Here is a 115,063-nt window from a genome sequence, read left to right as displayed (position 1 = left end):
GATCTGCGCGACTTACCCCTGGTGACGATTGATGGCGAAGACGCCCGTGACTTTGACGATGCGGTTTACTGCGAGAAGAAACGCGGTGGCGGCTGGCGCCTGTGGGTGGCTATCGCTGACGTAAGTTATTACGTGCGTCCGCCAACGCCGCTGGATCGCGAAGCGCGCAACCGTGGGACGTCGGTCTATTTCCCGTCGCAGGTTGTGCCGATGCTGCCGGAAGTGCTCTCCAATGGCCTGTGTTCGCTGAATCCACAGGTTGACCGCCTGTGTATGGTCTGCGAAATGACCGTTTCATCAAAAGGGCGTTTAACCGGCTATAAATTCTACGAAGCAGTGATGAGTTCCCATGCGCGCCTGACGTATACCAAAGTCTGGCATATGCTACAGGGCGACCAGGACCTGCGCGAGCAGTATGCGCCGCTGGTCAGGCACATCGAAGAGCTGCATAACCTCTACAAAGTGCTGGATAACGCCCGCGAAGAGCGTGGCGGCATCTCATTTGAAAGCGAAGAAGCGAAGTTTATCTTCAATGCTGAACGTCGCATTGAACGTATCGAGCAGACGCAGCGTAATGACGCACACAAGCTGATCGAAGAATGCATGATTCTGGCGAATATCTCGGCGGCGCGATTCGTTGAGAAAGCCAAAGAGCCTGCGCTGTTCCGTATCCACGACAAGCCGAGCACCGAGGCGATTACCTCCTTCCGTTCCGTTCTGGCGGAGCTGGGGCTGGAATTGCCGGGCGGCAATAAGCCGGAACCGCGTGATTATGCGGAGCTGCTGGAGTCGATTGCCGACAGGCCTGACGCGGAAATGCTGCAAACCATGCTGCTGCGCTCAATGAAACAGGCAATTTACGATCCAGAAAACCGTGGCCACTTTGGTCTGGCATTGCAGTCTTACGCGCACTTTACCTCGCCGATCCGCCGTTATCCTGACCTGTCGCTGCACCGTGCCATTAAGTATCTGCTGGCGCATGAGCAAGGGCATAAGGGCAACACGACGGAAACGGGCGGCTACCACTATTCGATGGAAGAGATGCTGCAACTGGGCCAGCACTGTTCTATGACCGAGCGCCGTGCTGACGAAGCCACGCGCGACGTCTCTGACTGGCTGAAGTGTGACTTCATGCTGGATCAGGTGGGGAACGTCTTTAAAGGGGTGATTTCCAGCGTAACCGGGTTCGGCTTCTTTGTTCGTCTGGATGAACTGTTTATTGATGGTCTGGTACACGTCTCTTCGCTGGACAACGATTACTACCGTTTCGATCAGGTAGGGCAGCGTCTGATGGGGGAATCCAGCGGCCAGACCTACCGTCTGGGCGACCGCGTGGAAGTCCGCGTCGAAGCGGTCAATATGGATGAGCGTAAAATTGACTTTAGCCTGATCTCCAGCGAACGCGCCCCGCGCAACGTCGGTAAAACCGCGCGTGAGAAAGCGAAAAGAGGCGAAACGGCTAAAAATGCCGGTAAGCGTCGTCAGGTGGGCAAAAAGGTGAATTTCGAACCGGATAGCGCCTTCCGCGGCGAGAAAGCGAAAGGTAAGGCGAAGAAAGAGAAGAAAGCCAAAAATCCATCGGCAAAGACGCAGAAAATCGCTGCCGCGACAAAAGCGAAGCGCGCGGCGAAGAAAAAGTCAGCTGAGTAATTTCCCCCTCTCCCCCTGCGTGGAGAGGGCGTTTGTACTGTAGACCGGGCAGGCATCGCGCCGCCCGGCAAAATTGATCAATGAGAACCATCAATGAGTGAAATGATTTACGGCATCCACGCGGTGCAGGCTCTGCTGGAACGTGCGCCAGAGCGCTTTCAGGACGTCTTTATTCTGAAAGGGCGGGAAGATAAACGCCTGCTGCCGCTGATCCATGCGCTGGAAGCGCAGGGCGTGGTGATCCAACTGGCGAACCGCCAGTATCTTGATGAAAAAAGCGAGGGTGCGGTACATCAGGGGATCATTGCGCGCGTGAAGCCGGGACGCCAGTATCAGGAAAACGATCTTCCTGATCTGATCGCGAAGTTCGACAATCCCTTCCTGCTGATCCTCGACGGCGTGACCGATCCGCATAACCTCGGCGCCTGTCTGCGTAGCGCAGACGCCGCTGGCGTACATGCGGTCATTGTGCCGAAAGATCGTTCTGCACAGCTTAATGCAACGGCGAAAAAGGTGGCCTGCGGCGCAGCCGAAAGCGTGCCGCTGATCCGTGTGACCAACCTGGCGCGTACCATGCGTCTGTTGCAGGAAGAGAATATCTGGATTGTCGGTACGGCGGGCGAAGCTGACCATACGCTGTTCCAGAGCAAAATGACCGGCCGGATGGCGCTGGTGATGGGCGCTGAAGGCGAAGGGATGCGTCGTCTGACCCGCGAGCACTGTGATGAGCTGATCAGCATTCCGATGGCGGGCAGCGTGTCGTCGCTGAACGTCTCCGTCGCGACCGGGATCTGCTTGTTTGAAGCGGTGCGACAGCGCAGCTAAGCGCTTTTGACTGATGAAGCCATCCCTCGGGATGGCTTTTTTGTGACCGTTATCCCAGGCGTGTCCCCCGCAGGCTGACCATACTTAATGCGACTGCCATTGACGGAGGGAAACACAATGCACTGGCAAACGCATACCGTTTTTAACCAACCGGCACCGCTCAACAACAGCAATTTATTCCTGTCTGATGGCGCGCTTTGCGAGGCGGTCGCCCGTGAAGGCGCGGGCTGGGACAGCGATCTTCTCGCCAGCATCGGTCAACAATTGGGCACTGCGGAGTCGCTGGAGCTGGGGCGGCTGGCGAACGCCTTTCCACCTGAACTGCTACGTTACGATCCACAAGGGCAGCGGCTGGACGATGTTCGTTTTCATCCCGCCTGGCATCTGCTGATGCAGGGCCTGTGCGCTAACCGTGTGCATAATCTGGCCTGGGAAGAGAACGCCAGGCAGGGGGCGTTTGTCGCGCGGGCTGCGCGTTTTATGCTGCATGCGCAGGTGGAAGCGGGTACGTTGTGTCCAGTTACGATGACTTTTGCCGCCACGCCGCTGCTGCTACAGATGCTGCCATCCCCCTTCCACGACTGGTTAACGCCGTTACGCAGCGATCGCTATGATTCACACCTCCTGCCCGGTGGGCAAAAACGCGGCCTGCTGATTGGCATGGGCATGACGGAAAAGCAGGGCGGCTCCGATGTGCTGAGTAACACCACCCGGGCAGAGCGACTGGACGACGGCGCCTGGCGCCTGGTGGGGCATAAATGGTTTTTCTCCGTGCCGCAAAGCGACGCGCACCTGGTGCTGGCGCAGACGAAAGGCGGATTATCCTGCTTTTTTGTCCCGCGTTTTTTGCCTGACGGGCAGCGAAACGGCGTTCGCCTTGAGCGGTTGAAAGACAAACTGGGCAACCGCTCTAATGCCAGTTGCGAGGTTGAGTTTCAGGATGCGGTAGGCTGGCTACTGGGTGAGGAAGGCGAGGGGATTCGTCACATACTGAAGATGGGAGGGATGACCCGCTTTGATTGCGCGTTGGGCAGTCATAGTATGATGCGCCGGGCGTTTTCCGTGGCGATTTACCACGCGCATCAGCGGCAGGTGTTCGGCAAGTCTTTGATTGATCAGCCCATGATGCGGCAGGTTTTAAGTCGTATGGCGCTCCAGCTTGAAGGCCAGACGGCGCTGCTGTTTCGTCTGGCTCGTGCGTGGGATCGTCGTGGCGACCCGAAAGAAGCGCTCCGGGCGCGTTTGTTCACGCCAGCCGCGAAGTTTGCTATTTGCAAAAGCGGCATCCCCTTTGTTGCCGAGGCGATGGAAGTGCTCGGTGGCGTTGGCTATTGCGAGGAGAGCGAGCTGCCGCGCCTGTATCGTGAGATGCCGGTCAACAGCATCTGGGAAGGGTCGGGAAACGTCATGTGTCTGGATGTGCTGCGGGTGCTGAGTAAACAGACCGGCGTCTATGAGCTGCTCAACGAGGCTTTTGCGGAGGTCAAAGGGCAGGATCGGCATTATGATCGGGCGGTACGTCAGCTGCAACAGCGCTTGCGCAAACCCGATGAAGCGCAGGGGCGGGAGATAACGCAGCAGCTGTTCTTGCTCGGCTGCGGGGCGCAAATGCTGCGCTATGCTTCTCCGCCGTTGGCACAGGCCTGGTGCCAAATGATGCTGGACACGCGCGGCGTGTTACGCCTGTCTGAACAGGTGCAAAATGATCTGTTGCTGCGGGCAACGGGGGGATTGCGATAACGATTTGCCTGATGGCGGCGCGAGCGCGGCTTATCATGCCAGCGATCGATGCAGGCCAGATAAGTTTATGCCATCAGGCAATCTGTTACGCATAAAGTATGGCTTGTACGCGCCAGTTATCGGGCTGCTGTTCTTCGTACATCTGGATAATCCGATACCACGAAGCGCCCTGCTCATCGGCTTTTAACGCAATGATACGTTCCACATCCTGCTGATTTCCCGAAATATTACTCACGGATATCAGACCAATTTCATTCAGGCCCGTTACGCAGTCCGCGCTGGCGAATTCGGCAGACTGCGCCGTCGTACTCACCAGGCCGGCAGAAAGCAGCAGTGAGGATAAGGCAAGAGATCGTTTCATCGTCAGCTCCTTTTACGTGACCCCGCATTCAACAGGGCATTCCATTGCGGTCATCCCATGATTTCATTGTGCACAGGTAAACGCATAGAGGCGCAAAGCAATGTAAAGCTGACTAAATTTCAACCTTCCGCTATTTACGATACAGGATGGCTTGCGAATACCATTGGCCTGTTACGATGGTTTCATCAACCAATAAAATAACGTAATAATCTGCTTTAGCGGCGGCGGCTTTCGCTCTGATCTCTGCCACAGCATCGTCAGGAGAACCCCGAACCATTGAGCTTACCGTTCCCAGGCGCTGCAACCCTTGTGTCTGGTCACGGCGAATTTCCTGAGGATGGTCAGCGACTGGCGGTGCTGGTTGCGGCGTCCCTTGCAATACGCTACAGGCGCTTAAAAACAGTACCAGCATCAATGGGGCGAACCGGCGCATAACTCTATCTCGTTTACTGATAGCCATAGTGTAGTGCCTTATTAATTTCCTTTAGGGGGAATGTTCCCAAATTGTTATCTCTCACGCGATTTTCGAATGAAAATAGGGTGAAAGCGTAATCCACTTCTCAACATTATGAATCATTGCCGTACTCATTAACTTGAGTTATGTATTTCTCCGTGGCATATCAGAGAAAGGGGGATATATGATAAAAATAGAAACACGGTACCTGGCAGGACATTCCATACTCCACGCGTTTCCTGACGGTAAATGTGACACGCCCCTTCCATGTATTATTTTTTACCACGGTTTTACCTCTTCCAGCCTGGTCTATAGCTACTTTGCTGTTGCCCTGGCGCAGGCCGGGTTCCGGGTTATCATGCCGGATGCGCCCGAGCATGGCGCGCGGTTTAGCGGTGATGCGCAGGGGCGAATGACCCAATTCTGGCAGATTCTGCGGCAAAACATGCAGGAATTCGCTGCGTTACGTGCGGCAGTTCAACAGGAAAACTGGGTGCTGGAAGAACGTCTGGCCGTGGGGGGCGCATCAATGGGCGGTATGACGGCGCTGGGGATCATGGCCCGCCACCCGGAGGTAAAATGCGTCGCCAGCCTGATGGGGTCGGGTTATTTCACCCGACTGGCGCATACGCTTTTTCCGCCATTAATTCCTGAGACGCCTGAGCAACAGCGAGAATTTGACGACATTATTGCTCCCCTGGCTGAGTGGGAGGTGGCGCATCAGTTGCCAAAACTGGCCGACCGGCCGCTGCTGCTATGGCATGGACAGGAAGATGACGTCGTCCCTGCGGTGGAAACGTTCCGCTTACAACAGGCGCTGATTCAGGCGAACAGGGATCAGAACCTGACCTGTCTGTGGGAAGCAGGCGTACGCCACCGTATTACGTCAGAGGCGCTGGCGGCAACGGTGTCGTTTTTCCGCCAGCATCTTTAAACGCGCAGAATGCTAACGCCTTGCGCTTCAAGCTGTTGCAGAATGTCAGGGTTAGCATTTTTGCCCGTAATCAGCGTGTCTATTTGATCGGCGCGGCTGAACAACATGCCTGCGCGCTCGCCGATCTTGCTGCTATCCACCAGCACCACCAGCTTTCCGACCACGCTGAGCATTTTCTGCTCGGCCATAGCGGTGAGCATATCGGTTTTATACAGTCCGTCCGCGGTCAGGCCTTTGCCGCTGGTAAACATCCAGTGCCCGGCATACAGGCTGTTTTCGCTGCCCTGGGGGCTAAGCGTGATGGACTGGCTCTTGTTGTACTGACCTCCCATGATGATCACGCTTTCATGTTCCTGATCGATCAGATAGTTCGCCAGCGGGAGATAGTTGGTGATGATCTGCACCGGCTTACCGCATATTTCTCTGCCCAGCAGAAAGGCGGTCGATCCACAGTTGATCACCACGCTTTCCCCAGGATTCACCAGTTGCGCTGCCGCTTTAGCAATGCGCACTTTTTCATCGTGGTTCTGTGCCTGATGCAGATTCATCGGCGTCCAGCGCGGACGTTGCTGAGCGATCGCTTCGGCGCCATTACGCACTTTTTTGAGCTTTCCGCTCTCATCGAGCTTGTTGATATCCCGACGCGCCGTGGCCGGGGAGATCCCCAGACGTTCGATCACATTCTCGACGGTAACAAAGCCCAATTGCGCCAGCATATCCAGCAATATTTGATGTCTTTGTGCTTCAGTCATGAGCTATTCCGATACGAATTGATTTTAAAAGATGATATTTGAAATAGCCTGAAAATACTAAAGTAAATATAGAAAAATGCCGGGAAAACCCGGCATCGGAGAACAATTACAGGAAGGATTTGAACGGTAAATCCGGTTCCATCGTGAAGCAGTCATCAAAACCACGCGGGTAGTGATATTCAAAGTTGTCTTTATCCAGTGGCCAGGTGAACTTACCGCCAACCTGCCAGATAAACGGCTTGAAGCCATACTTCAGGCGATCTTTTTTCATTTCCCACAGAACGCGGATTTCCTGCGGATCGGCCTGGAAGTTCGACCAGATATCATGGTGGAACGGAATCACGACTTTCGTGTTCAGCGCTTCCGCCATACGCAGCATGTCGGCGCTGGTCATCTTGTCGGTGATGCCACGCGGGTTCTCGCCATAGGAGCCGAGCGCCACGTCGATCTGATGCTCATTGCCGTGCTTCGCATAGTAGTTGGAGTAGTGGGAGTCGCCGCTGTGATACAGCGTACCGCCCGGCGTTTTGAACAGGTAGTTCACCGCGCGCGCATCCATGCCGTCCGGCAGTACGCCCGCCGCCTTTTGATCGGCCGGAAGCGTGATGAGCGCAGTACGATCAAACGCATCAAGCGCATGAATTTCGATGTCTTTCACTTTCACAACATCGCCCGGTTTGACCACGATGCAGCGCTCTTTCGGCACGCCCCAGCCAATCCACAGGTCAACGCAGGTTTGCGGCCCGATGAAAGGCACATCGTCAGCGCAGTTTTGCATCACCGCTGCGGCGACGTTGACGTCGATATGATCGTTATGATCGTGAGTGGCCAGCACGGCATCGATCTGGCGAATCGCGAAAGGATCGAGAACAAACGGCGTGGTGCGCAGGTTCGGCTGCAATTTCTTCACCCCTGCCATGCGCTGCATCTGATGGCCCGTTTTCATCAACGGATTGCCGTGGCTTTGCTTGCCGGTGCCGCACCAGAAATCAACGCATACGTTGGTGCCGCCTTCTGATTTCAGCCAGATGCCGGTGCAACCGAGCCACCACATAGCAAATGTGCCGGGCGCGACCTGTTCCTGTTCGATCTCTTCATTCAGCCAGCTTCCCCACTCAGGAAAGGTGCTCAGGATCCATGATTCACGCGTGATACTTTTCACTTTACTCATCGCATTTACCTTCATGTTTGTTCAAATTGAATCAGTGTATGATTTGTTTTGATTAATCCTGACATTATTTTTTCAAGATGGCAACGGCATATTTTTGCTTGTGAAGGGTGGTCTGGAAGTGAAGGAGAACGTAATGAAGGGCGTATAACTATTGAAATTAAATATATCTATTTGATTAAGATGAGTTTTATTGATAGCTGGTTAACGTCGGGTTAATCCTTTTCTGAAGTGTGGGAATTATTTGCGTGGTGCGTCACAATTAATCAAATTCAATCTTGTTGTGATTACTTTTGAAAATTAGAGTGGTGACACAACAACCTGAGCGTACGCAGAGCTCAGCAACTTCGTCTACTGGAGATCGTTATGGAGATCCTCTACAACATCTTTACCGTTTTCTTTAACCAGGTTATGACCAATGCTCCGCTGCTACTGGGTATTGTCACCTGTCTGGGCTATATCCTCCTACGCAAAAGTGTCAGCGTTATTATCAAAGGTACGATAAAAACCATTATTGGTTTCATGTTATTACAGGCAGGGTCCGGCATCCTGACCAGTACCTTTAAGCCCGTCGTGGCGAAGATGTCTGAGGTGTATGGCATCAACGGCGCGATTTCTGATACTTACGCCTCCATGATGGCGACGATCGAGCGCATGGGCGATGCCTACAGTTGGGTCGGGTATGCCGTGCTGTTAGCGCTGGCATTGAATATCGGCTACGTGCTGCTGCGCCGGATTACCGGGATTCGCACCATCATGCTTACCGGGCATATCATGTTCCAGCAGGCGGGGCTGATCGCGGTGTTCTTCTACATCTTCGGTTATCCGATGTGGACCACCATTATCTGCACGGCGGTTCTGGTGTCTCTGTATTGGGGGATCACCTCCAATATGATGTATAAGCCGACGCAGGAAGTCACAGATGGCTGTGGTTTCTCCATTGGTCACCAGCAACAGTTTGCCGCATGGCTGGCGTATAAAGTCGCGCCATATCTCGGTAAAAAAGAAGAGAGCGTTGAAGATCTCAAACTGCCCGGCTGGCTGAATATCTTCCACGACAATATCGTCTCCACGGCAATTGTCATGACCATCTTCTTCGGCGCGATCCTGCTCTCTTTTGGCCTGGATGTGGTTCAGGCGATGGCGGGTAAAACGCACTGGTCTATCTATATCCTGCAAACCGGCTTCCAGTTCGCTGTCGCTATTTTCATCATCACGCAGGGCGTGCGCATGTTTGTCGCCGAACTGTCCGAAGCATTTAACGGTATCTCTCAGCGTCTGATCCCCGGTGCTGTGCTGGCGATTGACTGTGCGGCGATTTATAGCTTCGCGCCGAACGCGGTGGTCTGGGGCTTTATGTGGGGCACGATTGGTCAGCTGATCGCCGTTGGTATTCTGGTGGGTTGCGGCTCCTCCATTCTGATCATCCCTGGCTTTATCCCAATGTTCTTCTCTAACGCCACGATTGGCGTGTTCGCTAACCACTTTGGCGGCTGGCGCGCGGCGCTCAAGATTTGCCTGGTTATGGGCATGATCGAAATCTTTGGCTGCGTCTGGGCGGTGAAACTGACCGGTATGAGCGCCTGGATGGGAATGGCGGACTGGTCGATTCTGGCGCCTCCGATGATGCAAGGCTTCGTCAGCATCGGGCTGATGTTTATGAGCGTCATGATACTGATTTCACTGGCTTATATGTTCTTCGCAGGGCGCACATTGCGCGCTGAAGAAGATGCAGAAAAACAACTGGCAGAACACTCTGCTTAATAAGGAGTTCCGATTATGACCGTACGTATTCTGGCTGTTTGTGGTTGTGGGCAAGGCAGTTCAATGATCATGAAAATGAAAGTTGACCAGTTTCTGACGCAGCAGGGCGTTGCGCACACGGTAAATAGCTGCGCGGTGGGTGAGTACAAAAGTGAGCTGAACGGCGCGGACATCATTATTGCCTCGACGCACGTCGCCAGCGAAATCACCGTCTCCGGTAATAAATATGTGGTGGGCGTGCGCAATATGCTTTCCGCCGCTGATTTTGGTCCGAAACTGATGGAAGTGATCAAAGAGCACTTTCCGAACGACCTGAAATAAGGACGCAGCATGAAATTACGTGATTCGCTGGCGGAGAATAAGTCCATTCGCCTGAATGCAGAAGCGAGCACCTGGCAGGAGGCGGTGAAAATCGGCGTAGACCTGCTGGTGGAAGCAGATGTTGTGGAGCCGCGTTACTACCAGGCCATTCTTGATGGCGTAGAGCGTTTTGGTCCGTATTTTGTGATTGCGCCAGGCCTGGCGATGCCGCATGGCCGCCCGGAAGAGGGCGTCAAAAAAACCGGCTTCGCGTTGGTGACGCTGAAAACGCCGATGGTCTTCAACCACGAAGATAATGACCCGGTCGATATCCTCATCACGCTGGCGGCAGTGGATGCCCGCGCGCATCAGGAAGACGGCATCATGCAAATCGTCAACCTGTTTGAAGATGAAGCCAACTTTGACCGTTTACGCGCCTGCCGTACCGAGCAGGATGTGCTGGATTTAATTGATAACGCCACTGCGGCGGCAGTTTAAGTAAGGAATAGAAATGTCATTACCTATGTTGCAAGTTGCGCTGGATAACCAGACGCTGTCCCACGCTTACGAAACGACCCGCCTGATCGCGGAAGAAGTCGATATTATCGAAGTTGGCACCATCCTGTGCGTGGGTGAAGGCGTACGTGCGGTACGCGATCTGAAAGCGCTCTATCCGCATAAGATCGTGCTGGCTGACGCCAAAATTGCGGACGCGGGGAAAATTCTTTCTCGTATGTGCTTTGAAGCCAACGCGGATTGGGTGACGGTTATCTGCTGCGCGGATATCAACACCGCCAAAGGCGCGCTGGAAGTGGCGCAAGAGTTTAACGGCGATGTGCAGATTGAACTGACCGGCTACTGGACCTGGGAGCAGGCGCAGGAGTGGCGCGATGCGGGGATCCAGCAGGTGGTTTATCACCGTAGCCGTGATGCACAGGCCGCTGGCGTGGCCTGGGGCGAAGCGGATATCAGCGCGATCAAACGTCTCTCTGATATGGGCTTTAAAGTGACCGTGACCGGCGGCCTGGCGCTGGAAGACCTGCCGCTGTTTAAGGGCATTCCAATCCATGTCTTTATTGCTGGTCGCAGCATTCGCGACGCCGCCTCTCCGGTTGAAGCCGCGCGTCAGTTTAAACGTTCTATCGCCCAGTTGTGGGGATAAGGAGCGGATATGCTGTCTAAACAGACTCCGCTTGGCATCTACGAAAAAGCGCTCCCCGCCGGGGAGTGCTGGTTGGATCGCCTGCGGCTGGCGAAAGAACTGGGCTTCGATTTCGTTGAAATGTCTGTCGATGAAACCGATGCCCGCCTGGCGCGCCTCGACTGGAACCGTGAGCAGCGCCTGGCGCTGGTGAGCGCTATCGCTGAGACCGGCGTGCGGGTGCCGTCCATGTGCCTGAGCGCGCATCGTCGCTTTCCGTTGGGCAGCGAAGATGATGCTGTACGTGCGCAAGGGCTGGAGATCATGCGTAAAGCCATTCAGTTTGCGCAGGATATCGGTATTCGCGTCATCCAGCTTGCGGGTTACGACGTGTACTATCAGGAGGCCAACAATGAAACGCGCCGTCGTTTTCGTGATGGGCTGAAAGAGAGCGTCGAGATGGCAAGCCGTGCTCAGGTCACGCTGGCGATGGAGATCATGGATTACCCTCTGATGAACTCCATCAGCAAAGCGCTGGGGTATGCGCACTATCTTAATAACCCGTGGTTCCAGCTTTATCCTGATATCGGCAACCTGTCAGCCTGGGATAACGATGTGCAGATGGAGTTGCAGGCTGGAATGGGGCATATCGTCGCGGTTCATGTCAAAGATACGAAGCCAGGCGTGTTCAAGAACGTGCCGTTCGGTGAAGGTGTCGTCGATTTTGAACGCTGTTTCGCCACGCTCAAGCAGAGTGGGTATTGCGGGCCATACCTGATTGAGATGTGGAGTGAAACGTCGGACGATCCGGCGCGTGAGGTGGCGAAAGCGCGTGATTGGGTGAAAGCGCGTATGGCCAGCGCCGGTCTGGTGGAGACAGCATAATGCAAAAACTCAGGCAGCACGTTTTTGAAGCCAATATGGATTTGCCGCGTTATGGCCTGGTGACTTTCACCTGGGGCAACGTCAGCGCGATCGACAGGGAGCGCGGGCTGGTGGTCATTAAGCCTAGCGGGGTGGCTTATGAAACCATGAAAGCGGACGATATGGTGGTGGTGGATCTCCAGGGCAATGTGGTGGAAGGGCAGTGGCGGCCTTCTTCCGATACCGCCACGCATCTGGCGCTGTACCGTCGTTACCCTTCGCTGGGTGGTATCGTGCACACGCACTCTACGCATGCCACGGCGTGGGCGCAGGCGGGGCTGGCGATCCCGGCGCTGGGCACGACCCATGCGGACTACTTCTTTGGCGATATCCCCTGTACCAGGGCGTTAACCGAAGAAGAAGTGCAGGGTGAATATGAGCTGAACACCGGCCATGTGATTATCGAAACGCTGGGTGACGGTCAGCCGCTGCATACGCCTGGCGTCGTGGTGTATCAGCACGGGCCGTTCGCTTGGGGCAAAGATGCGCATGACGCCGTGCATAATGCGGTGGTGATGGAAGAGGTCGCGCGGATGGCATGGATTGCTCGCGGTATCAATCCGGCGCTCAGCCCGATCGACGATTATTTAATGAATAAACATTTTATGCGTAAGCATGGGCCTGACGCCTATTACGGACAAAAGTAAGACACGTGCCCTGGAATCATTACTTCCTTCGGGATGTTACCGGCCTGATTCCGGGGCCGCTTTTGCCATAAAAAAGCCCCCGGTGAAGGGGGCAAGTCAAACTATGGCAATGTTCTCGTTGGTTTTTCCTGGTGCTAGCGATAAATATCCGCGCTGGCGCGCATGTTGCCGTTACTTCCCGGTTCCCGGGTCAGGATGGCGTGGTAGTACGTTGCGCCTCGCGCATCTGTCTCTTCATTCAATGCCTGATCTGCTTCACTTTCAGTGGCGAAGTTATGGTTTATATAAATCACGCCTAAGCTCTGCACATCATCCATATTTCGTGCCTGGTGATTATCGATTTTGATGGCTGCCATCGCGTTTGCACTGAGCAAAAGCGCAGCCAGAAGGGTCATAACACGCGCTCGCATACTGTACCTCCTCGACTGCTGTGTCTGGTTAGCAATATCTCCTGTAAGTGAATTGCTTCTGATTTAATTTTAATCGCTACCAGCGAAGTCGATAGCGACCATTTCTGATGCAGTTGTTCAAAAAATTGGCGCGATGCCATGTGATTAATTTTAAATCACATGGTTAACCTGTCTTTGCGCTTCGTGTGAATTTTTGCGCAATCAACTTGTGTTTCCTCATGGGCGCAAGTATTATGACGCGTCATTTTTCAGCCGACCTTTAACACGTTCCTTGCCTCCCCGGGATTCGGCTGACCCAGACAGGAGGCTGAATAATCCGTAAGGAGCAATTCGATGCGTCATTACGAAATCGTTTTTATGGTCCATCCTGACCAGAGCGAACAGGTTCCGGGCATGATCGAGCGCTACACTGGTGCAATCACTGGTGCAGAAGGCAAGATCCACCGTCTGGAAGACTGGGGCCGCCGTCAGCTGGCTTACCCGATCAACAAACTGCACAAAGCTCACTACGTTCTGCTGAACGTTGAAGCGCCGCAGGAAGTGATCGATGAGCTGGAAACTAACTTCCGCTTCAACGATGCCGTTATCCGTAGCATGGTAATGCGTACTAAGCACGCTGTTACCGAAGCATCTCCGATGGTTAAAGCGAAAGACGAGCGCCGTGAGCGTCGCGATGATTTCGCAAACGAAACCGCAGATGATGCAGATGCTGGGGATTCTGAAGAGTAATTTCTGATGACCAACCGTCTGGCGTTGTCCGGCACCGTGTGCAGGATGCCCCTTCGAAAGGTCAGTCCATCAGGAATTCCGCACTGCCAGTTCGTGCTTGAGCATCGTTCTGTGCAGGAGGAAGCCGGGTTTCACCGGCAGGCATGGTGTCAAATGCCCGTTATTGTTAGCGGACACGAAAACCAGGCCATTACTCACAGTATAACGGTCGGCAGCCGCATAACCGTTCAGGGGTTCATCTCTTGCCACAAGGCAAAGAACGGCCTGAGCAAAATGGTTCTGCATGCCGAGCAGATTGAATTGATAGATTCTGGAGACTAGCCATATGGCACGTTATTTCCGTCGTCGCAAGTTCTGCCGTTTCACCGCGGAAGGCGTTCAAGAGATCGACTATAAAGATATCGCTACGCTGAAAAACTACATCACCGAAAGCGGTAAGATTGTCCCAAGCCGTATCACCGGTACCCGTGCAAAATACCAGCGTCAGCTGGCTCGCGCTATCAAACGCGCTCGCTACCTGTCCCTGCTGCCGTACACTGATCGTCATCAGTAATCGGCCACGGTCCATTAATACGACTTTGAGAGGATAAGGTAATGCAAGTTATTCTGCTTGATAAAGTAGCAAACCTGGGTAGCCTGGGTGATCAGGTTAACGTTAAAGCGGGCTATGCTCGTAACTTCCTGGTACCACAGGGTAAAGCTGTTCCTGCTACCAAGAAAAACGTTGAGTTCTTCGAAGCACGTCGCGCTGAACTGGAAGCTAAACTGGCTGACGTTCTGGCTGCTGCAAATGCACGCGCAGAGAAAATCAACGCCCTGGAAACCGTAACCATCGCGTCCAAAGCTGGCGACGAAGGTAAACTGTTCGGTTCCATCGGTACTCGCGACATCGCTGACGCTGTAACAGCAGCTGGCGTTGAAGTGGCTAAGAGCGAAGTTCGTCTGCCGAACGGCGTTCTGCGTACCACTGGTGAGCACGAAGTGAACTTCCAGGTTCACAGCGAAGTATTCGCTAAACTGACTGTAAACGTAGTAGCTGAATAAGTTTTATTCTTCTATCGCGTAAAAACGCCGGCCTTGTGCTGGCGTTTTGCTTTTCTGCCCCCCTGTTTTTCGCACTGGCTATTCTTTACCCTTTTCGGGATAATAAAAAATAAAACATTATTTCAAAGTGGTGATGGAATGGAGATAACCCACCAGCAACCCCTGTTCGCGCGTAAAAACGTTGTCTATCTGGGGGCGGCATTTTGTTGTCTGTTATGGGGAAGCGCCTACCCGGCGATAAAAAGCGGGTACGAGATCTTTCAGATTGCGACAGATGATATCCCGTCAAAAATTGTCTTTGCCGGATACCGTTTCTTGTTCGCGGGGTTATTGCTGCTGTTGCTGGCGATGGCGCAGCGTAAACCGATCGGCCGCTTAAGTCCGCGCCAGTTTGGTCAACTGACCCTGCTGGGGCTGACGCAAACCTCGCTGCAATATATCTTTTTCTATATCGGTCTGGCGTTCACCACGGGCGTGAAAGGATCGATCATGAATGCCACAGGCACTTTTTTTAGCGTGCTGCTGGCGCACTTCATCTACCAGAACGACAAACTGAGCTACAACAAAACCCTCGGCTGTATTCTTGGCTTTGCCGGGGTGATGGTGGTGAACTTCAACAGCGGGCTGATGGATTTCAGCTTTAGCCTGTTGGGTGATGGCTCCGTGGTGCTGGCTGCTTTTATTCTTTCTGCCGCGACCCTTTACGGTAAACGTATTTCGCAGACGGTTGACCCAACGGTGATGACGGGCTATCAGCTTGGCATCGGCGGCCTGGCGCTGGTGATTGGCGGCTATGCCTTCGGCGGCTCGCTCTCCGTGCACGGCCTCTCTTCTGTGGCGATTCTGGGCTATCTGACGCTGCTCTCGTCTGTTGCTTTTGCGCTGTGGAGTATTTTGCTCAAGTACAACCGCGTCGGGATGATTGCGCCGTTTAACTTCCTGATTCCGGTTTCTGGTGCGGTGCTGTCGGCGATTTTCCTCGGCGAAAATATTTTTGAATTGAAATATGCGGTTGCGCTGGTGCTGGTGTGTTCGGGGATCTGGTGGGTAAACAAGGTGAAGCGGTAACGCCTGATGGCGCTACCGCTTATCAGACCTGCAATCGCGAGTGCCGTAGGCCGGATAAGGCGACGCCGCCATCCGGCAATTTGCGCGCTTAACGGGCGCGAATAAAGCTGCCGTTTGGCTGACGGGTAAACAGAACCTGTTGGTCATTACCGGTATCGATGGTCAATCCTGTCACCACGCCATTCGCATTCTGGCGGATCTGCACCATCTGGCCATCTTTCAGATTGCTCAGCGGCTTGCCTGCGCCTTCAACCTGCGCCATCGCGTAAACGTCCGTTGGCGGTAGGCCGTGGTCACGGAACAACTGCGCCAGCGTTTTACCTGACTCCACGCGATAGGAGCGCCACTGCTGGTCAATTCCCCCATTCTGCTGGAAAGGCTGTGTTTGCGGCTGGGATTGCTGCGTCTGCGGCGGCTCTTCCGGTTGACCTTCCTGGATGGGTTCCGGCGCCACGGGGGCGACCTGTCCCGGATCGTTTTGCGGGGCGACCAGTTGCGCCTGAAGTTCGGCTTCTGTCGGCGGTTGCGACTGTGACTGGATATCTGTCTGGACATTACGCGTGACGACGGGCGTATCGCGGGTATCATTCGAGGGAAGCAGAAAACCGACCACCAGCACGATAGCGGCAATAATAATGCCACGGCGATGCATAGGCGGCAGCGGGTCCATGATGCGAAAATTGTCCGGTGCATGCCAGATTTTCGCCAGGGTTGGTTTTAGTTCAAAGCGCCCGGGCATGGCTTTCCTCCTGCTCCGCGTCTCGTTCCTCAATCATAGAGTATAGATGCCTAACGCTATGATGTTCGTAGTTATACCCGCTTTCGTGACATCAGCATGGGTTATTCTTATTGTTTCTTTTTCCCCGCGATTTGTCATCTCTTCCCGAGACAAAGTTTTACCGGAAGAGACGTGGCTGTTATGCTGCCCGCTACTTTACCTCCGATGAAAGGAAATATGATGGCAACCCCGACTTTTGACACTATCGAAGCGCAAGCAAGCTACGGCATTGGTTTACAGGTAGGGCAGCAGCTGAGCGAATCCGGTCTGGAAGGTCTGTTGCCTGAAGCGCTGGTGGCAGGTATCGCTGATGCGCTGGAAGGCAAACACCCGGCAGTGCCTGTTGATGTGGTGCATCGCGCGCTGCGTGAAATTCACGAACGTGCGGATGCCGTACGTCGCGAACGTTTCCAGGCAATGGCGGCAGATGGCGTCAAATATCTGGAAGAAAACCGTGAGAAAGAGGGTGTGAACAGCACCGAATCCGGTCTGCAATTCCGCGTGATCACCCAGGGTGAAGGCGCGATTCCGGCGCGTACTGACCGTGTACGCGTACACTACACCGGCAAACTGATCGACGGCACCGTCTTTGACAGCTCCGTTGCGCGCGGTGAACCGGCTGAATTCCCGGTGAACGGCGTGATCCCAGGCTGGATTGAAGCGCTGACCCTGATGCCGGTTGGTTCCAAATGGGAACTGACTATCCCTCAGGAACTGGCCTACGGCGAGCGTGGCGCGGGCGCGTCCATTCCTCCGTTCAGCACTCTGGTGTTTGACGTAGAACTGCTGGAAATCCTGTAAGCAGTGACTTCTGTTCCCCTCTTTGTTGGGGGGAACAGAAAATATGCAAGAAAACCGTAAGTTAGCCAGATGTCGATATTTTATCTTGCAAATGTAGCTATTGCGTGTATTTTTGTGAGCTAATTCGCGTTGCCAGAGTGATATGACACTCACTTTAAACATATAATTAACATTATATCTAAATCTTAGTATTCATCCCGCCGATTCTTACCTAATATCGATGAGTCCTGATAACAGGATCGTCGTATCATATGACGCACTAAAGGCCGCAGAGCCTGCACAACACAGACAGGTACAGGAAGAAAAAACATGGTAGATCAGGTAAAAGTCGTTGCCGACGAACAGGCACCGGCTGAACAGTCGCTACGGCGCAATCTCACAAACCGTCATATTCAGCTTATTGCGATTGGCGGCGCCATCGGCACCGGCTTATTTATGGGCTCCGGTAAAACGATCAGCCTCGCCGGGCCGTCGATCATTTTCGTTTATATGATCATCGGTTTTATGCTCTTTTTCGTCATGCGGGCAATGGGTGAATTGCTGCTCTCGAATCTGGAATATAAATCCTTCAGTGATTTCGCTTCCGACCTGCTCGGGCCGTGGGCGGGATATTTCACCGGCTGGACTTACTGGTTCTGCTGGGTGGTCACCGGGATGGCGGACGTCGTTGCGATTACCGCCTATGCGCAGTTTTGGTTCCCCGGCCTTTCCGACTGGGTCGCCTCGCTGGCGGTCGTTGTTCTGCTGCTGAGCCTTAACCTTGCGACCGTGAAAATGTTCGGCGAGATGGAGTTCTGGTTCGCGATGATCAAGATTGTCGCCATCGTGGCGCTGATCGTCGTCGGTCTGGTGATGGTTATGATGCACTTCAAATCACCGACCGGGGTTGAAGCGTCGTTTACTCATCTGTGGAATGATGGCGGCTGGTTCCCGAAAGGGATCAGCGGCTTCTTTGCGGGCTTCCAGATAGCGGTATTCGCGTTCGTGGGGATTGAACTGGTGGGCACCACCGCCGCAGAGACCAAAGACCCGGAGAAATCCCTGCCGCGCGCGATTAACTCAATCCCGATTCGTATCATCATGTTCTACGTTTTTGCGCTGATCATCATTATGTCGGTCACGCCGTGGAGCTCGGTAGTACCAACCAAAAGCCCGTTTGTTGAGCTGTTTGTACTGGTAGGACTGCCGGCCGCCGCCAGCCTGATTAACTTCGTGGTGCTGACGTCTGCGGCCTCTTCCGCCAACAGCGGCGTGTTCTCTACCAGCCGTATGCTGTTTGGTCTGGCGCAAGAGGGTGTGGCGCCGAAAGCGTTCGCTAAATTGTCTAAGCGCGCGGTACCGGCGAAAGGGCTGACCTTCTCCTGTATCTGTCTGCTGGGCGGCGTGGTGATGCTGTACATCAATCCGAGCGTGATTGGCGCGTTCACCATGATCACGACGGTGTCGGCTATTCTGTTCATGTTTGTCTGGACCATCATTCTCTGCTCGTACCTGGTGTACCGTAAGCAGCGTCCGCACCTGCATGAGAAGTCCATCTATAAGATGCCGCTTGGTAAGCTGATGTGCTGGGTGTGTATGGCGTTCTTCGTCTTTGTGCTGGTACTGCTGACGCTGGAAGATGATACCCGTCAGGCGCTGATCGTCACGCCGCTGTGGTTTATTGCGCTGGGGCTGGGCTGGCTGTTTATCGGTAAGAAACGTATGGCAGGAGTGCGTTAATCTTGATGCCCGGTGGCGCAAAGCTTACCGGGCCTACGGATTGTAGGCCGGATAAGCGTTAGAGCCATCCGGCAACACATCATTCCCCGGCCAGTGCGCGCGGGAACAAGACGTTGTTTTCCAGACTGATGTGCTCCATCAGATCGTCAATCATTTCATTAATGCCGTTGTACATCGCTTTCCAGGTGGTGCAGGCTTCTGGCGGCGGCGTGACGTTGTTGGTGGTGTGTTTGATCACTTCCAGCAATTCGCCAGCGTCATCGTGTTCGCTTTCCATGACGCTAATCGGGCCCATTGCCTGGCTTCCCATGCCTTGTTTGATCATCGGGAACAGGATCTGCTCTTCTTTCATCATGTGGCTGGAAAGTTCCTGATGCAGCATAGTCAGGTATTTCGCCAGACCTTTCGGTACGCTGGGTTTGTCTGCGTGAACGCGTTCCACTTTGGTGGCTTGCAGGATCAGCTCCGGCAGCTGCTCGCGGTGTCTGTCGTGGTAGCGCACGATAATATGGTCGATAATTTCGGCCAACGGCGCGGTACGCCAGTCCTTCTCAATCGGTTGTTCAGCCAACTGTGCCAGTTCTGCTTCAATGGCTTCTACATCCAGCTCTTTACGTGCAGCAGCGCGCGCGAGCGTCTGCTTACCACCGCAGCAGTAATCCATATCGTACTTACGAAACAGCGCCGAGGCGCGAGGAATAGAGAGCGCCAGTTCACCTAAAGGTTGATCGCGAAAAGACATAGCCGTTACCTCATTCTCAATAATATAAGATGTATTTTAAATACATCTTTAAGCCGAAGATATAACCCTTTCGGGTCAGAATAAAACGTGATGACCATCACAAAAAAATGTTTGTGCCTTAACGTGCTGAATCTTATTGAAAAGGGCAGGAATACGCGCGGCAAGTCGCCGGGCAAAATTAAATATGCCGGCGGCACTGCCGATAGTTAGACCTCTGACAATACCTGCATAGTAAAAGGCAACAAATGTTCAAACGAATCAAAGTTATAACCTTACTGATTATCGTATTACTCGCCCTCGGCGCGATGCAGCTTATTTCGGCGGGCGTTTTTATCAGCGCGCTCAATAACGATAAGCAAAATTTTACCGTATCGCAGCGTTCCAGCCAGAACGTCGCGGAGTTTACCGATGCCTGGATCAGCCTGAACCAGGCGCGCGTCACGCTTAACCGCGGCATGTTGCGCCTGCAAAGTAGCATGGCCAATGAGATCAACGGCGGTCAGCTAAATGAACTGGTGAAGACGGCGAATGCCCTGCTGGCTGATGCGCAGCGTCATTACGATAAATACTACGCGCTGCCAGAAACGCCGGGGCTGGATGAACACCTGGCCGACCGTCTGGAAGAGCAGTACGGCATCTACTCCGCGACGCTGGCGAAAATGAATACCTTCCTTGCCGCAGGACAACTGGAAGAGATGTTCAAACAGAATGCGGAACAAAAACAGACGGCGATGCAGGACGTGTACCTGGAATGGCGTGCCGCGCAGGCCGAACTGACGAACGCGGGCATTCAACAAAATGAACAGGACTACCAGCGCATTCTGTGGATTCTGGCGGCCGTTATGCTGGCGGTTGTCGCGGTGATCGTGATTAGCTGGCTGGCAATGCAGCGTGTCTTACTTAAACCGTTGCATGATGTTATGGAACATATCCGCCATATTGCGGCAGGCGACCTGACGCGCAATATCCATACCGAAGGCAGTAATGAAATGGCGCTGCTGGCGCATAACGTACATGAGATGCAGCAGGCGCTGGCGAACACGGTCAGCGTGGTACGTGAAGGCGCTGACACGATCTATACCGGTGCGGGTGAAATTGCGACAGGCAGTAGCGATCTCTCTTCACGTACTGAACAGCAGGCTGCATCGCTGGAAGAGACTGCCGCCAGTATGGAACAACTCACCGCAACCGTGAGACAGAACGCCGACAACGCGCGTCAGGCGTCCAGCCTGGCGAAAAATGCCTCTGAGACGGCGCAGAAGGGCGGCAACGTAGTGGACGGCGTTGTGCGCACGATGGATGAAATTGCCACCAGCTCCAGCAAAATCGCGCAGATCACCAGCGTTATCGACGGTATCGCATTCCAGACCAATATCCTGGCGCTGAACGCGGCGGTGGAAGCCGCTCGCGCGGGCGAACAGGGCCGTGGCTTTGCGGTGGTCGCTGGCGAGGTGCGCACGCTGGCGCAGCGTAGCGCGCAGGCGGCGAAAGAGATCAAAACGCTGATTGATGACTCCGGTAATCGGGTCAGCGCGGGTTCCGCGCTGGTGCATGAAGCGGGGGAAACGATGGCGGAAATTGTCAGTGCGGTAACGCGTGTGACCGACATCATGGGGGAGATTGCCTCTGCATCTGATGAACAAAGTCGCGGCATTGACCAGGTTGGCCTGGCGGTGGCGGAGATGGATCGCGTGACGCAGCAGAACGCCGCGCTGGTGGAAGAGTCGGCGACTGCCGCCGTAGCGCTTGAAGAGCAGGCGGCGCGTCTGACCCAGACGGTAGCGGTGTTTAAAGTTTAACCTCTGCTCCGGCCTACAGGATAATATCTTGTAGGCCGGATTAGCGCAGCGCCATCCGGCACATTATGACTGTGAAACCACGACGACGCCGGGTTTCTGCGGCCTGGCTCTGACGGCTATCACCACCCCAACAATCAGCAGCGCAATGCCGCTTACCGTCAGCAGCGGTGGAAATTCCTGGCGCAGTATAAAGGTGTACAACAGGCCAGCCAGCGTTTCGAACACGATCAAGGGCCCCAGAATCACCGTCGGCAGCTTTTGACTGGCGACGTTCCAGCATAGCGCCCCCACCCATGAACAGAGCACGGCAATGGCGACCATCAGGGCGACAAAGACATCCGGCCGGGGGCCAAAGGGGAGAGGAAAGTCGGGCATCTGCTTACCCAACCAGATGCAGGCCGCAACATAACCCAGCAGCGAAACGGGAAGCGTCACTAGCGCCTGTGCTGTTGCCCACATCATCGGATGTTTATCCGGGTTTTCCCGCAGCCAGCGGGCATTACGCAACGCGTACCATGCCCAGCACACAACGGAAACCAGCGCCAGCGCGATACCTGAACCGTAGCGCCAGCCGCTAAACTCCGGCAGCCCCTGATTCAGCTCCGCAATATTGACGCACAGCAGGCCAACGCCGATGAGCGCCAGCGCAGGCGCCAGACGCCGCCAGGATAACTTACCATCTCGCTGGCTGTAGAGCAGGTTGGCAAACACCGGGATCACCACCGGCAACGTGCCGATGATCATGGTAGAAACAGGGGCTCCCGTGCGCTGGATAGCGCTCGCCAGGCAGACGTAATAGATCAGATTGCCCATCATCGTCAGCGCGAGTGCGGTTATCCAGTCTTTGCGCGTCAACTGGCGCAGGCGCGCACGCCCCAGCCACGCCAGGGGCACAGCAATTAACCCCAGCGCCAGATAGCGCCCCATCGACTGCAATACCGCCGGATACTCCGGTACGATCAACGGTCCGACAAAAATCAGTCCCCACATTAACCCTGCCAGCAGGGCATACAACACGCCGCTAATCATTGTTGATATCCACATCGTTTCACATTGCGAAAAGTGTAGGCAGGAGAAATGCGCCAGTATTGTATGAGATTGCGCATTAGCGCGGATAAACCTGTTTTTGATAACGCACTGGCGTAATGCCGTAGCGATGGGTAAAGGCGCGCGTGAGATGAGATTGATCGGTTAGCCCGGTGGCGGCCGCCACATCCGCTGCGGGCATCCCGAGCGTGAGAAACGCCTTTGCCCGCCACAGACGGATCGCCATCAGCATTTGGTGCGGCGTAACGTGGAAATGAGCCTTGAACTGACGCTGAAAATGCCAGGGGCTTAATGAGGCGACCCGCGCCAGTTCGTCAAGCGTGACCGGATGCATGTAGTTGTCGTGCAGGTAGTCCCGCACGCGCTCAAAGCGATGCTTGCCTTCCCGCACTTCCGGCGCATGGCGCGCCAGCGGCTGGAAGGTGTCGATCAGATCGAGCAGCAGCCCTTTTTGCGCCAGCGGATCGTCGGTATGCCACAGGCCGTGGATCAGCGTGCAGATCTGGCGTGAGCGCAGCGGATCGTGGCGCGTGACCTCATGAAACCACCAGTGACGAACCCCGGTCACCTCTTCCAGCAGATCGGGATCGAGATAAATCATCCGATAGCGCCAGCCGTCGGCGGTTTCCGCTTCGCCGGTATGCAGCTCATCGGGATTCATGGTGACAACGGAGTGAACGGGGGCAACGTACTGCGTGCCGCGATAGCGAAAGCGTTCGGCGCCGGCTTCAATCGCGCCGATACCGAAGGCTTCGTGGGTGTGAGGCTCGAAAGCGTAACGCGAGATATGCGCATGATACAGCTCAACCCCCGGCACCTGCGCCAGATGGCGAAAGCGGGCGCTGTCTTTCTCATCGCTAAACTGTTCGGGTACGCCTTGCACGTTGTCTCTCCCTGAAAGCCATCTGTTCATTATCAGAGATGGCCAGCAGGGATGCCACAACAATTAACCTGTTTTTAACACTTACAGGATGCTTTTGACGCTTTCCGCCAGAGAGGTTGTCGGGCGACCGATCAGTGCGCTCAGAGTATGGCTGTCGTCAAACAGGCCGCCTTTTGCGGCGCCCGCGTCAGAATCAGCCAGCATATCCGCCAGACCCGCTGGCAGGCCCACGCCTTTCAGCGCGGCGGCGAAATCGGCTTCACTCAGGTTCTGATAGACGACCTTTTTCCCGCTCTGTTTTGCCAGCTCGGCGGCTAACTGGCTCAGCGTCCAGCCTTCGTCGCCTGCCAGTTCATACACTTTACCGGCATGGCCTTCTTCGCTGATGACGCGAGCGGCTGCGGCAGCGTAATCGGCACGGGTTGCAGAGGCGATTTTGCCTTCGCCGGCCGCGCCGATAAAGACGCCGTGCTCCAGGGCCGCTGGCGCGCTCGCCAGGTAATTTTCGGTGTACCAGCCGTTGCGCAGCAGGGCGTAAGGAATGCCTGAATCCGCCAGCATTTTTTCGGTTTCCACATGTTCAACATGCAGGCCCAGCGGGGAACGGTCTGCGTGCAGCAGGCTGGTATAGGCAATGAATTTCACGTTTGCGGCTATTGCCGCGTTAATCACGTTGCGGTGCTGAGCGGCACGTTGCCCGACTTCGCTTGATGAGATCAGCAGCAATCTGTCGATGCCCTGCAACGCTGCCGTGAACGCGGCTTCGTCGCTGTAGTCCGCCTGGCGTACGGTAACGCCCAGTCGGGTTAGCGCGTCAGCTTTCGCGGGGTTACGGACAATCGCCGCAATCTGGCTGGCAGGAACGGTTTTCAGTAAGGTATCGATAACGTGTTGGCCCAGTTGGCCGGTCGCGCCGGTAATTGCAATCATGGGGGATCTCCCTGTGTTCGTCTTGTGTTTCATTAAGCTAGCACTTAAACTTACTTTTAGTAAGTACGTACAAAAAGGTAAGTGTAAAGATGACGAACCCGACGCTTTCTCAGCAGCTTCGCGATGGCAATTTGTTTGCCGAGCAGTGTCCTTCTCGCGAGGTGTTAAAGCATGTCACCAGCCGCTGGGGCGTATTAATTCTCGTGGCACTGCGTGATGGAACGCACCGCTTCAGCGATTTACGCCGCAAGATGGGCGGCGTGAGTGAAAAAATGCTGGCGCAGTCATTACAGGCGCTGGAGCAGGATGGATTTATTCATCGGGTGTCGTACCCGGTGGTGCCGCCGCATGTGGAGTACAGTCTGACGACGCTGGGTGAACAGGTGAGTGAGAAGGTCGCCGCGCTGGCAGACTGGATCGAACTCAATTTGCCGCAGGTGCTGGCACAGCGGAAAGAGCGAGCGGCATAACGGCTTGCCGGATGACGCTGCGCTTATCCGGCCTACGGCATGTCGATCGCGTAGGCCGGGTAAGGCGAAGCCGCCACCCGGCGTGGTTTTACTTACTCAAATCCAGCTGATAAATCGCAAAGCCGATGTCATCGGTAGCGACTTTATTCATCGGATATTGTCCCTTCTCTTTGATAAACGCGGCAGCCTTGTCGGACGGCGAGGTTTCGAAGCGGATATCCAGTTTCGTGTCGCTGTGAACTGGCGCCAGACGCCAGTTGTTGTCCGCCGCCGGGTGGATTTCCCCCGCACGCTTCGACTCCGCGCCAATCCACGCCGCCAGTACGGAGCGGTTCTCATCCGGTGATGCAAAAGCGATGTGGCTGTCGCCCGTACCGGCAAATTTGCCGCCGTAGGCGCGATAGTTATTGGTCGCGACCAGGAACATAGCGTTCGGATCGACAGGCTTGCCGTTGAAGGTCAGATTTTTAATACGTTCCGCTTGCGGATTCACCGTCTGGCATTCGCCGTCGTAGCGCGCAGGCTGCGACACATCAATCTGATACTCCACGCCGTCAATCACATCAAAGTTATAGGTGCGAAAACCGTCCCAGTTGATCAATGACTGCGGTTTACTGCTGTGGACATCAATCTGATTGAACTGCCCGGCGGAACATTCCAGCCACTCTTTTACCTCTTTGCCGCTGGCTTTTACGACGACCAGCGTATTCGGATAGAGGTAAAGATCGGCGGCGTTGCGGAAGGTAAGCTGACCTTTTTCCACTTCAACAAAGCTGGCAGGATCGTTTTTACGTCCACCGACTTTAAACGGCGCAGCGGCAGAGAGCACCGGCAGTTTCGCCAGATCCGGGTCGCCCTGAATAAAGTGTTCGACATACGCTTTCTGCGCGTTGTTCACCACCTGCACGGTAGGATCGTCCTGCACCAGCGCCAGGTAGCTGTACATGTTATCGGCGGACTTACCAATCGGTTTGCTAACAAACTCGCGGGTGGCATCGTGGTCGGCTTTCAGGATACCCACCAGTTTTTTATCTTCTGCGGCCAGCGATTTTTTCGCGGCGGCATCGTAAATGGGCCGCGCTTCGGCTTTCGCATCGGTCACCTGCCATTTGCCGCTGTCGTTGTTGAGCACCAGATCCACCACGCCCAGATGATCGCCCCACATACCCGGCATGACCGCCGGTACCCCGTTAAGCGTACCTTTTGCGATATCCGCGCCGTTGATATCGGCAAAATCTTTGGAAGGGAAGACCGCGTGCGCATGGCCGAACATGATGGCGTCAACGCCGGGGACTTCGCTCAGGTAATACACGGAGTTTTCCGCCATCGTCTGGTACGGATCGGCAGAAAGCCCGGAGTGGGCAATCACCACCACAACATCAGCGCCGTTGGCGCGCATCTCCGGCACATACTGACGGGCAGTTTCGGTAATGTCGTTGACGGTGACTTTGCCGCTCAGGTTGGCTTTATCCCAGGTCATAATCTGCGGAGGGACAAAACCGATATAGCCAATTTTCAGCGTCTGCGTGTTGCCCTCTTTATCGATCATGTCAGTCTCTTTGATCAGATAAGGCGTAAACAGCGGCTTTTTGGTCTTAACGTCGATGATATTGGCATTCACGTAAGGGAACTTCGCGCCCGCCAGCGCCTTATGCAGATAGTCCAGACCGTAGTTAAATTCATGGTTACCGAGGTTGCCGACCGCATAATCCAGCGTATTCAACGCCTTGTAGACAGGGTGAATATCACCAGCTTTCAGCCCCTTTGCCGCCATGTAATCGCCCAGCGGACTCCCCTGAATAAGATCGCCGTTATCGACCAGCACGCTATTTTTGACTTCATTTCTGGCGGCGTTAATTAAACTTGCTGTGCGTACCAGTCCGAATTTTTCGGTCGCTGTATCTTTGTAATAATCGAAATCCATCATGTTGCTATGCAAATCAGTGGTTTCCATAATCCGAAGATCGACGGTCGCCGCATTCACGCTGGCGGCGATCAGCGTGGCCAGGAGCGTTGCGCTAAACTTAATCATCAGGGGCATCCTTTTTTAGATCTGAAACACAAAAGAAAATGTATATAAGTCTTGTTGCTTACAGAACTGTGAATCATGACATGAATTCAGCCATTAAAACCGCAATCGTTATCACAGATGGCGGATTCATTTACGATGGGGTATAAGTAAAACAAAGAGTTAAACGCCACTGCCATAAACGAGGTGGAGAATGCTAGAACATGTATGCCAGCTTGCACGGAATGCGGGCGATGCCATTATGCAGGTCTACGATGGAATCAAACCGATTGAAATCACCAACAAGCAGGATGATTCTCCGGTTACTGCGGCGGATATTGCCGCCCACGCGGTGATACTGGAAGGGTTACAGGCGCTGACGCCGGATATCCCGGTTTTGTCGGAAGAAGATCCGCCCTCCTGGGATGTGCGCCAGCACTGGCAGCGCTACTGGCTGGTTGACCCGTTAGACGGCACCAAAGAGTTCATCAAACGTAACGGCGAGTTTACCGTCAATATTGCGCTGATTGATAAAGGTAAACCGATTCTGGGCGTGGTCTACGCGCCCGTCATGAAAGTGATGTACAGCGCTGCGGAAGGAAAAGCCTGGAAAGAAGAGTGCGGCGTGCGTAAACAGATTCAGGTGCGCGACGCGCGACCGCCGCTGGTGGTGATTAGCCGCTCCCATGCCGACAACGAGCTGCAAGAGTACCTGCAACAGCTGGGCGAACATCAGACGACCTCCATCGGCTCATCGCTGAAGTTTTGTCTGGTGGCGGAAGGGCAGGCGCAGCTGTATCCGCGCTTTGGGCCGACCTGCGTCTGGGACACTGCCGCAGGCCATGCCGTTGCCGCTGCGGCCGGGGCGCACGTTCACAACTGGCAGGGGAAACCCCTGGACTATACCCCGCGTGAATCGTTCCTTAACCCCGGCTTCCGGGTCTCTATCTATTAATTATTCAGCAACTTATGCAGCAGGGCGATCACCTGCTGCACCTCTGCCGGGCTTAACCCGCCGTCTTTGGCATACTGAATACGCCCGTCTTTATCGAGCACCACAATGGCGGAGCTCTCTTCTTCAAGCTGCCATGCCTTACGCGCCACGCCATTGCTGTCGACAATAAATTGTGACCACGGATAGAGTTTTTTATTGCTCTCGATGCTGCTGCGCACAAACATGCTGGTGCCCGGAATCGCGTCGTCGGTATTGACGATAGTGGTCGTCTGGTAGCGGTCATGCGGGAGATTCGCGGATTTAATCGCTTCTATCAGCGCGGCGTTTTTCTCTTTCGCTGACGTTCGCCCGGCGATGTGCTGCAACACCCGAACTTTCCCGGGGAGCTGCGCGCTATTCCAGCTTTTGTAGCTAAACTTGTTGTTATCAAGAATCAGTTCGCCGCGATCGGCGATCCCAATCGGCGATACGCGCTGATGGGTTTCAAAGTTATGCGCGGAGGCCATCATCGGCAGTAACAGGCACGACAGCGCCAGCAGTTTACGTAAGGTCATGGGGTTTCCTTCTTTATTTTTTGCAGGTGATCCGACCACTTGGGTCTGAGGTTTAATCATATGTGCGAATGATGCTTTTTCCCGCAAGCGTGATGCCAGTTTGCGGACGGGCGCACAAATCCTGCGAAAAATGAAGACTTATACTGAAGACAGCGAATCGGTGAATAGATAATTCTGAATAACTGTAATGAAAAGGTAAATAAACTTATACACACTGGAAACATCGTAGAGATAGTCTATAGTCATATGGCATTAAAATTTGCGCCTTAGAACAGCTGGGCCGAATGTGGCACCGCAAAGGCGTAACGCTCAGCAGGAGATAACAATGAAAATTTTCCAACGGTACAACCCGCTACAGGTGGCGAAGTACGTGAAGATCCTGTTCCGTGGACGGTTATATATCAAGGACGTTGGCGCTTTTGAGTTTGATAAGGGCAAGATTCTTATCCCAAAAGTGAAGGATAAGCAGCATTTGTCTGTGATGTCCGAAGTTAACCGTCAGGTTCTGCGTCTGCAAACTGAGATGGCTTAACCAAAGTGCTATGCAGTAGTTTAAAGTAGTATAAAAAACGGCTCCCAATGGGAGCCGTTGATGTTTCCAGGGCCGGGCATTTATGCCGGGCCTTCTTCTTTCTCTTTGCTATCCGGCAGTTTAGGGACCAGGATGCTGGTTTTGGTGTCGAGGCGCGTTACCAGTAGCTGATCGATACGGTAGTTGTCGATATCCACCACCTCAAATTTATAGCCCGAGAACTTCACCGAGTCGGTGCGTTTCGGGATTTTACGCAGCATAAACATCATAAAGCCGCCGATGGTCTCGTAGTTGCCGGACTGCGGGAACTCGTCGATATCCAGCACGCGCATGACGTCGTCAATCGGCGTTCCGCCGTCGATCAGCCAGGAGTTTTCATCGCGCGCCACGATTTGTTCTTCCAGACCCTGACCGACCAGGTCGCCCATCAGCGTGGTCATCACGTCGTTCAGCGTGATAATCCCGACCACCAGCGCGTATTCGTTCATGATCACCGCGAAGTCTTCCCCCGCCGTCTTAAAGCTTTCCAGCGCTTCAGAGAGGGTCAGGGTGTCCGGCACGATTAATGTGTTGCGGATCTGCACGCCGCTGTTAAGCGCCATACTCTGGTTTGCCAGAACGCGGTTGAGCAGATCTTTAGAATCAACGTAGCCGATGATGTGATCGATATCTTCATTACACACCAGGAATTTTGAGTGCGGATGCTCCGCGACTTTATTTTTCAGGCTTTGCTCATCTTCGTGCAGATCGAACCAGATGATGTTTTCACGCGATGTCATGGAAGACGGCACGGTACGCGATTCCAGCTCAAACACGTTTTCAATCAGCTCGTGTTCCTGCTTACGCAGCACGCCAGCAAGCGCCCCGGCTTCCACGACGGCGTAAATATCGTCCGAGGTGATATCGTCTTTACGCACCATCGGGATTTTAAACAGGCGGAAAATGCTGTTTGCCAGGCCGTTGAAGAACCACACTAAGGGGCGGAAAACGAACAGGCAGAAGCGCATCGGGTTGATGATACGCAAAGCCACGGCTTCTGGCGCAATCATACCGATGCGTTTCGGGGTTAAATCGGCGAACAGGATGAACATACCGGTAACTAACGAGAAGGAGAGCACGAAGCTTAACTGCTCGGAGAGTTCTGGCGACATATAGTTCGAGAACAACGAATGAAAGGCCGGAGAGAATGCGGCATCGCCGACGATACCGCCCAGAATGGCGACAGCGTTAAGGCCAATTTGCACCACGGTAAAAAACGTCCCGGGGTTTTCCTGCATTTTCAGGATGCGTTGCGCATTGATGTTGCCTTCATCAGCCAGCAACTTGAGTTTTATCTTTCGTGAAGCGGCAAGCGAGATCTCGGATATCGAGAAGAACGCACTCACAGCGATCAGGCAGAGTATAATTAAAATACTGTTTAACATATCTTATCCGACCGTTCAGGTCAGATCCTCGGAAGGGGAAGTTGATAAATCCGTGTGATATACACATTGAAAACCGGCCCGAAGGATGTGGGCCGGTAATTTCAGTCGCTAGTATAGCGTAAGGAACTGTAAAGCCGCCAGAGGCGCTGAATTAACCTTGCGGCGGTAAGCACACGCCGATCCCGCCAATGCCGCAATAGCCATACGGATTCTTGTGCAGATACTGCTGGTGATCGTCCTCGGCATAGTAAAACGGGGTGGCGGTGTTGATCTCGGTGGTGATGTGGCGATCGTCGTTTGCCGCAGTCATCGCGCTCTGGAAACGCGCCAGGCTGGCATGTGCGGCGGCGTTCTGCTCTGGCGTTAACGGATAAATCGCCGAGCGGTACTGCGTTCCGTGATCGTTGCCCTGCTGCATACCTTGCGCCGGATCGTGATTTTCCCAGAAGACCTGCAACAATTGTTCATAGCTGATAACCTGCGGATCGTAGACGACGCGTACCGCTTCGGCGTGGCCGGTTTGCCCGGAGCAGACTTCCCGGTAGGTTGGGTTTGGCGTGTAGCCGCCGGTGTATCCCGCTGCGGTGCTGTAAACGCCAGGTAATTGCCAGAACAAACGCTCGACGCCCCAGAAGCAACCCATGGCGAAGAGGGCAATTTCCATCCCTTCGGGCACGTTTGTCATTGAGTGTCCGTTTACCGCATGTAAAGTTGCCACTGGCATCGGGGTATTGCGTCCAGGTAGGGCATCTGCTTGTGAAACAAGATGCTTTTTATCAAATAAACTCATGGGCCATTCTCCCGAAATCAGTAATTGGGGTTAAGGTTGTAACGAGACGCGTCTTTGCACACAATAGTTACAGTGAATGCGTCTAGAGTAAACATAAGAAATATTTGGGTTGTCGTCTGTTTTTCAATCCCGGTTGTTGGGTTTTTGTTAAGCCGTGGAGCGGCATTGTGATTTCCTTCCAGGGGTGGGAATAAGGGATATTCAGGAGAAAACGTGCCATATATCCGTCAGTTATGCTGGGTTAGCTTACTGTGCTTAAGCGGTTCTGCCGTAGCCGCAAACGTCCGTTTACAGGTCGAGGGGTTATCGGGCGAGCTGGAAAAAAACGTTCGTGCGCAGTTGTCTACGATTCAAAGTGATGAAGTGACGCCGGACCGGCGTTTTCGCGCGCGCGTTGATGATGCCATCCGCGAAGGGTTAAAAGCGCTGGGCTACTACGAGCCGACCATTGATTTTGAGCTGCGCCCGCCGCCGGAGAAGGGGCGTCAGGTCTTGCTCGCCAAAGTGACGCCAGGCGAACCGGTTCGCATCGGCGGAACAGAAGTGATTTTACGCGGCGGCGCGCGTACCGACAGGGATTATCTGGATTTGCTGAAAACGCGTCCGGCCATCGGAACCGTGCTGAATCATGGCGACTATGACGGCTTCAAAAAGTCATTAACCAGCGTGGCGCTACGTAAAGGCTATTTCGACAGTGAATTTAATAAAAGCCAGTTAGGTGTGTCGCTCGATCGTCACCAGGCGTTCTGGGACATTGATTACAACAGCGGCGAGCGCTATCGCTTTGGTCAGGTCACTTTCGAAGGTTCGCAGATTCGCGACGAGTATCTGCAAAACCTGATCCCGTTCAAAGAGGGAGATTACTACCAGTCGAAAGACCTGGCGGAACTGAACCGCCGTCTGTCGGCCACCGGCTGGTTTAACTCGGTCGTCGTCGCGCCTGAATTTGATAAAGCGCGCGAAACCAAAGTATTGCCGCTGCACGGCGTCATGTCTCCACGTACTGAAAACACCATTGAAACGGGCGTCGGCTACTCTACCGACGTCGGGCCGCGTGTGAAGGCGACGTGGAAAAAACCGTGGATGAACTCCTACGGCCACAGCCTGACCACCAGCGCCAGTATCTCCGCCCCGGAGCAGCAGGTCGATTTCAGCTATAAAATGCCGCTCTTAAAGAACCCGCTGGAACAATACTATCTGGTTCAGGGGGGGATTAAGCGCACCGATCTCAACGACACCGAAGCGGACTCCTCCACGCTTGCCGTTTCCCGTTACTGGGACCTTTCCAGCGGCTGGCAGCGCGCCATCAATCTGCGCTGGAGCCTCGATCACTTTACGCAGGGTAACGTCACCAACACCACCATGCTGCTCTATCCGGGCGTGATGATCAGCCGTACCCGATCGCGCGGCGGACTGATGCCGACGTGGGGGGATTCCCAGCGTTACTCCATCGATTACTCAAACACCGCCTGGGGTTCGGACGTGGATTTCTCGGTATTTCAGGCACAAAACGTCTGGATTCGCTCGCTGTACGATCGCCATCGCTTCGTGATGCGCGGCAACCTGGGCTGGATTGAGACCGGCGATTTCGACAAAGTGCCGCCGGATTTGCGTTTCTTCGCTGGTGGCGATCGCAGTATTCGCGGTTATAAATACAAATCTATCTCGCCGGAAGACAGCGACGGCAACCTGAAAGGGGCGTCGAAGCTGGTGACGGGCTCGCTGGAATACCAGTACAACGTGACCGGAAAATGGTGGGGGGCGATGTTCGTCGACAGCGGCGAAGCCGTCAGCGATATCCGTAAGAGCGACTTTAAAACCGGCGCCGGGGTTGGCGTGCGTTGGCAGTCTCCGGTCGGGCCGATCAAGCTCGATTTTGCCGTGCCGGTTGGTGACAAAGACGAACACGGTTTACAGTTTTACATCGGTCTGGGGCCTGAATTATGAGTTTATGGAAGAAAATAAGCCTCGGCGTACTGATTTTTATTCTGCTGCTGCTGGGAACCGTGGCGTTCCTGGTGGGTACCACGACGGGGCTGCATCTGGTCTTTAACGCGGCGAACCGCTGGGTGCCGGGGCTGGAGATCGGTCAGGTAACTGGCGGCTGGCGTGACCTGTCGCTGAAAAATATTCGTTACGATCAGCCCGGCGTGGCGGTGAATGCCGGTGAAATCCACCTGGCGGTGAAACTCGGCTGTCTGTGGGACAGCAGCCTGTGTGTTAACGATCTGTCGTTGAAGGACATCAACGTCGCCATCGACAGCAAAAAAATGCCGCCTTCCGAACCGGTGGAGGAAGAAGAGGACAGCGGGCCGCTGAATCTTTCCACGCCGTATCCCATCACGCTTTCGCGCGTGGCGCTCAGCAATATCAATCTCAAAATTGATGATACGACCGTCTCGGTGATGGATTTCACCTCCGGCCTTAACTGGCAGGAGAAAACCCTGACTCTGAAGCCCACTTCGCTACAGGGACTGCTAATCGCGTTGCCAAAAGTGGCGGAAGTGGCGCAGGAAGAGGTGGTTGAACCGAAGATTGACCATCCCCAACCGGATGAAAAGCCGCTTGGCGAGACGCTGAAGGATCTGTTCTCAAAGCCCGTGTTGCCGGAGATGGCCGATGTGCATCTGCCGCTCAACCTTAATATTGAGGAGTTTAAGGGCGAACAGCTGCGCGTGACGGGCGATACTGACCTGACGGTGCGCAACATGCTGCTGAAAGTCAGCAGCATCGACGGCAATATGAAACTGGATGCGCTGGATATCGACGCCAACCAGGGCACCGTCAATGCGACCGGAACGGCGCAGTTGACCAACTCGTGGCCGGTGGATATCACCCTCAACAGCACGCTGAATATCGATCCGCTGAAAGGCGAAAAGGTGAAGCTGAAGGTAGGCGGCGCGCTGCGTGAACAGCTGGAGATCGGCGTTAACCTCTCCGGGCCGGTGGATATGGATCTGCGCGCCCAGACGCGCCTCGCCGAGGCCGGGTTGCCGCTGAACGTTGAAGTGGCAAGCCGCCAGGTTTACTGGCCGTTTACCGGCGACAAGCAGTTCCAGGCCGACGATATCAAACTCAAACTTACCGGCAAGATGACCGACTACACGTTGTCGATGCGCACGGCGGTGAAGGGGCAGGACATTCCGCCCGCCACCATTACCCTGGATGCGAAAGGCAACGAACAGCAGATCAATCTCGATAAGCTCACCGTGGCGGCGCTGGAAGGGAAAACCGAGCTGAAAGCGCTGGTTGACTGGCAGCAGGCGATCAGCTGGCGCGGCGAACTGACGCTGGACGGCATCAACACGGCGAAAGAGATCCCGGACTGGCCTTCTACGCTCAACGGCCTGATCAAAACCCGGGGAAGCCTCTATGGCGGCAGCTGGCAGATGGATGTGCCTGAGCTGAAACTGACCGGTAACGTGAAGCAGAACAAGGTCAATGTTAACGGCTCTCTGAAGGGGAACAGCTACATGCAGTGGGTCATTCCGGGTCTGCATCTGGAGCTGGGACGCAATAGCGCCGATGTGAAAGGCGAGCTGGGCATTAAGGATCTCAATCTCGACGCCACGATTGATGCGCCGAATCTGGATAACGCGCTGCCGGGGCTGGGCGGTACCGCCAAAGGGCTGGTGAAGGTTCGTGGTACGGTCGATGCGCCGCAGCTGCTGGCGGATATCAACGCGCGCGGACTACGCTGGCAGGAGCTGTCGGTGGCGCAGGTGCGTGTGGAGGGGGACATCAAATCCACCGACCAGATCGCCGGGAATCTTGACGTTCGCGTTGAGCGGATTACGCAGCCGGACGTCAATATCAACCTCGTCACCCTGAATGCCAAAGGCAGCGAAAAGCAGCATGAACTGCAACTGCGGATTCAGGGCGAGCCGGTCTCCGGGCAGCTTGCGCTTGCGGGCAGTTTTGACCGTAAAGAAGCGCGCTGGAAAGGCACGCTCAGCAATACGCGCTTCCAGACGCCGGTGGGGCCGTGGTCGCTGACGCGCGCCATTGCGCTGGATTACCGTAATCAGGAACAGAAAATCAGCATCGGGCCGCACTGCTGGACGAACCCGAATGCGGAGCTGTGCGTACCGCAAACGATCGATGCCGGGGCAGAAGGACGGGCGGTAGTGAATCTCAACCGTTTCGATCTGGCGATGCTGAAGCCGTTTATGCCGGATGCCACGCAGGCCAGCGGCGTCTTTAGCGGGAAAGCGGATGTCGCGTGGGACACCACCAAAGAGGGGCTGCCGCAAGGGCAGGTCACGCTGTCGGGTCGTAACGTGAAGGTAACGCAACGGGTCAATGACGCGCCGTTACCGGTGGCTTTCGACACGCTGAACCTGAATGCCGATCTGCACAATAACCGGGCGCAATTAGGCTGGATGATCCGTCTGACCAATAACGGCCAGTTCGACGGGCAGGTACAGATAACCGACCCGCAAGGGCGGCGTAATATTGGCGGTAACATCAATATCCGCAACTTCAACCTGGCGATGGTCAACCCTGTCTTCTCGCGTGGCGAAAAAGCGGCGGGCATGTTGAACGCAAACCTGCGTCTGGGGGGCGACGTGCAAAGCCCACAGATGTTTGGTCAGCTACAGCTGAGCGGCCTGGATGTGGATGGCAACTTTATGCCGTTTGATATGCAGCCAAGCCAGCTGGCGATGAATTTCAACGGTACGCGCTCAACTCTGCAAGGTGTGGTGCGCACGCAGCAGGGGCAAATTAATCTGAGCGGCGACGCTGACTGGAGCCAGATAGATAACTGGCGCGCCCGCGTGGCGGCGAAAGGCAGTCGCGTGCGTATCACCGTGCCGCCGATGGTGCGGCTGGATGTTTCCCCGGATGTGGTCTTTGAGGCGACGCCGAGCCTGTTCACGCTGGATGGACGCGTGGATGTGCCGTGGGCGCGTATCGTGGTGCATGAACTGCCGGAAAGCGCGGTAGGCGTCTCCAGTGATGAAGTCATGCTCAATAACGATCTACAGCCTGAAAATCCGCAGAGCGCGTCGATTCCGATCAACAGCAACCTGATTGTCCACGTAGGGAACAACGTCCGCATGGATGCCTTTGGCCTGAAAGCGCGTCTGACCGGCGACCTGAAAGTTGCGCAGGACAAACAGGGACTGGGGCTTAACGGGCAGATCAATATTCCTGACGGGCGCTTCCATGCGTATGGTCAGGATCTGATCGTGCGTAAGGGGGAACTGCTGTTCTCTGGCCCGCCGGATCAGCCACTGCTCAACATCGAGGCGATTCGTAATCCTGAATCGACGGAGAACGACGTCATTGCCGGGGTGCGCGTGACCGGCACTGCGGATGAGCCGAAAGCGGAAATCTTCTCCGACCCGGCGATGTCCCAGCAGGAGGCGCTGTCTTACCTGCTGCGCGGCCAGGGGCTGGAGAGCGATCAGAGCGACAGTGCGGCGATGACCTCAATGCTTGTTGGTCTGGGGGTTGCACAAAGTGGTCAGGTTGTGGGTAAAATCGGGGAGACATTTGGCGTAAGCAATCTGGCGCTGGACACGCAAGGGGTGGGCGACTCATCCCAGGTTGTGGTCAGCGGATATGTGCTGCCAGGTCTGCAAGTGAAATATGGTGTGGGTATATTTGACTCTTTGGCGACGCTCACGTTACGTTATCGCCTGATGCCTAAGCTATATCTGGAAGCAGTGTCTGGCGTAGATCAGGCACTTGATTTGCTCTATCAGTTCGAGTTTTAGCAATGCGAATATTTGTTTACGGCAGTTTACGACGCAAACAGGGCAACAGCCACTGGATGACCAACGCCCAGTTGCTGGGCGATTACAGTATCGATAACTACCAGTTGTATAGCCTGGGCCACTATCCAGGCGCAGTTCCGGGAAACGGATCGGTACACGGTGAAGTTTATCGTATTGATAACGCCACGCTGGCCGAACTTGATGCCTTGCGCACCAGGGGCGGCGAATATGCACGCCAGTTAATCCAGACACCGTACGGAAGCGCATGGATGTATGTGTACCAACGTCCGGTCGAAGGGTTAACGCTGATTGAAAGCGGTAACTGGTTAGACAGAGACCAGTGCTGATAAAAAACACGCCACCTTCGGGTGGCGTTGTTTTATGTGGTGCCAGCTGTCGTCCTGGATTATCAGGACGTACTTATCTTTTTGTTCATCACGCAAAATGCTTATTAACTGAAACACTAATTAGTGTGAATTATTATTCTTCTTAAAATATTATCTTGTATTATTATAAAGCAATATGATCCCGCTAGCGGAAATTGTTTTATTTCAGTCGCATTCTTGTTCTGCAAAATAATTATCCAGGTAAGGATAGTAATGGATGAGTGATATTGTTTATCTTAAACTCATTGGTGAGCAACAAGGTGATATTTCTGATGGATGTGGCACAACTGATTCAGTCGGTAATCGTTGGCAACGAAACCATGTGAATGAAATATTTGTATTTTCTTTGAGTTCGGGGGTAACGAATACAGGTAAAGGTGCGAATCTACAGAGCTTAACATTCAGCAAGCAAATAGACAAAAGTTCACCGCTGTTAGCTAATGCGATTAATAATAATGAAAACCTGTTTCTGGCGTTTTGGTTTTACCGCATAAATAGATATGGTCAATGGGAGAAGTATTATTATATTCAGCTCAGAGGTGCTTCAATATCAAGGATTCAGCTTCGCATTATAAAAGACGAGATAGATACAGAAACAATATCTGTTGATTATGATTATATTCTCAGTAAACATCTGATAAGCAATACCGAGTGTAGTTATCTTGCCCTGCCAGCGGAATACAATAAGCTGTTTGTTCCAACGCCGAAAGCCCAGACTCATACTCTTAACAGCGCTGGCGTAGGGCGACTGCTGGCGGCTGGGGGGATTTATAATGGTAATGTCGATGGGTTTCATCAGACTGCTGAATTGCTCGGTGGTGATGCTCCTGTTGGTTATAACCAGGTAATGAACGATCAGACCAGGGGATTGCTGATTGCTGGTGCTTCAATTGCCGCCGGGTTAGGGATTGTTAGGTTGAGCACTGTAAATGGGCCAGGCGAAATATCGAATTATAGTATGGTCCCGTCCCTTGAATCCCCCTATTTAAAAGGATTCACATCTGAGGCTGGAACATTACTCAATGCCAAACATGCAGTTATCGATCCTAAAAAAATAGCTTCTTATGCTCTAAATTCTGATCATCCGGTTGGGGGAAATAAAGCGCGAGTTTTCGAATCAGCTTTGGGTTATAACCCATCTAATGCAGGGGTCTTAGTTTCCAGAGTTCGGCAGGGAGTCCTGTCTAACCCTGCTGAATTAGGGCTATATGACAGTTTCGGTCAAAGACTGTCCGTCGATGTACCGATTATCGGTGTGAACGGAGAAACTGCGATAGTACGTACTGGTTGGATATATGAGACTGATTCGTTAGTACCTCGCATGACAACCCTCTATGTAAAATAGTAAGGTGAAATGATGAAACTATCACTTCTGGATGTTGTGTTCCTGAATGTTGATTTACCTGCCGTTGGTTTAACGAAAGGTCAGATCGGTGCGGTTATTGATGTGTATCACTCACCATCGTTAGCTTATGAGGTTGAGTTTTGTGATGAAGAAGGAAAGACTATCGTATCTCTGGCTTTATCACCGGAGCAACTGACCAAAGATTTATCATAGTCTCTACACTCGGCACTACTGGAACCAGGGTTTGTCGATAATCTCTCTTAGGCAGTTTTACCCGGCATAAAAAAGCCCTCACAAATATGAGGGCTTTTAAAAAATTACGTTGAGCTCAAGCGAAAACGAACTTATTTCTTCGCTGCGCGCTCGAAGGAAGCAACGATCTCAGCTTTAGCCGCTTCAGCGTTGTCCCAGCCGTCAACTTTCACCCATTTGCCTTTTTCGAGGTCTTTGTAGTGCTCGAAGAAGTGCGTGATCTGCGCTTTCAGCAGTTCCGGCAGGTCGTTCACGTCGTTGATGTGATCGTATTCTTTGCTCAGTTTGGTGTGCGGTACGGCAACCAGCTTCGCATCTTCACCGGATTCGTCGGTCATTTTCAGAACGCCAACCGGACGGCAACGGATCACAGCACCCGGTTGCAGCGGATACGGCGTCGGAACCAGAACGTCTACCGGATCGCCATCCAGAGACAGGGTGTTGTTGATGTAGCCGTAGTTGCACGGATAGAACATCGCGGTGGACATGAAGCGGTCAACGAACAGTGCGCCGCTCTCTTTGTCAACTTCGTATTTGATCGGATCTGCGTTAGCCGGGATCTCAATAACAACGTAGATATCTTCCGGCAGATCTTTACCCGCAGGGACGTTGAGTAAGCTCATGTCTGTTTCCTTTAAATATATATGGCAAACAAGTGGCGAGTATTATAGCCAACTCGCGCTGAAAGTCTCCGCTTGTTTTCGTCTTCTTTCCCCTCCGGCTGCGATTTTCAGACGGTTTACGTGACAGGAAAATCCATAACAACAGCTGCTTTTTTCATAGGCGAATGAAAGCGATTACAAAGTTGTGATTAACCTTTTATTTACTTTTTTGAAGTGTGATGTAACGCAATCCGTTACATCACCTATTGTCTATAGTTTTCCTCGCGAATGCTTTTCACCCAACAATAACCTGGGCTACGAGGACATCATTATGTGGAAGCGCTTACTTTTAGTCACAGCAGTTTCGGCAGCCATGTCGTCTATGGCAATGGCCGCCCCTTTAACCGTAGGATTTTCGCAGGTCGGCTCTGAGTCCGGCTGGCGCGCCGCCGAAACCAACGTGGCGAAGAGCGAGGCCGAAAAACGCGGCATCACGCTGAAAATTGCCGACGGTCAGCAAAAACAGGAAAACCAGATTAAAGCTGTACGCTCATTTGTCGCTCAGGGCGTGGACGCCATCTTTATTGCGCCAGTGGTCGCGACAGGCTGGGAACCGGTCTTAAAAGAAGCCAAAGATGCGGAAATTCCGGTCTTTCTGCTCGACCGCTCCATTGATGTTAAAGACAAATCGCTCTATATGACCACCGTCACCGCCGACAACGTGCTGGAAGGCAGATTGATCGGCGACTGGCTGGTAAAAGAGGTGGATGGCAAGCCGTGTAACGTTGTTGAGCTGCAAGGCACCGTTGGGGCCAGCGTGGCGATCGACCGTAAGAAAGGGTTTGCCGAAGCCATCGCCAAAGCGCCAAACATCAAAATCATCCGCTCTCAGTCTGGCGACTTTACCCGTAGTAAAGGGAAAGAGGTGATGGAGAGCTTTATCAAAGCGGAAAACAACGGCAAAAACATCTGCATGGTTTACGCCCATAACGACGACATGGTGATCGGCGCGATCCAGGCGATTAAAGAAGCGGGCCTGAAGCCGGGCAAAGATATTCTGACGGGCTCTATCGACGGCGTGCCGGATATCTATAAAGCGATGATTGATGGCGAAGCCAATGCCAGCGTTGAACTGACGCCGAACATGGCCGGGCCCGCTTTCGATGCGCTGGAGAAATACAAAAAAGACGGCACGATGCCTGAGAAGCTGACCATCACCAAATCGACGCTGTACCTGCCTGACACCGCAAAAGAAGAGTTAGAGAAGAAGAAAAACATGGGCTACTGATTTTGCTGTTGGTCTTCTGTAGGCCGGATAAGGCGTTACGCCGCCATCCGGCATTTATTGCCTGATGGCGCTGCGCTTATCGGGCCTACGGAAAGGCCGTGCTTTCGAACCGGAGGAATGCCATGACCATCGACCAAAATCAGGAAATCCTCCGTACCGAGGGACTCAGTAAATTCTTTCCCGGCGTTAAGGCGCTGGATAACGTCGATTTTAGCCTGCGCCGGGGCGAAATCATGGCGCTGCTCGGGGAAAACGGGGCGGGAAAATCAACGCTGATTAAAGCATTAACCGGCGTATACCATGCCGATCGCGGCACAATCTGGCTGGAAGGCCAGGCGATTTCACCGAAGAATACCGCGCATGCCCAGCAACTGGGGATCGGAACCGTCTACCAGGAGGTTAACCTTCTGCCCAATATGTCGGTGGCGGATAACCTGTTTATCGGTCGTGAGCCCCGGCGTTTTGGCCTGCTACGGCGCAAAGAAATGGAGAAACGCGCTACAGAATTGATGGCCTCTTACGGCTTTTCGCTGGATGTGCGTGAGCCGCTCAACCGCTTTTCCGTTGCAATGCAGCAGATTGTCGCTATCTGCCGGGCCATCGATCTCTCCGCGAAAGTCCTGATCCTCGACGAACCCACCGCCAGCCTCGACACCCAGGAAGTTGAGATGCTGTTTGGCCTGATGCGCCATCTGCGCGATCGCGGCGTCAGCCTGATCTTTGTTACGCACTTTCTCGATCAGGTTTATCAGGTGAGCGATCGGATCACCGTGTTACGCAACGGCAGCTTTGTCGGCTGCCGCGAAACCCGTGAGCTTCCACAGATCGAACTGGTGAAAATGATGCTGGGGCGCGAACTGGAGACCCATGCGCTACGGCGGGCGGGGCGCACCTTGCTGAGCGATAAACCGGTGGCTGCCTTTAAAGATTACGGCAGGAAAGGCACCATCTCGCCGTTCAGCCTGGAAGTCCGCCCCGGCGAGATCGTCGGTCTGGCAGGGCTGTTGGGATCGGGGCGTACCGAAACCGCAGAGGTGATCTTCGGCATTAAACCGGCCGACAGCGGCAGTGCGATGATCAAAGGTAAGCCGCAAACCCTGCGATCGCCGCATCAGGCTTCGTGCCTTGGGATTGGCTTTTGCCCGGAAGACAGGAAAACGGACGGCATTATTGCCGCCGCATCGGTACGGGAAAATATCATTCTGGCGCTACAGGCGCAGCGAGGCTGGCTGCGGCCGATTTCCCGCAGAGAACAGCAGGAGATTGCCGAGCGTTTTATCCGCCAGTTGGGTATTCGTACCCCCAGTGCGGAACAGCCGATTGAATTTCTCTCCGGCGGCAATCAGCAAAAAGTGTTGCTGTCGCGCTGGTTGCTGACCAAACCGCAGTTCCTGATCCTGGATGAACCGACACGCGGCATCGACGTTGGGGCGCATGCGGAGATCATCCGCCTGATCGAAACGCTGTGTGCGGACGGGCTGGCGCTGCTGGTCATCTCCTCTGAACTGGAGGAACTGGTGGGCTATGCCGATCGGGTGATCATCATGCGCGATCGTAAACAGGTGGCGGAGATCCCGCTGGCGGAACTGTCCGTTCCGGCGATCATGAACGCCATTGCGGCGTAAGGAGAATAGTGTGATGCCTCAGTCTCTCCCGCAAACCACACCGCCGAAGCGACGTTTTCGCTGGCCGACAGGTATGCCGCAGATCGTGGCATTGCTGCTGGTGCTGTTGGTGGACAGCCTGGTGGCGCCGCATTTCTGGCAGGTGATTTTGCAGGACGGTCGCCTGTTCGGCAGCCCGATTGACATTCTTAACCGCGCGGCTCCCGTTGCGCTGCTGGCGATTGGGATGACGCTGGTGATCGCCACTGGCGGTATCGATCTCTCCGTCGGGGCGGTAATGGCGATTGCCGGGGCGACTACTGCCGCCATGACGGTGGCCGGGCACAGCTTACCGGTGGTGCTGCTCGCGGCGCTGGGAACAGGCGTACTGGCGGGCTTGTGGAATGGCATTCTGGTGGCGATCCTTAAAATTCAGCCGTTTGTCGCCACGCTCATTCTGATGGTGGCCGGACGTGGCGTGGCGCAACTCATCACCTCCGGGCAGATCGTCACCTTTAACTCACCCAACTTATCGTGGTTCGGCAGCGGTTCGCTGTTGCTGTTTCCGACGCCCGTGATTATCGCGCTGCTTACCCTGGTGGTGTTCTGGCTGCTGACACGTAAAACGGCGCTGGGGATGTTCATTGAAGCGGTGGGGATCAACATTCGGGCGGCGAAAAATGCCGGGGTGAACACCCGCATTATCGTCATGCTCACCTATGTTCTGAGCGGCCTGTGCGCGGCGATTGCGGGCATTATCATCACGGCGGATATTCGCGGCGCGGACGCCAACAACGCCGGACTCTGGCTGGAGCTGGACGCCATTCTGGCCGTGGTTATTGGCGGCGGCTCGCTGATGGGCGGGCGCTTTAACCTGCTGCTGTCGGTCGTGGGCGCATTGATTATCCAGGGGATGAATACCGGCATCCTGCTGTCAGGCTTTCCGCCGGAGATGAACCAGGTCGTCAAAGCCATCGTGGTGTTATGCGTGCTGATTGTGCAGTCGCAGCGCTTTATCAGTCTGATAAAAGGAGTGCGTGGTCGTGATAAAACGTAACTTACCGTTGATGATCACCCTCGGGGTTTTTGTGCTGGGCTATCTCTATTGCCTGACGCAGTTCCCCGGTTTCGCCTCAACCCGGGTTATCTGCAATATCCTGACCGATAACGCTTTCCTCGGGATTATCGCGGTTGGCATGACCTTCGTGATCCTCTCCGGCGGCATCGATCTGTCCGTGGGATCGGTGATCGCGTTTACCGGCGTTTTTCTGGCGAAGGCCATTGGCTACTGGGGGATCTCGCCGCTGCTGGCCTTCCCGCTGGTACTGGCGATGGGCTGTGCGTTCGGGGCATTTATGGGGCTGCTGATTGATGCGCTGAAGATTCCGGCGTTTATCATTACGCTGGCGGGGATGTTCTTCCTGCGTGGCGTCAGTTATCTGGTGTCTGAGGAGTCGATTCCGATTAACCACCCGATTTACGATACGCTCTCCAGCCTGGCGTGGAAAATCCCCGGCGGCGGGCGTCTGAGCGCAATGGGGCTGCTGATGCTGGCGGTGGTGGTGATCGGCATTTTCCTCGCGCACCGTACGCGGTTTGGTAATCAGGTTTACGCCATTGGCGGAAATGCGGCGTCGGCGAACCTGATGGGGATTTCGACGCGCAGCACCACCATCCGTATTTATATGCTCTCTACCGGGCTTGCGACGCTGGCGGGTATTGTTTTCTCCATTTATACCCAGGCCGGTTATGCGCTGGCGGGCGTTGGCGTTGAGCTGGATGCCATCGCATCGGTGGTGATTGGCGGTACGTTGCTGAGCGGAGGCGTGGGGACGGTGTTAGGTACGCTGTTCGGCGTGGCGATCCAGGGGCTGATCCAGACCTATATTAACTTCGATGGCACGCTGAGTTCCTGGTGGACGAAGATCGCTATCGGGATTTTGTTGTTTATTTTTATTGCCTTGCAGCGTGGTCTGACGGTGCTGTGGGAGAACCGCCAGAGTTCTCCGGTTACGCGTGTCAACACGGCCGCAACACCGAAGTAACATATTGAATTTCCTGAAACGTATAAACTTTTTCCGGTTGTAGTCGATAGATTCTATATCCCTACAACCGGAAAGATAACGATGCCAAAATCCCTCTCTATTCGTACAAGTTTACTGGTTTTACTGTCTTTACTTACCCTGCTCCTGTTGCTGACGGGCGGTATGGGGCTCTACGCCTCCACCCGTATTATCACTTCCTGGGTCTATTATGGGGTGATGACGGGGGCGACGCTGGCCGCCATCGGCCTCTTGGCGCTGGTATGGCTGATGTTGCGTAATAAGCTCCTGAAACCTCTTGATAATGTTGTTGAGCAACTGGAGCGTCTGGCGACAGGGGATTTATCGCCAACGGTAAGCCATTTTGCCAGCTCTGAATTTAACCGTCTGAATACCGCCCTTGAAGAGATGCGTGCGGCGCTGAGTGAATCCGTGGTACGCGTTCGTGACGCCAGCACGCAGATTGATACCGGCAGCCGTGAACTGACGGCGGGCAACCTGCATCTGGCGCAACGCACGGAGTCTACGGCCACCTCGCTGGAACAGACAGCCGCCAGCATGGAAGAGCTGACTGCGACGGTGAAACTGAACGCTGAAAATGCCGATCAGGCGCACCAACTGGCGAAATCAGTCTCGGACACCGCCGATCGCGGTAGTGAGATGGTGTGCTATGTCATTGAGAAAATGCGTGATATTTCCGGCAGCTCTGACCGTATCGCCGATATTCTCGGCGTAATTGACGGCATCGCTTTCCAGACCAATATTCTGGCGCTGAATGCCTCCGTTGAAGCGGCGCGCGCTGGTGAACAGGGGCGCGGTTTTGCGGTGGTTGCCGGTGAGGTGCGTAATCTCGCCAGCCGCAGCGCCGATGCCGCGAAAGAGATCCGCGCGCTCATCAGCGACTCGCAAACGCATGTCGGAGAGGGCAGCGATCTGGCGATGCAGGCCGGTGAAACGATGGATGAGATTGCGACAGAAGTGATGCGCATGACCAAACTGATGCGTGAGATTGCCAGTGCTTCTCAGGAACAGAGCCGGGGCATTGAGCAGGTGAATATCGCGGTCAGTCAGATGGATGAAACCGCACAGCAGAACGCGGCGCTGGTACAGCAATCTTCCGCAGCCACCCGTTCGCTGGAAGAGCAGTCCCATGCGCTGCTGGAGGCGATGGCCGTATTTAAGCTACAGGCAGCGTAACCGAACGTAGGCCGGATAAGGCGAAGCCGCCACCAGGCAATAAATTGCCGGATGGCAACGCTGCGCGTTTTATCCGGCCTACATCCGTGCGATTAATGATAATTATGCGTCCGGGAACTCGCGGATGAAGCGTTCTACGTCTTCCACCATATGATCGGTGCCGACGAAGAACGGACGGCGCTGGTGCAGGCTTTCCGGCGTAATATCCAGAATGCGCTCTTTACCGTCGCTCGCTTTGCCGCCCGCCTGCTCAGCCAGGAAGGCCATCGGGTTGCATTCGTACAGCAGACGCAGTTTCCCTTCCGGGTGGCTGGCGGTGCTCGGGTAGAGGTAGATCCCGCCTTTCAGCAGGTTGCGGTGGAAATCCGCCACCAGGGAACCAATATAGCGCGAGGTGTACGGGCGATTCGTGGACTTGTCCTCTTCCTGGCAGAACTTAATGTACTTCTTCACGCCATTCGGGAATTTGATGTAGTTGCCTTCGTTAATGGAGTAGGTGTTACCCTTCTCCGGGAAGCGCATACGCTCCTGGCACAGGCAGAAAACGCCCAGCGACGGATCGTAGGTGAAGGCGTGTACGCCGCAGCCGGTGGTGTAAACCAGCATGGTTGAAGAGCCGTAGACCACATAACCCGCAGCTACCTGCTTGTTGCCCGGTTGCAGGAAATCTTCTTCCGTCACCGGCGTGCCGACAGGCGTTACGCGGCGGTAGATAGAGAAAATAGTACCGACAGAGACGTTAACATCGATGTTGGACGAGCCATCCAGTGGGTCCATCAGCACCACGTATTTCGCGTGTTCGCAGCCTTCAAAGACGACAATTTCATCTTCTTCTTCAGAAGCGATGCCCGCCACAATATCACGCGCCTTCAGTGCAGCTTTCAGTTTTTCGTTCGCGAACAGGTCGAGTTTCTGCTGAACCTCGCCCTGCACGTTCTCAGCACCGCTGGCACCCAGGATATCGACCAGACCGGCCTTGTTGATATCGCGGTGGATGATCTTGGCGCCCAGCTTTATTGCCGACAACAAAGCAGTGAGCTCACCGGTAGCATGAGAGAACTCGTGCTGCTTTTCGACAATAAATTCACCTAACGTTTTCATAACACTTTCCCTGCAATTGATATGGAGTAAAGCGACCGTAACAATCTTAACAAATATTTCAGCGGCCGCGCTCAGGTGAATCGCGCCAGCAAAGTACGGAATATCCTGAAATGCGTTTCTCACTTGCCTGACATGTGCGTAAAATGGCCCCCAGATTAAAAAAGGGTAGTGACGTATGCGCATTCATATTTTGGGAATTTGTGGCACTTTCATGGGCGGTCTGGCGATGCTGGCGCGCTCGCTCGGTCATGAAGTAACGGGTTCGGACGCCAATGTGTATCCGCCGATGAGCACCCTGCTTGAGAAGCAGGGCATTGATTTAATTCAGGGTTACGACGCCAGCCAGCTCGACCCACAGCCAGACCTGGTGATCATCGGCAACGCCATGACCCGTGGAAATCCGTGTGTTGAAGCGGTGCTGGAAAAGAACATTCCGTATATGTCCGGCCCGCAGTGGCTGCATGACTTTGTTCTGCGCGATCGCTGGGTGCTGGCCGTAGCCGGTACGCACGGTAAAACCACCACGGCAGGCATGGCGACCTGGATTCTGGAAGCCTGCGGTTATCAGCCGGGCTTCGTGATTGGCGGCGTTCCGGGTAATTTCGACGTTTCTGCCCGTCTGGGTGAAAGTCACTTCTTCGTCATTGAGGCGGATGAGTACGACTGCGCGTTCTTCGATAAGCGTTCCAAGTTTGTGCACTACTGCCCGCGCACGCTGATCCTCAACAACCTTGAGTTCGACCATGCGGACATCTTTGACGATCTGAAAGCGATTCAGAAGCAGTTCCACCACCTGGTGCGCATCGTGCCGGGGCAAGGGCGCATTATTTTCCCGGAACACGACATCAACCTGAAGCAGACGATCGCGATGGGCTGCTGGAGCGAGCAGGAACTGGTGGGCGAGCAGGGGCACTGGCAGGCGAAGAAACTGAACGCGGATGCATCCGTTTGGGAAGTGTGGCTGGACGGTGAAAAAGCCGGTGAAGTGAAGTGGTCGCTGGTCGGTGAACATAATATGAATAACGGGCTGATGGCGATTGCCGCCGCTCGTCATGTTGGCGTGATGCCTGCGGATGCGGCTAACGCGTTGGGATCGTTCATCAACGCCCGTCGTCGTCTGGAGTTGCGCGGTGAAGCCAACGGTGTGACGGTGTATGACGATTTCGCTCACCACCCGACGGCGATCCTGGCGACGCTTGCGGCGTTGCGCAGTAAAGTGGGCGGTACGGCGCGTATTCTTGCGGTGCTGGAACCGCGCTCCAACACCATGAAGATGGGTCTTTGCAAAGACGATCTGGCTCCGTCGTTAGGGCGTGCGGATGAAGTGTTCTTGTTGCAACCGCAGCATATTCCGTGGCAGGTGGCGGAAGTCGCGGATGCCTGTGTTCAGCCTGCGCACTGGAGCGGAGATGTGGACGCGCTGGCCGATATGGTGGTGAAAACCGCGCAGCCTGGCGATCATATTCTGGTGATGAGCAACGGCGGGTTCGGCGGCATCCATCAAAAACTGTTGGATGGCCTGGCGAAAAAGGCAGAGGCTGCGGAGTAATCATATGCCCGGTGGCGCTGCGCTTACCGGGCCTACAATCTGTAGGCCGGATAGGACACATTGCGTCGCCATCCGGCAATACCAAATGCACCAGGCTGTAGGCCGGATAAGACGCATTGCGTCGCCATCCGGCAATACCAAATGCACCAGGCTGTAGGCCGGATAAGACGCATTGCGTCGCCATCCGGCAATACCAAATGCTACCAGGCTGTAGGCCGGATAAGACGCGTTGCGTCGCCATCCGGCAAATACCAAATACACCAGGCTGTAGGCCGGATAAGACGTTTTGCGTCGCCATCCGGCACACTTAACTCACGTACGCATTACTCTTCGTTTTCCGCCAGCTCACGCAGATACTGGAAGATCTGCCGCGCCGACTTCGGCGGCTTATTGCCTTCTTTCTCTTTCTTCGCGTTGCGGATCAGCGAGCGAAGCTGTTGACGGTCAGCATTCGGCCACAGGCTCAGCACTTCTTCCACCGCATCATCACCTTCAACGATCAGGCGATCGCGCAGTTGCTCAAGCTTATGGAACAGCACCACCTGCTGGTTGTGGCGGTTTTTCAGCTTATCCAGCGCCTGACGAATAGGTTCAACGTCGCGTTGACGCAGCATCTTACCGATCAGCTGCAACTGACGACGGCGGCCTTCCATCTTAATACGCTGGGCCAGCTCAATGGCGGCGCGCAGATCCGCATCAAGCGGGATCTTATCCAGCGCGTTTTTCCCCAGATCCACAATTTCCGCGCCCAGGCGTTTTAACTCCTCGGCATCGCGTTTAATTTCACTTTTGCTGACCCAGATAATTTCATCGTCTTCGTCTTCGATGTCATCACCGGGAACGTCGTCGAGCCAGTCTTCGGGCTGCTTTGTCATGTCAGGCTCCTTAAAAAAAGAGGCTAATGTTACCAGTTAAGATGCGCACTGAAAAACGGTTCTCTGTTAGACTTCAGAGAAACTCTCTCTACAGTATGGCATTTGCGATGAAAGTAATCTCACAAGTTGAAGCGCAGCGTAAAATTCTGGAAGAAGCGGTCTCGACAGCCCTGGAGCTCGCCTCAGGCAAATCAGACGGCGCGGAAGTCTCTGTCAGCAAGACCACCGGCATCAGCGTCAGCACCCGTTATGGTGAAGTGGAGAACGTAGAATTTAATAGCGACGGCGCGCTGGGGATCACCGTTTATCACCAGAACCGTAAAGGCAGCGCGTCATCCACCGATTTAAGCCCGCAGGCGATTGCCCGTACCGTACAGGCGGCGCTGGATATTGCTCGCTATACCTCGCCGGACCCGTGCGCGGGCGTGGCTGATAAAGATCTGCTGGCCTTTGAGGCGCCGGATCTCGACCTGTTCCACCCGGCGGAAGTGACCCCGGATGAGGCCATTGATCTGGCTGCTCGCGCGGAACAGGTGTCGTTACAGGCGGATAAACGTATCACCAACACCGAAGGCGGCAGCTTTAACAGCCATTACGGCATCAAAGTGTTCGGCAACAGCCACGGCATGTTGCAGGGGTACTGCTCCACGCGCCATTCGCTCTCAAGCTGTGTCATCGCCGAAGAAAAGGGCGACATGGAGCGTGATTACGCCTACACCATTGGCCGCGCGTTAGGCGATCTGCAAACGCCGGAATGGGTGGGCGCCGAGTGCGCGCGCCGCACGTTATCTCGCCTGGCGCCGCGCAAACTCTCGACCATGAAAGCGCCGGTGATTTTCGCGAATGAAGTGGCGACCGGGTTGTTTGGTCACCTGGTCGGCGCGATTGCGGGCGGCTCGGTATACCGTAAATCGACCTTCCTGCTGGATTCGCTGGGCAAACAAATTCTGCCGGAATGGCTGACCATCGAAGAACACCCGCATCTGCTGAAAGGGCTGGCCTCTTCGCCATTCGACAGCGAAGGTGTGCGCACAGAGCGTCGCGACATTGTGAAAGACGGCGTGCTGACCCAGTGGCTGCTGACCAACTATTCCGCGCGCAAACTGGGGCTGAAAAGCACCGGGCACGCGGGCGGCATCCATAACTGGCGCATTGCCGGGCAGGGGCTGAGCTTTGAACAACTGCTCAAAGAGATGGGCACCGGTCTGGTCGTCACCGAACTTATGGGCCAGGGGGTGAGCGGCATTACTGGCGACTACTCCCGTGGCGCGGCCGGTTTCTGGGTTGAGAACGGCGAGATCCAGTATCCGGTCAGCGAGATCACCATCGCCGGGAATTTAAAAGAGATGTGGCGCAATATCGTCACCGTGGGTAACGATATTGAAACGCGTAGCAATATACAGTGTGGTTCCGTGCTGTTACCGGAGATGAAAATCGCCGGGCAGTAGCACTCGTTTGTTTTCTTTTCATAATAAAAATGAGGAAGTGAGCAATGCGTAAAAACCTGTTAACTGTTCTTGCCATATCATCCCTGGCGTTCAGTTCGGCGGTGTTTTCTGCCGATCTTGAAGACAATATGGACACGCTTAACGACAATCTGAAGGTGGTGGAAAAGACGGATAACGCGACCGAACTGAAAGACGCGTTAAGCAAAATGCGCGTCGCTGCGCTGGATGCGCAAAAAGGCACGCCGCCTAAGCTGGAAGATAAAGCCCCGGATAGCCCGGAGATGAAGGATTTTCGCCACGGTTTAGATACGCTGGTCGGTCAGATTGACGGCGCATTAAAACTGGCGAATGAAGGAAAAATCAAAGAGGCGCAAGCGGCGGCGGAAACGTTTAAAACCACCCGCAACGCGTACCATAAGAAGTATCGTTAATAACGTGATGTAGGCCGGATAAGACGCATCGCGTTGTCATCCGGCATTTCCCCTGGGCCATAAGTAATCCCTATTCCCGTCACACTTTTTCACATTCGGCGATCGCGCGAATGTGCTTTTTCTCATCGGTTTTTCCGCCTTTCCTTGCGACGTATGTCACAGTTTTTCAGCGATAAATCGCCAAATCCCCCTTTTCTGTGGAACAGATCACTGTCGCCACTCGCCTTTCCACTTCGAAGTGGAAAACAACTCGCTACAAACTTTTAACCCCTGCCGTTAGTTTTAACCCAGAGCCATTAACGGGGTAAGACGAGTGAATAACGGAGCAGTAATGAACGACATGGGGGAGCAGGTGACGGAGATCGGTGAACTGGCCGATCGCATGCTGGCGCAGGTGTATGCCTTACTCAGCGAACATCACATCATTCCCAACGCCGTACAGGAACAAATGCTGACGTCTCATGTTCGCGCCATGGCGCACCGGTCAGTGACCGGCGAGCCTTTGCCGGAAGTGGATGCCAGTTTATTTGATGAAATTTCAGCCGAATCAATGGCACTTGCCCGCGACATCGTGGCGGCGTTTGGCAACCTTCCAGAGGAAGAAGCCTGGCTGCTGTCAGTACATTTCGAAGTCGCGAAAGACAACCTTTAAGGAGCAAAAAATGGAACAGATTACAGTCGTAATTGGCGATCGTCTGGGTAAGGGCCAGAAAGTGGCGGCAGGTGTGGAAAAAGCCGGTGGTCGTGCGGTGGTGGTGCCGGGCGTGGCGGCGGATATGAAGCTGGGCGACGTGATGAAAGCGGAAAACGCTACCTTTGGCATCTCTTTTTGCGGTAGCGGCGGCGCGGGCGCCATTACGGCGCAAAACAAGTATGGCTACAAAGCCAAATACGGGATGCGCTCTGTGGATGAAGGCGTCACGGCTATCAACGAAGGCTGCAACGTGCTGGGGTTCGGCTTTATGGATAAAGAAGAACTTGGCGAGCGTCTGGTTCAGGCGTGGCAGAAGAAATACGGCGCTTAAGTATGAAAGAACAATTCACCACTACGGTGAGAGTCACCGGTAAAGGCGAAGCCAAAGCGCGCGCCTTTGCCGATGCCCTGAACCACGTTCAGGGCGCGGTGATGAAAGCATCGCCGCATATTTTATTGCGTATTGAGCCACAGGATGTGCAGGTTGTTCAAGCGCGTGAAACGGTGCGCAAAGAAGCGTTTTTATTTGTCTTTTTGCGCCGGGAAAGACGCACCTACAGCGTGGAGCTGGAAGTGACCGTCAACGTGACTGCCATCAATCTCGACAAGGTGGACTTCGTCGCGCAACGCTGATTCTTTATTAAAAGGCATAAATATGTTCCTGATAATATTAATAAAATCGCTCATCATTGGTGGCCTGGTCGGCGTCGGTGTGGGCGCCGGGGCTGCACGCATGTTTCATGCGCCGACTACACAGGGTATGGGCGCGTTTCGTACATTGGGGGAACTGAACTCCTGTGAAGGAGACCCGGCTTCTCACTTCTCCTTCGGTCTGGGCTTCTTCTTCAACGCCTGGGCTTCATCCGTTGCGGCGGGTTCATTCACGCAGGATGTCGATCACCGCATCATCCCGAACTGGGGCGCGGCAGCGCTGATGATCAAAAACCGCAATGTCGGCGAGACGCTGCACGATCCGAAGAAAATGGCGATTGCCTGCGGCATCATCGGCATGATCGTCGTGACCTTCCTCAACCTTACCGCCTCTTCCGTACCGGAAGCGTTGCAGGTCACCGCCGTTAAGGTATTGGTGCCTGCGGCTAACCTGCTGGTGAATACCGTGATGCCGGTTATCTTCTGGCTGGCGGCGATCGACGCCGGGAAAAAATCAGGCTTCTGGGCCACCGTGTTTGGCGGCGCGGCGCAGCTGATCATGGGTAACGCCGTTCCGGGTCTGGTGCTGGGTATTCTGATCGGCAAAGGCGTTGAAGAGAGCGGCTGGAACCACGTCACCAAAGTGATGATGGTCGCCATTGTGGCGCTGTTTGTCCTGAGCGGCTTCTTCCGCGGCTTCGACATGAAGATGATCGAATCCTTCAATATGACCGTGCCGAACTGGCTCGAACTGATCCACGGCTCGCTCAGCGGCAAATAACGGAGGCCATCATAATGGAACAGAATAAAGGTTTTTGGTATGCCGACTGGTCGTTCCCGATCTTTGTAGGCTTGCTCTCATCCGGCGTTTTTGCCGGGACGCATATGTACTACCTGTACGGTATCGGCGCGTTTAACGAAGTGGCCTTTGTGGCAATGCTGAAAGCGGGGATGGACACCGGCGTTTACGGCGCGGTGGCCGCGTTTGGCGCAAGCTTCCTGTTTGCCCGCATTATCGAAGGGTCGCTGGTGGGGATTCTGGACATCGGCGGGGCGATCCAGACCGGCGTCGGTCTTGGGGTTCCGGCGCTGCTGCTGGGCGCAGGGATCGTTTTCCCGGTCGCTAACTTTGTCGCCTCGTTAATCACCGGTCTGGTGATTGGTCTGGCAATTGGCTACGTCATCATTCTGGCGCGTAAGTTCACCATCAATCAGAGCGACTCCACCTACGGGGCGGACGTGATGATGGGGGCGGGTAATGCGTCAGGCCGCTTCCTGGGGCCGCTGATCATCCTCAGCGCGATGACCGCCTCGATTCCAATCGGCGTGGGTTCTTTGCTGGGGGCGTTGCTGTTCTATCTCTGGCAGAAGCCGATCACCGGCGGCGCGATCCTCGGCGCCATGATTTTAGGTTCGATCTTCCCGATTGCCATTAGCTAACTGTTGATTTGTAGGCCGGATAAGGCGGTTACGCCGCCATCCGGCAAAGGAGAGAGCGATGTATGATTTACTCCTGCGCCGTGCGCGTCTGGTTGACGATACGGTGGGCGATATCGCCCTGAAGGACGGCAAAATTGCCGCGCTGGGCAATATCCAGCAACCGGCGGCGAAAACCGTCGATCTGCGCGGCGAGTATTACGTTAGCGCAGGGTGGATTGATTCCCACGTCCACTGCTATCCGAAATCCCCGATTTATCACGATGAGCCGGACAGCGTCGGTATTGCGACAGGCGTCACCACCGTTGTTGATGCGGGCAGTACCGGCGCAGACGACATTGATGATTTCTACACGCTGACCCGTGAAGCGGCCACTGAAGTTTATGCGTTGCTGAATATCTCCCGCGTAGGACTGATCGCACAAAACGAACTGGCGAATATGGCCAATGTCGATGCGGACGCCGTGAAACAGGCGGTGAAACGCCATCCGAATTTCATTGTGGGCCTGAAGGCGCGAATGAGCAGCAGCGTGGTGGGTGAAAACGGCATTACGCCGCTGGAATGCGCCAAAGCGATGCAGAAAGAGAACGGCGATCTGCCGTTGATGGTACACATCGGCAACAATCCGCCGGATCTGGATGAGATCGCTGAGCGTCTGACGGCGGGCGATATCATCACTCACTGCTATAACGGCAAACCTAATCGCATTCTGACGCCGGGCGGCGAGCTGCGCGCGTCAATCACCCGGGCGCTACAGCGCGGCGTGCGCCTGGACGTTGGTCACGGCACTGCCAGCCTGAGCTTTGCGGTCGCGCAGCGCGCGATTAGCTTAGGCATTTTGCCGCACACCATCAGCTCGGATATCTACTGTCGTAACCGCATCAATGGCCCGGTTTATTCGCTTGCCAACGTGATGTCGAAATTCCTCGCCATCGGCATGACGCTGCCGCAGGTCATCGACTGTGTGACGGCAAATGCCGCTGATGGCCTGAACCTGAAAAGCAAAGGCCGCCTTGAGCCAGGTCTGGACGCCGACTTGACCCTCTTTACGCTCAGGCGCCAGCCAACCGTGCTGGTGGACGCTGAAAACGACAGCTTACAGGCTGAAAAATTGCTGGTGCCGCTTGCCGCCATCCGTGCGGGTAAGGGCTATGTAACCGAACAAGGGAGTGCTGAACGTGACTTCGATTTATGAAAAATACAATCTGAAACAAGTGATTAATACATCAGGGCGCATGACCGCGCTCGGTGTTTCCACCCCGCGCCCGGAAGTGGTGCAGGCGGCAATGGATGGCATGAACCAGTACTTTGAGATGAAAGATCTGGTCAATAAAACCGGGGAGTACATTGCAAAACTGCTGGATGTGGAAGGGGCGACGGTCGTCTCCTGCGCCTCGGCGGGAATTGCCCAGTCGGTAGCGGCGGTACTGGTTCAGGACAGCGACTGGCTGCTGGAAAACCTGCATGTTACTCCGATCGAGAATAACGAAATTGTATTGCCGAAAGGGCACAACGTTAACTTTGGCGCGCCGGTTGGTACGATGGTGGCGCTGGGCGGCGGTAAGCTGGTCGAAGCCGGTTATGCCAACGAATGTTCCGCAGCGCAGCTTGCGGCGGCGATCACTCCGCGCACGGCGGCGATCCTCTATATCAAATCTCACCACTGCGTGCAGAAAAGCATGCTCAGCGTAGAGCAGGCGGCGGTAGTCGCGCGCACGCACAATTTACCGTTGATTGTGGATGCGGCGGCAGAAGAGGATTTGCAGTGTTACTACCGCGTCGGCGCGGATCTGGTGATCTACAGCGGCGCGAAAGCGATTGAAGGGCCGACCAGCGGTCTGGTGCTCGGTAAAACTCAGTACGTCGAGTGGGTGAAACGCCAGACGGCGGGCATTGGCCGCGCCATGAAAGTCGGCAAAGAGGGCATCCTCGGGCTGACCTGCGCCATCGAACTCTACCTGAACGCGCAGAAAGAGAGCGGCGCGGAGATGGTCGAAAAAATGACGCCGTTCATTGATGCGCTGAATGCGCTTAATGGCGTGAGCGCCCGCGTGGTGTGGGACAGCGCCGGACGCGATATCGCGCGAACGGAAATTAAATTCGATGAGGCCGTGACCGGCATTGCCACCGGCGATCTGGTGGAAGCCCTCAAACAGGGTGAGTACGCCATCTATTTCCGTGGCTACAAAGCTAACGAAGGCATTATTGAGGCGGATGTCCGCAGCGTAAATCAGGCGCAACTGGAGATTGTGGCACGCCGTATTCGCGACGTGATTAATCAGGAGAAAAAAGCATGAAACTGACCCCTAACTTTTACCGTGACCGCGTTTGTCTGAACGTTCTGGCGGGTTCCAAAGAGAACGCCCGTGAGATTTATGCGGCGGCGGAAGGCCATGTGCTGGTCGGCGTGCTCTCCAAAAATTACCCGGATGTCGACAGCGCGGTGGCGGATATGCGCGAATACGCGGCGCTTATCGACAATGCCCTCTCCGTTGGCCTGGGGGCTGGCGATCCGAACCAGTCGGCGATGGTGAGCGAAATCTCTCGTCAGGTGCAGCCGCAGCACGTTAATCAGGTCTTTACCGGCGTGGCGACCAGCCGCGCGCTGCTGGGGCAGAGTGAAACGGTCGTTAACGGTCTGGTCTCCCCGACGGGGACGCCGGGCAGGGTGAAAATTTCTACCGGCCCGCTGAGCAGCAAAACGCCGGACGGCATTGTTCCCGTTGAGACGGCGATTGCCCTGCTGAAAGACATGGGCGGCAGCTCGATTAAATACTTCCCGATGGGTGGCCTGAAATGCCGTGATGAGTACAAAGCGGTAGCGGAAGCCTGCGCCCGTCACGACTTCTGGCTGGAGCCGACTGGCGGTATCGATCTGGAAAACTTTGGCGAGATTTTGCAGATTGCGCTTGATGCCGGCGTCAGCAAAATCATTCCTCACATTTATAGTTCGATTATTGATAAGGTGAGTGGCAACACCCGTCCAGACGATGTGCGCCAGCTGTTGGCCATTACCCGGACGTGTGCAGGTTAATAGCAAGAGTGAGGTAAGTGACGTGCGATTCCCCAACCAACGTTTGGCACAGCTGTTTGATATGTTGCAAAACGAGACGCTGCCGCAGGATGAGCTGGCGCAGCGGTTGTCGGTTTCCACGCGCACCGTGCGGGCGGACATTACTGCGTTGAATGCGTTGCTGACGCAGTATGGCGCGCAGTTTGTTCTGAGCCGGGGCAACGGTTATCAGCTCCGAATTGACGATCCGACCCGCTATCAAACCCTGCGGGAGCAGCAGCCGAGTACGCTGCGCATCCCGCGAACCAGCCAGGAACGGGTGCACTATCTGGTGGTTCGTTTCCTGACGTCTGCTTTCTCGCTCAAACTGGAAGATCTGGCGGATGAGTGGTTCGTCAGCCGCGCGACGCTGCAAAACGATATGGCGGAAGTTCGCGAGTGGCTGCGCCGCTATCATCTGACGCTGGAAACCCGCCCTCGCCACGGCATGAAATTGTTCGGCAGCGAAATGGCGATCCGCGCGTGTCTGACCGATCTCCTGTGGACGCTGGCGCAGCAGGACCCGGCGAACCCGTTGATTGTGGAAGAAGCGCTTAACGCGGGCGTGCCGGAGCAATTGCAGCCGATTTTGCAGGAAATATTTACCCGTTTTCGTATTCGCCTGACAGATGAAGGCGAGCTGTTTTTACGCCTGTATTGCGCCGTCGCGGTACGGCGCATCAGCGAAGGATATCCGCTGTCGGAATTTACCACGGAAGAGGTGGAGGACAACGTCTGCTTCGCGGCGCGGGATATTGCGGCGGTGCTGCAACACCTGGCGGATAAACCGCTGTCGGCGTCTGAAGAGAACTGGCTGAAGGTACACATTGCCGCACGGCAGGTGCAGGAGATTGCTCCCAGCGCCATCAATGCCGATGACGATGAAGCGCTGGTTAACTATATCCTCCGTTTTATCAACACGCAGTACAACTATAACCTGTTGAATGACAAACAGTTACATGCCGACCTGCTCACCCACATCAAAACGATGATCACGCGAGTGCGCTATCAGATCATGATCCCCAATCCGCTACTGGAAAACATTAAGCAGCACTACCCTATGGCGTGGGATATGACGCTGGCGGCCGTGTCGGGTTGGGGAAAATACACGCCGTATACCATCAGCGAAAACGAGATTGGTTTTCTGGTATTGCATATTGGTGTTGGGCTGGAACGTAGTTACAACATCGGTTACCAACGGCAGCCTAAAATCCTGCTGGTATGTGACGCGGGAAATGCGATGGTACGCATGATCGAAGCGGTGCTGGCGCGGAAATATCCGCAGATTGAGATCGTGAGAACCCTGACTCTGCGTGACTATGAGCAGCGGGACAGCATTGCCGAAGATTTTGTCATCTCTACCGCGCGCGTCAGCGAAAAAGATAAGCCGGTGGTCATGATTGCGCCATTCCCTACCGACTACCAGCTGGAGCAGATCGGCAAGCTGGTGCTGGTGGACAGAACCCGCCCGTGGATGCTGAACAAATACTTCGACGCCGCTCACTTTCGCATTATCGACAGTGCAATGGATCAGCAGACGCTGTTTAAGACATTGTGCGATCAGCTGCAAAGCGAGGGGTTTGTGGATGCGGAGTTTCTCGACTCGGTGGTTGAGCGTGAAGCCATTGTCAGCACAATGTTAGGCGACAGCATCGCCCTGCCGCACGCCCTGGGATTGCTGGCGAAGAAAACGGTGGTCTATACCGTGCTCGCGCCGCAGGGCATCGTCTGGGGAGATGAGACGGCGCACGTCATCTTTTTACTCGCCATCAGTAAAAGCGAGTACGAAGAAGCAATGGCGATCTACGATATTTTTGTCACTTTCCTGCGTGAGCGCGCCATGACGCGACTCTGCGCCAGCCAGAATTTTGCCGAGTTCAAAGCGGTAGCGATGGAGTGCGTGAGCCGTTTTTGAGAGGCGTTTTCCAGAAATGAATGTTAATGCAAATGTAATGCTATAACGCATTACATTTGTTTATCCTGAAGCAGAGAAACGGCGTTAAAGAGTGCGATCAACGTAAATGATGGACGACCTGGTTACTGCTGCCGCGCCAGATCAGCATCGGGTCTTTAAGATCCTGTACGAATTTACCGTCGACCAGCACGTTAATCAGATCCACAACCTGCATTTGCGCGGCGTTGAGTTCATCCAGCTTATAACCCGTCCATACCCATATGTCTTTGCCGGGGCACTCTTCGCGAATGCGTTGCACCAGTTTCAGAATGTCCGGTACGTTTTGGGGATGCAGCGGATCGCCGCCAGACAGTGAGATCCCCTGGCGTTTAATCCGCTCGTCGTTCAGATCGTTAATGATCTGGTCTTCCATCTCTTTCGTAAACGGTTTACCCGAATTGAGCCGCCAGGTGCTTTTGTTGTAACACCCAGGGCATTCATGCACGCACCCGGAAACAAAAAGAGTACAGCGCGTGCCGGGGCCGTTGACGATGTCGACGGGGTAGTACTGGTGAAAGTTCATAGTCTGTAACCACGCCGGGTGGCGCTACGCTTACCCGGCCTACAGTAAGAGTGCAGTCCGTAGGCCCGGTAAGCGTAGCGCCACCGGGCATTAACGTGACAGCGGATTAACCGATCTGCCCATTGCCTAAATGCTTAACGCGGCGCTTCACTTCTTCCTGCTTACCGGCGTTAAACGGACGCGCATCCGGGCTGCCTAAATAACCGCATACGCGGCGGGTGACTGAAACACGCGCGGCGTCGTGGTTACCGCATTTCGGGCAGGTAAACCCTTTGCTGGTGCACTCGAACTCGCCGGTAAAGCCGCACTCGTAACACTCATCGATTGGCGTGTTGGTTCCGTAATACGGCACATGCTGATAGCTGTAATCCCAGACGTCTTCCAGCGCTTTCAGGTTGTGCTGAATGTTCGGGTATTCGCCGTAGCAAATGAAGCCACCGCTCGCCAGCGGCGGATACGGCGCTTCGAAGTCGATTTTATCGTACGGGTTCACCTTCTTCTCCACGTCGAGGTGGAAGCTGTTGGTGTAGTAGCCTTTATCGGTCACGCCCGGCACGACGCCAAACTCAGCGGTATCCAGACGGCAGAAGCGGTCGCACAGGTTCTCGCTCGGTGTGCTGTACAGGCTGAAGCCATAGCCGGTTTCGTCTTTCCACTGGTCCACCGCCTGACGCAGGCGTTCGACAATGGCGATACCTTTAGCGCGCAGCGCTTCGCTGTCGTACAGATGTTTGTCGCCAAACAGCGCGTTGATGGTTTCGTGAATACCGATATAGCCCAGCGAAATTGACGCGCGGCCATTTTTGAAAATCTCGGAAACGTCATCGTCAGCTTTCAGGCGGACACCACAGGCGCCTTCCATATAAAGGATTGGCGCAACGCGGGCTTTCACGCCTTCCAGACGGGCGATACGGGTCATCAGCGCCTTACGCGCCAGCACCAGGCGATCGTACAGTAGCTTCCAGAACGTTGCTTCATTGCCACCAGCTTCCAGCGCGATACGCGGCAGGTTGAGGCTGATGACGCCCAGGTTGTTGCGGCCATCGTGAATCTGTTCGCCGTTCTCATTTTCCCAGACGCCGAGGAAGCTGCGACAGCCCATTGGCGTTTTGAACGAGCCGGTCACTTTCACCACCTGATCGTAGTTCAGGATGTCTGGATACATGCGTTTGCTTGCGCACTCCAGCGCCAGCTGTTTGATGTCGTAGTTTGGATCGCCAAACTTGTGGTTCAGACCGTCGCGAATCGCAAATACCAGTTTCGGGAACACGGCGGTTTTACGGTTCTTACCCAGACCTGCGATACGGTTACGCAGGATGGATTGCTGAATCAGGCGCGATTCCCAGCTGGTGCCGAGGCCAAAACCAAAGGTGACGAACGGCGTCTGTCCGTTGGCGGTGTGCAGCGTGTTCACTTCGTATTCCAGAGACTGGAAAGCGTCGTAGCACTCTTTCTCGGTACGGGCGTGCGCGTAGCCGTCAGCGTCCGGGATCTGCCACTCTTCGGCGGTCTTACGGTGTTTATTGAAGCTGGCGGTAACAAACGGCGCCAGCACTTCATCAATACGGTTGATGGTGGTGCCGCCATAAATATGGCTGGCAACCTGTGCGATGATTTGCGCGGTTACGGCCGTGGCGGTGGAGATGGATTTCGGCGGCTCGATTTCCGCATTCCCCATCTTAAAGCCCTGCGTCAGCATGCCTTTCAGATCGATCAGCATACAGTTGAACATCGGGAAGAACGGAGAATAGTCGAGATCGTGATAGTGAATGTCGCCGCGCTCGTGCGCCTGCACCACATCACGCGGCAGCAGATGCTGACGGGCGTAGTGTTTCGCCACGATACCGGCCAGCAGGTCGCGCTGGGTCGGGATCACTTTACTGTCTTTGTTGGCGTTTTCGTTCAGCAGCGCGGAGTTGGTTTGCTCAACCAGACCACGAATTTCCTGGTTCAGACGGCCACGTTTTTCACGTTGAATATCACGGTCATGGCGGTATTCAATGTAAGCGCGAGCGAGTTGTTTGTACGGCCCGGACATCAGCTGGTTCTCAACGGCTGTCTGGATCTCGTTGATATCAACCTGGCTGCGCTCATTCATCTGGTTACTAACGACTTCTGCGACGGTGGCGCAGTAATCTGCGTCATCGACTCCCGCTGCTTTAGCTGCACGCAGAATGGCTTCCTTGATGCGCTCTGATTTAAACGGCACTTTACAGCCATCTCGTTTCATCACATGCGGTGTCATGATCACTCCATATTTATAAGAACAGGTTATCCACAGAGGCTGAGGAAGTCTGCGTGGGTTTATTCATCTCTCTATCCAACGACTTCCCGCAATCCCGACCCACGTTATCCACAACATCACCGTTATGGCGTCGTGTTGTGTTTGTAGCAATTGTAGTCGATTAATACAACATATTGGGTCGGGTTGCATTTTAAGTTCTATATGTAGTGATTTGCATCAAAGATGTTTACGATTTTATTGATTCAGAACAAAGTAAAAATTTAAGAGTACGAATGGCGGGCGCTTGCGCTTAATGTAAATTTTTGGACTTAAAAATTGCGTAAAAATTCAACAAAATTCGGGCGTTAAGCCAGGCGTTCGTCAAACCGGTGCGAAAAGAAACGACCGGTTTGACGCAGGAGGGGTTATTGCGCTGTTGCGTTCATCCAGTGAATACCCGCATTGATAAATGCAGCAACAGCGACGATCCCCAAAACCAGGGGGACAAGCCGGGTGTTTTTCACCGCAATGGCGGGTTCTGGCGAAACCGAAGGCGCATCTGGCGAGAGCAGCGCAAGCACCTCTTCGGCAGAGGAAGCGTTGATGAGTGATTCACGCACTTTATCGTCCACCAGAGATGAGGTCAGCCGGGTTAATAATTGCATATGCGTACTGCCAGCTTCTTCTGGGGGAATCGCCAGCAGAAATACCAACTGCACCTCCTCGTCACCCTCAAGACCCGGCCACATGACGGGCTGGCGAAACAGGGCGACGCTAAATGCGGCCTGGACAACCGAGCCGCATTTCCCATGTGGGACAGCCAGCGACTCTCCCAACGCCGTGGGCCCTTCGCTTTCACGGCGCAGGACGCTATCAATAAACATCGCCTTGTCGTTGATCAGGCCCTGCCTGAACAGGGCGGCGGACATCTCCCCGATCACCGCTTCAGGAGTGCGGTGCGGCGGATCGATAAAAATCAGTTCAGAATGCGTAAGCGCGGACAACTCCATGTTATGCCTCCGGTTGCGTATCAGCGAGAATCCATACCGTTTGCCAGCCGGAAAGCTCGCAAGCGCCGTTGAATGCTGCGCCCGTCAGCAGATCTGTTCCTGTGACAGGCAGTGAAAGTGATTGTGGTATTCCTGTGACGTTCACGACGCAGTACAGCGTTTCGCCTTTTGTAGGATGCTGGCGAACGACGCCAAAGAGCGCGTCAGGCAATTCAGGAACGTGCTGCGAGGCGAACGGAGAAAATGCGGGATGCTGCTGGCGTATACGCGCTAACTTCGCCAGAGACGCGTAGATTCGGGATTGTCTCGTTTCCGGCGAGAGCAACTGCTCATGGAGCGTGGCAGCGTCCAGTTTTTCCCGGTTAATGCGGCGATTTATGCCCGATTCGAGCAGCCCGGTGTTGTCATTTTCACTGCCGAAGAGGCTGTGATAATAGATTGCAGGCACGCCCCGCAGCATAAAGAGGATGGCGTGCGCGGCGGTGAATCTGGCGAGCTGGTCGTCGGGACTTTCCCCTGGCTCGCTCAATGCGCTCAGAAAGTTGATGTTAAGTTCATACGGCGACTGGCTGCCGTCAGGGTTGGTTTTCCATGAAATACGCCCCTGCTTGCGTTCTACCTCGCTTATCAGAAACTGCCGCTCTTCTGCGCAAAGGAGATTTTCCACGGGACGCAGCCCGATGCCGTCGTGGCTGGCGAGGAAATTAAAAAAGGTCGTCTTGTCGGGAAACGCATCCTGTTCCAGACGTTGCGCCCACTGGCGTAACCAGCGTGCGTTACCGCGTAAAAAGGCATGGAGCGTCAGCGGCGGCAAGGGGAACTGATACACCATGTGAGCTTCATCGCCGTTGCCGAAGTAGCTGATATTTTCCTGATGCGGGACGTTGGTTTCCGTAATCAACAGGCAGTCAGGCCAGGTTGCATCCAGAATGGCGCGCCAGAGTTTAACGATCAGATGCGTCTGCGGCAGGTGAATACAGGTGCTGTTTCGCTCTTTCCACAAAAAACCGATCGCATCGAGCCTGATTGCGCGCGCGCCGCGCGCTGCGTATTCCAGCAGGATGTCGATACTTTCCAGTAACACGTCAGGTTCACGGAAATTCAGATCGATCTGATCGGCGCTGAATGTCGTCCAGATATGTACGGTTTCCCCCGTTTTGCGCTTGAATGGCGTAAGCAGGGGAAGGGCGCGTGGACGCGTGACAAGATGGTAGTCATCGTCAGGGTCGGCGCTAATAAAGTAGTGCTGATAACGCGGTTCGCCGTGTAAATAGCCCTGGAACCAGCGGCTTTGCTGAGAGATATGGTTAATCACGAAATCAAACATCAGATTAAAATCGCCTGCCAGCGCTGCAATGTCTGACCACTGGCCTAACTCTGGCGCAATGTGGCGATAATCTTTAACGCTGAAGCCATCATCAGATGTCCACGGGAACATGGGCAGCAGGTGAATGTCGCTGATGACGCCCTTAAGCCAGCGTGTCGAAAACTGATGCAGGCAGGCAAGAGCGTTTGCGTCCCCGCTATGGATACTGTCGCCATAAGCAATCATCCACACCCGGCTCTGATCCAAAGGCGCGGTGATTTGCTCTCGTAGCTTCCAGCGTTGACAGAGTTGCTCGATTTTCGCCGCCAGCGCGTACCGATCCGCATGGGGATAAAGCTGAGCTAACGTGTTTTTGATGAAGGTATGATGGGCGTTCTGGCTCATACTTTTTCGTTACGCTCCTGATGAGTAAAAAGAAAATCACACGTACTGCAAGGCAAAATGGTGGTGCAATCTGCGACAGGTTCTTCCAGATAATTGATCTGCGGAATATTTCTTAGCGAATGCGGGAGCGGCACCGGGTGCTCTCCGGCATTGAAAATGCGAATGATTGTTCCGTCTACCGTATGGGCATGGGGGATTGCGGAAAGCATCAGCGGTTCGGGAAGCGTCAGCAGACTGAATGTTTCCGGCAGCGAGCGCGAAGCAAAATTGAGCGTAAAACGCTCCAGGCGGTTGTCCAGCGTGTTCAACGTCTGATTTTGCCAGGTGTATGGCTGGCGCGTCACGCGGGTTTCAAGATGCCTTAACGTCACAGGGGCGGCCCGATCGGCGAGCGCCAGCGTCAGGCTGAAATGCAGCGGTTTAAGCAGCTGCGCGTCGGGCGTGTTGACGACGGTATTATTAATGCCGGAAGCGCGTCCGGGTCGCCAGTCAAGATCGTCACGTCCCAGGACTCCCGTTGATTTAAACAACGTTAACGCTATCTGCGCCGTCCCGTTCTGGCATATCTGAAACTCTTTCATGCCCAGGCTATTGATGATGAGCGAGCGGTTGTTTTCCTCGATGGCGATAATGCCCTCGCTGGTTTCAATATCGACCGGCTTTTCCCGATAGTGCTGACGCCAGTCGGCTGGCGCATCGGCAACAGGACGCCGGATGACGGCAAAGGGCTGAGAGGCGATGGATTCCGTGGTGCGAATATCGCTGTTGATGAGTAAGCGCAGGCGGTGATCGCAGACGGTGTTTTCCAGCGAAACGTCGATAAAAAGCTGAGCGTCATGCTGGCGAAGCTCGCAGACAAGGCGTACAGGGTAGGGCTGAACATCCTGCGCCGCTCGCGCCGCCAGCGAAGGGGGCAGCATCAGCGTGGCGCTTAGCGTCATCCGTTCAATGTGCGGGCCTTTCTCGCAGTCAATAAGCGTAAATGTGTGGCAGCGCTGCGGAACATCGCCCTCCAGCGGCGAAAAGTCATAGCTATCGCCCGCATCCGCACAGTCTTCAAAGGTCAGCAGGTCGGATATTACCCGGCCGTTGCGCTTATCATGAAGCGACAGCGAACCGGCATGCAGCGCCAGCCGGTAATCGTTGTTTTCAATGGCGCTTTCAGCGCAGTTGCGCATTGCAGGCGCGGTGCGTGACGATTCCTGCACCTGAATGTGGGTATAACCCAGCGGCGGTAACGCTGGCGCGTCAATAGCGACCTGCCAGCGGTAATAAGGCGGAAGTTCGACCTCTTTTTCGCCCTGCACAGTAACCTGAACCGTGCGCCCGCCGGAGACCTGCGTGCGTTCGAGAACGCTGAACGGAAGAGGACGCGCATGATGGCTGAGTTCAATACCGTCCGTACGGCTATATAATGTGGCTTTGATAATGCCCGACCAGGCGGTGGCGCTGGGGTTGATGACGAAAAGATCGCCCTCTTCACAACTGGCGGTCGCCAGTTCTTTTACGACCAGATTCCACAGGCTATGGCTAAGCTGTTCCGTTTGCTCAAGGCGATGGAGAATGTCGCGATTGGTGGCATCGCTGTTACACCCGCCGATGGAGTCATGCGCATGATTACGCAGAAGGTTTTTCCATATCTGATCAACCCATTGCACGTTGACCTCAATGCCCTGATAACGCGCCAGCGCAATGGTGGGTTCGAGCTTGCCTAACAGGAACTGTTCAACATCATAATTCTTCTTTTTGATGTCGTAACGTACTGAACCGATTGTTTTATGAATGCGGGTATAGCGGGGAGATTTTAATTCCCCTTGCCAGCGATCATATCCTGATGCCTGTTGTCGAAGGCGGTCAATGTACGCTTCCAGAGAGGAGATCTGAAAACGATCGCCTTCAGGGGAACATGCGCTGGCGATACGCAGTATCTCCGGCAGATGGGGATCAATATTGACCTGGTCGCCGCCGCAGGGCAGGAGCAGATCGTTCAGGCCGGAGCGTTGGCGGATGTGGTTAACGATTGGGAATATTTTGTCGTGCAGATGCGCGTCGTCTGCACGAATATTTTTTGCCGCGCCATAGCCGAAGGGCATGGCGCAAGCGATAACCTGCGCGCCGGACGGCGCTTGCCAGATGAACTGACTCTTTTCGACCTGCGTATCATGGTTGATGCCCCGCCAGAAAACGATGTTATCAAGGTTACACCCGCGAAGCAGGGTCGGGAGCTGGCTGTTATGGCCGAACGTATCGGGTAAATAGCCGACCATCATGGCATGACCAAGTTTACGCGCGGAAAGTATCCCGTATTTCAGGTTGCGAATGATGGATTCGCCATGAACATTATACGTATCCGTCTGGGTGTACCACGGGCCGATAAAAAGCCGTCTGTCGGTGACCAACTGTTTCAGCCGCTCGCAGTATTGAGGGTTGACGGCCAGGAAATCTTCCACGACAGCGGTTTGGCCGTCGAAGTGGTAACAGGTATACGCAGGGTTCTGTTCCAGGGTTCGGATCACATCCGCAAAATTCCAGGACGCGAGAATATTGCTATCCTGCAAGGTGAAATACCATTCCTGATCCCAGTGCGTATGGGCGATGACGTGAATGTTGCTCATTTCTACTTCCTGAATTATTTGGCGATCTTAGGGCTGGCGAAGAGCACGCCCAGCGCGCATACAAGAGAACCGGCAAACACGCTGATCAGATACCCTGTGACATTTGTCGCCAGCGGCCATCCCCAGATGGCAGGCAACGGCAGCGATTGCTTCACGCCGAGTGCGATAGCAATAAGCGCGCCGGACATCGCGCCGACCATAAAGACCGGAATCAGGCGTGGATTTTTCAGGATGAAAGGAATGGCGCCTTCTGAAATGCCAATGAATCCCAGCAGTAAAGACGTACCGCCAACGGTTTTTTCTTCGCTGCTAAACACGTTGGGCAGGCCAAAACGGTTATTCAGCAACGCCGCCAGGCCGACGCCGATAGATGGAATGACGATCGCCAGCTCTCTGGCGGTTAAATCGAAGGTTTCGCTGACGCCGTTGAGCCCCAGCGCCACCGAACCAGCGGCTTTATTGATGGGGCCGCCGAGGTCGAAGGCCGTCCCTGCGGCGATCATCATGGCGTAAAAACCGCGCCCGGTGTCGCCAGCGGAGGTGAAAAACTCGACCATCGCCTGGTTGATTGCGCCAAAGAAGGGGTTGATCAGGTACTGCATAACGATGACGAGCGTAATGCCGGTACACAGCGGCACGATAAGCATCGTTTTAATGGTGGTAAGTTGGGCGCGAACGTTAATGGTATTGTTGAGCCACTGCACCAGATGACCGACAAAAAAGCCGATGGCGATGGCGCCGAAGAAGCCTGAAGGCATAAAACCGTCGAGATCAAAAAAGCGTTTATAGACCTCGTCGGACATAATGCCGCCGATAAGTCCGGGGATCAGCGCAGGTTTACCGGCAATAGAGAACGCGAGGTACATGGCAAAAACCGGGTACATGAACTTGATCACCATAAAGCCCAGTTTATCCAGCACCTCGAACGGCGTACCGGCAATTGGAATAAACTGCCCGGTTATTTTGGCGACCGCCATCAGTAATCCGCCGAGGACGACGACCGGGAGCATATAGCTGATCGCCGCCATAATATGGCCGATGAAGGTCTGCCAGGCGGAGCGAGCCTCTTCCTGTTCTTCACACGCGGCCGTTACGGTTTTATCCATCGCCAGCGCCTGACGCAGGTAACGATCGGTATTTTTGATCAGTTCCTGAGTGCGTATTTTGAGATGAGGAACGTTATCGAATCGTTCAGCGTCCTGGATGGGAACATCGATTGCCAGAATGACGGCATCTGCGCTGGCAATATCTTGTCGGGAAAGCTTGTTTTTGACGCCATCGCTTCCTTGTGTTTCCACTTTGACGATGACGTTATTTTCTTCTCCCCACGCTGCAATTTTGTTGGCAGCCATAAAGGTATGAGCGATGCCAGTCGGGCATGCCGTTATCGCGACGACTTTTTGCCTTGTCATTGTAAAACCCCTAACAATAGAATTGCAGAAATTATAAAGAGAAATAAAAAAGGCAATAAAAGGTTTGATGGTACTAATTGCGTATCACCATACCTGTTGAATAGAGTGTGATTCGCATTCCAGTGTTATAAATACGATATTGATAGAATATATTATATTCGTAGGTTAAGGGTGGGTTTTATGAATTCCTTTCAGGGTAGTGAAAGATTAATATTTGAGTATATTCAGTGTCATGCTCATGAAATATCGGGTATTTCAGCTAAGGTGATTGCGAGCGAAACATTCACCACTACAACATCCGTTAATCGGGTGTGTAAAAAAATGGGATACCGGAGCTATACCGAGCTACGGTATCAGTTTTCTCGCGACAGGTTAATAGCCGAACCCGTAAGATATGTTGTTGGTGATGAAAAAGAAGAGACCATTACACAGCTGTGCAACATACTGGTTAATTCCAGCCATATCTTCTTATATGCGCGCGGCGCGTCATTGACCAGCCTGAATTATTTGTCGCGTTTTTTGTCGCTGGCGAGCTTGCCGCACCTCATTCTCAATGATGTTCATCAGCTGACGCGTGTCTCTAAAGGTACGCTGGTGTTGATCAGCAAATCGGGTGAAACGGCGTCGTTAGTCGAAATGGCGCGAAACGCGTTACGTAAGGGATTAAAAATCATTGCGATTACAAAACGAGAATCCACGTTAGCGACGATTTCAACATTATGCTGGCCTCTGGATATTGATATTGACGCAATCTCGTTATATCAACGAGAAGGCCAGCTGGAACTGCTGACGGTAGTAGACCGCATCGGATGTTATCTGCTGCAATACGATGCGGCATAGCGCGTTAAAGCTGTTTTACGATACCAAGACGTACGGCGTAATCATTTTCATGATGACCGTCGTCATTGATATAGGTTTTATCAAGAGAGACCAGCTCGACGTACGGCGTCCAGCCATCGTCCAGTTTGTAGTTGAACGCGAGGGTATGTTCCCAGTAAGTATCGTCGCCCGTCCCCTGATCGACGCCATCCTGATAGCGGAAACGGGGGTTATAAGACATGCCAAAGTTACCAATATTGTAGGCAAACCATATATCGAACTGATGAGATTCACGACGTGTATAACCGCTGCCGTCTAACTCTCTGTCGCTGTGCGCATCGTTCACCGTGTTGTAACGATAACGGGCAGAAAGGTTGAGGCCATTATCGAAGGATTTCCAGCCCTGAATAAAAGGGCGATAATGGGTATTACTGGACGTAAATACGGTGACCATCCCCGGAGCGACCGAGTAACCGTCACCTAAATCAAAGCGCCAGCGAGTTTCTATTTCCTGGGCCGCTTCGGTCACGCCTTTATCATCGGAGCTGTAGCGATCGGTATCGCCAAAAAACGTATCGTTATGGTTTTGCGCAGCTTCAACGGAGAAATAAAAACCATTGTCGGCCTGGTGCATGACTTTAATTCTGGAATCATTAGCTTCTGAATTGGTATTATGACCAAAACGCAAATCAACAGAGGTATTACCGCACCATCCCTGGCTGCTAATGAGTAAAGCTGAAAGTAAACTTAACTTAATAAGAGGTTTATTCATGATATCCTGCCGGTTATATGATAAGTGTCAGTGGCAGGTCTATTTTTGTTTTATTCTTTAGCGCGTGTAAATTTTATGATGGTACATTCTAAGTATCACTATACGCGGCATTTTTTTACGCTGTCAGAAAGACGGAGAAAATATCTGTGGGCTGAATAATCCGGGATACAGACAGGTCTGTCCGTATCCCGTTGTGATTACTTTTGCAACCACCAGACGGCCTCAAACGGGCGTAACGTCATGGCGGCTGGGCGGGTGGCAACCTCGTCGTAGTTGTGCATCAGCGCCTGCCAGTTTCCTTCGTGATGCTCTGGCAACCAGGCCTGACAGGCGTTGCTCAGGTTGGCGACCACCAGTAGCCGCTGCCCCTGCCATTCGCGGCGATAGCACCATACATGCGGGCTGTCCGGCAGCAGATCCTGATAATTCCCCCAGGTTAAGACCGGCTCTGTTTTGCGCAAGGCAATCAGTCTTTGATAGGTGTAGAACACCGAGTCTTCATCATTTAGCGCCGCCGCCACGTTGATGTCCGCATAGTTATCGCAGAGGTTGATCCACGGCTCGCCTTGCGTAAACCCTGCATTCGCGCTGCTATCCCACTGCATGGGCGTGCGGCTGTTATCGCGGGATTTGCTGGCAAGAATAGCCAGTAAATCATTGGCTTCCCGGCCCTGGGCGCGCAACCCGGCAAACATGTTGTGGCTTTCCACGTCACGGTAATCGGTGATGTGGGAGAAATGCGGGTTTGTCATGCCAATTTCTTCGCCCTGGTAGATATAGGGCGTACCCTGCATACCGTGCAGCACCATCGCCAGCATCTTCGCCGCCGGAACCCGCAGTTCGCCTTCGTCGCCAAAGCGCGACACGATACGCGGCTGATCGTGGTTACACCAGAACAGGGCATTCCAGGCAACGTTATGCATCCCCTGCTGCCAGTGGCGAAACAGTGCTTTTAGCGCCACGTAATCCGGCTTTGCCAGCGTCCATTTCTCGCCGCCGGGATAATCGACTTTCAGATGATGGAAGTTAAAGGTCATCGACAGCTCGCTGCCATCGAGAGCGGCATACCGCTGACAGTTTTCCAGGGTGGTGGATGACATTTCGCCCACCGTCATCAGGTTACGCGGAGTAAAAACGTCACGGTTCATCTCGTGCAAGAACTCATGCGCGCGCGGCCCGTCGGTGTAAAAGCGGCGACCATCGCCGTCCAGATCGTTCGGGAAACGCTGATCCTTGGAGATGAGGTTCACGACATCCAGGCGCAGCCCGTCCACGCCGCGATCGGCCCAGAATTCACACACTTTTTTCAGCTCAGCGCGTACCGCCGGATTTTCCCAGTTCAGGTCAGCCTGCTCCGGGGCGAAAAGGTGCAGGTAATACTGTTCGCTCTGGGCATGCCAGCGCCAGGCGCTGCCGCCAAATTTGGAGCGCCAGTTATTGGGCGGCGCATCCGGCGTACCGTCGCGCCAGATATAAAACTCCCGGTGCGGACTCTCTTTATTCAGCGCGTTATGGAACCAGGCATGCTGCGTGGAGGTGTGGTTAAACACCATATCCAGAATAATGCGGATGCCGCGCGCTTTGGCCTGCGCCGCCAGTTCGTCAAAATCATCCAGCGTGCCGTAGGCCGGGTCGATGGCGGTGTAGTTCGCGACGTCGTAGCCGTTATCAATCTGCGGTGAAACATAGAATGGCGTCAGCCAGATAGCATCCACCCCCAGTTTTTGCAGGTAATCAAGACGCTGCGTAACGCCGCGTAAATCGCCGGTTCCGCTGCCGGTCGTGTCCTGAAAACTTTTGGGATAGATCTGGTAAATAACGCCGTTTTGCCACCAGTGGGGAAGGGTATTCATGCTTGTAACCTACATATGCGATGGGGCGCAACTGCGCCCCGAAGAAGAATCAGACAATCTGCAACGTGCCCTGACGGTACTTACGCTGATAGATAACGGAAGTCAGCACGATTGGGATGACGACCGCGATCGCCATCGCCATGCTAAACACCTGCCAGTAGCTCGGCTGGATGGAAAGGATGCCCGGCAAGCCGCCGACGCCGATCCCGTTCGCCATGACGCCGTTCAGGCCGCATAACAACCCGGCGAGGCCAGAGCCGATCATGGCGCACAGCATCGGGAAGCGGTATTTCAGGTTGATGCCGTACATCGCCGGTTCGGTCACGCCGAGGTAGGCGGAGATGGCGGCCGGAACGGAAATTTCGCGTTCGTTGTGCTTACGGCTGGAGATAATAATGCCCACCACAGCGGAAGCCTGGGCGATATTCGACAGCGCAATCAACGGCCATACCGGCGTACCGCCCATGCTCTGAATCATCTGCATATCGATAGCCAGCGTAGTCTGATGTACGCCGGTAATGACCAACGGAGCATACAGGAAGCCGAACAGCGCCGCGCCGACAGGGGCGAAACTCCCGGTCATCAGATGGCGCACCGCAAAGGCCACGCCATCGCCAATCATGCGGCCAAACGGGCCGATAAAGGCGTGTGCGAGAAAGACCGCGAGGATCAACGAGCATACCGGCACTACCACCAGATAGAGGTAATCCGGTACGATGCGCTTCATGCGCGTTTCAATAAAGCCGAGCGCCAGACCCGCCAGCAATGCCGGGATGACCTGCGCCTGATAGCCGACTTTCGCAATGCTGAACATGCCGAAGTCCCACACTTCAGGAGCCTGCTGGCCCAGCAGATAGGCGTTCATCAACTGCGGCGACACCAGCGTTACGCCGAGTACGATACCGAGGATCGGCGTGCCGCCCATTTTCTTCACCGCAGACCAGCAGATCCCGACCGGCAGGTAGAAGAAGATCGCTTCGCCGATCAGCCACAGGAAGTCGTAGATCGTTTTCAGCGCGGGATGCATCTGCGCCAGCGTCTGGCCGTTGCTCATCGGCAGATCGCCGATCACGTTGCGAAAACCTAAGATCAGACCGCCGCTGATCAGCGCAGGCAGCAGCGGGAAGAAGATCTCAGCGAAGTGGGAGATCAACTGCTCGTGCCATTTCATATTCTGCCGCGCGGCTTTTTTAGCCTGCTCTTTGTCGGCGTGCGCCTGACCGGTGGTCGCCAGCAGCGCGTTGTAGTAGTCGCCAACGTCAGTGCCAATCACCACCTGGAACTGCCCGGCGTTGGTGAAGCAGCCTTTAACCATCGGTAATTGTTCAATTTCTTTCGGTCTGGCATTTGCTGGCTGGTTCAGCACAAAGCGCAGGCGAGTAATGCAGTGGCTCACCGTGGCGATATTGTCTCGCCCGCCGACCAGTTCAATCAGCTGGTCTATATCAGCTTGTTTTACTTTGCTCATCATAAAGCCCCGTGGCAGATGAAATGTGTCCCTGTAAGCCGGATGATAAGACGCTTTAGCGTCGCCATCCGGCAGCTCTTACGTTGTTGGCGCAAGAGTATATCTTCGGTGAATATTAAAAAATGGGAACGTTCCCGAAACGCAGCGAAGATCACAAATTACCGTTCAGAAAAGAATCAGGAGAGGGTAGACGGAATGACGATCTGGCGGGGATCGCTGCGGCCGTTGATTTGCTCGATCAGCTGTAAGGCCGCTTGTTTCCCGGCTTCAGCGTAACCGGGATCAACCGTGATAATCTCCGGGTGGAGAAATTTCATCAGCGGCGTGTTCCCGACGCTCGCCAGTTGCAGAGAATCGATACGCTGTTCCTGCAAATATTTACTGGCGCCCAGCGCTAGCGTATCGGTCGCGCAGACCAGCGCGCTGGTGTCTGGCGTAATGACATCCGCAGCGTGCTCATAGCCTTGTTTCATCGCCAGGCCAGGCAGAGCGGCGACAGGGTGCAGTTTATTTTTTTTGCAGAAACTCAGATAGGCTTCGTGACGGCGCTTACCGGTCGTGACGTCGCTGTGAGGCACGCCGAGAAAGCTGATCGCCCGATGTCCCTGGTCATACAGACGCTGCATTAAGGTATGGATAGCGCCTTCGTCGTCATAGCACACCGACGCAAAACCACTGGCGTCCCTTGCCAGCAGCACCAGCGAGGCCTGCCAGGGCGCAAGCATCTCCTCGCAAATACCGGTAAAACCGAACAGCACCACGCCGTCAATATTACGCCGTCTGAGCATCCCCAGGTGTTCTTCTACCAGTTCTGGCGAGAACTGACTCTCCATCATGATGGGATCGTAACCCTGCTCGTAAAACGCGGGCAGCATGGTCTGGACGGCGAGGTTTTCTGACAGGGAATCCAGACGGGTAACAATAATGGCGACCACTTTATCACTTTGCCCGCGCATGGCGCGTGCGGAACGGGAAGGGGAAAAACCATGTTGATTCATTACGGCTTCCACACGTTCACGAGTCCGTTCACTTACCCCGCTTTCGTTGTTGAGCACGCGGGAAACGGTGGATTTCCCTACGCCGCTTAAGCGGGCAATGTCTTTAATGGTCAGCCGATTCTGCATCCTGTTTTCCCGTGGTGCGCATCAAGTTGTGTCAAAAAGAGTAACTTTACTCAAGCCAGGGGCAATGGGTAAAGTCTGGTTTATACGCTTCATCCTTCAAGCTAAATGTTTTTGTGTATACGTTTGGTTTAATTACACGGCGGTATCATACCGCCATAATTGCCACAAACCTTATGGTTTTCTGCGTATAATGCGCGGCGCCAATCATTCACTTACCGGAGGCTGCATGGATCCCGAACCCACCCCTCTCCCGCGATGGAGAAATAGCCCTTTCCGGTAAGCCTGTTTTTCACTGTCTTACCGGATACGTAAGGCAGTGACGTTCCCGACGTCCCTGTTATCGCTTTAAATTATCGTCAGGTAAGGCTTTGCCGCGCCTGAGAGATGTTTCTGCGCCGCTTTTTCGGCGCGGAGGGACTGCTTATGCTGAAAAATATCACCCGCGAGCTGTTTGCTCGCCTTAACCGTCATTTACCTCATCGTCTGGTGCATCGCGACCCCTTGCCCAGTGCGCAGAGCGTTGCGAATACTCCGATTCCCCCGTCATTGAGCGATCGCTGCCTGAAAATGGCGGTGATGGAAGAGGCGGCGCTCTGGCGCGCATTCGATGCGCATCCTGAGGGGCTGAATGTCGCAGAGGTGGAGGATGCGCGCGAGAAATACGGTGAAAATCAGCTACCCACACAGAAGCCGACTCCGTGGTGGAGACACCTGTGGGTCTGCTATCGCAACCCTTTCAATATCTTGCTGACCATTCTCGGCGTCATCTCCTATGCCACGGAAGATCTGTTTGCCGCAGGCGTTATTGCGCTGATGGTCGGGATTTCGACGCTGCTGAATTTTGTGCAGGAAGCACGCTCGACCAAAGCGGCTGATGCGTTGAAGGCGATGGTCAGCAATACCGCTACGGTGCTGCGCGTTATCAATGAAAAAGGCGAGAACAGCTGGGTTGAGCTGCCCATCGACCAACTGGTGCCGGGCGATATTATCAAGCTGGCGGCGGGCGATATGATCCCGGCGGATTTACGCGTTATTCAGGCGCGCGATCTGTTTGTCGCGCAGGCTTCGCTCACGGGCGAATCTCTGCCGGTAGAAAAAGTGGCGACGACCCGCGACCCTAAGCAAAGCAATCCGCTGGAATGCGACACGCTGTGCTTTATGGGCACCAACGTGGTGAGCGGAACGGCGCAGGCGATTGTCATTGCAACGGGCGGCGAGACCTGGTTTGGTCAACTGGCTGGCCGCGTGAGCGAGCAGGAAAGCGAGCAAAACGCGTTTCAGAAAGGCATCAGCCGCGTCAGTATGCTGTTGATCCGCTTTATGCTGGTCATGGCGCCTATCGTGTTGATCATTAACGGCTATACCAAAGGCGACTGGTGGGAAGCGGCGCTGTTTGCGCTCTCGGTCGCGGTAGGCCTGACGCCGGAAATGCTGCCGATGATTGTCACCTCCACGCTGGCGCGCGGGGCGGTGAAACTGTCGAAGCAAAAAGTCATTGTTAAGCACCTGGACGCCATTCAGAACTTCGGCGCGATGGATATTCTCTGCACCGACAAAACCGGCACGCTGACTCAGGATAAAATTGTGCTGGAGAACCATACGGATGTCTCCGGCAAGCCCAGCGAACGCGTGCTGCATTCCGCCTGGCTGAACAGCCACTACCAGACCGGGTTGAAAAATCTGCTGGATACCGCAGTGCTGGAAGGCGTGGATGAAGAGTCTGCGCGTCAGCTCTCCGGGCGCTGGCAGAAAATTGATGAGATCCCGTTTGATTTTGAGCGTCGCCGGATGTCCGTAGTGGTGGCGGAAGAAGCCGATGTGCATCAGCTGGTGTGCAAAGGCGCGTTGCAGGAGATCCTCAGCGTCTGCACCCAGGTGCGCCACAATGGCGATATTGTGCCGATGGATGACAACATGCTGCGCCGGGTGAAGCGCGTAACGGATACGCTGAACCGCCAGGGGCTGCGCGTGGTAGCCGTTGCCACGAAGTATCTGCCTGCGCGGGAAGGGGATTATCAACGCATTGATGAGTCTGACCTGATCCTCGAAGGCTACATTGCGTTTCTCGATCCGCCGAAAGAGACGACCGCTCCGGCGCTGAAGGCGCTGAAAGAGAGCGGAATCACCGTGAAGATCCTCACTGGCGACAGCGAACTGGTGGCGGCGAAAGTATGCCATGAAGTCGGGCTTGATGCGGGCGATGTGGTGACTGGCAGTGATATCGAAGGGCTGAACGATGATGAACTGGCGGAACTTGCCGCGCGCACCACGCTGTTTGCCCGCCTGACGCCGATGCACAAAGAGCGCATCGTCACGCTGCTGAAACGCGAAGGGCATGTGGTTGGCTTTATGGGCGATGGCATCAATGATGCTCCGGCATTGCGTGCGGCGGATATCGGCATTTCCGTTGATGGCGCCGTGGATATTGCCCGCGAAGCTGCGGATATCATCCTGTTGGAAAAGAGCCTGATGGTGCTGGAAGAGGGCGTTATCGAAGGGCGTCGCACGTTCTCCAACATGCTGAAATACATCAAAATGACCGCGAGTTCTAACTTTGGTAACGTCTTTAGCGTGCTGGTGGCGAGCGCATTCTTGCCCTTCCTGCCAATGCTGCCGCTGCACTTACTGATTCAGAACCTGCTGTACGATGTATCCCAGGTGGCTATCCCGTTTGATAACGTGGATGACGAGCAGATCCAGAAGCCGCAACGCTGGAATCCCGCCGATCTGGGGCGTTTTATGATCTTCTTCGGGCCAATCAGTTCGATTTTCGACATCCTGACCTTCTGCCTGATGTGGTGGGTATTCCATGCGAATGTGCCGGAAGCGCAAACCCTGTTCCAGTCGGGTTGGTTTGTCGTCGGGCTGTTATCGCAAACATTGATTGTGCATATGATTCGCACGCGCCGCGTACCGTTTATTCAGAGCCGCGCCGCATGGCCGCTGATGCTGATGACGCTGGTGGTGATGGTGGTGGGTATCGCGCTGCCGTTCTCGCCGTTGGCGGGCTATCTGCAATTACAGGCGCTGCCGCTGAGCTACTTCCCGTGGCTGATCGCTATTCTCGCGGGTTATATGACATTGACACAATTAGTGAAAGGTTTTTATAGCCGTCGTTACGGCTGGCAATAATCCAGAATAATGGCTGCTGCGGCAGCCATTACGCTTTTCTATACTCCGTAAATATATCCTCACGAAAGTTCCTGTTTTATTTTTTTTGAAATACTAAAGAGTGTGACGGATCACAATTTTACTCCTCTTTCAGACATCTTTTTATCAGGAAAAAGACCTTCATTGCAAAAATGAAACAGCGTGCTAAAAATATTTCCATTCAGTCATATTTTATGAACATAATTATCGTAATACTTTCTTACATGCGTTGGCCTGCGCAGGCTACGCTGTAAAAGGTCATATATAACTGTAAGTTAAGCCCGGCACTCTTTTATCCTGTCAGTTAGCGCTATTCATGGCATTTTTTAAACTGCCAGCGAACCCTATAAAGATCGCCAGGATTTGATTAAACGGATTCAGGATATGAAGTAATACCTCTGGCGGGGTAAGGACTTTATCCGCCTGAACCTAAAGATTAATTCAAGGGGACGACCATGGGTGAATTTTATTCGTCGGTAATGGATTTGTTTTACCGAATCTCAATGTGGGTTGCCGGATTGGCGCTGTTGATTATGGTGGCCGTTATTCCCGTTGGGATATTTGCGCGCTATGTGATGAACAGCGCGCTGTCATGGCCGGAACCGGTCGCCATTCTTTGCATGGTGACATTCACCTTTGTTGGCGCAGCGGTGAGCTATCGCGCGGGTTCCCATATCGCTGTCAGCATGGTGACCGACCGCCTGAGCGAGGGCGCGCAGCGAATCTGTTTCATTGTGGCGGATCTGATGCTGATGGCCGTCAGCCTGTTTATCCTCTGGTACGGCTCCCTGCTGTGCTACGACCTGTGGGAACAGCCGGTGGCGGAATTTCCTCTGTTATCAGCGGGAGAGAACTACCTGCCGTTGCCTGTCGGCTCTGCCATCACGCTGCTTTTCATTATCGAGAAAATTTTCCGTGGTTCGCAGTATCAACGTCCTGTCGTCATGCTGGGCTCAACCCATTAATGCGCGACCCCATTTCATAAAGGAAAGCAGATGGATGCATTTATTCTCGTCTTTACGCTCGGCATTATGCTGGCGATTGGGGTGCCGGTAGCATACGCGGTGGGCATTAGCGCGATCGTTGGCGCCTGGTATATCGACATTCCCCTGGAAGCGGTCATGATCCAGCTCACCAGCGGCGTGAACAAATTTTCGCTGCTGGCGATCCCATTTTTTATTCTGGCGGGGGCGATTATGGCGGAGGGCGGTATTGCGCGTCGCCTGGTGAACTTCGCCTACATCTTTGTCGGCTTTATACGCGGCGGGCTGTCGCTGGTGAACATTGTGGCGTCTACCTTTTTTGGCGCGATTTCCGGCTCGTCCGTCGCGGATACGGCGTCTATCGGCTCGGTGATGATCCCGGAGATGGATAAAAAAGGCTATCCGCGTGACTTCGCGGCGGCGGTCACCGCCAGCGGCTCCGTACAGGCGATCCTGACGCCGCCCAGCCACAACTCGGTGATTTATTCGCTGGCGACGGGCGGTACGGTGTCGATTGCCGCGCTGTTTATCGCCGGCATTCTGCCGGGGCTGCTGTTAAGTTTTACCCTGATGGTGATGTGCGTCGGTTTTGCCCATAAGCGCGGTTATCCGAAAGGCGAGCGGGTGCCGTTTCGCCAGGCGTTGAAGATTTTTGTCGATACGCTGTGGGGGCTGATGACGGTTGTCATCATCATGGGCGGGATCCTCTCTGGCATCTTCACCGCGACGGAATCGGCGGCGATCGCCTGTCTGTGGGCCTTCTTCGTCACTATGTTTATCTACCGCGACTACAAATGGTCTGAACTGCCGAAGCTGATGTACCGCACGGTAAAAACGGTCACCATTGTGATGATCCTGATCGGGTTCGCCGCCGCATTCGGCGCCATCATGACCTACATGCAGCTGCCGATGCGCATTACCGAGGCGTTCACCAGTATTTCAGATAACAAATACGTCATCCTGATGTGCATTAACATTATGCTGCTGCTGATCGGGACACTGATGGACATGGCGCCGCTGATCCTGATCCTGACGCCTGTTCTGCTGCCGGTCACTACGGCATTGGGTATTGATCCGGTGCATTTCGGCATGATCATGCTGGTGAATCTTGGGATCGGCCTGATTACGCCGCCGGTGGGATCGGTGCTGTTTGTTGCCAGTGCGGTGAGTAAGCAGAAAATAGAGCAGGTGGTGAAGGCGATGCTGCCGTTCTACGCGGTACTCTTCCTGGTGTTGATGTTAGTGACCTATATTCCGGCGATCTCGCTGTTCCTGCCGAAACTGTTTGGGGTGATGTGATAAATGCCCGGTGGCGCTGGCGCTTACCGGGCCTACAAATGGCACTGCCGTAGGCCGGATAAGGCGGAGCCGCCATCCGGCGCAGACATATTTTTAAGGAGACTTAGCGGCGAACAGCGATCGCTTCGATCTCGATTTTTACGTCTTTCGGCAGACGCGCAACTTCAACGCATGAACGTGCCGGGAAGGTCGCATTATGCTCGGTGAAGAACGCTTCATAGGTCGCATTCACGGTCGCGAAGTCGTTCAGGTCTTTAACGAACACGGTTGTTTTCACGATGTCGCCCACTTTCAGGCCTGCGGCTTCGACGATAGCTTTTACGTTTTCCAGCGACTGGCGCGCCTGAGCGGACACGTCATCCGGTACGCTGCCGGTTTTTGGATCAACCGGGATCTGACCGGAAGTGATGATCATGCTGCCCAGGTCAACGCCCTGAACGTATGGGCCGATAGCTGCGGGTGCATTTTCCGTCGCGATAGTTTTGCTCATGATTTCTCCTGAATTACAGCGGTAAATTAGGTACAGGCCATTATAGGGAGCCGGATACCCATTACCAACCTCAATTAGTTGGCCAGCACCACATAATGCGAAAACTCTTTTTCGCAGTATTTACATTTGAGCGCAATGTCATCTGTGCGTTTTTTCACTGCAAAACTGGATGAAACCGGCTCAGCATGACTGATGCAGTTGCTGTTCGGGCAGACCAGCACGTTGTCGATGCGATCCGGCAGGCTTGGGCGCGATTTGCCCACCACATCATAGTTATCGATGCGGTTTACCGTTGCCTGCGGCGCGTACAGGGAGAGCTGGTTAACCTGTTCTTCGGTCAGGAAGGTGTTCTCGATTTTAATCAGGTCTTTACGCCCCATCTCGCCGGACGGCAGGTTAAGGCCGATGGTGATGCGCTGATCGGTCTCGGTCAGTTTGAACAGCGTCAGTAACTTAAAGCCAACCTGCGCGGGAATGTGGTCGATTACGGTGCCACGTTTGATCGCTTCAACCTGTAGTTTATTGTCGTGTGTCATCTCTTTTCCCCTTACAGTGCCAGATCGCTATTCAGAACCAGTGCCAGTAACGCCTGGCGAGCGAAAATACCGTTTCCTGCCTGCTGGAAGTACCAGGCGTGCGGCGTTTTATCTACGTCGGTGGTGATCTCATCAATACGCGGCAGCGGATGCAGAACCTTCATGTTTTCACGCGCGCCGTTCAGGTCGCTGGCGCGCAGGACAAACTGCGCTTTGACGTTGGCGTATTCGGACGGGTCCAGACGCTCTTTCTGCACGCGGGTCATATACAGAATATCCACTTCCGCCATCACCTCTTCGATGGCGCTGTGCAGACTCCAGGCAATGCCTTTCTCATCCAGCATATCCAGAATGTATTGCGGCATCGCCAGCGCGTCCGGCGCGATAAAGTAGAAGCGGTTGCCGTCAAACTTCGCCAGCGCCTGCGTCAGTGAGTGTACGGTTCGGCCATATTTCAGGTCGCCGACCATAGCGATATTCAGATTGTCCAGGCGGCCCTGGGTTTCCTGAATGGTAAACAGATCCAGCAGCGTCTGGGTCGGATGCTGGTTTGCGCCGTCGCCGGCGTTCAGTACCGGCACGTTGCCGGAGAACTCGGTCGCCAGACGCGCTGCGCCTTCCTGTGGGTGACGCATCACAATCGCGTCCACATAAGTGCTGATAACGGAGATGGTATCCGCCAGCGTCTCGCCTTTTTTGCCCAGCGACGTGTTAGCGCTGTCGGAGAAGCCCACCACGCTGGCGCCGAGGCGGTGCATCGAGGTTTCAAACGACAGGCGGGTGCGTGTGGATGCCTCGAAGAAGCAGCTGGCGATCACTTTATGCTTCAGCAGCTCCGGCTGTGGATTGGCTTTTAATTTCGCCGCCGTCGCCAGGACCAGATTGAGGTCATCGCGGCTGAGGTCGTTTATGGAAATGATGTGTTTTTGGTATAGCGGGTTAGCCATGTTTATCTCCTGACGCCTGGGCAAAAAAAAAGCCCCTCAATGAGGGGCCTGGAATAGGTGAGCAACGGGAAGAAAAACGGCAGTCCAGCGTCTGTTTTCAGACGCGGTAAGACAGAATGTCGTACACACTGAACCATACTTCCTCCCGGCAAATTGTCCGCGATTATACTCAGCTATGTTATGGGATCAAGCGATTAATGCACATTTTATTCATCGCAAACGGTTCTCATGAATAAGAATTCATTTTTAATAAATAATTAATTTGCTTGTGAACAAGCCCGGTGCGCTGTACAACCCGTGGCGCGACCCAGACGATACTGCTGCCCGCGATCACACCTAAAATTTCCGGCAGGGCGTGATAATCCAGGATTCTGGCAACGGCGCGGCCATAACCGGCCACCGTGTGGATAAGGATAAATTCGCTATTGTGTTCCACGCTGACCACCATCTCGGATATCGATCGCGCAGCGTCAGGAGCGGGGCGCAATTGCGGATTTACGGAATAAATTTTTTGTCCCTTTGTATTTCTTATTTTTATGACGCCGAGCAGTTTCAACAGACGTGAAACGGTCGACTGGCTGATGCCTTCGAAGCCGTGGTTTTGCAGATCGCGACGTATTTCCTCCTGGGATAAGTAACTTTTTTCTGTAATCAGGCGCTGACATACCGCCAGTTGCTGCTGTTCTTTGGCGGAGCAATCATTGTATTCCTTCATATATGCACCTTGCTTTGTCATTGATATCAATGGACTAGCGAAATTCATCCTGTTTGTCACATTGATAACGAATCAACCGGTCGGTTTTGCAGGAAAGTGAGAAGCCAGTCAAAAAAGAAAGCGTATTGGCTGCGTTCGTTTGCCGGATGGCGGCGCTAAAGCGCCTTATCCGGCCTACGGAATACGCAACCTGTTGGCCTGTGCCGGATGGCGGCGCTAAAGCGCCTTATCCGGCCTACGAAATGCGTAACTTGTAGGCCGGATAAGCGAAGCGCCATCCGGCGGGAGTTACAGCATTGCGCCAACGCTCAAAACAGCCATATTCAGTAGCGTCAGGATCAGCAGCAGCGGCGCGACCCACTTCAGATACCGCACATACGGCACACGCGCAATCGCCAGACCTCCCATTACGACCGCCGACGTCGGCGTAATCAGGTTCACAATCCCGGACGCCGATTGATACGCCGTCACCACCAGATCCCGTTGCACATGGGCGAAGTCCGCTAACGGCGCCATGATCGGCATGGTCAACACCGCCAGACCAGAGGAAGAGGGCACCAGGAATGAGAGCAATACTTCCAGCCAGTAAGTGACATTGATAAAAATGGTGGTGGACAAGCCAGATACCAGATTTTCCGCGCTGTGCAAAATGGTATGCGTAATCATGCCATTATCCATCACCACCACAATGCCGCGTGCAATACCGATAATCAGCGCTACGCCAAGCAGATCCCGCGCGCCGTCGATAAACGTACTGGTGAACGCCTCTTCGCTCATCCGGGCGATAACGCCGACGATAATCGCGGACGCCAGGAAAACGCCGGAAATTTCCGCCATCCACCAGCCGAGAACCGCGACGCCGTAAATCATCACGGCAAAGGCGGCGGCGAAAATCAGCAAGATCCATTTGCGGGTTGCGGTGAACTCCAGCAGCGTGCTGGAACGGTTGCCAAGAAAGTGAGCGCGGTTCTCCTCCATCTTATCTGCCACGATAGATAACTCCGGGTTGCTGCGCACTTTGCGGGCATAGCGCATCACCCAGACCACGCAAATAACATAACCAACGACCAGCAGAATGATGCGTAACAGCATACCCTGAGTGAACGGGATTCCGGCGGCGTTGGCGGCAATCACCGTGGCAAAAGGGTTGATGGTCGAACCGAGTGTGCCAATACCTGCGCCGAGCAGCACGGTGGCGGCCGCGACCAGCGGATCGAATCGAGCGGCCATCATCACCGGGACCAACAGCGTGTAGAAGGGGAGTGACTCTTCCGCCATCCCGTAAATCGTCCCGCCTGCGGCAAAGAGTCCCATCAGTATGGGGATCATCCACTCCTCTTTGCCGTTGAGCCGTACCGTGACGCGTTCAATACCCGCATCGATTGCACCGGTTTTGTTCACTACGCCGAGAAAGCCGCCGATGATTAGTACAAACAACGCCACATCGATTGCGCCTGCGGTATAGGTTTCGTGGTTGTAGAGGCCGTCAATGGGGGCTAACAGTACGGCGGTAATCCCTTGCGGATGCGACTCGGCAGGAGCATAGGTGCCCGCGACCGGAACCTCTTTACCCAACGTGGGGTTCATCGCCATCTGGTATTTGCCCGCCGGGACAATCCAGGTCATCACAGCGACCAGTGCGATAAGAATAAACAGGATGGTATACGCGCTGGGAAATTTAAATTTGCCCATGGTGTTCTCTCCAGATAACACGGGCATGCGTCGTCAGGCGGCACATGCCCGGAGGGGTTAGTCGCCGAGCGTCGCCACCATGACCGCTTTAATGGTGTGCATACGGTTTTCCGCTTCGTCAAACACGATGGAGTGGGCTGACTCGAACACCTCTTCCGTCACCTCCAGTCCTTTCAGGCCATAGGCGGCCTCGATTTCACGGCCCACTTTGGTGTGCTCGTTGTGGAAGGCGGGCAGGCAGTGCATAAACTTCACGTTGGGGTTGCCGGTGGCGTTGATGACCTGCTGGTTGATCTGGTAGGGCTTCATCAGGCTGACGCGCTCCGCCCACGCCTCTTTTGGTTCGCCCATCGACACCCAGACATCGGTATAGAGGAAATCTACGTCATAAACGCCTTCCTCCACGTCCTCGGTTAGCGTAATGCGCGCGCCGGTGACGCTGGCGATGTCGCGGCACTGCGCCACCAGTGCGTCGTCCGGCCAGAAGGATTTCGGCGCGACCAGGCGGATGTCCATCCCCATTTTTGCCGCGCCGACCATCAGCGAATTGCCCATGTTATTGCGGGCGTCGCCGAGGTAAGCGAAGCTGAGTTCAGGCAGCGTTTTGCCCGGCGCATGTTCCAGCATGGTCATCAGGTCGGCGAGGATCTGCGTAGGGTGAAATTCATCGGTCAGGCCGTTCCACACCGGTACGCCCGCGTACTGCCCCAGTTCTTCAACGATCTGCTGACCAAAACCGCGATACTCAATGCCGTCATACATCCGGCCCAGCACGCGGGCGGTATCTTTCATGGATTCTTTATGCCCAATCTGCGAGCCGCTTGGCCCGAGATAGGTCACCTGTGCGCCCTGATCGAATGCGCCGACCTCAAACGCGCAGCGGGTGCGGGTGGAGGTTTTTTCGAAAATTAGCGCGATGTTTTTACCGACCAGCGTTTGCTTCTCGCGCCCGGCTTTTTTTGCCGCTTTCAGCTCGATGGCCAGATCGATCAGGTACTGGATCTCCGTCGGAGTGAAGTCGAGCAGTTTAAGAAAGTTGCGATTTTTCAGTGAAGTAGCCATTACAGTGTCCTTGTTAAAATGAATTACCTGATGGCGCTGCGCTTATCAGGCCTACGGTTATGCGCGTGCTGTAGGCCGGATAAGGCACCGCCGCCATCCGGCAGAAATCGACTTATGCGTCGTAATCGACGGTTTCGGGTCGAATCAGAGTGCCTTTGTCACCGCTGAGAATGGCCGGGCCGTCGGCCAGTGAACCGATACCGGCAATCCCCTGGCAGTGGCTGACAAACTCGGCGCAGGCGGTGACTTTCGGCCCCATCGAACCGGCATCGAACTGCATTTCGCTGAGCAGTTCCGGCGTTACCTGAGCCAGCGGGCGTTGGGTTGGCTTGCCCCAGTCGAGGTACACCGCGTCGGCATCGGTCAGGATCAGCAGCGCGTCCGCGTGGATTTGACTGGCGAGCAGAGCGGCAGAGAGGTCTTTGTCGATCACCGCTTCAATGCCATGAAAACCATCGGCTTTTTCCACTACCGGCACGCCGCCGCCGCCGTTGCAGATCACGAGATGGTCGCGGGCGATCAGGGCGCGGATCGCGTCGCTCTCAACGATGCGTTTGGGCTGTGGCGAAGGCACTACGCGGCGAAACGCTTTTCCGTCGGCTTTGAAAATCCAGCCTTTTTCCGCCTGTAGCGCGTTGGCCTGGTCGCCGTCATAAACCGGGCCGATATATTTGGTTGGGTTGCGGAATGCCGGATCGTCGGCGTCCACTTCCACCTGAGTGAGCAGGACGCTGATTTCACGCTGCGGAAGCTGGTTTTTCAGCGACTGTTGCAGCATGTAGCCGATCATCCCCTGGCTTTCCGCGCCCAGAATATCGAGCGGGTAGGGGGTGACGCGGTCATAGGCGCTGTTCTGCAACGCCAGCAGGCCAACCTGCGGGCCGTTGCCGTGTACCAGCACCACGCGCCACTGTTGCGTCAGTTGGGCGATGGTTTTTGCCGCCAGATCGATGTTTTTGCGCTGGATATCCGCTTCCAGCGGTTCGCCGCGTTTGAGCAGCGCATTGCCGCCCAGTGCGACAACCAGAGTGGGTTTGTTGTCCATAATCGCTTCCTTAAATGCCGTCGCGTTCCAGCGGGCAGCTCATGCAGCGCGCGCCGCCGCGTCCGCGTCCCAGTTCATCGCCAGGAATGGGCAGAACGGTGATGCCCGCTTTGTCGTATTTTTCGTTGGTCCAGATGTTGCGCTCGTAGCCGACCACCACACCGGGGCGCAGGGTGAGAACGTTATTGGCGTCATTCCACTGCTCACGTTCGGCTTCGAAGGCATCGCCGCCAGTGGTGATCAAACGCACCTGATCAATGCCGAGGGCTTTTTCGATGGCGTGTACCAGCGTGCTTTCCTGGGTACGCTTCAGCCCGCCGCGCCCGTCCGGTGTTAAGGTCCAGCACTGGACGTCCGGGCGAACCACTTCCGGGTAGACGGAGAAGGTGTCGATGTCGATATGGGTCATGACGGTATCGAGGTGCATGCAGGAACGGTGTTTTGGCAACTCAACGGCGATGACGCGCTCGGCCTGGCGATGTTTAAACAGCGACTGGGCGAGGAACTCGATCCCCTGCGGGGTGGTACGTTCAGACATGCCAATCAGCACGGCGCCGCGACCAATAACCAGCACGTCCCCGCCTTCTAACGTGGCATGGTCGTAATTAATGTTTTCGTCGCCGAAATATTTAATAAATTCGCCATCTGCAAATTGTGGATGCCAGCGATAAATTGCCCGCAGATTATTGGTTTCACGCTGGCGCGCTGTTTTTGCCATTGGGTTGATCGACACGCCGTTATATATCCAGCATGAGGTATCGCGGGTAAATAAGTGATTGGGTAATGGCTTCATAATAAAGTCATTAATATCGTGTGTATCAACCACCATATTTTTAATCGAGGCGGGGATTTCGCCATATGTCAGCCCACCGCTTAAATGGCGCGCTAATTCCCGGTGCGGCATATCCGCCAGCCAGGCGCGAATATCCGCCGCGAACGTCGGGCCCAGGCGATAGTCGGAGATTTGTGTTTCCAGCAGCCAGGTCTTGGCTTCGATAACATCCAGTGTTTGCGTCAGCAGGTCGGTTAGCAGCAACACCTCTATGCCTTGTTGGCGTAACGTATTAGCGAAAATATCGTGCTCTTCGCCTGCGCGTTCCACCGACAGAACGTCATCAAAAAGCAGCTCCTGGCAATTTGACGGCGTCAGTCTTTTCAGACTGAGATTAGGGCGGTGTAACATCACACTACGTAATTGACCGATTTCAGAACCGACATAATGTTTTTCCATCACGATACCTTTTACTCAATTTTCAGGAATAAAGAAGTGGTGGCTGCAAATAATTAAATTGTTTGCAGTCATTACTGTTCAGCTAATTTTCGGAAATCATCATTGATTCTAATTCGGTCTGATAATGTGATGTGTTTCACATCAGAAGGGATATTTAATTTTTCTTATTTAATATATGAGCAAGGTCAGAGAAATTGAAAAATAAAGAGAGTAATAACTGAATTACTACGCAATAAAATGTCTTGTTATTCTTTTTTGTTAATTATTTGTAGATGATCTAAATTTATTATTTGATTCTATCTTGTTGATTTTATGATATTTTATTTTTGTCTGTGCATAGGTATGCGGGAGGGTTATTTTATTATTTTTACCTTAACGTAAATCATAAAATAACTATGGTGATAAATGCAGGTTATGCAGGGAAAAGGAAGTGTGATCAACAAGGTGTTTTTCTGATAAACCCTTTTATAACAGCATGTTAAGATTTTTACTGTAACGTGGAGGGGGAAAGTTATGCAAAGGATATGCATAATCTTCGATGACGATTAACAGTCGGACAACATCTTCAGCGATAAACATGCGCTGACGCAAAACATCGTGAAATAGAAGTGGTATGGCAGCGGTTTTTTTCGTATAACCATAAAAATGAAACGTTGTTTTATTTAAGGAGTCTGTGATGATCGTTGGCAATATCCACAATCTGCAACCCTGGCTGCCGGACGTGCTGCGTCAGGCCATTGAACATATTAAAGCGCATGTGACGGATGAAACGGCAAAGGGCAAGCATGATATCGACGGCAATCGCCTGTTTTATCTGGTTTCGGAAGACATGACCGAGCCGTTTGAAAAGCGTCGTGCGGAGTATCACGCGCGCTATCTCGATATTCAGATCGTATTAAAGGGGCAGGAAGGAATGACCTTCAGCACCCAGCCTGCGGGCGCGCCGGAAACTGACTGGCTGGTGGATAAAGACATCGCGTTTTTGCCTGAAGGGGCAGAGGAGAAAACGGTGATCCTTAATGAAGGCGATTTTGTGGTCTTTTACCCGGGGGAAGTCCATAAGCCGCTGTGCGCCGTAGGGGCGCCAGCTCAGGTACGCAAAGCGGTCGTTAAGCTGCTGGTCGAGTAAGTTGTATTGCCGGGTGGCGACGCAAAACGTCTTACCCGGCCTACGGGAGCACGATCTGTAGGCCGGATAAGACGTAATCGTTATTTCGCCAGCGTTGCCACCATCACCGCTTTGATGGTGTGCATCCGGTTTTCCGCCTGGTCAAACACGATGCTGGCCGGAGATTCAAACACCGCATCGGTCACTTCCATCCCGCCGTGCAAACCGAACTCTTCGGCCATTTTCTTGCCAAGCGTGGTCTGATCATCGTGGAATGCGGGCAGGCAGTGCAGAAACTTCACCTGAGGATTACCGGTCTGCGCCATCATCGCGCTGTTTACCTGATACTGACGCAGCAGTGCGATACGCTCCGCCCATTTCTCTTTTGCTTCACCCATCGACACCCATACGTCGGTATAGATAAAGTCCGCGCCTTTCACGCCCGCTGCGATATCTTCAGTCAGCGTAATATCGCCGCCGTTCTTTTGCGCCAGCGCTTTGCACTCTGCGACCAGGCTTGCTTCCGGCCAGCAGGCCTGCGGAGCCACCAGACGTAAATCCAGCCCTGTCAGCGCGGCGGCTTCCAGCATGGAATTTCCCATGTTGTTACGCGCATCGCCAGCGTAAACCAGGGTCATCTCATTGAAGGCTTTGCCCGGCAGATGTTCCTGCATGGTCAGCAAATCCGCCAGCAGCTGCGTGGGGTGAAACTCGTTGGTCAACCCGTTCCACACGGGAACGCCTGCATATTCCGCCAGCGTTTCGACCACTTCCTGGCCGTGGCCGCGGTACTGAATACCGTCATACATGCGTCCCAGTACGCGAGCGGTGTCTTTAATTGACTCTTTATGCCCAATCTGGCTGCCGCTTGGCCCAAGGTACGTTACGCGAGCGCCCTGATCGTATGCGGCAACTTCGAAAGAGCATCGGGTGCGGGTCGAGTCTTTTTCGAAGATGAGCGCGATGTTTTTGCCGGTCAGTCTGGCGACTTCTACGCCGTTTTTCTTGTCGGCTTTCAGTTTGGCGGCGAGTTGCAGCAGAGCGGTGAGTTCAGCGGAGGTGAAATCGAGTAATTTCAAAAAATGTTTCTGATAAAACGTAGACATGGTTCCCTCACATGGCAAAGGCCATTTGTTGAATTAAAATTCAATTTATATGGATGATTATGCATTTGCAACCCCATTTAACAAATCTTTCCTGGAAAGGTGGAGGCAATGACAGCGGTGTGTGACAATAAGAGTATCGGCAGGACATTTATGAGGAACGAGCCATGGCAAACCCGGAACTACTGGAAGAGCAGCGTGAAGAGACGCGGCTGATTATTGACGAATTACTTGAAGATGGCAGCGATCCAGATGCGCTGTACACTATCGAGCACCACTTTTCCGCTGACGACTTCGAAACGCTGGAAAAAGCAGCCGTAGAAGCGTTCAAACTCGGTTATGAAGTGACCGAGCCGGAAGAGCTGGAAGTGGAAGAAGGCGATACGGTGATTTGCTGCGATATCCTCAGCGAATGTGCGCTGAATGCCGATCTGATTGATGCTCAGGTTGAACAACTGATGAACCTGGCTGAGAAATTTGACGTGGAATATGACGGCTGGGGTACGTACTTCGAAGATCCGAACGGCGAAGAGGGTGAAGACGGCGACGATGAAGATTACGTCGACGAAGACGATGACGGCGTACGCCACTAACTCAGAAGCGGAATGTTTGCATAAATTGCCGGATATGGCGTCGCCTTATCCGGCCTGTGGGTGACTTACAGCGTTTTCAGCATGCGGACTTCGCAGTCAACATGCCCGGTGCAGCCCAGCGGTTCGCTGATATGCTCAAATCCCAGATGTTCATACAGGCCAATCGCTTCGCGTAAGGATGCGGTGGTTTCCAGGTAGCAGCGTTTAAACCCCTGCTCACGCGCGTGCTCCAGCGCCATCAGCGCCAGTTTCTTCGCCAGCCCCTGGCCGCGCACCGTCGGCAAAAAGTACATTTTTTGCAGTTCGCAGATATCCGGTTCGCTACAGCCTAACGGCGCCACGCCACCGCCGCCCACCACCTGACCGTTCTGCTCGACGACCCAATAGGCCGCGCCTGGCTGACTGTAAACCTGGAACAATTCATCCAGATTAGGATCGGCAACCGTATAACCTTTATCAGCGGTCAGGCCGTATTCAGCGGAAACCTGGCGGATGACGTGGGCGATAGCAGCGTTATCGTCAGCGGTAAGACGGCGTAGCGTAAGGGGAAATAGCGTAGAACTCATTTTATTACTCAATCAAATGATAAATTATCATAGTTATATTTGATACCACCCTCTTTTCGAACATGCAAGACTGTTATTCTCTCTGAGAAAAATTTTTATCATTAACCTGCTGTTTTCGTTGCATTGCTCAAGTTTTATTATTTGAGTTTATCTTAATTTTTCTCCCGGAGTAAAACGCGATTATATTATTTATCTGGATGATGAATTATGATTAATGATATGTATTTATTAATGTCTCTGCCCCGTGAGATATTTTCTACATCCCATCGCTTTGAAGATTATCATATTGATGATATGCAGTATGGCGATTTGGACGACTGGGATTTTTACTCTCTGGGGTTGAAGGATATCTCTGCTCGGGTTGACCCGTTCAGGTGTTTGCAATTTGATATGATGACTACTTTTAATTCGCAGGCTTTGGATTTCGGCCATCAGCAACCACAAGGTAGGCCTATTAGTCGCCAGCATTGTGCAGATATTCTGTTTGATGAGATGAAAGAACTGTCAGTACAATTCGCTAAAGGGTTATATTCCCCTATTATTGGGGAATTGATTGATCATTTCCATTACGGTAACGGGCAGCTATGGTTTGGAGAACTTCTAAATCGCGCGTATGCAGATGTCATTAGGGGAGCTGGAACAAATGATGTGTTGATGAAAGTCCAAAAGGCGATAAATGGTCGTTTATATTCGGAACGACAGGTGATCCTGGACTATAATTTTTTTATGGAACTCAAAACAGCGATAAAAAGAGACTCGAGGCTGCCAAAGTTCAACCGCTTTATCGACAGATTTAATGGTTTGGGGGTAAGCGTACATGATATTTATGCACAACAAATCAAACTGGTGCGTTTCCAGCGCTATGCCATGTCATGGGAGGGATTACTTTCTTTTAAAGGGCAGGATCATTTTGGTCTGGGCAAAGAGGATATTACCAATACGTTATATAAAAACTTTCGCTTCTTCCGCATCTGGTTTTTTCTACAGCGTCATCGTGACTATGCGTACAGGCCGTTTCTGACAAACTTTAGTGCCCATGTTTGTATTGAGGGTAACGCATGAAGTCAAAACGCGAAGTCGTCATTGTTAGCCTGGTACTGCTGATATGTGGTTATCTGCTTTGGACTCAGCGACCGGTGACTATATTTCGGGCTGAAGTCGGACTCGAAGATGACCCTATGTATTTACATGGACTTTATACCAGCAGTAAACGAGGGTTTATTGACAAGGAGTGGTATGATATTGCGGTTGACCACCTGGCATTAACCGAATGGGGGCGGATTCACTGGTATTTGGAGCACAAAGCTGAACTTAAGAGAAAATACCGTATACCAACGAGTACCTCATACAGTATTGCTTTTTTGGGTATTGGTAGCGGATTTATCGATATTGATAAGTCAGGCGATAGCGATCTGTATTGTTTCTCCCCAAAAAAAGATACAAAAGAAAATTGTATCGAAAAAAATATGCTCCTGGAGGTGGATTTCGATGCAGGAAGTTATGAGCGATTTTCTTTCGGTGACAGTGAGTATTACTGGATAACCATGCCGGACGGGAAGCTTGTTAGAATAAAAAGCGCATAAAATAAAACGCCGGAGAGTAACTCCGGCGCAGTGTAGAAGGGAATAGTGTGGAACTCATTTTGTTACTCAATCAAAGAAATTCATCATGGTTATATTTGATACCACCCTCTTTTCAATCATGCAAGACAGAGATAACGGCAGGGGAGAATTTTCATCATTAATTTTATTTTTATGTCGGATTGCTCAAGTTTTATTTTTTGAAATTATCTTATTTTTTCTCTTGTAGTTAAACTTTATTATATTATTTGTCAGGATGATACATTATGAATATAGATACATTTTTAGTAATGTCTCTTCCGTATGAGATTTTTTCCACATCTCGTCGCTTTGAAAATTATTATATTGATGATATGCAGTGTGGTGATTTGAGCGATTGGGATTTTGAGATGCTTGGGGTGATGGATATCTCGGCTCGTGTTGATCCGTTCAGGTGTTTGCAATTTGATATGATGACCACCTTTAATATTCATCCTATGAATTTTGACCATCAACAATTGCAAGGAACTCCGATTAGTCGCCAGTATTGCGCAGATATTTTGTTTGATGAGATGAAAGTGCTGTCTACGCAATTTGCCAGTGGGCAGTATGCCTTCCTTATTGGAGAGTTGATTGATCATTTTCATTATGGTAATGGACGGCCCTGGTCAAGCGAGCGTCTGAATCATGCGTACGCAGAAGTCATTAGGGGGGCTGGAACGAATGATGTGTTGATAAAAATTCAGAAAGCAATAGATTATCATTTGTATTTGAACCGAGAAGCAAGTCTGGATTACAATTTTTTTACGAGTCTTAACCTAGCAATAAGGCATTTGAAGCTACCAAAATTCAACCGTTTTAACGACAGATTTAATGGCTTGGGGATAAGCGTACATGATATTTATGTACAACAAATCAAACTGGTGCGTTTTCAGCGCTATGCCATGTCATGGGAGGGATTACTTTCTTTTAAAGGGCAGGATCATTTTGGCCTCGGCAGAGAGGATATTGCTAACGAACTCTATAAAAATTTCTGCTTCTTCCGCATCTGGTTTTTCCTGCAACGACATAGTGACTATGCGTACAGACCATTTCTGACAAATTTAAATGCCCATGCGCATATTAAGGGAAGCGTATGAAGCCGAAACGTAACGTCATTATCGGCAGCTTGGTGTTGCTGATATGCGGTTATCTCCTCTGGGCTCAACGACCTGTGACAATCCTTCGGGCTGGCGAGAGATTTGAGTATGATCCTACGCTTTTTCATGGGCTTTATGTTAGCAGTGAACGTGGTTTTATGGATTTTGAGGCTTATGATATTGCAGTTAACCACTTTGCATTAACCGAGTGGGGACGGATACACTGGTATCTGCAGCACAAAAATGAGCTGAAGGCAAAATACCATATACCAACAAGTGCCTCTTACTATATTGTTTTTTGGGATATTGGCGGCGGGTTTATCGATGGAGAGAAATCAGGCGATGGTGATCTGTTTTGTTTTCCGCCACAAAAAAACACAAAAGAAAATTGTATTGAAAAAAATGTGCTGCTAATCGTGGAATTCGACGCGGGATCTTACGAAAGATTTTCTTTCAGCAACATAGAGTATTACTGGATCACCATGCCGGACGGGAAGCTGGTACGAATAAAAAATGCCTTATAAAAGAAAACGCCGAAGAGGGTCTCCGGCGTTTCCATCAAGTTACAGCGCGGCGATAACTGCCTGCTGTTCAATCAGCTTCGCTTTCGCTTCCGCGTAGTTTTCCAGCTTCTCACGCTCTTTGGCGATCACCGCTTCCGGTGCGCGGGCGACAAAACCTTCGTTCGCCAGCTTGCCTTCAATGCGGCCAATTTCAGCTTCGACCTTCGCCACTTCTTTCGCCAGACGCGCCAGCTCGGCTTCTTTGTCAATCAGCCCCGCCATCGGGATCAGCAGCTCGGCGCCATCGATAATCTTCGTCACGGAAACCGGACCTTTGTCATCGGCTGGCAGCACGGTGATGCTTTCCAGACGCGCCAGGTTCAGCAGGAAGCTGCGGTTGTCGTTCACGCGGCGAATCGCTTCTTCGCTGCAACCACGCAGCAGCAGTTCCAGCGGTTTGCCCGGCGCGATATTCATTTCCGCACGGATGTTACGTACGGCAACGATTGCCTGCTTCAGCCATTCGGTATCGGCCAGCGCGGCTTCATCCACCTGGGAGGCATCGTACTGCGGGAACGGTTGCAGCATGATGGTGTCGGCGGTAATGCCGGAAATCACCTTCACACGCTGCCAGATGGTCTCGGTGATAAACGGGATGATCGGATGCGCCAGGCGCAGCAGACCTTCCAGCACGGTGACCAGCGTGTTGCGGGTGCCGCGCAGTTCTGCTTCAGAGCCGCCGTTCATGACCGGCTTGGTCAGCTCCAGATACCAGTCGCAGAACTGGTTCCAGGTAAACTCGTACAGAATGCCCGCTGCGATATCGAAGCGGAAGCTGTCCAGCGCTTCGCGGTACGCTTTGATGGTCTGGTTGAACTCCGCCAGGATCCAGCGGTCTGCCAGCGACAGGGTCATCTCGCCACCGTTGAAGCCGCAATCCTGATCTTCGGTATTCATCAGCACAAAGCGGCTGGCGTTCCACAGCTTGTTACAGAAGTTACGGTAGCCTTCCAGACGCTTCATATCCCAGTTGATGTCGCGGCCGGTAGAGGCCAGCGCCGCCAGGGTGAAACGCAGGGCGTCAGTACCGTGCGGCTCAATGCCGTCCGGGAATTGTTTCTCGGTACGTTTGGCAATCTTCTCAGCCAGCTGCGGCTGCATCATGTTGCCGGTACGTTTTTCCAGCAGATCCGGCAGGGAAATGCCGTCAACCATATCCAGCGGGTCGATAACATTACCCTTGGATTTGGACATCTTCTGGCCTTCGTCATCGCGAATCAGACCGGTCATGTAGACGGTCTTGAACGGTACCTGCGGCTTGCCGTTTTCATCTTTGATGAAGTGCATGGTCATCATGATCATGCGGGCAATCCAGAAGAAGATGATGTCGAAACCGGAGACCATCACGCTGGTCGGGTGGAACTGACGCAGCGCGTCGGTGTTTTCCGGCCAGCCGAGAGTCGAGAAGGTCCATAGCGCGGAAGAGAACCAGGTGTCCAGTACGTCGTCGTCCTGACGCAGCGCAACGTCGGCGCTCAGGTTGTTTTCCTGACGCACTTCGTCTTCGCTACGGCCAACGTAGACGTTGCCCGCGTCGTCGTACCATGCCGGGATGCGGTGGCCCCACCACAGCTGACGGGAGATACACCAGTCCTGAATGTCACGCATCCAGGAGAAGTACATGTTTTCGTACTGTTTTGGCACGAACTGGATATCGCCATTCTCTACCGCTTCCACTGCCGGTTTTGCCAGCACGTCAGCACGTACGTACCACTGGTCGGTCAGCATTGGTTCGATAACCACGCCGCCACGGTCGCCGTAAGGAACGGTCAGGTCGTGCGGTTTAATCTCTTCCAGCAGGCCGAGGGCATCGATAGCGGCAACCACTGCTTTACGTGCGGCAAAGCGCTCCAGTTTCTGGAACTCAGCCGGGATTTCGTTGGAGTAAACGTCGGACTCTTCGCCTTTGGTGTCATACACTTCCGCGCTTTCACGGATATCGCCGTCAAAGGTCAGAATATTGATCATCGGAAGCTGATGACGACGGCCCACTTCATAGTCGTTAAAGTCGTGCGCCGGGGTGATCTTCACGCAGCCGGTGCCTTTTTCCATGTCGGCATGCTCGTCGCCCACGATCGGAATACGACGGTTCACCAGCGGCAGCACCACGAATTTGCCAATCAGATCTTTATAACGCGGATCTTCCGGGTTGACGGCCACGCCAGTATCGCCCAGCAGGGTTTCCGGGCGGGTGGTGGCGACCACCAGGTAATCTTTACCGTCTGCGGTTTTCGCACCGTCAGCCAGCGGATAGCGGATGTGCCACATAGAGCCTTTGGACTCGCGGTTTTCCACTTCCAGGTCAGAGATAGCGGTGCGCAGTTTCGGGTCCCAGTTGACCAGGCGCTTGCCACGGTAAATCAGATCTTCTTTGTACAGGCGGACAAACACTTCTTTCACGGCATTGGAAAGACCTTCGTCCATGGTGAAGCGTTCGCGCTCCCAGTCTACGGAGTTGCCCAGACGGCGCATCTGGCGAGTAATGGTGCCGCCGGATTCCGCTTTCCACTGCCAGATTTTGTCGATGAAGGCATCGCGGCCATAGTCGTGGCGGGTTTTACCCTCTTCTGCGGCAATCTTGCGCTCAACCACCATCTGGGTAGCGATCCCGGCGTGGTCAGTACCGACCTGCCACAGGGTGTTTTTACCCTGCATGCGCTGATAGCGGATCAGGGTATCCATGATGGTTTGCTGGAAGGCGTGACCCATATGCAAACTGCCGGTGACGTTTGGCGGCGGGATCATGATGCAGAAGCTTTCCTGGCTTTCATCGCCATTCGGCTTAAAGTAGCCCTGCTGCTCCCAGTGCTCGTAAAGCGGCTGTTCGATATCTTGTGGGTTATATGTCTTTTCCATTATTTCCAGGTTGCCGTATTCAGGTTAAAACCAGCCACGCGGTAGGCTTTGTAGCGTTCGCGCGCCAGTTGTTTCAAAGTTTCTTCGTAAGGGACAAAGTCTATCACTTCTGTGAAAGCGGTGGCAAAATCTGCAAAGCCAGTACGCAGGCTGATCAGAATATCACGCGGGCTGCTGTTGCGTTTTTGCGGCCAGGCGATTTCCACCGGTGCGCCGCCGCGCGGACCTTCTCCCGCCAGATTATGCGGGACAAAACTCTCCGGCGGTCTTGCCCACAGCGCTTCATCCAGACGGATGGCCTGTTTTTCGTCTTCACAGGCAATCAGCACGCGTTTACCACTGCGCCAACGTTCTGCGGCAATGTCGCACACCAGTTGTTCAACGGCGCTCAGGCCATCAATGGTAGTGTCATTGTCCAGAATATAGAACGTTGCATTCTTCATATATGGGGCTTCTTGTGGTGAATTTAAATGCGAAGCCGGATGGCGCTACGCTTATCCGGCCTACGGTTAAATACTCCATGTAGGCCGGATAAGGCGCATATGCGTCGCCATCCGGCAATCATGCAAACTTACTCTTCGCCGTTAAAACCCGCGCGATTGAGCAGGAACTGCGACAGCAACGCCACCGGACGACCGGTTGCGCCTTTCGCTTTGCCGGAACGCCATGCGGTGCCGGCGATGTCCAGGTGCGCCCAGTTGTACTTACGGGTAAAGCGCGACAGGAAGCAACCGGCGGTGATTGCGCCGCCAGGACGGCCGCCGATGTTCGCTATATCCGCAAAGTTAGACTCCAGCTGTTCCTGGAACTCATCGCCCAACGGCAAGCGCCATGCGCGGTCGCCCGCCTGTTCGGACGCGCTAATCAGTTCATGCGCCAGCGGATTGTGGTTCGACATCAGACCGGTGATGTGATGGCCCAGCGCAATCACGCAGGCGCCCGTCAGGGTCGCGACGTCAATCACCGCTTCCGGCTCAAAACGCTCAACGTAGGTTAACACGTCGCACAGTACCAGGCGGCCTTCGGCATCGGTGTTCAGCACTTCGACCGTCTGGCCGGACATGGTGGTCAGCACGTCACCCGGACGATACGCTCGCCCGCCAGGCATGTTTTCGCAGCCTGCCAGCACGCCGATGACGTTAATCGGCAACTGAAGTTCCGCGACCATGCGCATCACGCCGTACACTGCCGCCGCGCCGCACATATCGTACTTCATCTCGTCCATGCCTTCGGCAGGCTTGATGGAGATGCCGCCGGAGTCAAAGGTCAGCCCTTTGCCGACCAGCACAACCGGACGCGCGTCTTCGGACGGGTTGCCTTTGTATTCGATAACCGACATCAGCGATTCGTTCTGCGAACCGTGACCGACCGCCAGATAAGAGTGCATACCCAGCTCTTTCATCTGCTGTTCGCCGATGACGCGGGTGATGACGTTCTTGCTGTAGCTGTCAGCCAACTGGCGCGCCTGAGAGGCCAGGTAGGCGGCATTACAGATATTCGGCGGCATATTGCCGAGATCTTTCGCCGCTTTAATCCCGGCGGCAATCGCCAGACCGTGTTGGATCGCACGCTCGCCGCTGGTCAGCTCGCGGCGGGTCGGCACGTTGAAGACCATTTTACGCAGCGGGCGACGCGGCTCGCTCTTGTTGGTCTTCAGTTGATCAAAGCTGTACAGCGTCTCTTTGGCCGTTTCGACAGCCTGACGTACTTTCCAGTAGTTGTTGCGGCCTTTGACGTGCAGTTCGGTCAGGAAGCAGACCGCTTCCATTGAGCCGGTGTCATTCAGCGTATTGATGGTTTTCTGAATGACCTGCTTGTACTGGCGCTCATCGAGCTCGCGCTCTTTACCACAACCAATGAGGAGGATTCGCTCGGAAAGAACGTTAGGAACATGGTGCAGCAACAGGGTCTGCCCCGGTTTTCCTTCCAGTTCACCACGACGCAGCAGGGCGCTGATGTACCCGTCGCTGATTTTATCGAGCTGTTCTGCAATCGGAGAAAGGCGGCGTGGTTCAAAGACGCCCACGACGATGCAGGCACTCCGCTGTTTCTCCGGGCTACCGCTTTTTACACTGAACTCCATGCACTACGCTCCTGAATCTTAAAGACAACGGCGGCGGCTACAGTTAGAATTGCAAGCTTTCGTAACTCATGTCCGCAGTTGCGGTGACTTCGTGTTAATCTTAACGTTATTACGGCATTGGCACGTCAGAACGCGTTCTGAGTGGCGAATCCGCTGAGTATAATAATTTTAGCGACGATTTCGACGACTCAAGAGAATAAATGACGTTTAAGCCATGAAACAAGCTAAATTCCTGCAAAAGACGAGTTTTTACGGGCGTATTTAAAGTGATAATCATAAGATATCTGGTGCGGGAGACGCTCAAAAGCCAACTGGCGATTCTTTTCATCCTGCTTTTGATCTTCTTTTGTCAAAAGCTAGTGAGGATCCTCGGGGCGGCGGTTGACGGTGACATTCCGGCAAATCTGGTGCTCTCGCTACTGGGGCTGGGCGTGCCGGAAATGGCGCAGCTCATCCTGCCATTAAGCCTGTTCCTCGGGCTGTTGATGACGCTGGGCAAACTGTATACCGAAAGTGAAATAACGGTCATGCATGCCTGTGGTCTGAGCCGGGCTGTGCTGGTGAAGGCCGCGATGGTGCTGGCGCTGTTTACCGGCGTTGTCGCCGCTGTCAACGTCATGTGGGCGGGGCCCTGGTCATCCAGACACCAGGATGAGGTACTGGCGGAAGCAAAAGCCAATCCTGGCATGGCCGCGCTGGCGCAAGGGCAGTTCCAGCAGGCGACCAATGGCAGCGCCGTGCTGTTTATTGAAAGCGTTGACGGCAGCGATTTTAAAGATGTGTTCCTTGCGCAAATCCGCCCGAAAGGCAACGCCCGTCCTTCTGTGGTGGTGGCCGATTCTGGACATCTGACGCAATTGCGCGACGGCTCCCAGGTTGTGACGTTGAACAAAGGGACGCGCTTTGAAGGCACTGCCCTGCTGCGTGACTTCCGTATCACCGATTTCCAGAACTATCAGGCGATTATTGGTCATCAGGCCGTTGCGCTGGACCCGAACGATACCGATCAGATGGATATGCGCACGCTGTGGCAGACTGATACCAATCGCGCCCGTGCGGAACTGCACTGGCGTATTACGCTGGTATTCACCGTATTTATGATGGCGCTGATGGTTGTACCGCTGAGCGTGGTTAACCCGCGACAGGGGCGCGTGCTGTCGATGCTGCCGGCTATGCTGCTGTATCTGCTGTTCTTCCTCCTGCAAACCTCCCTGAAATCAAACGGCGGTAAGGGCAAACTGGACCCGGTTATCTGGATGTGGGCGGTCAACCTGATCTATCTGGCGTTGGCGGTTGGTCTGAACCTTTGGGATACGGTGCCGGTACGCCGCCTGCGCGCCCGTCTTCTGCGTAAAGGAGCGGTATAATGCAGCCGTTTGGTGTACTTGACCGCTATATCGGTAAAACCATTTTCACCACCATCATGATGACGTTGTTCATGCTGGTGTCGCTCTCCGGCATCATCAAGTTTGTTGACCAGCTCAAAAAAGCCGGGCAGGGGAGCTACGATGCGCTGGGCGCGGGGATGTATACCCTGCTCAGCGTGCCGAAAGATGTGCAGATTTTCTTCCCGATGGCGGCGCTGCTTGGTGCGCTGCTGGGGCTGGGGATGCTGGCGCAGCGCAGTGAACTGGTGGTGATGCAGGCTTCGGGTTTCACCCGGATGCAGGTGGCGCTGTCGGTGATGAAAACCGCCATTCCACTGGTGCTGTTGACAATGGCCATCGGTGAATGGGTCGCTCCGCAGGGCGAGCAGATGGCGCGTAACTACCGTGCGCAGGCAATGTACGGCGGTTCGTTGCTCTCTACTCAGCAAGGCCTGTGGGCGAAAGATGGCAACAATTTCGTCTATATCGAGCGGGTGAAGGGCGACGAAGAGCTGGCGGGCATTAGCATCTACGCCTTTAACGATCAGCGTCGCTTACAGTCAGTGCGTTATGCCGCGTCTGCGAAGTTCGACGCAGACAACAAGGTCTGGCGTCTGTCGCAGGTGGACGAGTCTGACCTGAAAGACCCGAAACAGATCACCGGTTCGCAGACCGTGAGTGGCACCTGGAAAACCAACCTCACGCCGGACAAACTGGGCGTGGTGGCGCTGGACCCGGATGCGCTCTCCATCAGCGGTTTGCATAACTATGTGAAGTATCTGAAGTCGAGCGGCCAGGACGCCGGACGTTATCAGCTCAATATGTGGAGTAAAATCTTCCAGCCGCTTTCCGTGGCGGTAATGATGTTGATGGCGCTGTCGTTCATTTTTGGCCCGCTGCGTAGCGTGCCGATGGGGGTGCGTGTGGTGACCGGGATCAGCTTTGGTTTCGTCTTCTACGTTCTGGACCAGATTTTCGGCCCGCTGACGCTGGTTTATGGCATTCCGCCGATTATCGGCGCGCTGCTGCCAAGCGCCTCGTTCTTCCTGATTAGCCTCTGGCTGATGATGCGTAAGTCGTAAAATCGATCTCTCTCGTTGTTGGCCGGATAAGGCGTTTACGCCGCTATCCGGCCAGATACAGCGCAGCGCCATCAAGCGCTGCGCTTAGCGAACCAGGATTCCTTCTGCTAGCGTTTTCTACCGCCCATCAGGCTACCTAACATCCCCCGGATAATTTGGTTCGTTACCTGACGCGCTGCGCTTTTGGCGACGCTCTGCACCACACCATCCCGTTTGCCGCCGCGTGGCCCGGTACTGCCAAACAATATCTCTTTCAGCCCGCCAAGAATTCCGTCATCAACGGTGACTTCTTTGCCTTTTGCTGGCGGATTGTTTTGCTGCTCGGTGGTGGCCTGAACGCCTTTTTGCAGCATTTCATACGCCGATTCGCGATCGACTTCGTCTTCATATTTGCCGTACAGCGAGGAGTGATTGATAAGCCCGTTACGCTCATCGTCCGTCACCGGCCCCATGCGTGAGCACGGTGCGATGACCATCGCTCGTTCAACCACTGACGGGCTGCCTTTGGCATCCAGGAAGGAGATCAGCGCCTCGCCGGTGCCCAGTTCCTGAATCGCTTTCTCGGTATCAAACGCCGGATTCGCCCGCATGGTTTGCGCGGCGGCTTTCACCGCTTTCTGATCTTTGGGGGTGAAGGCGCGCAGGGCGTGCTGTACGCGGTTGCCTAGCTGACCGAGCACGTTGTCCGGGATATCGGAAGGGTTCTGTGAGACGAACCAGACGCCCACGCCTTTGGAGCGGATCAGGCGAATGACCTGTTCGATTTTATCCAGCAGCACCTGCGGAGCGTCGTTGAACAGCAGGTGAGCTTCGTCGAAGAAGAACACCAGCTTCGGTTTCTCCAGATCGCCCGCTTCCGGCAGTTGCTCATACAGTTCGGAGAGCATCCACAGCAGGCTGGCAGCATACAGTTTGGGCATCTGGTAGAGTTTTTCGGCGCTAAGGATGTTGATAATACCTTTGCCGTTGGCATCGGTACGCATCCAGTCTTTGATGTCCAGCATCGGTTCGCCGAAGAAGTGCGCCGCGCCTTGCTGTTCCAGCGACAGCAGCCCGCGCTGGATCGCCCCGACCGATGCGCTGCTGATATTGCCATACTGGTTCTGGAAGGATTTGGCATTATCACCGATATACTGCGTGATCGCCCGCAGGTCTTTAAAGTCCAGCAGCAACAGCCCCTGGTCATCGGCGATGCGGAAGATAATATCCAGCACGCCGGACTGCACCTCGTTCAGGTTCAGCAGGCGAGCCAGCAATAGCGGCCCAAGATCGGAGACGGTCGCCCGTAGTGGATGACCTTTTTCGCCAAAAATATCCCACAGCACCACCGGATTAGCGTGCGGTTGCCAGTCGGTGATGCCGATATTTTTCAGCCGTGCGAGCAGTTTTTCAGAAGGTTCGCCTTCCTGCGCGACGCCGGTTAAGTCACCTTTCACATCCGCCATAAATACCGGAACGCCGATGTCTGATAGGGACTCAGCCAGTTTTTGCAGGGTAACCGTTTTGCCGGTTCCGGTTGCGCCGGTAATCAGCCCGTGACGGTTGGTCATGCCCGGCAACAGGAACAGTTCGCTTTCCAGCGTGCGGGCAATTAACAGGGGTGCACTCATGAGATTTTCTCCATTTATCCTGCCTGGAGTATAGGCAACTGCGGCGTACTCTTCACCGCTAAATTGCGGAGATTGCGTGAAGAATTCCAAAAGGGGGAGCAAAACCGGGCAGCGAATGCCGCCCGGTGAAGGCAATCAAAAGTCGGCTTGCAGTACCACACGGTAGCGAGCTTTACCGTCACGAACGTGCTGGATGGCCTCGTTGATTTGCGACATCGGGAACAGCTCGGTCGTCGGCGAGACCTTGCTGCGCCCGGCAAATTTCATCAACTTGCGCAGTTCATACGGCGTACCGGTTGCCGAACCGGAGATGCTGCGATCGCCTGCAATCAGGGTAAACGCCGGAACCGGTAGCGGCTTCAGCACCGCGCCAACGGTGTGGAAGTTGCCGCCATAGGCCAGCGCTTCGAAGTAAGGCTGCCAGTCGAGATCGACATTGACGGTGTTGATGATGAGATCAAATTGACCTGCCAGCGCTTTCAACGCCTCTGGATCGCGGCTGTTGACCACTTTATCGGCGCCCATCGCCAGCACTTCCTGTTCTTTGGCCGGGCTGGAGCTGAATGCGGTAACCTCGCAGCCCATCGCGTGTAGCAGCTTAATGGCGATATGGCCGAGGCCGCCGATACCGATCACCCCAACGCGACTGGTGGCGGTAACGTGGTGCATCAGCAGCGGTTTGAAGACGGTGATGCCGCCGCACAGCAGAGGGCCTGCGGATTCAATATCGATGCTTTCTGGAAGCGGGATCACCCATTGCCAGTCTGCTCGCAGCTTCTCGGCAAAGCCGCCGCGATTGAGGATGGTTGGCACCGATCCTTCCAGACAGTTAATCTGATTGCCGCTGATACAGGCATCGCAGTGCCCGCAACTGCGCGCCGTCCAGCCAATCCCGACGCGTTGACCTACCTTCAGACCTTTATCCTGCGCGGCGCTGCCGAGTGCCACGACGCGGCCAATCACCTCATGCCCGGCAACCAGCGGATACTGAGAAAAGCCCCATTCGTTGTCGATCATCGACAGATCGGAGTGGCAGATACCGCAGTAATCTACCTGTACCTCAACATCTTCCGGCTTGAGTTCACCCGCATCATATTCATAGAGTTCAAGTTCGCTGCCCGCCTCTTTTGCGGCATAGCTTTTTATAATAGACATCGTGTTTCCCTCAGTGTGGTGTTGAACTGGAAGTGTAGAGCATGGGAAACGGAGTCGCTTCGCAGAAGGAGGGGTTAAGGAGGTGCCAGCCGTGGGGTTGTGCTGATTTTTTCAACACTTAGCGAGCCGGGCATATGCTACCGCTTGCATGGTGGCGTGTGACAGGTATAATCCACAACGTTTTCCGCATACCTCTTCAGTGCCGAAGTGGCGAAATCGGTAGACGCAGTTGATTCAAAATCAACCGTAGAAATACGTGCCGGTTCGAGTCCGGCCTTCGGCACCATAAAAAGCTTTTTTCAAGTCTACTAACGTCTACTTTAGTCCACAAAAACAGTAAGTTAAGCGAGTTTCTGACTTGGCTTAGTCTGTTCACGTCTACTCAATTCCTTGAACATATACCAACCGATGATGGTATAACTGATGGTATTCCCGGTTCGATTGATTTTGGTACCAACACTGGAGGTATCAACTGATGGCTCTCACCGATATCAAAGTTAGGACTACCAAGCCCTCCGACAAACCTTTCAAACTCACAGATGGGCAGGGTATGCACCTGCTGATCAACCCCAATGGTTCAAAATACTGGCGACTTCAATACCGTTTCGATGGCAAACAGAAAGTTTTAGCATTGGGTGTTTATCCAATGGTCTCTCTTGGTGAAGCTCGCAGGAAACGAGATGAGGCCAAAAAGTTGGTATCTGTTGGTATTGATCCTTCTGAGAAGAAAAAAGCCGACAAGATCGAGCAAAGTGAAGCCCTGACATTCGAGGCTGTCGCAAGGGACTGGCATACTGCCTGTAAAAGGAAATGGTCTGATTCCCACAGCGAGAGAGTTCTAAAAAGCATGGAAGATGGTCTCTTTACTACTATTGGTAAAAGAAAAATATCCGAGCTTAATACCAGAGATCTTCTTGCCCCTATCAAGGCTGTTGAAGCTTCCGGCCGACTGGAAGTTGCTTCCCGACTACAGCAAAGGACGACGGCAGTAATGCGATATGCTGTCCAGAACGGGCTGATAGATTACAACCCTGCTCAGGAGATGGCAGGAGCTATTGCTGTAGCCAAAAGAATCCACAGGCCAGCTTTGCCATTCGAACGATTTTCAGAACTCTTAGAACGAATTGATAACTTCAAAGGTAGGAAACTCACGAAGTTAGCCGTAAAGCTGACATTGCTCATTTTTATCCGTTCCAGTGAACTCCGATTCGCAAGATGGTCGGAGATCGACTTTGAAAATGCGATGTGGACTATCCCTGGAGAACGCGAGCCATTGCCAGGAGTCAAACATTCCCATCGAGGTTCAAAAATGAAGACCCCACACCTCGTGCCGTTAAGTCGTCAGGCTTTAGAACTTCTAAAAGCCATCAGAGAAATCAGCGGCGAATTCGACCTTGTATTCATTGGCGATCATGATTTCAGAAAACCTATGAGCGAAAACACAGTGAACAAGGCGCTCAGGTCGATGGGTTATGACACAACCGTTGAGGTATGTGGGCATGGTTTTAGAGCGATGGCTTGTAGTGCTTTGATCGAGTCAGGAAAGTGGTCGAGAGATGCTGTTGAGAGGCAGATGAGCCATCAGGAGCGGAACTCCGTTCGTGCCGCATACATTCATAAAGCTGAGCATTTGGACGAGCGTAGGTTGATGTTGCAGTGGTGGGCTGATTATCTTGATGAAACAACTAAGAGAAGAATTGCACCTTTTGATTTTCATAACTAACTGATTTTTATAAGTAAAATGGCGTATTCAATAACCAATTGAGACGCCATTTTTTTATTTGCAATTTATGTGCTATTACGAAGTAAAACTTTTTACAACGGAGTGGCATTAATGAAATCTTGGGTAAAAATGAATAGTTGGACATCAGATGACACCAAAGCAGTGAAAACGTGGTTTGATTTGGACAAATATCGAAAGTTTGAAAACATTTCTATTAATATGCTTTACCATGAAATATGGGCGAGAACCTATTTTTTCAAACCAGTAATAGAAGAAGGAATGCAGAAAACAGTATTGAAAAATTATATGCAGATATTGGATGGTGATCCTTTTCTTATCAAAGGGAAGCACTTAAATTATATGGATGCCGAAAATAAATTATATCAACCCCCATACTTTTTTATTACTACTGTTGATCGAATAGCAAATATCAGTTTTGATTGTATGAGAAAGGCTTTATTCATTAGAGCAAATACAGAACAATATAAAATTGATTCCACTATTGAAAATGAATATATTTCCGAAAAAATTCCTGAACAGTTTCCTACTACGATTATGTTAGAAATCGATCTTGCGGGTGGAAGCGATGATGAGATAGCTGAGGCCCTGCGAGTATCATTACCACAATGGCGAAAAGTAAAAGGCGTTAAACCTGCACCACTTGATGCAGTCAGATTTGGTTATGGGGCAATAAAAAAATTAATTAGCTATCGAATTATCCCTATGCTTGATTTGCTCGCATGGTCAGAAAGAAAAAAAGTACTTCTGTCAGACGACAGATTATCTCGATTGCTATACACGGATGAAGATGATGATAAGGCGATTCGCCAAGGATATCATATAAGAGATGCTGATCGGCCTTTCGCAATGAAAACTGTAGAAATTGATTTTTTGAGACAATTTAACTTTTTTATTAATAAAAATCAGCATGTTAAAGAAATGAGGGTTTCGGATGTTATGAAACTGTCAGATACTGATTGATTATATTGCAATGGTTGATAAATATATTTTAAGAAAGAGTTTTCTGAAAATATAGGTTTATTATTATTTAAAATGTGGTAACGATTATGCGAAATATGACAATTTTTCAAAAATATGATTGTGCTATAATATAAAAGCAGAACGTTTCCCATTTTGGGAAGAAATGAAGAATGCCAGATTAGACAATATATACAGCACATAATTGATGTAATGTCAGGAAAAATCTGACAGTAAAGAGGCTAATCTATAGCCTCTTTTTAGTTTTGCTTAGAAATTTTCTGTTATAAATTTTGGATTCGATTATATTTTTTTCTCTTTTAGCCGTGTGTATGTTATTTAATGTAATGAATTTTTTTGTCAGATCTTGATAGTTTTCTGTGAATATATTTTCAGATATAGCAAATGAATTATCTTCCTGTTTTGTTAAAATTTCTTTGCCGAGCATATAACTAATTAAAGAGGTTGTTTCATCTGGTATTATCGTTTTTCGCTCACTTATATCATCAATTAGAAATTGTAAGAAATCAAGATGTTCTCTTGGTGTTAGATTACATAGGTATTTATCATAGAATTCATAACTATCAAGTTTGATTAATTCACTTTTGAAAAGATGCTCATTACTATAATAATACACTCTAATGTGGTCAATGTTCTCTTTAATATTAATCATTTTTGGGTCCTTAAGAATTATTGTTATAATAAAATAACATGTAAAAGCTATTATGCAATAGAATTTAGAAGGTTTTTATTATAAAAATAAATTTTTCAAGTTAACTGCTTATTGATGAAAAATATATAATTAGAGGCTACCTTAATACGCAATTGAACAGATAGTTATCTTCTCTAAGCTCAAATCTAGTGAGTAAAGGCTTTCGATCTTGTGAAAATTTAGGTGCATGAAGGAACTGTTTTCTACCTGTAGCCTATTGATGTGAGGGTTTCGGATGTTATGAAACTCTCAGATTCTGAGTGATATGAATCTCCAGAGACTCATAGTTTCGAACCAGGGATGGCTCTGGTGTTCGCAATCTCGCTTCATCCATTCGAAATTCATTTGTACTGTATCCCTGTAGAAACAACAGAGGACATACATATGGAAAATCAAGCTCGTCTCATCCGTTTACCAGAAGTCATGAAGAAAACTGGATTTGGTAAAGCGTGGATCTATCGTCTTATCAGCCAAAATCGGTTCCCACAGCCAGTAAAGATCGGTGTTCGTGCTACCGCTTTTGTCGAAAGCGAAATCGATGAATGGATTCAATTAATTATCGAAAATTCAAGAAAGCATGTCGCTTAACAGAAATGCTGCTTCATCGCTTTTTAACTATTGATAATGTATTAAAAAAAAGAAATTTACAGATCTTATGAGTTTACGTAGTGGGTAAAAAAAAAGAGGCTTTGTAAAGTTTGCATCTGAAAAAATGAATATATTTGACGTAATTCTTTACCTTTTTTCTGGCAGAGCTTTTGCTATAAGACTTAGAGATAGTTTTCTTAATATCGGGTATGGATACTATTAACTAGCCGTACCTGTTTATTTGACGTCAAATAAAATTTTCAAGCCATTAATTTATATACCAAATAGACAAGATTAATTGTAAAAAATTTGAATTATTTTGAATTGGAATATATTTAATAAGTGAGAGTGATATTAATTTGTAAAATTTGAGGTGAAAATGGGATATAAAGTAAAGAAATTCATCATGAGTAGTGGGGAGCGAGGATGCCTGATCCTTGATAAAAAAAGTAATCTACCAGCTTACTACCAAAATCTATTTCTTACTACAGACATAAGAAATAGAGGCGCAACGGCCTCAACGATGGAAATAGTTGCAACTAACTTACTAATTTTCAGTAATTTCTTGGATGGTAGGGGAATTAATATAGTTGAGAGAATTGAGCTTAAAAAATATCTCTGCGTTGCGGAAATAGATGAACTGGTAAGATATGCGAAACAAAGATTCGACAGACAGAAAATTATAAATATAAAATCAGCAAATTATAGATTTATTGCGAAGAGAACCTTTAGTTATAGAATATACGTTTTTTCACGCTATCTTAAGTGGTTATGTGGATTAGTTCATTCGTCAAAAGGGATTCATGCAAAGTATGAAGTAGAATTATTTATTGAAAGTATCAGAGCACATATTCCAAGAAACAGTTCATTGAATATGAATGAAATATCTGAAAAATCGTTAAATGAAGAAGAGATCAAAGTACTTTTCCGTCTATTGGAAATTGGTGGGGTTGCAAACCCTTTCCATAAGGAAGTACAGGTCAGGAACAGACTAATATTTACTTTGCTCTTAAATTTAGGTTTAAGGGCTGGAGAGTTGCTCAATCTTAAAATAGATGATTTTGATCTCAGAGACAACACTCTAAGTGTGGTCAGAAGACATGATTCAAAAGAGGATGGAAGATCTTATCAACCGTTAGTAAAGACAGGCGAAAGGGTTATTCCGTTATCTGATGAGTTAGCCAGTGAAATTTTTGATTACATAAGCAATAGCAGGGAAAAAATGACAAAAAGGAAAAAACATAATTTCTTATTTGTGGCTCATTGCACAGGAAAAAACGCAGGAGAACCCTTAAGCATTTCAGCTTATGAGAAGGTGATATCAACACTGAAACGAGCAAGTCCAGAGCTATATAATCTTTCAGGTCATAGGCTAAGGCACTCTTGGAATTACATGTACTCTAAAGGAATAGAAGGCGCTGAATTAGAATATAGTAGAAGAAAAGATTTAAGGAATTATCTAATGGGTTGGTCAAAGGAGTCAATTATGTGTGATAGATATAATTTAAAATATATATCCCAACAAGAGAAAGATGTCATTCTAAAGGTCTATAAATCAGTAAGTAAAATGATTAGTGAGGTTTAGTATGGAAATCAAATGTATTGAAAGTGAGCAAATATATTTTGCTAAGATGAATGGGTATAGTTTCAAACTGTCAGATAAGAAATGGCAACTGGATAAAGAAAACTGTGTATACCCTCATAAAGTTGTAGATAGAATGCCTACAAACATGAAACTTAGCTACTTAAAAACATTGGCTTACTATGCGTCTGAATATAGTTCTTTCTATATTAAAAGCATTAACAATTTATTTTATAAGTGGTTTGGTGCGATGACTATCGATACTATTGATGACAAAGCCATATATCAATTGAATGTTCATTTAGGTTCAGCGAGAAACTACATGCTAAACATAGTTAAGGCCTTCATCACTAAATGGAAAAAACTCAATTACCCTGGAGTAGAAGCGACTGCCCTTAGAATGTTGGAGAAAATAAAAATCATTCCAAACCAAACAGGAGAGGCAGTTAAAAGACGAGATCCAAATAAAGGACCTTTAACTGAAACGGAACTAAATTACATCCTTAAATCTGTTAGCAAACTTTATCTTGAGAAGAAAATTCAACGCTTCTTATATTGTTATATTCTTCTGTTGGCAATAACAGGAAGAAGGCCATTACAATTAATCTCTCTAAAAGCTAAGGATCTCATTAAAAATGAGAAAGGGTACTTTTTAAATGTACCAAAAGTAAAACAAAGGAAATCATTCAGAAATGAATTTAACATGGTAATGATAGAAAAGTTCTTATATGACAGCTTATCAATGCTAATTAATGAAAATCAGGTGTTTGTAGAAGATAAATTCAGTGTTGGGATTAATAACTATAGAGGCGAATTGCCAATCTTCATGGATTTAGACAAGATTACGGAAATAAAAAGGATTGAGGGTTTTCTATCTGATTTAACAACAGATTTTTTCCATATGAAAAACTCAGTCATGTCAAAGCTATTAAAACGCTTTCCTTCAAAATTCGATGTTAGATCAGAAAGGACTAACAGCTATATAGAGCTTAATGCCAGAAGATTCAGATATACATTAGGAAGTCGACTGGCTAATGAAGGAGCCTCAATTGAGGTGATTGCTAAAGCGTTAGATCATAAATCAGCAAACTCTTCTATGATTTATATAAAAAATAATCCCGACAGTGTTTATGATATTGATAAGAAACTAAGTGCATTTTTTAACCCCTTATCTAATATACTTATGGGCGTAGAGATTGAAGAAAACAAGAACTTTTTTATCAAGTATGTTTTAGATTCATTTTTATTATTAGAAGATACGAAAGAGGAATTTAAATGTTTATCTTGTAAAAAATTAAACCCCTGGAGAGCATAATGAATAATATATTTATTTTTGAACCAAGTAATAAAAACAACCCACACGACAATGTTATTAAGTTCATCGAGGTTTGTAAGGATACCATTTCTAATAATAATTCAACAACTTCTTGGGAAAGCAATAAATGGAAAGGTTTATATAGATTTACTAAGTTTAACTTAAAAAACAACCTAAGCAGCAAGGAACGCTTAGATGATAATTTTATTAATTTCGCTAAAGCATATATGTTGCATGTGCATTCATTCAATAAATCTAAGACGAAACACTCAACATTATCAATGTTGAAGATTGTAGAATTCGTTTTACTGAAAATCAATATGGAAGCTAATGTAAGCTATTGCAACAATTCAGTTTTTGATGAATGCATAAGAATAGCCTCTGAAAAGTATTCTAAAGCACATGCATTTGCTATTGGGAAAGAACTTGAGAAATTGAGTTCATTTTTAAGTGATAATAGGATGACTAACTCATCTTATTTATTTTGGGTAAATCCAATTAGGTATAGGATTACTCAGTCTTGGACTGGTTATGATTCTTCACTTGAAGGCCATCCTAGATTGCCTGATATCAAATCAGTTATTGCAATTGCTGAGATTTTTTCAAAGCGGGATGAACAATTATCTTCAAGAGATATATTTACTACATCTGTGCTTGCTTTACTTATGTGCGCACCAAGTAGGATATCAGAAATTTTAGCTTTGCCAGCGGATTGTGAAATTACAGAATGTGATGGTAAGGGTATTCAAAGATACGGATTGAGATTTTTTTCAGCAAAAGGATATGAAGGTAATATAAAATGGATTCCAACTTTAATGATACCTATAGCTAAAAGGGCTATTAGCAGATTAAAAGAATTATCAAGTCAAGCGAGGTTATTGGCTGCTGAATTTAAAAAAAATCAATCTAATTCAACGATGGTAACCCTAAAAGAGAATATACCTCATGATTTCCCTTGGTATGATAGAGAGAAGAAAATTGAATATTCTAATGCGCTTTGCTTGTTAACTGAAGGACAGTTAAATCAAAACAAAAAGAAAATGTTAGATAAGTTATTCAGACCTACAATGAGTTTTTTTAAAACTGACATTGTTGATTCTGATTATATAAAAGGAAATTTTAATATCTTTAAAAGACATGGTTATGTAAATGAAGATGGTAGCCCATATTTGCTAAGAACACATCAACTGAGGCATCTTCTCAACACATTTGCTCAAATAAATGGTATGGATGAATTTAGTATTGCTCGCTGGTCTGGACGTAAGCTTATTTCTCAAAATGTTTCTTATGACCACAGATCGCATCTTCAAATGTCTAAAGTAATAAGAGAACAAAAATTATCAGTGTGTATTAATGAGCACAGAATAAAGGATATTCCAGTAGTGGATCTTAATGAGTTTGATTCACTTAGTAGTGGTGCAGTACTTGTATCAAAATATGGCTACTGCAAGCACTCATATGCGTTTAAGCCGTGTGAACATTATCCGATTGATAATTCTGGTTTAGATAACGAAACGATTTCAAACATTCACGATAAAATTTTAAAAAGAACACTGTATGATAAAAATGATGGGAACATAAATGCTGATAGATGGTATGAATTCCATAAGAGAATAAAAAAAGGAGAATAAATGGCTAAGCATATAAATGGTTATCATGAGAAGAAGATTGTTGATGTTATTAACACATGGTCTATAGATGAAAAACTAACCTGGGATGCTTTGTGCGACAGGTTAGTAAGGATTATTGGGAAAAGACCATCAAGACAATCCTTAAGTAGTCATGTAAGGATTGCAGAAAGCTTCAGTGTGAAAAAAGCCACTATCAAATCTGGTGCAATACACACTGTAAAACCTGCTAATTTAAAAGTGGCTTCTCAACGAATTAGAAGACTTGAAGCAGAAAATGAAGCTTTGAAGGCATTAAATGAACGCTATTTAGAGCAGTTCAAAGTATGGCTTTATAATGCTCACCTTAAACAAATAACGATTGAAGAACTTAATAATCCGTTACCTGCAAAATACCTTTAATAGAATTGATAGGTTTTAGCTATTGACATGGTAAAATATTATGCTATTTATTTTCTTGTCAGGACGACAAAATTTCACTATTGCAAGGATGCATATTATGGATAAAACAAATATTAACTTAATGGAAAGGTATCTACTTCTGCTTGATCGATTCGTTGATAAACTCGCTGGATCTGGTTTCTCAGAGCAACGTATTATAGAACAATCATATCTTTTTTGTGCAGGATTTTATATCAAATACCAAAGTGGTATCGAAAAAATGACCTTCTCCAACAGGGAGGTTGTTTTAACCTTTCTGCTACTTTCATATTATAGTCATATAAATAAACTGGATGATGATTTGATCAACAAAGAGCGTATGAAACATGTATGTTCTTCATTGATTAACTTTATAGTCAGTAATGGTAGCCGAACAGAGAAAGTCTATGCTAATGAGAAAAGGAAATATGAGGCTTCAACTCTAAAAAGAGAATTATCGAAAAAGGATAAAAGGAAAAGATATGGATTGTAGTGTTTGTATGGTCTTCATTGAACTTACTTAATCTATAGTCTAAATTTTAATATTAGATTCGTAAATCGATAATTCCATGAATCTAATTATTGCTTAAAAGCATCCTCTTAGATGCTTTTACTGTTACTATGCATACATACCCAGAACCTTTAACAAACGATAATAGAGAGGAGTTGTGTATAACACCCCCCTGACCTTACTAAGGTTAGCGATATTATTCAGCATCGTTCTGTCAAACATTTAATTTTTTCTGGAAAATACTAATTCTACCTCTTAAGTTAATAACTTCTACTTGATAGTGTATTTTGGTAAGTGGAGTACAATTTTTTGATTGGATCGTCAATAAGAAAAAGCTAGAATCCTTAGAAGGACATAGATTTTCATAGGGTCAAGATATGACGATTGCAAAGGATAGTTCGACTGATGAAATCATTCATGGAAATGATCTCCGTGGAATGGATGATTTTTACATTAAGACAACGAGTTTTGAATGCCCATACGAGCTATGTAAAATTAAAGCCACACCTTGTAGTTTTACTATGAAACATGTTAATCAATCATATTTTAGATATGGTGATAAACATAAGGATGGCTGTGGTATTCATGATCCAAGATATAAAAACAATCATACTTCAAATGACGAAAGAAAACATAATTCGCCACCTGCTCCGGTTATATCACTTTTAAAAATTGATGTGAAACCAAGAGGTGGTATTAAAAATACCAGAAATAGTAAAAATGAAAATCACAAGACTGAAAATAAAGGAAATGAACATCCTGTATCTTCATCAAGTATTAAGCCAGTCGTAGACTATTACATAAATAATAGCAATCATTATGAACAGCTATCAATCCCTCCATATGGCACGCGATCTTATAAAGATACATTCCAACTTATTTTTTACAAAAACAACATACGTTATTACAAACCTGCTATTTATTATGGTGTAATCCAGTCTAATATTCGTCTGCATGAAGATTCAGAAAAGCATTGTCTTACTTTCCTTGCAAGGGATAAGAAAACCCAAAAACCATTTACGCTTGAAATTGATGTTTCTGACTGGAATGAAAGTCAGAAAGATGTGTTTTGGAAAGAATATGAAAAGCAAAGGAAGGAAGCTGATAGGTATTATAAGGGGCTTAAAGATAAAAGGAATGCTAAAAAATTCCTGACGGTTTTCTTTT

General features: G+C 52.3%; 111 protein-coding genes and 1 tRNA gene (2 of these 112 running past the window's edge). 68 read left to right on the top strand and 44 right to left on the bottom strand.

From position 1 onward, the window contains the following. The 3 genes from rnr to CKO_RS15605 all read left to right on the top strand — a co-directional run. Nucleotides 1-1,650: the 3' portion of a ribonuclease R gene (gene rnr, locus CKO_RS15615; RefSeq protein ID WP_024130793.1), read on the top strand. Its footprint begins 783 nt before the window's first position; only the last 1,650 of its 2,433 coding nucleotides appear in the window; its start codon lies off the left edge, out of view; its stop codon occupies nt 1,648-1,650. Nucleotides 1,651-1,743: 93 nt separating this feature from the next. Further along, the gene (rlmB, locus tag CKO_RS15610) at nt 1,744-2,475 is read left to right on the top strand and encodes a 23S rRNA (guanosine(2251)-2'-O)-methyltransferase RlmB (RefSeq protein WP_012134428.1); all 732 of its coding nucleotides are present in this window, start codon (nt 1,744-1,746) and stop codon (nt 2,473-2,475) included. A 117-nt stretch (nt 2,476-2,592) separates the two neighbouring features. Continuing rightward, nucleotides 2,593-4,215, top strand: a complete 1,623-nt coding sequence (locus CKO_RS15605) for an isovaleryl-CoA dehydrogenase (protein ID WP_024130792.1) — start codon at nt 2,593-2,595, stop codon at nt 4,213-4,215. 85 nt (nt 4,216-4,300) lie between these two features. On the opposite strand, the gene yjfN is transcribed toward CKO_RS15605, so the two are convergent. Next, nucleotides 4,301-4,576 carry a DUF1471 family protease activator YjfN gene (gene yjfN, locus CKO_RS15600; RefSeq protein WP_012134425.1) on the bottom strand — a complete coding sequence of 92 codons (276 nt, stop codon included), beginning with the start codon at nt 4,574-4,576 and terminating at the stop codon, nt 4,301-4,303. Between the two features lie 130 nt (nt 4,577-4,706). After that, a complete protein-coding gene (bsmA, locus tag CKO_RS15595; RefSeq protein WP_012134424.1) occupies nt 4,707-5,036 on the bottom strand; it encodes a biofilm peroxide resistance protein BsmA in 330 nt (109 codons plus the stop codon). A gap of 178 nt (nt 5,037-5,214) precedes the next feature. Here bsmA and yjfP point away from each other — a divergent pair, with 178 nt between their 5' ends. Further along, the gene (gene yjfP, locus CKO_RS15590; RefSeq protein WP_012134423.1) at nt 5,215-5,964 is read left to right on the top strand and encodes an esterase; all 750 of its coding nucleotides are present in this window, start codon (nt 5,215-5,217) and stop codon (nt 5,962-5,964) included. On the opposite strand, the gene ulaR is transcribed toward yjfP, so the two are convergent. Together ulaR and ulaG are read right to left on the bottom strand one after the other, a co-directional pair. Further along, entirely contained in the window at nt 5,961-6,716 is a 756-nt protein-coding gene (gene ulaR / locus CKO_RS15585) for an HTH-type transcriptional regulator UlaR (protein ID WP_012134422.1), read from the bottom strand. The two genes, yjfP and ulaR, sit on opposite strands and share 4 nt — an antisense overlap. Nucleotides 6,717-6,822: 106 nt before the next feature. Then, the gene (ulaG, locus tag CKO_RS15580; RefSeq protein ID WP_024130791.1) at nt 6,823-7,887 is read right to left on the bottom strand and encodes an L-ascorbate 6-phosphate lactonase; all 1,065 of its coding nucleotides are present in this window, start codon (nt 7,885-7,887) and stop codon (nt 6,823-6,825) included. A 363-nt stretch (nt 7,888-8,250) separates the two neighbouring features. On the opposite strand from ulaG, the gene ulaA reads away from it, so the two are divergent. From ulaA to CKO_RS15550, 6 genes are read left to right on the top strand one after another with little or no spacing between them, the layout of a single operon-like run. Further along, on the top strand, nt 8,251-9,648 hold the full coding sequence (ulaA, locus tag CKO_RS15575; RefSeq protein WP_012134419.1) for a PTS ascorbate transporter subunit IIC: 1,398 nt from the start codon (nt 8,251-8,253) through the stop codon (nt 9,646-9,648). 15 nt (nt 9,649-9,663) lie between these two features. Then, complete coding sequence (ulaB, locus tag CKO_RS15570) at nt 9,664-9,969, top strand: PTS ascorbate transporter subunit IIB (RefSeq protein ID WP_024130790.1); 306 nt, start codon at nt 9,664-9,666, stop codon at nt 9,967-9,969. 9 nt (nt 9,970-9,978) lie between these two features. Beyond that, nucleotides 9,979-10,446, top strand: coding sequence for a PTS ascorbate transporter subunit IIA (gene ulaC / locus CKO_RS15565; RefSeq protein WP_012134416.1), 468 nt, complete (start codon nt 9,979-9,981; stop codon nt 10,444-10,446). A gap of 13 nt (nt 10,447-10,459) precedes the next feature. Further along, complete coding sequence (gene ulaD / locus CKO_RS15560) at nt 10,460-11,110, top strand: 3-keto-L-gulonate-6-phosphate decarboxylase UlaD (protein WP_024130789.1); 651 nt, start codon at nt 10,460-10,462, stop codon at nt 11,108-11,110. A 9-nt stretch (nt 11,111-11,119) separates the two neighbouring features. Then, nucleotides 11,120-11,974 carry an L-ribulose-5-phosphate 3-epimerase gene (locus tag CKO_RS15555; protein WP_012134413.1) on the top strand — a complete coding sequence of 285 codons (855 nt, stop codon included), beginning with the start codon at nt 11,120-11,122 and terminating at the stop codon, nt 11,972-11,974. Further along, nucleotides 11,974-12,660, top strand: coding sequence for an L-ribulose-5-phosphate 4-epimerase (locus CKO_RS15550; RefSeq protein WP_012134412.1), 687 nt, complete (start codon nt 11,974-11,976; stop codon nt 12,658-12,660). Before CKO_RS15555 ends, CKO_RS15550 begins: the two co-directional genes overlap by 1 nt. Before the next feature lie 134 nt (nt 12,661-12,794). Here the strand turns inward: CKO_RS15550 and yjfY are convergent, their stop codons facing one another. Next, nucleotides 12,795-13,070, bottom strand: coding sequence for a DUF1471 family protein YjfY (yjfY, locus tag CKO_RS15545; RefSeq protein ID WP_024130788.1), 276 nt, complete (start codon nt 13,068-13,070; stop codon nt 12,795-12,797). A 333-nt stretch (nt 13,071-13,403) separates the two neighbouring features. On the opposite strand from yjfY, the gene rpsF reads away from it, so the two are divergent. The 5 genes from rpsF (at nt 13,404) to CKO_RS15520 (ending at nt 15,911) form a co-directional block, all read left to right on the top strand. Then, nucleotides 13,404-13,799: a 30S ribosomal protein S6 gene (rpsF, locus tag CKO_RS15540; RefSeq protein ID WP_012134408.1), complete on the top strand. Its 396-nt coding sequence runs from the start codon at nt 13,404-13,406 to the stop codon at nt 13,797-13,799. Between the two features lie 6 nt (nt 13,800-13,805). Next, nucleotides 13,806-14,120: a primosomal replication protein N gene (gene priB, locus CKO_RS15535; RefSeq protein ID WP_012134407.1), complete on the top strand. Its 315-nt coding sequence runs from the start codon at nt 13,806-13,808 to the stop codon at nt 14,118-14,120. A 4-nt stretch (nt 14,121-14,124) separates the two neighbouring features. After that, nucleotides 14,125-14,352 carry a 30S ribosomal protein S18 gene (rpsR, locus tag CKO_RS15530; RefSeq protein ID WP_000135199.1) on the top strand — a complete coding sequence of 76 codons (228 nt, stop codon included), beginning with the start codon at nt 14,125-14,127 and terminating at the stop codon, nt 14,350-14,352. A 41-nt stretch (nt 14,353-14,393) separates the two neighbouring features. Next, a complete protein-coding gene (gene rplI, locus CKO_RS15525; RefSeq protein ID WP_012134405.1) occupies nt 14,394-14,843 on the top strand; it encodes a 50S ribosomal protein L9 in 450 nt (149 codons plus the stop codon). Nucleotides 14,844-14,981: 138 nt separating this feature from the next. After that, on the top strand, nt 14,982-15,911 hold the full coding sequence (locus CKO_RS15520; RefSeq protein ID WP_012134404.1) for a DMT family transporter: 930 nt from the start codon (nt 14,982-14,984) through the stop codon (nt 15,909-15,911). A gap of 88 nt (nt 15,912-15,999) precedes the next feature. Here CKO_RS15520 and CKO_RS15515 read toward each other — a convergent pair whose 3' ends face one another. Next, nucleotides 16,000-16,650, bottom strand: a complete 651-nt coding sequence (locus CKO_RS15515; protein ID WP_012134403.1) for an OapA family protein — start codon at nt 16,648-16,650, stop codon at nt 16,000-16,002. Between the two features lie 219 nt (nt 16,651-16,869). Between CKO_RS15515 and bamJ the strand changes: the two genes are divergently transcribed. Together bamJ and cycA are read left to right on the top strand one after the other, a co-directional pair. Beyond that, the gene (bamJ, locus tag CKO_RS15510) at nt 16,870-17,490 is read left to right on the top strand and encodes a BamJ family beta-barrel-assembly machinery protein (protein ID WP_024130787.1); all 621 of its coding nucleotides are present in this window, start codon (nt 16,870-16,872) and stop codon (nt 17,488-17,490) included. 309 nt (nt 17,491-17,799) lie between these two features. Beyond that, nucleotides 17,800-19,209, top strand: a complete 1,410-nt coding sequence (cycA, locus tag CKO_RS15505) for a D-serine/D-alanine/glycine transporter (RefSeq protein ID WP_012134401.1) — start codon at nt 17,800-17,802, stop codon at nt 19,207-19,209. Between the two features lie 79 nt (nt 19,210-19,288). On the opposite strand, the gene ytfE is transcribed toward cycA, so the two are convergent. After that, nucleotides 19,289-19,951, bottom strand: coding sequence for an iron-sulfur cluster repair protein YtfE (gene ytfE / locus CKO_RS15500; RefSeq protein ID WP_012134400.1), 663 nt, complete (start codon nt 19,949-19,951; stop codon nt 19,289-19,291). A gap of 245 nt (nt 19,952-20,196) precedes the next feature. Between ytfE and CKO_RS15495 the strand changes: the two genes are divergently transcribed. Beyond that, nucleotides 20,197-21,750 carry a methyl-accepting chemotaxis protein gene (locus CKO_RS15495; protein ID WP_012134399.1) on the top strand — a complete coding sequence of 518 codons (1,554 nt, stop codon included), beginning with the start codon at nt 20,197-20,199 and terminating at the stop codon, nt 21,748-21,750. A 63-nt stretch (nt 21,751-21,813) separates the two neighbouring features. Here the strand turns inward: CKO_RS15495 and CKO_RS15490 are convergent, their stop codons facing one another. The 3 genes from CKO_RS15490 to CKO_RS15480 form a co-directional block, all read right to left on the bottom strand. Then, nucleotides 21,814-22,779 carry a DMT family transporter gene (locus tag CKO_RS15490; RefSeq protein ID WP_012134398.1) on the bottom strand — a complete coding sequence of 322 codons (966 nt, stop codon included), beginning with the start codon at nt 22,777-22,779 and terminating at the stop codon, nt 21,814-21,816. Nucleotides 22,780-22,855: 76 nt separating this feature from the next. After that, nucleotides 22,856-23,680, bottom strand: a complete 825-nt coding sequence (locus tag CKO_RS15485) for an AraC family transcriptional regulator (protein ID WP_024130786.1) — start codon at nt 23,678-23,680, stop codon at nt 22,856-22,858. An 81-nt stretch (nt 23,681-23,761) separates the two neighbouring features. Continuing rightward, nucleotides 23,762-24,610: an SDR family oxidoreductase gene (locus CKO_RS15480; RefSeq protein WP_024130785.1), complete on the bottom strand. Its 849-nt coding sequence runs from the start codon at nt 24,608-24,610 to the stop codon at nt 23,762-23,764. Nucleotides 24,611-24,699: 89 nt separating this feature from the next. Between CKO_RS15480 and CKO_RS15475 the strand changes: the two genes are divergently transcribed. Further along, nucleotides 24,700-25,080 (top strand): winged helix-turn-helix transcriptional regulator, encoded by a 381-nt coding sequence (locus CKO_RS15475; protein ID WP_012134394.1) that lies wholly within the window; start codon nt 24,700-24,702, stop codon nt 25,078-25,080. 88 nt (nt 25,081-25,168) lie between these two features. On the opposite strand, the gene CKO_RS15470 is transcribed toward CKO_RS15475, so the two are convergent. Further along, nucleotides 25,169-27,112: a bifunctional 2',3'-cyclic-nucleotide 2'-phosphodiesterase/3'-nucleotidase gene (locus CKO_RS15470; protein ID WP_024130784.1), complete on the bottom strand. Its 1,944-nt coding sequence runs from the start codon at nt 27,110-27,112 to the stop codon at nt 25,169-25,171. Nucleotides 27,113-27,302: 190 nt separating this feature from the next. On the opposite strand from CKO_RS15470, the gene cysQ reads away from it, so the two are divergent. Then, nucleotides 27,303-28,043, top strand: a complete 741-nt coding sequence (gene cysQ / locus CKO_RS15465) for a 3'(2'),5'-bisphosphate nucleotidase CysQ (protein ID WP_012134392.1) — start codon at nt 27,303-27,305, stop codon at nt 28,041-28,043. Here the strand turns inward: cysQ and CKO_RS15460 are convergent. Then, nucleotides 28,040-28,597: a YtfJ family protein gene (locus CKO_RS15460; protein WP_024130783.1), complete on the bottom strand. Its 558-nt coding sequence runs from the start codon at nt 28,595-28,597 to the stop codon at nt 28,040-28,042. The genes cysQ and CKO_RS15460 overlap by 4 nt on opposite strands. Nucleotides 28,598-28,922: 325 nt before the next feature. Between CKO_RS15460 and CKO_RS15455 the strand changes: the two genes are divergently transcribed. Beyond that, nucleotides 28,923-29,129 carry a DUF1107 domain-containing protein gene (locus tag CKO_RS15455; RefSeq protein ID WP_004857160.1) on the top strand — a complete coding sequence of 69 codons (207 nt, stop codon included), beginning with the start codon at nt 28,923-28,925 and terminating at the stop codon, nt 29,127-29,129. A gap of 80 nt (nt 29,130-29,209) precedes the next feature. On the opposite strand, the gene paeA is transcribed toward CKO_RS15455, so the two are convergent. Further along, complete coding sequence (paeA, locus tag CKO_RS15450; RefSeq protein ID WP_012134390.1) at nt 29,210-30,553, bottom strand: polyamine export protein PaeA; 1,344 nt, start codon at nt 30,551-30,553, stop codon at nt 29,210-29,212. A gap of 151 nt (nt 30,554-30,704) precedes the next feature. Then, nucleotides 30,705-31,343, bottom strand: coding sequence for a peptide-methionine (S)-S-oxide reductase MsrA (gene msrA, locus CKO_RS15445; RefSeq protein WP_024130782.1), 639 nt, complete (start codon nt 31,341-31,343; stop codon nt 30,705-30,707). Between the two features lie 213 nt (nt 31,344-31,556). On the opposite strand from msrA, the gene tamA reads away from it, so the two are divergent. From tamA to CKO_RS15420, 5 genes are all read left to right on the top strand, one after another. Next, a complete protein-coding gene (gene tamA, locus CKO_RS15440) occupies nt 31,557-33,290 on the top strand; it encodes an autotransporter assembly complex protein TamA (protein WP_012134388.1) in 1,734 nt (577 codons plus the stop codon). Further along, nucleotides 33,287-37,066 carry an autotransporter assembly complex protein TamB gene (tamB, locus tag CKO_RS15435; protein WP_012134387.1) on the top strand — a complete coding sequence of 1,260 codons (3,780 nt, stop codon included), beginning with the start codon at nt 33,287-33,289 and terminating at the stop codon, nt 37,064-37,066. The genes tamA and tamB overlap by 4 nt, the downstream gene beginning before the upstream one ends. A 2-nt stretch (nt 37,067-37,068) precedes the next feature. Next, nucleotides 37,069-37,413, top strand: a complete 345-nt coding sequence (locus CKO_RS15430; RefSeq protein ID WP_012134386.1) for a gamma-glutamylcyclotransferase family protein — start codon at nt 37,069-37,071, stop codon at nt 37,411-37,413. A gap of 256 nt (nt 37,414-37,669) precedes the next feature. Next, nucleotides 37,670-38,797 (top strand): type VI secretion system tube protein TssD, encoded by a 1,128-nt coding sequence (gene tssD, locus CKO_RS15425; protein WP_012134384.1) that lies wholly within the window; start codon nt 37,670-37,672, stop codon nt 38,795-38,797. A gap of 12 nt (nt 38,798-38,809) precedes the next feature. Next, nucleotides 38,810-39,010: a DUF4926 domain-containing protein gene (locus tag CKO_RS15420; RefSeq protein WP_024130781.1), complete on the top strand. Its 201-nt coding sequence runs from the start codon at nt 38,810-38,812 to the stop codon at nt 39,008-39,010. A 131-nt stretch (nt 39,011-39,141) separates the two neighbouring features. On the opposite strand, the gene ppa is transcribed toward CKO_RS15420, so the two are convergent. Next, nucleotides 39,142-39,672 carry an inorganic diphosphatase gene (gene ppa / locus CKO_RS15415; RefSeq protein ID WP_012134382.1) on the bottom strand — a complete coding sequence of 177 codons (531 nt, stop codon included), beginning with the start codon at nt 39,670-39,672 and terminating at the stop codon, nt 39,142-39,144. Nucleotides 39,673-39,982: 310 nt separating this feature from the next. Here ppa and ytfQ point away from each other — a divergent pair, with 310 nt between their 5' ends. From ytfQ to CKO_RS15390, 5 genes are all read left to right on the top strand, one after another. Next, complete coding sequence (gene ytfQ, locus CKO_RS15410) at nt 39,983-40,939, top strand: galactofuranose ABC transporter substrate-binding protein YtfQ (RefSeq protein WP_012134381.1); 957 nt, start codon at nt 39,983-39,985, stop codon at nt 40,937-40,939. A 122-nt stretch (nt 40,940-41,061) separates the two neighbouring features. Further along, entirely contained in the window at nt 41,062-42,564 is a 1,503-nt protein-coding gene (gene ytfR / locus CKO_RS15405) for a galactofuranose ABC transporter, ATP-binding protein YtfR (RefSeq protein ID WP_012134380.1), read from the top strand. 13 nt (nt 42,565-42,577) lie between these two features. Further along, a complete protein-coding gene (gene ytfT, locus CKO_RS15400) occupies nt 42,578-43,600 on the top strand; it encodes a galactofuranose ABC transporter, ATP-binding protein YtfT (protein WP_024130780.1) in 1,023 nt (340 codons plus the stop codon). Further along, nucleotides 43,587-44,588, top strand: coding sequence for a galactofuranose ABC transporter, permease protein YjfF (gene yjfF, locus CKO_RS15395; RefSeq protein ID WP_024130779.1), 1,002 nt, complete (start codon nt 43,587-43,589; stop codon nt 44,586-44,588). Before ytfT ends, yjfF begins: the two co-directional genes overlap by 14 nt. Before the next feature lie 81 nt (nt 44,589-44,669). Beyond that, complete coding sequence (locus CKO_RS15390) at nt 44,670-45,782, top strand: methyl-accepting chemotaxis protein (protein ID WP_012134377.1); 1,113 nt, start codon at nt 44,670-44,672, stop codon at nt 45,780-45,782. A gap of 102 nt (nt 45,783-45,884) precedes the next feature. Here the strand turns inward: CKO_RS15390 and fbp are convergent, their stop codons facing one another. Beyond that, nucleotides 45,885-46,883 (bottom strand): class 1 fructose-bisphosphatase, encoded by a 999-nt coding sequence (gene fbp, locus CKO_RS15385; protein WP_024130778.1) that lies wholly within the window; start codon nt 46,881-46,883, stop codon nt 45,885-45,887. Between the two features lie 175 nt (nt 46,884-47,058). On the opposite strand from fbp, the gene mpl reads away from it, so the two are divergent. Continuing rightward, the gene (gene mpl / locus CKO_RS15380; protein WP_024130777.1) at nt 47,059-48,432 is read left to right on the top strand and encodes a UDP-N-acetylmuramate:L-alanyl-gamma-D-glutamyl-meso-diaminopimelate ligase; all 1,374 of its coding nucleotides are present in this window, start codon (nt 47,059-47,061) and stop codon (nt 48,430-48,432) included. 323 nt (nt 48,433-48,755) lie between these two features. Here the strand turns inward: mpl and yjgA are convergent, their stop codons facing one another. Next, nucleotides 48,756-49,307 carry a ribosome biogenesis factor YjgA gene (gene yjgA, locus CKO_RS15375; RefSeq protein WP_012134373.1) on the bottom strand — a complete coding sequence of 184 codons (552 nt, stop codon included), beginning with the start codon at nt 49,305-49,307 and terminating at the stop codon, nt 48,756-48,758. 95 nt (nt 49,308-49,402) lie between these two features. Between yjgA and pmbA the strand changes: the two genes are divergently transcribed. The 11 genes from pmbA (at nt 49,403) to CKO_RS15320 (ending at nt 58,935) form a co-directional block, all read left to right on the top strand. After that, a complete protein-coding gene (pmbA, locus tag CKO_RS15370; RefSeq protein ID WP_012134372.1) occupies nt 49,403-50,755 on the top strand; it encodes a metalloprotease PmbA in 1,353 nt (450 codons plus the stop codon). Between the two features lie 44 nt (nt 50,756-50,799). Then, nucleotides 50,800-51,186, top strand: a complete 387-nt coding sequence (gene cybC, locus CKO_RS15365; protein WP_012134371.1) for a cytochrome b562 — start codon at nt 50,800-50,802, stop codon at nt 51,184-51,186. A gap of 331 nt (nt 51,187-51,517) precedes the next feature. Then, on the top strand, nt 51,518-51,838 hold the full coding sequence (locus tag CKO_RS15360) for a glycine dehydrogenase (protein WP_012134369.1): 321 nt from the start codon (nt 51,518-51,520) through the stop codon (nt 51,836-51,838). A gap of 10 nt (nt 51,839-51,848) precedes the next feature. Next, nucleotides 51,849-52,211, top strand: a complete 363-nt coding sequence (locus CKO_RS15355; RefSeq protein WP_012134368.1) for an SFCGS family glycine-rich protein — start codon at nt 51,849-51,851, stop codon at nt 52,209-52,211. 2 nt (nt 52,212-52,213) lie between these two features. After that, a complete protein-coding gene (locus CKO_RS15350; RefSeq protein ID WP_012134367.1) occupies nt 52,214-52,513 on the top strand; it encodes a DUF4312 family protein in 300 nt (99 codons plus the stop codon). Between the two features lie 22 nt (nt 52,514-52,535). Continuing rightward, nucleotides 52,536-53,312, top strand: a complete 777-nt coding sequence (locus CKO_RS15345) for a DUF4311 domain-containing protein (protein WP_012134366.1) — start codon at nt 52,536-52,538, stop codon at nt 53,310-53,312. 14 nt (nt 53,313-53,326) lie between these two features. Beyond that, entirely contained in the window at nt 53,327-53,971 is a 645-nt protein-coding gene (locus CKO_RS15340; protein WP_012134365.1) for a DUF4310 family protein, read from the top strand. 58 nt (nt 53,972-54,029) lie between these two features. Further along, nucleotides 54,030-55,163 carry an amidohydrolase/deacetylase family metallohydrolase gene (locus CKO_RS15335; protein ID WP_012134364.1) on the top strand — a complete coding sequence of 378 codons (1,134 nt, stop codon included), beginning with the start codon at nt 54,030-54,032 and terminating at the stop codon, nt 55,161-55,163. Then, nucleotides 55,147-56,265, top strand: a complete 1,119-nt coding sequence (locus CKO_RS15330) for a DgaE family pyridoxal phosphate-dependent ammonia lyase (protein WP_024130774.1) — start codon at nt 55,147-55,149, stop codon at nt 56,263-56,265. Before CKO_RS15335 ends, CKO_RS15330 begins: the two co-directional genes overlap by 17 nt. After that, entirely contained in the window at nt 56,262-57,002 is a 741-nt protein-coding gene (dagF, locus tag CKO_RS15325) for a 2-dehydro-3-deoxy-phosphogluconate aldolase (RefSeq protein ID WP_012134362.1), read from the top strand. Before CKO_RS15330 ends, dagF begins: the two co-directional genes overlap by 4 nt. 22 nt (nt 57,003-57,024) lie before the next feature. Further along, nucleotides 57,025-58,935, top strand: coding sequence for a BglG family transcription antiterminator (locus CKO_RS15320; protein ID WP_024130773.1), 1,911 nt, complete (start codon nt 57,025-57,027; stop codon nt 58,933-58,935). Nucleotides 58,936-59,032: 97 nt separating this feature from the next. On the opposite strand, the gene nrdG is transcribed toward CKO_RS15320, so the two are convergent. The 6 genes from nrdG to CKO_RS15285 form a co-directional block, all read right to left on the bottom strand. Then, nucleotides 59,033-59,497: an anaerobic ribonucleoside-triphosphate reductase-activating protein gene (nrdG, locus tag CKO_RS15315; RefSeq protein ID WP_012134360.1), complete on the bottom strand. Its 465-nt coding sequence runs from the start codon at nt 59,495-59,497 to the stop codon at nt 59,033-59,035. A 106-nt stretch (nt 59,498-59,603) separates the two neighbouring features. Further along, complete coding sequence (gene nrdD, locus CKO_RS15310) at nt 59,604-61,742, bottom strand: anaerobic ribonucleoside-triphosphate reductase (protein WP_024130772.1); 2,139 nt, start codon at nt 61,740-61,742, stop codon at nt 59,604-59,606. A 404-nt stretch (nt 61,743-62,146) separates the two neighbouring features. Beyond that, nucleotides 62,147-62,731 carry a fructose PTS transporter subunit IIA gene (locus CKO_RS15300; RefSeq protein WP_012134357.1) on the bottom strand — a complete coding sequence of 195 codons (585 nt, stop codon included), beginning with the start codon at nt 62,729-62,731 and terminating at the stop codon, nt 62,147-62,149. A gap of 1 nt (nt 62,732) precedes the next feature. After that, on the bottom strand, nt 62,733-64,442 hold the full coding sequence (locus CKO_RS15295) for a sugar phosphorylase (protein WP_012134356.1): 1,710 nt from the start codon (nt 64,440-64,442) through the stop codon (nt 62,733-62,735). Then, complete coding sequence (locus CKO_RS15290; RefSeq protein ID WP_012134355.1) at nt 64,439-67,057, bottom strand: glycoside hydrolase family 38 N-terminal domain-containing protein; 2,619 nt, start codon at nt 67,055-67,057, stop codon at nt 64,439-64,441. The genes CKO_RS15295 and CKO_RS15290 overlap by 4 nt, the downstream gene beginning before the upstream one ends. Before the next feature lie 14 nt (nt 67,058-67,071). Further along, on the bottom strand, nt 67,072-68,469 hold the full coding sequence (locus CKO_RS15285) for a PTS fructose transporter subunit IIC (RefSeq protein WP_012134354.1): 1,398 nt from the start codon (nt 68,467-68,469) through the stop codon (nt 67,072-67,074). 180 nt (nt 68,470-68,649) lie between these two features. Between CKO_RS15285 and CKO_RS15280 the strand changes: the two genes are divergently transcribed. Beyond that, nucleotides 68,650-69,309, top strand: a complete 660-nt coding sequence (locus CKO_RS15280) for a MurR/RpiR family transcriptional regulator (protein WP_012134352.1) — start codon at nt 68,650-68,652, stop codon at nt 69,307-69,309. Nucleotides 69,310-69,313: 4 nt separating this feature from the next. Here CKO_RS15280 and CKO_RS15275 read toward each other — a convergent pair whose 3' ends face one another. The 4 genes from CKO_RS15275 to treR all read right to left on the bottom strand — a co-directional run bounded on the left by CKO_RS15275 (nt 69,314) and on the right by treR (nt 74,505). After that, nucleotides 69,314-70,060: an oligogalacturonate-specific porin KdgM family protein gene (locus CKO_RS15275; protein WP_047459367.1), complete on the bottom strand. Its 747-nt coding sequence runs from the start codon at nt 70,058-70,060 to the stop codon at nt 69,314-69,316. 197 nt (nt 70,061-70,257) lie between these two features. Then, nucleotides 70,258-71,913: an alpha,alpha-phosphotrehalase gene (treC, locus tag CKO_RS15270; RefSeq protein WP_012134350.1), complete on the bottom strand. Its 1,656-nt coding sequence runs from the start codon at nt 71,911-71,913 to the stop codon at nt 70,258-70,260. A 49-nt stretch (nt 71,914-71,962) separates the two neighbouring features. Then, the gene (treB, locus tag CKO_RS15265) at nt 71,963-73,381 is read right to left on the bottom strand and encodes a PTS trehalose transporter subunit IIBC (RefSeq protein WP_024130770.1); all 1,419 of its coding nucleotides are present in this window, start codon (nt 73,379-73,381) and stop codon (nt 71,963-71,965) included. 176 nt (nt 73,382-73,557) lie between these two features. Next, nucleotides 73,558-74,505, bottom strand: a complete 948-nt coding sequence (gene treR, locus CKO_RS15260) for a trehalose operon repressor TreR (RefSeq protein ID WP_012134348.1) — start codon at nt 74,503-74,505, stop codon at nt 73,558-73,560. Here treR and mgtL point away from each other — a divergent pair. The 4 genes from mgtL (at nt 74,477) to CKO_RS15245 (ending at nt 79,937) form a co-directional block, all read left to right on the top strand. Then, nucleotides 74,477-74,785: a mgtA regulatory leader peptide MgtL gene (gene mgtL, locus CKO_RS23810; RefSeq protein WP_071818874.1), complete on the top strand. Its 309-nt coding sequence runs from the start codon at nt 74,477-74,479 to the stop codon at nt 74,783-74,785. The two genes, treR and mgtL, sit on opposite strands and share 29 nt — an antisense overlap. A 143-nt stretch (nt 74,786-74,928) precedes the next feature. Continuing rightward, entirely contained in the window at nt 74,929-77,637 is a 2,709-nt protein-coding gene (gene mgtA, locus CKO_RS15255; RefSeq protein ID WP_048902443.1) for a magnesium-translocating P-type ATPase, read from the top strand. Between the two features lie 473 nt (nt 77,638-78,110). Further along, on the top strand, nt 78,111-78,620 hold the full coding sequence (locus tag CKO_RS15250; RefSeq protein WP_012134344.1) for a TRAP transporter small permease: 510 nt from the start codon (nt 78,111-78,113) through the stop codon (nt 78,618-78,620). Between the two features lie 30 nt (nt 78,621-78,650). After that, complete coding sequence (locus tag CKO_RS15245; RefSeq protein ID WP_012134343.1) at nt 78,651-79,937, top strand: TRAP transporter large permease; 1,287 nt, start codon at nt 78,651-78,653, stop codon at nt 79,935-79,937. 103 nt (nt 79,938-80,040) lie between these two features. On the opposite strand, the gene ridA is transcribed toward CKO_RS15245, so the two are convergent. The 4 genes from ridA to pyrL all read right to left on the bottom strand — a co-directional run bounded on the left by ridA (nt 80,041) and on the right by pyrL (nt 82,047). Further along, nucleotides 80,041-80,427, bottom strand: a complete 387-nt coding sequence (ridA, locus tag CKO_RS15240; protein WP_012134342.1) for a 2-iminobutanoate/2-iminopropanoate deaminase — start codon at nt 80,425-80,427, stop codon at nt 80,041-80,043. Nucleotides 80,428-80,501: 74 nt separating this feature from the next. Then, nucleotides 80,502-80,963: an aspartate carbamoyltransferase regulatory subunit gene (pyrI, locus tag CKO_RS15235; RefSeq protein WP_012134341.1), complete on the bottom strand. Its 462-nt coding sequence runs from the start codon at nt 80,961-80,963 to the stop codon at nt 80,502-80,504. Nucleotides 80,964-80,974: 11 nt separating this feature from the next. Beyond that, nucleotides 80,975-81,910, bottom strand: a complete 936-nt coding sequence (pyrB, locus tag CKO_RS15230; protein WP_012134340.1) for an aspartate carbamoyltransferase — start codon at nt 81,908-81,910, stop codon at nt 80,975-80,977. A gap of 2 nt (nt 81,911-81,912) precedes the next feature. After that, nucleotides 81,913-82,047, bottom strand: a complete 135-nt coding sequence (gene pyrL, locus CKO_RS15225) for a pyr operon leader peptide (protein ID WP_024130768.1) — start codon at nt 82,045-82,047, stop codon at nt 81,913-81,915. On the opposite strand from pyrL, the gene CKO_RS23065 reads away from it, so the two are divergent. Then, nucleotides 82,027-82,146, top strand: coding sequence for a hypothetical protein (locus tag CKO_RS23065; RefSeq protein WP_077956855.1), 120 nt, complete (start codon nt 82,027-82,029; stop codon nt 82,144-82,146). The genes pyrL and CKO_RS23065 overlap by 21 nt on opposite strands. Here the strand turns inward: CKO_RS23065 and CKO_RS15220 are convergent. The 5 genes from CKO_RS15220 to arcA form a co-directional block, all read right to left on the bottom strand. Next, entirely contained in the window at nt 82,137-82,625 is a 489-nt protein-coding gene (locus CKO_RS15220; RefSeq protein ID WP_024130767.1) for an arginine repressor, read from the bottom strand. The genes CKO_RS23065 and CKO_RS15220 overlap by 10 nt on opposite strands. A gap of 288 nt (nt 82,626-82,913) precedes the next feature. Continuing rightward, nucleotides 82,914-84,317, bottom strand: coding sequence for a YfcC family protein (locus tag CKO_RS15215; protein ID WP_024130766.1), 1,404 nt, complete (start codon nt 84,315-84,317; stop codon nt 82,914-82,916). Between the two features lie 57 nt (nt 84,318-84,374). Continuing rightward, entirely contained in the window at nt 84,375-85,379 is a 1,005-nt protein-coding gene (argF, locus tag CKO_RS15210) for an ornithine carbamoyltransferase (RefSeq protein WP_012134335.1), read from the bottom strand. 112 nt (nt 85,380-85,491) lie between these two features. Next, the gene (gene arcC, locus CKO_RS15205; RefSeq protein ID WP_012134334.1) at nt 85,492-86,424 is read right to left on the bottom strand and encodes a carbamate kinase; all 933 of its coding nucleotides are present in this window, start codon (nt 86,422-86,424) and stop codon (nt 85,492-85,494) included. A gap of 10 nt (nt 86,425-86,434) precedes the next feature. Further along, on the bottom strand, nt 86,435-87,655 hold the full coding sequence (gene arcA / locus CKO_RS15200) for an arginine deiminase (RefSeq protein ID WP_012134333.1): 1,221 nt from the start codon (nt 87,653-87,655) through the stop codon (nt 86,435-86,437). Nucleotides 87,656-88,331: 676 nt separating this feature from the next. Between arcA and CKO_RS15195 the strand changes: the two genes are divergently transcribed. Beyond that, a complete protein-coding gene (locus CKO_RS15195; protein WP_012134330.1) occupies nt 88,332-88,784 on the top strand; it encodes a YhcH/YjgK/YiaL family protein in 453 nt (150 codons plus the stop codon). A gap of 80 nt (nt 88,785-88,864) precedes the next feature. On the opposite strand, the gene argF (CKO_RS15190) is transcribed toward CKO_RS15195, so the two are convergent. Further along, nucleotides 88,865-89,869, bottom strand: coding sequence for an ornithine carbamoyltransferase (argF, locus tag CKO_RS15190; protein ID WP_012134329.1), 1,005 nt, complete (start codon nt 89,867-89,869; stop codon nt 88,865-88,867). Nucleotides 89,870-90,033: 164 nt separating this feature from the next. On the opposite strand from argF (CKO_RS15190), the gene rraB reads away from it, so the two are divergent. After that, nucleotides 90,034-90,459, top strand: a complete 426-nt coding sequence (gene rraB, locus CKO_RS15185) for a ribonuclease E inhibitor RraB (RefSeq protein WP_012134328.1) — start codon at nt 90,034-90,036, stop codon at nt 90,457-90,459. Nucleotides 90,460-90,524: 65 nt separating this feature from the next. On the opposite strand, the gene CKO_RS15180 is transcribed toward rraB, so the two are convergent. Beyond that, entirely contained in the window at nt 90,525-91,025 is a 501-nt protein-coding gene (locus CKO_RS15180; RefSeq protein WP_012134327.1) for a GNAT family N-acetyltransferase, read from the bottom strand. Between the two features lie 207 nt (nt 91,026-91,232). On the opposite strand from CKO_RS15180, the gene CKO_RS15175 reads away from it, so the two are divergent. The 4 genes from CKO_RS15175 to CKO_RS15160 all read left to right on the top strand — a co-directional run bounded on the left by CKO_RS15175 (nt 91,233) and on the right by CKO_RS15160 (nt 94,247). After that, complete coding sequence (locus CKO_RS15175; protein ID WP_012134326.1) at nt 91,233-92,087, top strand: DUF3289 family protein; 855 nt, start codon at nt 91,233-91,235, stop codon at nt 92,085-92,087. Beyond that, nucleotides 92,084-92,608, top strand: a complete 525-nt coding sequence (locus CKO_RS15170; RefSeq protein WP_012134325.1) for a DUF943 family protein — start codon at nt 92,084-92,086, stop codon at nt 92,606-92,608. Before CKO_RS15175 ends, CKO_RS15170 begins: the two co-directional genes overlap by 4 nt. Before the next feature lie 263 nt (nt 92,609-92,871). Further along, nucleotides 92,872-93,723 (top strand): DUF3289 family protein, encoded by an 852-nt coding sequence (locus CKO_RS15165; RefSeq protein WP_012134323.1) that lies wholly within the window; start codon nt 92,872-92,874, stop codon nt 93,721-93,723. After that, complete coding sequence (locus tag CKO_RS15160) at nt 93,720-94,247, top strand: DUF943 family protein (RefSeq protein ID WP_012134322.1); 528 nt, start codon at nt 93,720-93,722, stop codon at nt 94,245-94,247. The genes CKO_RS15165 and CKO_RS15160 overlap by 4 nt, the downstream gene beginning before the upstream one ends. Before the next feature lie 39 nt (nt 94,248-94,286). Here CKO_RS15160 and CKO_RS15155 read toward each other — a convergent pair whose 3' ends face one another. From CKO_RS15155 to pepA, 3 genes are all read right to left on the bottom strand, one after another. After that, a complete protein-coding gene (locus tag CKO_RS15155) occupies nt 94,287-97,142 on the bottom strand; it encodes a valine--tRNA ligase (RefSeq protein ID WP_012134320.1) in 2,856 nt (951 codons plus the stop codon). After that, nucleotides 97,142-97,585 (bottom strand): DNA polymerase III subunit chi, encoded by a 444-nt coding sequence (holC, locus tag CKO_RS15150; RefSeq protein WP_012134319.1) that lies wholly within the window; start codon nt 97,583-97,585, stop codon nt 97,142-97,144. Before holC ends, CKO_RS15155 begins: the two co-directional genes overlap by 1 nt. 128 nt (nt 97,586-97,713) lie before the next feature. Further along, a complete protein-coding gene (gene pepA, locus CKO_RS15145) occupies nt 97,714-99,225 on the bottom strand; it encodes a leucyl aminopeptidase (RefSeq protein WP_012134317.1) in 1,512 nt (503 codons plus the stop codon). Nucleotides 99,226-99,378: 153 nt separating this feature from the next. Between pepA and ytgA the strand changes: the two genes are divergently transcribed. The 3 genes from ytgA to lptG all read left to right on the top strand — a co-directional run bounded on the left by ytgA (nt 99,379) and on the right by lptG (nt 101,674). Beyond that, entirely contained in the window at nt 99,379-99,429 is a 51-nt protein-coding gene (gene ytgA, locus CKO_RS23645) for a protein YtgA (protein WP_211180521.1), read from the top strand. A gap of 62 nt (nt 99,430-99,491) precedes the next feature. Continuing rightward, nucleotides 99,492-100,592, top strand: coding sequence for an LPS export ABC transporter permease LptF (gene lptF / locus CKO_RS15140; RefSeq protein ID WP_012134315.1), 1,101 nt, complete (start codon nt 99,492-99,494; stop codon nt 100,590-100,592). Next, complete coding sequence (lptG, locus tag CKO_RS15135) at nt 100,592-101,674, top strand: LPS export ABC transporter permease LptG (protein ID WP_012134314.1); 1,083 nt, start codon at nt 100,592-100,594, stop codon at nt 101,672-101,674. Before lptF ends, lptG begins: the two co-directional genes overlap by 1 nt. A 107-nt stretch (nt 101,675-101,781) precedes the next feature. Here the strand turns inward: lptG and CKO_RS15130 are convergent, their stop codons facing one another. Beyond that, nucleotides 101,782-103,284: a helicase HerA-like C-terminal domain-containing protein gene (locus CKO_RS15130; RefSeq protein ID WP_024130764.1), complete on the bottom strand. Its 1,503-nt coding sequence runs from the start codon at nt 103,282-103,284 to the stop codon at nt 101,782-101,784. A gap of 135 nt (nt 103,285-103,419) precedes the next feature. Further along, a complete protein-coding gene (gene ahr / locus CKO_RS15125) occupies nt 103,420-104,439 on the bottom strand; it encodes an NADPH-dependent aldehyde reductase Ahr (protein ID WP_012134312.1) in 1,020 nt (339 codons plus the stop codon). A 201-nt stretch (nt 104,440-104,640) separates the two neighbouring features. Between ahr and CKO_RS15120 the strand changes: the two genes are divergently transcribed. The 3 genes from CKO_RS15120 (at nt 104,641) to CKO_RS15110 (ending at nt 107,143) form a co-directional block, all read left to right on the top strand. Beyond that, nucleotides 104,641-104,725, top strand: a tRNA-Leu gene (locus CKO_RS15120). Nucleotides 104,726-104,914: 189 nt separating this feature from the next. Continuing rightward, complete coding sequence (locus tag CKO_RS15115; protein ID WP_012134311.1) at nt 104,915-106,162, top strand: tyrosine-type recombinase/integrase; 1,248 nt, start codon at nt 104,915-104,917, stop codon at nt 106,160-106,162. A gap of 111 nt (nt 106,163-106,273) precedes the next feature. Continuing rightward, a complete protein-coding gene (locus CKO_RS15110) occupies nt 106,274-107,143 on the top strand; it encodes a DUF6387 family protein (protein WP_012134310.1) in 870 nt (289 codons plus the stop codon). A gap of 244 nt (nt 107,144-107,387) precedes the next feature. On the opposite strand, the gene CKO_RS15105 is transcribed toward CKO_RS15110, so the two are convergent. Beyond that, complete coding sequence (locus tag CKO_RS15105; RefSeq protein WP_012134309.1) at nt 107,388-107,813, bottom strand: hypothetical protein; 426 nt, start codon at nt 107,811-107,813, stop codon at nt 107,388-107,390. A gap of 423 nt (nt 107,814-108,236) precedes the next feature. On the opposite strand from CKO_RS15105, the gene CKO_RS15100 reads away from it, so the two are divergent. The 7 genes from CKO_RS15100 to CKO_RS22615 all read left to right on the top strand — a co-directional run. Next, complete coding sequence (locus CKO_RS15100) at nt 108,237-108,440, top strand: helix-turn-helix transcriptional regulator (RefSeq protein WP_016190490.1); 204 nt, start codon at nt 108,237-108,239, stop codon at nt 108,438-108,440. A 379-nt stretch (nt 108,441-108,819) separates the two neighbouring features. Continuing rightward, nucleotides 108,820-110,025 carry a tyrosine-type recombinase/integrase gene (locus CKO_RS15095; RefSeq protein ID WP_012134307.1) on the top strand — a complete coding sequence of 402 codons (1,206 nt, stop codon included), beginning with the start codon at nt 108,820-108,822 and terminating at the stop codon, nt 110,023-110,025. A 1-nt stretch (nt 110,026) separates the two neighbouring features. Next, nucleotides 110,027-111,337 (top strand): tyrosine-type recombinase/integrase, encoded by a 1,311-nt coding sequence (locus tag CKO_RS15090; RefSeq protein WP_012134306.1) that lies wholly within the window; start codon nt 110,027-110,029, stop codon nt 111,335-111,337. Next, nucleotides 111,337-112,968: a DNA-binding protein gene (locus tag CKO_RS15085; RefSeq protein WP_012134305.1), complete on the top strand. Its 1,632-nt coding sequence runs from the start codon at nt 111,337-111,339 to the stop codon at nt 112,966-112,968. The genes CKO_RS15090 and CKO_RS15085 overlap by 1 nt, the downstream gene beginning before the upstream one ends. Continuing rightward, entirely contained in the window at nt 112,969-113,367 is a 399-nt protein-coding gene (locus CKO_RS15080) for a hypothetical protein (RefSeq protein WP_001052044.1), read from the top strand. A 97-nt stretch (nt 113,368-113,464) separates the two neighbouring features. After that, complete coding sequence (locus CKO_RS15075; RefSeq protein ID WP_024130760.1) at nt 113,465-113,878, top strand: hypothetical protein; 414 nt, start codon at nt 113,465-113,467, stop codon at nt 113,876-113,878. A gap of 395 nt (nt 113,879-114,273) precedes the next feature. After that, nucleotides 114,274-115,063, top strand: partial view of a hypothetical protein gene (locus CKO_RS22615; protein WP_012134303.1) — the 5' portion only. 581 nt of this gene lie beyond the right edge of the window; the window shows 790 of its 1,371 coding nt (coding positions 1-790); its start codon is at nt 114,274-114,276; its stop codon lies off the right edge, out of view.

The organism is Citrobacter koseri ATCC BAA-895, assembly GCF_000018045.1.
GTDB classification, from domain to species: domain Bacteria; phylum Pseudomonadota; class Gammaproteobacteria; order Enterobacterales; family Enterobacteriaceae; genus Citrobacter_B; species Citrobacter_B koseri.
This window is presented reverse-complemented; position numbering and strand designations above follow the sequence as displayed.

Excerpts from the sequence above, each read along its gene's own strand:
- rlmB (WP_012134428.1), top strand. The coding sequence starts at position 1,744 with ATGAGTGAAATGATTTACGGCATCCACGCGGTGCAGGCTCTGCTGGAA.
- CKO_RS15605 (WP_024130792.1), top strand. The coding sequence starts at position 2,593 with ATGCACTGGCAAACGCATACCGTTTTTAACCAACCGGCACCGCTCAAC.
- yjfN (WP_012134425.1), bottom strand. The coding sequence starts at position 4,576 with ATGAAACGATCTCTTGCCTTATCCTCACTGCTGCTTTCTGCCGGCCTG.
- bsmA (WP_012134424.1), bottom strand. The coding sequence starts at position 5,036 with ATGGCTATCAGTAAACGAGATAGAGTTATGCGCCGGTTCGCCCCATTG.
- yjfP (WP_012134423.1), top strand. The coding sequence starts at position 5,215 with ATGATAAAAATAGAAACACGGTACCTGGCAGGACATTCCATACTCCAC.
- ulaR (WP_012134422.1), bottom strand. The coding sequence starts at position 6,716 with ATGACTGAAGCACAAAGACATCAAATATTGCTGGATATGCTGGCGCAA.
- ulaG (WP_024130791.1), bottom strand. The coding sequence starts at position 7,887 with ATGAGTAAAGTGAAAAGTATCACGCGTGAATCATGGATCCTGAGCACC.
- ulaA (WP_012134419.1), top strand. The coding sequence starts at position 8,251 with ATGGAGATCCTCTACAACATCTTTACCGTTTTCTTTAACCAGGTTATG.
- ulaB (WP_024130790.1), top strand. The coding sequence starts at position 9,664 with ATGACCGTACGTATTCTGGCTGTTTGTGGTTGTGGGCAAGGCAGTTCA.
- ulaC (WP_012134416.1), top strand. The coding sequence starts at position 9,979 with ATGAAATTACGTGATTCGCTGGCGGAGAATAAGTCCATTCGCCTGAAT.
- ulaD (WP_024130789.1), top strand. The coding sequence starts at position 10,460 with ATGTCATTACCTATGTTGCAAGTTGCGCTGGATAACCAGACGCTGTCC.
- CKO_RS15555 (WP_012134413.1), top strand. The coding sequence starts at position 11,120 with ATGCTGTCTAAACAGACTCCGCTTGGCATCTACGAAAAAGCGCTCCCC.
- CKO_RS15550 (WP_012134412.1), top strand. The coding sequence starts at position 11,974 with ATGCAAAAACTCAGGCAGCACGTTTTTGAAGCCAATATGGATTTGCCG.
- yjfY (WP_024130788.1), bottom strand. The coding sequence starts at position 13,070 with ATGCGAGCGCGTGTTATGACCCTTCTGGCTGCGCTTTTGCTCAGTGCA.
- rpsF (WP_012134408.1), top strand. The coding sequence starts at position 13,404 with ATGCGTCATTACGAAATCGTTTTTATGGTCCATCCTGACCAGAGCGAA.
- priB (WP_012134407.1), top strand. The coding sequence starts at position 13,806 with ATGACCAACCGTCTGGCGTTGTCCGGCACCGTGTGCAGGATGCCCCTT.
- rpsR (WP_000135199.1), top strand. The coding sequence starts at position 14,125 with ATGGCACGTTATTTCCGTCGTCGCAAGTTCTGCCGTTTCACCGCGGAA.
- rplI (WP_012134405.1), top strand. The coding sequence starts at position 14,394 with ATGCAAGTTATTCTGCTTGATAAAGTAGCAAACCTGGGTAGCCTGGGT.
- CKO_RS15520 (WP_012134404.1), top strand. The coding sequence starts at position 14,982 with ATGGAGATAACCCACCAGCAACCCCTGTTCGCGCGTAAAAACGTTGTC.
- CKO_RS15515 (WP_012134403.1), bottom strand. The coding sequence starts at position 16,650 with ATGCCCGGGCGCTTTGAACTAAAACCAACCCTGGCGAAAATCTGGCAT.
- bamJ (WP_024130787.1), top strand. The coding sequence starts at position 16,870 with ATGGCAACCCCGACTTTTGACACTATCGAAGCGCAAGCAAGCTACGGC.
- cycA (WP_012134401.1), top strand. The coding sequence starts at position 17,800 with ATGGTAGATCAGGTAAAAGTCGTTGCCGACGAACAGGCACCGGCTGAA.
- ytfE (WP_012134400.1), bottom strand. The coding sequence starts at position 19,951 with ATGTCTTTTCGCGATCAACCTTTAGGTGAACTGGCGCTCTCTATTCCT.
- CKO_RS15495 (WP_012134399.1), top strand. The coding sequence starts at position 20,197 with ATGTTCAAACGAATCAAAGTTATAACCTTACTGATTATCGTATTACTC.
- CKO_RS15490 (WP_012134398.1), bottom strand. The coding sequence starts at position 22,779 with ATGATTAGCGGCGTGTTGTATGCCCTGCTGGCAGGGTTAATGTGGGGA.
- CKO_RS15480 (WP_024130785.1), bottom strand. The coding sequence starts at position 24,610 with ATGATTGCAATTACCGGCGCGACCGGCCAACTGGGCCAACACGTTATC.
- CKO_RS15475 (WP_012134394.1), top strand. The coding sequence starts at position 24,700 with ATGACGAACCCGACGCTTTCTCAGCAGCTTCGCGATGGCAATTTGTTT.
- CKO_RS15470 (WP_024130784.1), bottom strand. The coding sequence starts at position 27,112 with ATGATTAAGTTTAGCGCAACGCTCCTGGCCACGCTGATCGCCGCCAGC.
- cysQ (WP_012134392.1), top strand. The coding sequence starts at position 27,303 with ATGCTAGAACATGTATGCCAGCTTGCACGGAATGCGGGCGATGCCATT.
- CKO_RS15460 (WP_024130783.1), bottom strand. The coding sequence starts at position 28,597 with ATGACCTTACGTAAACTGCTGGCGCTGTCGTGCCTGTTACTGCCGATG.
- CKO_RS15455 (WP_004857160.1), top strand. The coding sequence starts at position 28,923 with ATGAAAATTTTCCAACGGTACAACCCGCTACAGGTGGCGAAGTACGTG.
- paeA (WP_012134390.1), bottom strand. The coding sequence starts at position 30,553 with ATGTTAAACAGTATTTTAATTATACTCTGCCTGATCGCTGTGAGTGCG.
- msrA (WP_024130782.1), bottom strand. The coding sequence starts at position 31,343 with ATGAGTTTATTTGATAAAAAGCATCTTGTTTCACAAGCAGATGCCCTA.
- tamB (WP_012134387.1), top strand. The coding sequence starts at position 33,287 with ATGAGTTTATGGAAGAAAATAAGCCTCGGCGTACTGATTTTTATTCTG.
- CKO_RS15430 (WP_012134386.1), top strand. The coding sequence starts at position 37,069 with ATGCGAATATTTGTTTACGGCAGTTTACGACGCAAACAGGGCAACAGC.
- tssD (WP_012134384.1), top strand. The coding sequence starts at position 37,670 with ATGAGTGATATTGTTTATCTTAAACTCATTGGTGAGCAACAAGGTGAT.
- CKO_RS15420 (WP_024130781.1), top strand. The coding sequence starts at position 38,810 with ATGAAACTATCACTTCTGGATGTTGTGTTCCTGAATGTTGATTTACCT.
- ppa (WP_012134382.1), bottom strand. The coding sequence starts at position 39,672 with ATGAGCTTACTCAACGTCCCTGCGGGTAAAGATCTGCCGGAAGATATC.
- ytfQ (WP_012134381.1), top strand. The coding sequence starts at position 39,983 with ATGTGGAAGCGCTTACTTTTAGTCACAGCAGTTTCGGCAGCCATGTCG.
- ytfR (WP_012134380.1), top strand. The coding sequence starts at position 41,062 with ATGACCATCGACCAAAATCAGGAAATCCTCCGTACCGAGGGACTCAGT.
- ytfT (WP_024130780.1), top strand. The coding sequence starts at position 42,578 with ATGCCTCAGTCTCTCCCGCAAACCACACCGCCGAAGCGACGTTTTCGC.
- CKO_RS15390 (WP_012134377.1), top strand. The coding sequence starts at position 44,670 with ATGCCAAAATCCCTCTCTATTCGTACAAGTTTACTGGTTTTACTGTCT.
- fbp (WP_024130778.1), bottom strand. The coding sequence starts at position 46,883 with ATGAAAACGTTAGGTGAATTTATTGTCGAAAAGCAGCACGAGTTCTCT.
- mpl (WP_024130777.1), top strand. The coding sequence starts at position 47,059 with ATGCGCATTCATATTTTGGGAATTTGTGGCACTTTCATGGGCGGTCTG.
- yjgA (WP_012134373.1), bottom strand. The coding sequence starts at position 49,307 with ATGACAAAGCAGCCCGAAGACTGGCTCGACGACGTTCCCGGTGATGAC.
- pmbA (WP_012134372.1), top strand. The coding sequence starts at position 49,403 with ATGGCATTTGCGATGAAAGTAATCTCACAAGTTGAAGCGCAGCGTAAA.
- cybC (WP_012134371.1), top strand. The coding sequence starts at position 50,800 with ATGCGTAAAAACCTGTTAACTGTTCTTGCCATATCATCCCTGGCGTTC.
- CKO_RS15360 (WP_012134369.1), top strand. The coding sequence starts at position 51,518 with ATGAACGACATGGGGGAGCAGGTGACGGAGATCGGTGAACTGGCCGAT.
- CKO_RS15355 (WP_012134368.1), top strand. The coding sequence starts at position 51,849 with ATGGAACAGATTACAGTCGTAATTGGCGATCGTCTGGGTAAGGGCCAG.
- CKO_RS15350 (WP_012134367.1), top strand. The coding sequence starts at position 52,214 with ATGAAAGAACAATTCACCACTACGGTGAGAGTCACCGGTAAAGGCGAA.
- CKO_RS15345 (WP_012134366.1), top strand. The coding sequence starts at position 52,536 with ATGTTCCTGATAATATTAATAAAATCGCTCATCATTGGTGGCCTGGTC.
- CKO_RS15340 (WP_012134365.1), top strand. The coding sequence starts at position 53,327 with ATGGAACAGAATAAAGGTTTTTGGTATGCCGACTGGTCGTTCCCGATC.
- CKO_RS15335 (WP_012134364.1), top strand. The coding sequence starts at position 54,030 with ATGTATGATTTACTCCTGCGCCGTGCGCGTCTGGTTGACGATACGGTG.
- dagF (WP_012134362.1), top strand. The coding sequence starts at position 56,262 with ATGAAACTGACCCCTAACTTTTACCGTGACCGCGTTTGTCTGAACGTT.
- nrdG (WP_012134360.1), bottom strand. The coding sequence starts at position 59,497 with ATGAACTTTCACCAGTACTACCCCGTCGACATCGTCAACGGCCCCGGC.
- nrdD (WP_024130772.1), bottom strand. The coding sequence starts at position 61,742 with ATGACACCGCATGTGATGAAACGAGATGGCTGTAAAGTGCCGTTTAAA.
- CKO_RS15300 (WP_012134357.1), bottom strand. The coding sequence starts at position 62,731 with ATGGAGTTGTCCGCGCTTACGCATTCTGAACTGATTTTTATCGATCCG.
- CKO_RS15295 (WP_012134356.1), bottom strand. The coding sequence starts at position 64,442 with ATGAGCCAGAACGCCCATCATACCTTCATCAAAAACACGTTAGCTCAG.
- CKO_RS15290 (WP_012134355.1), bottom strand. The coding sequence starts at position 67,057 with ATGAGCAACATTCACGTCATCGCCCATACGCACTGGGATCAGGAATGG.
- CKO_RS15285 (WP_012134354.1), bottom strand. The coding sequence starts at position 68,469 with ATGACAAGGCAAAAAGTCGTCGCGATAACGGCATGCCCGACTGGCATC.
- CKO_RS15280 (WP_012134352.1), top strand. The coding sequence starts at position 68,650 with ATGAATTCCTTTCAGGGTAGTGAAAGATTAATATTTGAGTATATTCAG.
- CKO_RS15275 (WP_047459367.1), bottom strand. The coding sequence starts at position 70,060 with ATGAATAAACCTCTTATTAAGTTAAGTTTACTTTCAGCTTTACTCATT.
- treC (WP_012134350.1), bottom strand. The coding sequence starts at position 71,913 with ATGAATACCCTTCCCCACTGGTGGCAAAACGGCGTTATTTACCAGATC.
- treB (WP_024130770.1), bottom strand. The coding sequence starts at position 73,381 with ATGAGCAAAGTAAAACAAGCTGATATAGACCAGCTGATTGAACTGGTC.
- mgtL (WP_071818874.1), top strand. The coding sequence starts at position 74,477 with ATGTCTTTAATGGTCAGCCGATTCTGCATCCTGTTTTCCCGTGGTGCG.
- treR (WP_012134348.1), bottom strand. The coding sequence starts at position 74,505 with ATGCAGAATCGGCTGACCATTAAAGACATTGCCCGCTTAAGCGGCGTA.
- mgtA (WP_048902443.1), top strand. The coding sequence starts at position 74,929 with ATGCTGAAAAATATCACCCGCGAGCTGTTTGCTCGCCTTAACCGTCAT.
- CKO_RS15250 (WP_012134344.1), top strand. The coding sequence starts at position 78,111 with ATGGGTGAATTTTATTCGTCGGTAATGGATTTGTTTTACCGAATCTCA.
- CKO_RS15245 (WP_012134343.1), top strand. The coding sequence starts at position 78,651 with ATGGATGCATTTATTCTCGTCTTTACGCTCGGCATTATGCTGGCGATT.
- ridA (WP_012134342.1), bottom strand. The coding sequence starts at position 80,427 with ATGAGCAAAACTATCGCGACGGAAAATGCACCCGCAGCTATCGGCCCA.
- pyrI (WP_012134341.1), bottom strand. The coding sequence starts at position 80,963 with ATGACACACGACAATAAACTACAGGTTGAAGCGATCAAACGTGGCACC.
- pyrB (WP_012134340.1), bottom strand. The coding sequence starts at position 81,910 with ATGGCTAACCCGCTATACCAAAAACACATCATTTCCATAAACGACCTC.
- CKO_RS23065 (WP_077956855.1), top strand. The coding sequence starts at position 82,027 with ATGTCGTACACACTGAACCATACTTCCTCCCGGCAAATTGTCCGCGAT.
- pyrL (WP_024130768.1), bottom strand. The coding sequence starts at position 82,047 with ATGGTTCAGTGTGTACGACATTCTGTCTTACCGCGTCTGAAAACAGAC.
- CKO_RS15220 (WP_024130767.1), bottom strand. The coding sequence starts at position 82,625 with ATGAAGGAATACAATGATTGCTCCGCCAAAGAACAGCAGCAACTGGCG.
- CKO_RS15215 (WP_024130766.1), bottom strand. The coding sequence starts at position 84,317 with ATGGGCAAATTTAAATTTCCCAGCGCGTATACCATCCTGTTTATTCTT.
- argF (WP_012134335.1), bottom strand. The coding sequence starts at position 85,379 with ATGGCTACTTCACTGAAAAATCGCAACTTTCTTAAACTGCTCGACTTC.
- arcC (WP_012134334.1), bottom strand. The coding sequence starts at position 86,424 with ATGGACAACAAACCCACTCTGGTTGTCGCACTGGGCGGCAATGCGCTG.
- arcA (WP_012134333.1), bottom strand. The coding sequence starts at position 87,655 with ATGGAAAAACATTATGTCGGTTCTGAAATCGGTCAATTACGTAGTGTG.
- CKO_RS15195 (WP_012134330.1), top strand. The coding sequence starts at position 88,332 with ATGATCGTTGGCAATATCCACAATCTGCAACCCTGGCTGCCGGACGTG.
- argF (WP_012134329.1), bottom strand. The coding sequence starts at position 89,869 with ATGTCTACGTTTTATCAGAAACATTTTTTGAAATTACTCGATTTCACC.
- rraB (WP_012134328.1), top strand. The coding sequence starts at position 90,034 with ATGGCAAACCCGGAACTACTGGAAGAGCAGCGTGAAGAGACGCGGCTG.
- CKO_RS15180 (WP_012134327.1), bottom strand. The coding sequence starts at position 91,025 with ATGAGTTCTACGCTATTTCCCCTTACGCTACGCCGTCTTACCGCTGAC.
- CKO_RS15175 (WP_012134326.1), top strand. The coding sequence starts at position 91,233 with ATGATTAATGATATGTATTTATTAATGTCTCTGCCCCGTGAGATATTT.
- CKO_RS15170 (WP_012134325.1), top strand. The coding sequence starts at position 92,084 with ATGAAGTCAAAACGCGAAGTCGTCATTGTTAGCCTGGTACTGCTGATA.
- CKO_RS15165 (WP_012134323.1), top strand. The coding sequence starts at position 92,872 with ATGAATATAGATACATTTTTAGTAATGTCTCTTCCGTATGAGATTTTT.
- CKO_RS15160 (WP_012134322.1), top strand. The coding sequence starts at position 93,720 with ATGAAGCCGAAACGTAACGTCATTATCGGCAGCTTGGTGTTGCTGATA.
- CKO_RS15155 (WP_012134320.1), bottom strand. The coding sequence starts at position 97,142 with ATGGAAAAGACATATAACCCACAAGATATCGAACAGCCGCTTTACGAG.
- holC (WP_012134319.1), bottom strand. The coding sequence starts at position 97,585 with ATGAAGAATGCAACGTTCTATATTCTGGACAATGACACTACCATTGAT.
- pepA (WP_012134317.1), bottom strand. The coding sequence starts at position 99,225 with ATGGAGTTCAGTGTAAAAAGCGGTAGCCCGGAGAAACAGCGGAGTGCC.
- lptG (WP_012134314.1), top strand. The coding sequence starts at position 100,592 with ATGCAGCCGTTTGGTGTACTTGACCGCTATATCGGTAAAACCATTTTC.
- CKO_RS15130 (WP_024130764.1), bottom strand. The coding sequence starts at position 103,284 with ATGAGTGCACCCCTGTTAATTGCCCGCACGCTGGAAAGCGAACTGTTC.
- ahr (WP_012134312.1), bottom strand. The coding sequence starts at position 104,439 with ATGTCTATTATAAAAAGCTATGCCGCAAAAGAGGCGGGCAGCGAACTT.
- CKO_RS15115 (WP_012134311.1), top strand. The coding sequence starts at position 104,915 with ATGGCTCTCACCGATATCAAAGTTAGGACTACCAAGCCCTCCGACAAA.
- CKO_RS15110 (WP_012134310.1), top strand. The coding sequence starts at position 106,274 with ATGAAATCTTGGGTAAAAATGAATAGTTGGACATCAGATGACACCAAA.
- CKO_RS15105 (WP_012134309.1), bottom strand. The coding sequence starts at position 107,813 with ATGATTAATATTAAAGAGAACATTGACCACATTAGAGTGTATTATTAT.
- CKO_RS15100 (WP_016190490.1), top strand. The coding sequence starts at position 108,237 with ATGGAAAATCAAGCTCGTCTCATCCGTTTACCAGAAGTCATGAAGAAA.
- CKO_RS15095 (WP_012134307.1), top strand. The coding sequence starts at position 108,820 with ATGGGATATAAAGTAAAGAAATTCATCATGAGTAGTGGGGAGCGAGGA.
- CKO_RS15090 (WP_012134306.1), top strand. The coding sequence starts at position 110,027 with ATGGAAATCAAATGTATTGAAAGTGAGCAAATATATTTTGCTAAGATG.
- CKO_RS15085 (WP_012134305.1), top strand. The coding sequence starts at position 111,337 with ATGAATAATATATTTATTTTTGAACCAAGTAATAAAAACAACCCACAC.
- CKO_RS15080 (WP_001052044.1), top strand. The coding sequence starts at position 112,969 with ATGGCTAAGCATATAAATGGTTATCATGAGAAGAAGATTGTTGATGTT.
- CKO_RS15075 (WP_024130760.1), top strand. The coding sequence starts at position 113,465 with ATGGATAAAACAAATATTAACTTAATGGAAAGGTATCTACTTCTGCTT.